This is a genomic window from Halalkalibacter krulwichiae (assembly GCF_002109385.1).
In the GTDB taxonomy this organism is placed as follows: domain Bacteria; phylum Bacillota; class Bacilli; order Bacillales; family Bacillaceae_D; genus Halalkalibacter; species Halalkalibacter krulwichiae.
Window position 1 is genome coordinate 4434857 of record NZ_CP020814.1, and the last position, 115343, is coordinate 4550199.

Sequence of the window (115343 nt, forward strand, 5' to 3'; positions counted from 1 at the left end):
ATGCTATGAGACCATGACCAATTGAAATAACTCCACTTACTAAGAAGACGGTAACATTGCCGAATAACATCGAGTGTAATTGACCTAACGTTTCCACGTTGATTGCGCCGTACATGAGAAAAGCGGACAAGTTCCAAACGATAAGGCCACTGATCATCCCACATAATGCACCATAAAATGCTCCAGTATTCGTCGCTTTTTTCCACATCAATCCTAAAGTGACTGGAATAACTGCTCCACTTACGAAAATCCCCATCGCCATATATACAAAGCCTAACCCAATCCCTATATGGAAAAGCAAGACGGATAAAAGACCCATTCCTAAACCAAAACACAATGTAACTTTGCGAGACATACTTAGTAACGTTTTGCCATCTGCTTTCGGATTGATTGATTTACGATAAATGTCGGTAACAATAATGTTTGTAATAGCTGTTAATTCGGCTGCCCCCGTTGACATAACGGCCATGAATAACATCGCTAAAAACAAGATCGAACCAACATCGCCTAGGATATAAGCAGCCATCGCTGGAGCAATTGCATCCGGTGATGAAACAGAAACACCTAACCCTGCAGCACTTACGCCTAAAATCATTGCGACTGCAAATGGAATCGAAAACCAAGCAATCCCACCGTAAATATAAGCTTTAGAAGCAGCACTGTTCGTACTAGCAATTGCACGCTGCCAGTATGCTTGATCGACAAACACCGTACCGAAATTTCCGATTATATTAATCATTCCAAACAACAAACCTGGAATTGAAGCCATTGTAAGCATTTGAGCTGTATCGGGCATTGCGCTCAACCCTTCATAAATCGGGGTAATGCCAAACTTCACATGTACGGCAATAGCGAAAATAAGCAGAACTGCAAAGATCATCACCGTATTAAAATAATCCGCTATAAACGAAGCCTTCAATCCACCGATCATGGTGTAAATCGTAAACGTTAATGGAATAAGAAACGCTGCGATGAAAATGTTCATTCCCGTTAATTGATTTAAAGCAATCGCTCCACCGAGAATAACCATCGAAGTTACGATAATATTCGTCATTAAAGCAAATACGAGCATAAGCTTATGGTTTTTTCTATCAAAACGTTGACCAATAAATTCTAAAAACGTGTGTGCATGTGGTGCTTTTCGCTTTAAATGGATAGCGACAATTGCGAACAACAGAATTTGAATCGTTGCACCTGCTGCATACCAGAAAGGACCACTAATTCCATATTGATAACCAGTTGATGAAGACATCATTAACGTTGCTGCCCATGTCCAAGCCGCAATTATGGAAGCACTCGCAAGGCCAACACCAACATTTCTTCCAGCTGTACTAAACTGTTCCGCTGTCATTTTTACTTTTTGTCTACGTTGAATCAAAACAGTAACAGCGGTAAAAAACACTCCAAAAATCAATAGAATCATATACCCTACACTTGACGATAGCATAAACTTCCCCTCATCTCTTTAGATTATTTCTACTAAAACACACATTTAACAAATACAGAATATTCAGTTTATTAATCTCGTTCTTGTTGTACGATTTTCAAACATTCTCCTTATTACCGGACGATTTTCACATCTTTTCTTTTTTTGTTCGCCTCTTATGTTTTTAAGAGTAACACCCGAAAAAGTCTAATTCTACTGAATTGTCAGAATATCTAACAACCTATTTTGGTTAATAGTTCCAAAATAATTCTGAGTTTATAGTTATATTCGCTAAACAGTTCCGGAATTTAGTTACTTTGCCTGTGGAGAAATATCACATAGGAATACATAAAAGGGGAGTTCCAAAAGAGCAAAATTAGACCTTTTGAAACACCCCTTTGCTTCATATAATTTTTACGAATTTACGTTTTCCAACTTGCACAATTATTCCCTCGGTAATGGAAACAGTCATTGTGACCTTCTCTACTTTAACTCCATTGATTTTCACCCCTTGGTTTTCAACCATTCGACGGGCTTCACCTTTTGAAGATAATAGTTGCAACTCTAACAGAAGATCAATGACTCCTATTTCAACTTCACCTTCCCACTTCACAACCGGCATTTCATCAGGTATTGCCCGATGCTGGAAAACGGCGATAAATTGTTGTTCGGCTTTTTCTGCTGCCTCTACCCCGTGGTACATTTTTACGATCGTCTTCGCCAAATGCATTTTCGCATCTCTTGGATGTAATTCGCCAGTTGCTAACTGTCCTTCGATCGCTTTCACTTCTTGCTCCGAAAGATCAGTAACTAACTCAAAATACTTACTCATCAACCGGTCTGGGATAGACATCGCTTTTCCGTACATCTCCTCTGGTCTTTCATCAATCCCGATGTAGTTTTTCTTAGATTTCGACATCTTTTCTACCCCATCGAGCCCTTCCAATAACGGCATTAGCATCGCTACTTGTTTTTCTTTTCCAAACTTCTCTTGAAAATGTCTACCCATCAACACATTGAAATGCTGATCTGTACCACCAAGCTCAATGTCGCAATCTAGGACAACTGAATCATAACCTTGCATCAATGGGTAGAAAAACTCGTGAAGAGAGATTGGCTTACCAAATGCAATCCGTTCTTCAAAATCATCCCTTTCCATTAACCTTGCTACCGTAATCTTCCCTGCTAACTGGATCACATCCTCAAATGTTAGTTCAGACAACCACTTTGAGTTATAATGCAGTTCCACTTTTTCCATATCAACAATCTTTCCAAACTGTTCGAAGTACGTTTTGGCATTGTATTTAACTTCCTCATCTGTTAAAGGCTTTCTCGCAATAGATTTCCCTGTAGGGTCGCCAATTTTCCCTGTGAAATCGCCGATTAACAATTGAATAATATGGCCATTTTCTTGAAACTGCCTCAACTTTTTTAAAACAACGGTATGGCCAAGGTGGACATCAGGTGCTGACGGATCTAGTCCTAGTTTAATTTTAAGTGGACGGTTTTCTATTACTGACTTTATGATCTTTTGCTCGAGTTCTTCGATTGGAATGATGTCTTGTACACCTTGAGTGTAAAGCTCCATTTGCCTTTTAACTTCTTGTAATTGTTCATCTGTTACTTCTACGTTTTGTTGAGTCATCTTTTTTCCCCTCCATGAAAATATACAAAAAAACCACATCCCTAAAAAAGGGACGTGGTTTTGCACGCGGTACCACCCTTATTGAAGAATCTAATTCTTCCACTCAAACGAATAACGGCTCGCCCGCCTTTGCTTGTCGCAAAGAAAGCTCAAGGATTGTAATTCGCATTACCTATGTGTCGATTCACACCACCCATCGACTCTCTGAAACAGGGAAGTAATTACTACTCAGTTTCCTATCTACGCTTTTTATTATGTGATTTTTAAAACTGATTGTCTCGAATAACTTGCCTTAATAAGTTCGATATTTTCTTTTGTTCAACAATCGTTAAACTAGAAACAATCTCTGTTTCCCCTTTATGAAAACGTGGATATAACTCTTGCATGGCTTGCTTGCCTTTATCTGTAATCGTAACGTACGTAATTCGTCGATCTCTAGGATCGACTTTACGATAGCATAATTCCTTTCGCTCCAACGTGTTCGTAATATTACTAACGGTTGCTTTTGAAACCCCAGCAGAAAGGGCTAACTTTTTTGTCTCTACTTGTTTCGCGATCCATAAATCATATAGGATCGAAAAAGATGTCCAGGATAGACCGTACTCTGATAACACTTCACGTTCCATTTTATTTCGCAACCCTTGCGCAATGCGGTATATGTTTGTGACTACAGCAATTGCCTCTAAGTTCAATGACTCAAGTGGAAGTTTCATTAAGAGATTCATCGTATCTTTCTCTTCAGGAAGCAATTCTCCGTCCTCGTTAAATGAATGAATAATAACTCCCCCTCTAATTTTCAAAATCGTTAGCTATGAAACGATATTAGCAAAAAAGAGAGATAGATGCAATAAAAATAATAAAAGAGATGTTAATTTCACAACATCTGAGGCTCCTTTTGTAAATACTAGTATATTACTACAAAGGTTATTTCATTGCCTGTTCAATTAACGGGCGCTTTCGTTTACATAGGAGAGAAAACATGAAGAGACTGCGACATAACAGTTTTTTTGAGAATAGGAACGATGACAACCTTAGCGGAGGAATATACGCAGACTGCTGCAGAATCAAAGGGCAAAGGTGAGACCCAAACGAGGAGGCTCACCAGCTGCCCGCACAAAGCGAAGTATATTTCCGGAGCGAATACGATGCATTGACCGTAATGCCGTTTGGATTTTTTATCAATAAAAAGATAGCCTTTTCCCAACCTTACACGCTTAAATAATGACTGACCTCTTCTTCTACAAGCGTTTCTCCCTCATACACAATCCGACCTTTATCAATAATGTAGAAATAATCAGCTACACTTTTGGCAAAGTCAAAACTTTGCTCTACCAATAGAATCGAGATGTTCTTATTTTGCTTCTTAATGTCGCGTATCACATTCTGAATGTCTTGAACAATATTGGGCTGAATCCCTTCTGTTGGTTCATCTAAAAGGAGACAATCGGGTTCAGAAACGAGAGCACGAGCAATCGCTAATTGTTGTTGCTGCCCTCCACTTAAATCTCCTCCTCGACGATCTTTCATTTCTTTCAAAACGGGAAAATATTCGTAAATGACTTCACTTACTTCTTTTCTTGATTTCGATCTCGCTTCTAACCCAAGCATGATGTTTTCAAAAACAGTGAGCTGCGGAAAGATCTCTCTCCCTTGTGGAACATAGCTAATCCCTTTTCGCGCTCGCACAGTTGGGGTCTTATTGGTCATATTTTCTTTTAAGTAAGTTATCGTTCCACTTTTCGCTTTTAACAATCCCATAATGGATTTTATCAGTGTTGTCTTACCAACTCCGTTACGTCCCATCAAACAAACAATCTGCCCAGGCCTTATCTCCATTGTAATATCTCGGATTACTGTACTTTCGTCATAAGCGACTTCAAGCTGTTGAAGTTGCAGCATTCATTTCTCCTCCTTTTCTTCCTAAGTACACTTCCATTACGCGTTCATTTGCTTGGACCTCTGCCATCGAACCATTACAAAGCAACCTTCCTTCATGCATGACCGTAACTCTCTCTGCAAATTTCCGAACAAAATCCATATCATGTTCTACGACAATAATCGTGCATTTTTGCTTTAATTTTAATAAAAGCTCTCCTGTTTTCTCTTCCTCTTCTTCCGTCATCCCCGCAATTGGTTCATCTAGTAACAGCAGATCTGGTTTCTGCATCATAACCATCCCAATCTCAAGCCACTGCTTTTGCCCATGAGACAAAATTCGAGCTTGCACATCTTTAAGATTGGAAAGCCCAATTAACTCGAGTTGCGCTTCTATGTCCTGCTTCTGCTCAACTGTCGTTTTTGCAAGGAGAATCGACCAAATACGTTTATCTTGTTTCATAGCAATCTCAAGATTTTCATAAACCGTTAAGTTAGGAAAAATAGAAGGTGCCTGAAACTTCCGTCCAATTCCCTTTCGGACAATTTCAAACTCTTTTAACGTTGTTAAATCATGCTCTTCCTGAAAGATCACTTCACCTTCTGACGCTTTCGTTTTTCCACATAACACATCAAGAAAAGTTGTTTTACCAGCGCCATTTGGTCCAATTAAGAAGTGAAGTTCTCCCCTAGGAATGGAAAAGGAAAAGTGATTAATCGCTCGAAAACCACCAAAACTCACGACAACATCTTTACACTGCAGGACGTTTTGCTTCCTCAATTGATTTCGTTTCATCGATTATTCCTCCTTTTTTCTTGAAGCGCCATTTCTTAAACAAGCTCATGAATCCACCTGGTAAAAATAAAACAACAATCACAAAAATGGAACCTAAGAAAAACAGCCAAATGTCAGGGTAATTCTCACTAAAGAACGTTTTCGCTAAGTTTGTAGTAATGGCGCCGAATACAGGTCCAATTAATGTTCCTCTTCCCCCAATGGCAACCCAAAGAATCATCTCAATCGATGGGACAATTCCAATCGTGGTTGGTGAGATCATCCCAACCTGAAGCACAAACAACATACCAGCTAACCCTGCAATCCCAGCTGAGAGCGCGAAAACAAAAACTTTAAACAAAGAGGTATCATAGCCTGAGAAGCGAAGCCGGTTTTCCCCATCACGAATGGCAATTAACGTTTTACCAAAACGACTATGAACCAGGCGATAGCACAAGAAGAAAATGAGTCCTAAACATAGAACCGTAATCAGGTAAATCGATTTTTGTGTCGATGGAGCCATTAAGGACTGACCAAAGACAGTTGAAAAACCTGTAATTCCATTCGTTCCGCCTGTATACTCTTGTTTACTAATAATCAATGTAACCGTAACAATGACCAAGGCCTGTGTCAGAATCGTAAAATAAACATCCTTAATTCGATTACGGAAAATAAAAAAGCCTAATGTACCAGCTAACAGCATCGGGAGGAGGATCGCAAAGGATATGGCCATCACAGGATTCTCAAACATGGCCCAAAACCAAGGAAGTTCTGTTATGCCGTTCCACATCATAAAATCAGGAACCGCCCCGGAAGTTGCTTCAAGCTTTAAATAAATCGCCATAATATAAGCGCCTACACCAAAGAAGATTCCGTGCCCGAGGCTTAACACTCCCGTATAGCCCCATAAGAGATCCAGTCCGATAACAAGAATCGCAAACGCTAAAAACCGTCCTAACAAGTTCAATCTGAAATCAGACAAGAACAGCGGACACGCTACTAAGATGATGAGCAAGGCGACAAAAAGCCACCTTCTGTCAAACAGATATTTCGATAACGAAAATGCCATGTTTCATTCTCCTTTTTCTTAATCTAGTGAACGAGTTCGAAGCGAGAACAACCCTTCTGGTCTCCATTGCAAAAATAAAATAATAAGGGCAAATACTAACACTTTTCCCATAGAAGCATTCGTCCAAAATTCAAAGACTGTATTAAACAAACCAATTCCCATTGCGCCAATAACCGTGCCAGTAAGCATTCCTACTCCTCCAACAACTACAACCATGAAGGCATCAATAATGTAGTTCTGCCCAATCGTCGGGCCAATCGGACCAATTAACGTTAATGCTGAACCAGCAATGCCAGCAAAACCTGCTCCTATTGCAAAGGTTAGTGAATCGACCTTCCTTGAGGAAATGCCAAGGCATGTCGCCATATCTCGATTTTGCATAACCGCACGAATTCTTCTGCCTCCATTTGTTCGATACAAGTAAACGAACAAACTTAAGAAACAAACAATAACGAGCGCAATAATAAATAGTCTTGTGTAAGGAAGCATAACGGACATCACTTCAACTCCTCCTCTTAAAAAAGGAGGTGCCTCTACTCCGACATTAGGAGCGCCAAAGATTGACCTAGCTGTTTGCTGCAAAATTAACCCTACACCAAAGGTTGCTAGCAAACTATCAAGCGGTCTTCCATATAAATGACGAATAACGGTGTATTCCAATAACATTCCGATTAATGCAGCCACAATAAAAGCAAAAGGTATAGCAAGGAGGAAGTACCAGTTGAAATATTCAGGTGGCAAATGATTTTTAAATAATAACTGAATCACATATGTTGCATATGCTCCAATCATAATCAACTCACCATGAGCCATATTGATTACTTTCATTAATCCAAATGTTATTGCCAAACCTAATGCAATGAGTAATAAGATTGACCCTAAGCTAATGCCATTAAAGCCTTGGACGATCATTCCTTCCATCATTAACCCCATCCTTTAGTGTTCTCTTTACACCTTCTTTTTTAGAGAGGGCGACACGTTCATTTATGTCACCCTCCAAAACCCTCTCCTTATTGCACTGTTGAGCTAATTTCGCTCGCCCATTCATACCCTTCCAAGAATGGATCAGGCTTAATCGGCTCCCCTGAATTCCACACTTCTTTAAACTGTCCATCTGCCTGTACCTCACCGATTCGAACCGTTTTCCAGACATGCTGATTGTCACCATCAAAGATAATCTTTCCACCTGGGGCATTTAGTTCAAGACCAGGCGCTGCTTCCTTAACTGCATCGACATCAAATGACCCTGCTTCTTCTACAGCTTGAGCCCAAAGATGAACCATGAAATAGGCCGCTTCAATTGGATCACCTGTTACGCGATCATCACCAAACTGTGCTTGATAGCTTTCTACAAAGCTAGCATTCTCTTCTGTATCTGTTGTTTGATAGTAATTCCAGCTAGCATAATGCCCTTCTAACACGTCTGCACCGATTCCGCGAATTTCTTCCTCTGCAACAGAAACAGATAATACGGTAACGTCATCTGATGTAATACCGGCATCTGCTAGTTGCTTAAAGAAGGCCACATTGCTATCGCCATTTAACGTATTAAAAATGACTTCAGGCTTGCTTTCGCGAATACGAGAAATAATCGTACTGTAGTCTGTGTGACCAAGAGGCGTATACTGCTCATCTACTGTTGTGCCGCCGCTTGCTTCTAGCTGTGCTTTAATAATTTGGTTCGCCAATCTCGGAAACACATAATCAGATCCTAATAAGAAAAATTCTGTTCCCTCATTTTCTAACAACCACTCTACAGCCGGAACAATTTGTTGGTTCGGTGCCGCACCTGCATAAAAGATATTTGGCGAAGCTTCCATTCCTTCATATTGAATCGGATAATATAAAAGTCCATTATTCTCTTCAAACACAGGAAGCATTGCTTTTCGGCTTGCAGATGTCCAACCACCAAATACAACGGCTACCTCATCTTGCTGTAATAATTTCGTTGCCCGTTCAGAGAAGATTGATGGTTCAGATGCCCCATCTTCAATAACTGGAACAAGCTGCTTTCCTAACACTCCTCCGGCTGCATTGATTTCTTCGATTGCCAATAACTCTGCGTCTTTTACCGAAGTTTCACTCATTGCCATTGTTCCACTTAAAGAATGAAGAATCCCAACTTTCACTTCTTCATCGGTTGTCTCAGCAGATGGTTCTTGCCCTTCTTCTGTCTCACCTGAAGTCTCACTTCCTCCACAAGCACTTAAGAGCAACACCGCTGACAAGGCTGCACCGAGCAGCATCGATTTCCTCCGTAAAATCTTTTTCATCAATAGATCCTCCCTTTTTTATGTACCATTTTTGTCTACGGGCTTTACGATATCAGAATTTTCCAACATCAACACCAGTTAGGTGAGAAGATCTGACATTAATTTTTAGACTCATCTATTTTTCCTCTTTAACTTTCTAGGCCCTTTCATTCCAATACTTATAGAAGAAAGCAAAAAAGATATACCTTTAAATACTTTCTATCATTTTCCATTTAGGATTTATTTTTAAACTCTACTTCTTGTAAAAAAACTTCCTAACCACAACTAAAGTTATTGCCTGAGAAATCACGGCAACAAAGATTCCATATTGTGTCCTTTTGACAAAAATGAACAATTTCCTGAACTTTAGACACAAAAATCAGAAAAGTTTGTTAGATTATCTGACATGTCCGTTGTTTCAATATTTAGGAAACTTTACAATAAAAGCTACATTTCAGTTTACATATATCTACCAAATAGCTCACATGGACATGTAAGGTGGTGAAACAAATGAAGTTGACTCCTGTAGAACAAGAAAAGCTTCTTATCTTTTTAGCTGGCGAATTAGCGCTTAAACGTAAGGCAAAAGGCTTAAAGCTAAACTATCCTGAGTCTTGTGCAATCATTACGTGCTTTGTGATGGAAGGAGCTCGTGAAGGTAAGTCTGTCTCTCAACTAATGAGTGAAGGAAAGCATGTATTGTCTGTAGAGGATGTGATGGAGGGAATTCCTGAAATGCTGACAGAAATTCAAGTTGAGGCAACCTTCCCAGATGGTGTAAAGCTTGTAACCATTCATGATCCGATTCAATAACAAAGGAGGAGTTTGATGATACCTGGAGAGATTCGCGTTGGCAAAGGGGTTATTTCTTGTAATCAGAATCGTAAGACATTAAGAATAAAAGTCTCGAATATTGGCGATAGGCCGATACAAGTCGGTTCACATTTTCACTTTATTGAAGTGAATCGGTTTTTATCGTTTGATCGCAACGCTGCCATTGGAATGCGCTTGAATATTGCAGCCGGAACCGCCGTTCGCTTTGAACCTGGAGAAGAAAAAGAAGTAGAACTTGTTGAACTCGGAGGAAGGCGTATTGTTCATGGGTTAAACGGGTTAACGAACGGTTCTCTTACTGAACGAACAACCATTGAAAAGGCCCTCAAAGAAAAAAGCTTCATAGGAGGCGAGCAATAATGGATCTAACAAGAAGACAATATGCGAACCTGTTCGGTCCTACTACCGGTGACCAAGTCAGACTTGCCGATACCGATCTTTGGATTGAGATTGAAAAGGATTATACAACCTACGGTGATGAATGTAAATTTGGCGGTGGCAAGGTGCTTCGTGATGGCATGGGGCAAGATGGGATAAGAACCCGTGATGAAGGCGTGCTTGATCTTATTATTACAAATGCCGTAATCATTGATTACACAGGAATTTACAAAGCAGATATCGGCGTCAAAGATGGACGCATCGTCGGAATTGGCAAAGGTGGAAATCCAGATATTATGGATGGTGTCGATGACAATATGATCGTTGGAGCAAGTACAGAAGCTATAGCAGCAGAAGGCATGATTGTCACTGCAGGTGGAATCGATGCCCATATTCACTTCATTTGTCCTCAGCAAATCGAAACAGCGATTTCTTCAGGAGTGACAACAATGATCGGCGGAGGGACAGGTCCTGCTACCGGGTCAAAGGCAACAACGTGCACACCTGGGGCTTGGAACATCGAACGGATGCTTGAAGCTGCTGAAGAGTTTCCAGTTAACGTTGGGTTTCTCGGAAAAGGAAATGCCTCAGCCATCGCCCCTCTCACAGAGCAAATCAAAGCCGGTGCGATCGGGTTAAAACTCCATGAAGATTGGGGTACAACTCCTCAATCAATCGACATGGCCTTACGTGCGGCCGATGAACTTGATGTGCAAGTGGCCATTCATACCGACACGTTAAATGAAGCTGGGTTCCTTGAGGATACCGTAGCAGCAATCAACGGCCGCGTCATTCACACGTATCATACAGAAGGAGCTGGTGGCGGACATGCACCGGATATTATGAAGATTGCAACTCATCCTAATGTGTTGCCTTCGTCAACAAATCCAACCCGTCCGTTTACAGTTAATACGATTGAAGAGCATTTAGATATGTTAATGGTCTGTCATCACTTAGATCCTAACGTACCTGAAGATGTCGCCTTCGCCGATTCGCGAATTCGTCCTGAAACCATTGCAGCCGAGGATATCCTCCATGACCTTGGTATCATTAGCATTATTTCATCAGACTCTCAAGCAATGGGACGTGTCGGTGAAGTTATCATTCGTACATGGCAATCAGCAGATAAAATGAAAAAACAACGCGGCTTCTTAGCAGAAGATGCAGCTAATGAAAATGACAACACTAGAGTAAAACGCTATTTAGCAAAATACACGATTAACCCTGCTATTACGCACGGTGTCAGTGACGAAATTGGTTCGATTGAAGTTGGAAAGCTTGCTGACCTAGTAATCTGGGATCCAATGTTTTTTGGCGTAAAGCCTGAAGTAATTGTAAAAGGCGGTCTCATTGCTTACGCTCAAATGGGTGATCCTAATGCTTCCATTCCAACACCGCAACCTGTATTTCAACGTCCAATGTTCGGAACACTCGGCCGAGCTAAATACTCTACTTCGATTACTTTCGTTTCTCAGACCGCCCTTGACAATGGCATCAAAGAAAAGCTGAAGCTAAACAAGATAATCGCTCCTGTGAAAGGTTGCCGAACGATTGGGAAGAAGGATATGAAGTGGAATGATGCAACACCAAAGATCGATATTAACCCAGAAACCTATGAAGTTAAGGTCGATGGTCAATTAGTTGAATGCGAGCCACTTGAAACGGTCTCGCTCGCGCAACGCTACTTTTTATTTTAATAATTAACTTTTTAGGAGGAACTATTATGATCGTTCAAAGCATCATCGGCAACATTAACAAGCAAGAAGTTGACTTCGACAAGCTCGAATGGATTGAGCTTGATTGGGAGGAATTAAACAAGCGTATTATCCGAAAACATACGGATAAAGGCAGAGAGATTGCCATTACTCTTGATCACAATACACACTTACATGTTGGCGATATCGTTTTCCAAGATGACAATTCGATCATTGCCATTCGGACAAAACTAGAGCCTGCTTATGTCATTAAGCCAACAACATTTACAGAAATCGGGAAAGTAAGTTGGGAACTTGGCAACCGTCATACCCCTTGCATCGTTACTGATTCAGAAATTGTTGTTCGTTACGATGAAACTCTTGAAACGATTTTCAAAAAAGTAAATGTTGCTTATGAAAAGACCGAGCGCCGCTTTGAAACGCCATTTAAATACAAAGGACATCATCACCATTAAACCGTCATTGCTTCACTTCTTGCAAATTCATGACTCGGCCTTTCCTATCGGCTCCTACACCCATTCATTTGGTATGGAGACGTATATTCAAGCACAAAAAATAACCGATAAGCAGAGTCTATTAAACTTTTGCAAAACATATCTTTTCTCAAATTTAGTTTTCGGTGATGGTCTTTTCGTAAAAGAAGCATACGCGCTTGCTTTAAAGCAAGAATTTCAACAATTAAAACAGCTCGATCAACTCAGTCATGCGATGAAAATAGCAAAGGAATCTCGGCAAGGAAGCATTAAAATGGGCAAGCAATTTATCGAAACAATCCTTCCTCTTACAGATTCCGAACTCGTCGCTACTTGGCGTGAGCTCATTAAGAAGAAAGAAATTCACGGACATTATGCAATTACTTATGGGATATACGCAGCCCATTGTCAGTTTGACTTAGAGGATGTGCTAGCAGCCTTTCTCTACTCGTCAACGACAGCACTTATTCATAATGCTGTTCGTGCTATTCCACTTGGACAAAGTGCGGGTGTGCAAGCAATTCACCTCTTGTTTGATCCAATCAATGAAGCCGTTGAATTGGTGAAAGAGAAGACACTTGATGACCTAAGTAATTCATCTGTCGGAATTGAACTTGCCTCAATGGAACACGAACGGCTTCATAGTAGACTTTTCATTTCATAGATAACTATTGAAGGAGCGATTAGAATGAAAAAACCTGTACGTATTGGAATTGGAGGGCCAGTCGGCTCTGGTAAAACAGCCTTAACAGAGCGCTTAACAAGAGCCATGCACGAAGAATATAACTTAGCTGTTATTACAAACGATATTTACACAAAGGAGGATGCCCAATTCCTCACAAAACATGGCGTTTTGCCTCCCGAGCGTATTATCGGAGTAGAAACAGGAGGATGTCCCCATACAGCCATCCGTGAAGATGCCTCAATGAATTTCGAAGCAATCGATGAACTAAATAACCGTTTTGACGATCTCGACATTATCTTCATCGAAAGTGGCGGAGATAATTTATCAGCTACTTTTAGTCCTGAATTAGTCGATGGCTTTATTTACGTTATTGACGTAGCAGAAGGCCAGGACATCCCACGTAAAGGCGGTCCTGGTGTGACCCGCTCTGATCTGCTTGTCATTAACAAGATTGATTTAGCACCTTATGTTGACGTTGATCTCGATGTAATGAAAGAAGATGCAACAAAGGCACGAGAAGGACGCCCATTCATTTTTGCCAACCAGAAAAAAGACATCGGCGTAGAAGAAGTAATTGGTTGGATTAAATATCAACTATTGTTAGAGGATTTATATGCAGAACCTGCAGCTAAAGAAAACTAATTCAAAATTGAACTCCATGCACGGCAAGTTGAATTTACACTTTAAAAAAAGAGGTTCTCTAACTCGACTCACAAGCAGTCACCATTCCTCACCGTTAAAAGCAAGCAAAGCTCTTTATCTTGATGGCGAAGGCACTGCCACCGTCTATTTAATGGAAACATCAGGTGGTATGGTTGCAGGAGATTGGAATGCGTATACATTTTTAGTTGAGGACGATTGCGACGTCACACTTATTCCACAATCATCGACAAAAGTATATCCATCAAAGTTTGATTTTGCTTGTAGGCAGACGATTGAGATGACTGTAGGAGCAAATGCAAGGGTGAAGTGGCTTCCTGAAACGACGATTCCGTTTGAGAATTCCATCTTTCTAGCGGACACGAAAATTCATTTACAGGAGAACTCTTCTCTCGTTTTTGGTGAAATCTTTTCATCTGGCCGTCAAAAAAGTGCAGAAAGCTTTGAATTTAGGCGCTTCTCATCGAAAACAAACATTTATGTAAATGATCAAATCATTGTCTTTGATCATCTCGATATCAATAAAGAAGCCTCTCCACTCTTTGAACTCGGCATGTTTGAAGAACATACGTATATGGGGAGCATTTGGTTAATTGATCAATCTCTTGCAAGTCGAGAGTGGGAGTTCCCCTTTTTCAAGTCAGCAAGCCATCGCTTTGGAATGACCCAATTAGATGACTACGGCGTTCACTTCCGCTGGCTTACAAATGACCTGTGTTTATTGAAGGAGCAAATGGAGCAAGTTATTTCGGAAGTGTAAAAGATACCTACATTGAGCATCGCTCAATGTAGGTTTTTCGTTTTGCAGGTCTTTGAAAGTTGCATACTTCGATGCAACTTTCATCAATCTCTGCCTTCTTGCTCCTACACAAAAAGCCAGCAGCTCTTAGCTATAGCTACTGACTTCTCGTTTATCAAATTTGCTCTGCCTTAATCGGTACGACAAGCCTTGGACGACCTGGTACTTCATGACAATGACGACAGCGTGGTTCATATGATTCAGATGCACCAACAAGAATAACTGGATCGGTGTAAGCTGCTGGTTTCCCATCAATCAATCGTTGTGTTCTGCTAGCTGGTTGTCCACAACTAGGGCAAACAGCTTGAAGCTTCGTTACAGATTCCGCTAAAGCCATTAATGGCTGAATTGGACCGAACGGCTCCCCACGGAAGTCTTGATCAAGCCCAGCACAGATAACTCGTATCCCTCGATCGGCTAACTCATCAACGACGGCAACGATTTCTTCATCAAAAAATTGGACTTCATCAATCGCAACGACTTGCGTCTCATTTTTTATAAGATTGAGGATATCAACAGACTTTTTTACAGGTGCTGCCATTACCTTCGTTCCATTATGTGAAACGACTTCTTCTTCACTATAACGGTTGTCTAGTGCAGGCTTAAACACTTGTACATTAAGTTTGCCAAAGCTTACACGGCGAACTCTTCGGATTAGCTCTTCTGATTTCCCAGAGAACATACTTCCACAAATGACTTCAATCCAGCCTTCCTGTTTCATGACATGCATCTAAATTCCCCCACAACTACAAAATTCATTTTATCGAAAACGTTCGTACATAGTATACGCAATTTATTGACTGCGACTTTCAACAAATAGTCGCTTCCGGCAAAAAAAACAGGCAAGAGCTTTGCGCTTGCCTGTTCGACTATCCAGTTTTACTTCATGTTGTATTTCTTCTTGAACTTATCTACACGTCCACCAACATCAGTAAGTTTTTGCTTACCAGTGTAGAATGGGTGAGAGTCTGCACTAATTTCAACTTTTAAAAGTGGGTATGTGTTGCCATCTTCCCACTCGATTGTTTCAGCAGAACCTTTAGTAGATCCGCTTAGAAACTTGAAACCTGTGCTTGTATCCTGAAATACCACTTTTTGGTAATTTGGGTGAATACCTTGTCTCATACTTTTCATCTCCTTTGCCCTGAATCTCTCGAAACAGAATTTCTAAATCACACATGTCGAAATTATAACAAGCCCGCCGCTAAAAAGCAACTCCATTTTCATCCAGTAGGAAGGTTCCTCCTTGATAATGACTCCTTATGAAGAAATTATCGCTTTCGATTACGGCTCATTTCTTCTTCCATCGCCTCAAAGAAATCAACATTTGTCTTTGTTTCCTTCACTCGTTTAATGAAGTGATCAACAAACTCTGGTGAATCACTCATCGTTTTACGAATAGCCCATAGCTTGTCTAGCTGGCTCTTTGGCATAAGTAACTCTTCTTTCCTTGTACCAGAACGACGAATATCAATCGATGGGAAGATTCGGCGCTCAGCAAGCTTACGATCAAGGTGAAGCTCCATGTTCCCCGTACCTTTAAATTCCTCATAGATAACATCATCCATACGCGATCCTGTTTCCACTAACGCTGTTGCTAGAATTGTCAAACTTCCACCCTCTTCAATATTACGAGCAGCACCGAAGAAGCGCTTCGGACGGTGGAATGCAGCTGGGTCAATCCCTCCTGATAATGTACGGCCACTTGGAGGAATAACCAAGTTGTAAGCACGTGCTAAACGAGTGATGCTATCCATCAAAATGACAACATCTTTTTTATGTTCAACAAGGCGCATGGCACGTTCAAGAACGAGTTCAGCTACTTTAATATGATTTTCTGGTACTTCGTCGAATGTCGAGCTTACGACTTCAGCTTTAACTGAACGTTCAATATCTGTTACTTCCTCTGGACGCTCATCAATCAGAAGAACGATTAATTCAACATCAGGATGGTTTTCGGCAATGCTGTTGGCCACTTCTTTCATTAATGATGTTTTTCCAGCCTTAGGAGGTGCCACAATCAATCCACGTTGTCCAAAACCAACAGGTGAGATCATGTCGATAATTCGAGATGACACACGTCCAGGAGCTGTTTCAAGATTAATCTTCTGCTCTGGATAAAGAGGCGTTAATGCTGGGAAATGAGGTCTTTCTCTAGATGTCTCCGGTGCATCACCGTTAACAGCCTCTACATGAAGAAGTCCATGATAACGCTCATTTTCCTTTGGCGGCCTTACTTTTCCAGAAACTTTATCGCCATTGCGCAAGTCAAACCGGCGGATTTGTGAAGCGGAGATATAAATATCTTCCGAACTAGGCATATAGTTTATCGGTCTTAAGAAACCAAATCCCTCTGACTGGATAATTTCTAAGACACCTTCCATAAACATCAAGCCATCTTGTTCTGCCTGTCCTTTTAAAATCGCAAAAATAAGTTCTTTTTTCGTTAATTTGCTGTAATAGGAAATTTTGTATTCCCTAGCAAGTTCATAAAGCTCTTTCAGCTTCATATTTTCTAAATCAGAGATATGCACTCCCATTATTACACCACGCTTTTTTATTAATAAGTCGATAAGAGCACACAAAAGTGGCCTTATAGACCGGTTGATTTGGTTTATGTTTTAAAAATCTTCATTCTTGTTCACAGAATAAACTCAGGAAATGTGTTCATAAAAATAGAATGGAGAGTTCTGGAGATTAATCGATGATCACTTTATAATGAGTGGAGCTACGGCATATTAAACCTAATGTTCGAGGTAATAGCAACATGTTTAAAGCCATTGCTCAGAGTTCTGAACGAAATTTTTCACTTTAAAACGAACATATATACTATTTTAACCACAAATATAAAAAATATTCAAGGTCTCTCAGTAATAGAGGGTGTGCCAAAAGGTTTCTTATTGACCTTTTGGCACACCCTTAGAAGCAATGAGCAAAGTCGTAACAGTTTGAATAGAGCATGGTTTCTCCTCTCATCGTGCGTAGCGAACAATGACTTGCACCTCTCTAATCCGACTTGCTAACCTCTTACATTCTTATTAACGAATAACAAGGTCTGGTTTCTTTTTCATACTATGTTTTCCATCAACGAATCGAACCGTTCCAGATTTTGCACGCATGACTAGGGATTGTGTTGTTGCTGAGCTTCCATGATAACGAACCCCTTTAAGAAGTTCACCATCTGTTACACCTGTTGCAGCGAAAATACAATCATCCCCTGCGACAAGATCATCCATTGTAAGAACTTTGTTCACGTCAGCAATTCCCATACGCTTACAACGTTCCAATTCTTCTTCATTAGCAGGTAATAACTTACCTTGAAGTTCACCGCCTAGACACTTCAAGCCTACAGCTGCGATAACGCCCTCAGGAGCTCCTCCTGATCCAAGCATAATATCTACACCCGTATCACCAAAAGCTGTATTTATTGCCGCTGCTACGTCTCCATCAGATAGCAACTTAATACGCGCACCAGCTTGTCTAACTTCATGAATGATTTCCTCATGACGCTCGCGATTTAAGATCGATACAACCAAATCTTCTACGTCTTTGTTTTTTGCTTTCGCAACAGCTTTTAAGTTTTCGATGACAGGAGCATTAATATCTACTTTTCCAACCGACTCTGGTCCTACTGCTATTTTATCCATGTACATATCAGGAGCGTGAAGCAAGTTGCCATGGTCTGCAATCGCAAGAACTGCTAACGCATTCCATTGACCTGAAGCAACAATGTTCGTTCCTTCTAATGGGTCAACTGCTACGTCCACACGAGATCCGTAGCCATTTCCAAGCTTTTCACCAATGTAGAGCATTGGTGCTTCGTCCATTTCTCCTTCACCAATCACGACTGTCCCTTTCATTGGGATTGTATCAAAAACATCACGCATCGCTTCCGTTGCAGCACGATCCGCCTCATCCTTATTGCCTCGTCCCATCCAACGTCCAGATGCTAATGCTGCCGCTTCTGTTACACGCACTAGCTCCATTGATAAACTTCTTTCCATGCTTGTCTCCCCCTTGTTAGCTGTTACAAATTTTACTAGTTTCATATATTTTCACTAATAGATTGTTCTTAATTAAGTGCTTACATTCACTTGATTGCTATTTTTGGAGTCTGAGTATAGTTGTAGTTCTTGGTAATAGCGGGTTTTGGTGTGTGCGAACATAGTGGCAATGGCTTTACTCAGCATGAGCGCCTTTTAGGAGAAGAGCACTCCTAAAAGGCTTAAGTGATTGGCAGCGGCTCCGCTCATTGCATCGCTAACAGAAAAAAGGTGAAGTTTGACCTTTTTTCTGTTAGCTTTTCACCTGTTCTAGTTCTTCTTCGGACATTTTTTCGCGCCAGATTTTGGCTCCGAGTCCTTTTAGTTTTTCTTCGAGATTGGCATAGCCGCGGTCGATGTGCTCGAGACCGGAGATTTCGGTTACTCCTTCGGCAAGGAGACCAGCAACCACGAGGGCTGCTCCGGCACGAAGATCACTTGCGCGTACTCTTGCGCCCTGAAGCTTTGTTTTTCCATTTATAATGGCTGAGCGTCCTTCTACTTTTACATTGGCACCCATTCTTCTTAGTTCATCAATATGTTTAAACCGCGCATTGTAAATCGTATCTGTAACAATGCTTGTGCCTTCTGCTTGAGTTAGTAAGCTTGTGAATGGCTGTTGAAGATCTGTCGGAAAACCTGGGTAGACAAGCGTTTTAATATCAACACCTTTTTTCTCCCTGCTGTTATGTATTAACAACTGGTCATCACTCACTTCAATTGTTACACCCATTTCTCTTAGTTTGGCAATCAATGATTCAACATGGTATGGAATGATGTTATCAATCAATACCTTCTGCCCCATTGCTGCAGCTAAGATCATATAGGTTCCTGCTTCAATTCGATCTGGTATAATCGAATGTCTGCAGCCTGATAGCGATTCAACCCCATCGATTCGGATCACATTTGTACCTGCGCCCTTGATTTTCGCTCCCATACTTGTCAGTAATGTAGCAACATCAATAATCTCTGGTTCTTTCGCTGCGTTTTCTATAATCGTTTGTCCTTTTGCTTTAACAGCCGCTAGCATAATGTTGATCGTTGCACCAACACTAACAACGTCCAAATAAATGCGAGCACCACGAAGTTCGTCTGCACGCAAATAGATTGCACCTTGTTCGTTTGTGACTCGAGCGCCTAACGCTTCAAAGCCTTTTATATGCTGATCAATCGGTCTCGGCCCTAAATTACAACCTCCAGGAAGTCCAATAACTGCTTTTTTAAATTTTCCTAACATAGCACCCATTAAATAATAGGATGCTCGTAGTTTTTTTACACGGCCATTTGGAAGTGGCATTGCAATCATGTTCTCAGGATTAACTGTAATTTCATGCTTCCCTAGCGTCACATCTCCACCAATTTCTTGCAGTAGTTCAGCAAGTAAATGAACATCCGAAATTTCTGGTAGATTGTCAATTGTTACAAGTGAATCCGCCAAAATAGCCGCAGGAATTAACGCTACTGCGCTGTTTTTGGCTCCACTTATTTGTACTGTCCCCTCAAGAGGGTATCCGCCTTCAATCATTAATTTATCCATAACCGCTTCCCTTCCATTGGTGCTCTTAAGACACAATAATGTTTTCTCATACTTCCATTATAACCATATCAGTGGAAATGTAACGAGGTTTTCTGTGTCTGATTGTAACGGAAATGGTCAAATTTTTCCACTAAGTGTGGTTAGCTGTTGATTAACGGTTATTCCAGTCAGCTAAAAACTTTTCAATACCTTGATCCGTTAACGGATGTTTAGACAATTGCTGAATCACGTTAAATGGGATTGTTGCAATATGAGCACCGAGACGAGCCGATTCAGTAACATGGATTGGGTGACGAACAGATGCTGCAATAATTTGTGTTGGGATTTCATGAGCATTAAAAATTTCGACAATTTCCGAAATAAGCTCTAGTCCATTTTGACCAATATCATCAAGTCTTCCTAAGAAAGGAGACACGTATGTTGCACCAGCACGAGCTGCTAGCAATGCTTGTACACCAGAGAAAACAAGCGTAACATTTGTTGTAATTCCAAGATCGGTTAGAGCACGAACAGCTTTTAGACCTTCTGTTGTCATTGGTACTTTTACAGTAACATTTGGTGCAATTGCCGCAAGCTCTTTCCCTTCAGCAATCATTCCTTCTGCATCTAACGCGATTACTTCTGCACTTACAGATTCTTCTGTAACGATGCTTGTAATTTCACGCAGACGATCGTGAAAATCAACGCCTTCTTTTGCAACTAATGATGGATTGGTAGTTACACCAGCTAAAATTCCTAATGCCTTTGCCTCTTTAATTTGTTCAATGTTTGCAGTATCAATAAAAAATTTCATAATTCTTCTCCCCTACCCATTTAAAATTTTTGTCGATTTTTATCAAAGCGTTTACATTTCTGTGTTCTAAGAACATTTAGTTAATTGAAATGCCATTAAAAGCAGCTCTCATTGAACTGCTTTTAATGGTAATTCTATTTATGCTTTGTTTGAAGATCCAAATTCGCGCATTTTGCCTTTTACTGTTTCTTTAATCGCATCACGAGCTGGTCCTAAGTATTTACGAGGATCATATTCGTTTGGCTTAGCAGCAAGCGTTTCACGAACTGCAGCAGCAGATGAAATTTGGTTTTCTGTGTTTACATTAATCTTAGCATGTCCAAATTCGATTGCTTTTTTAATGTCAGCAGTTGGGATACCTGTTCCACCGTGTAGTACAAGTGGAATACCAACAAGCTCATCGATTTCCTTCATACGGTCAAATCCAAGATTTGGCTCACCTTTGTAAGGTCCGTGAACTGAACCTAGTGCTGGAGCAAAGCAGTCAACACCAGTTGATTCAACTAACTCTTTACACTCAGCTGGAATTGCATAAGCAGCTTCAGCTTCGTCAACAACTAAATCATCTTCTTGTCCACCAATGCGGCCAAGCTCGGCTTCAACTGAAACTCCAAGAGCGTGAGCAACAGCTACCACTTGCTTTGTGATCGCAATGTTTTCTTCAAGCGGGTGGTGAGAACCATCGATCATAACAGAAGTAAATCCTGCATGGATCGCTTCCACACATTTTTCGAAGCTTGAACCATGGTCTAAGTGAATCGCAACAGGAACTGTGATGTTATAATCGTCCATTAGTGCTTTAACCATTGCTACAACAGTTTTAAATCCGCCCATGTAACGAGCTGCACCTTCAGATACACCACAAATTACTGGAGATTTCTCTTCCTCAGCTGCTTGTAAAATTGCTTGAGTGAACTCAAGGTTATTTAAGTTGAATTGACCAACTGCATAACCCTCTGCCTTTGCTTTGTTAAGCATGTCTTTCATTGATACTAAAGGCATCCTACTTCCTCCTTCGTGTTAAGAGCAAATCTAGATAACGAACCTAACTGATTAGATCAGTCAGCGCATCTATTTAACAAGGTACCCGATTGGGACTTCAAATATCCAACAACTATGTATAGATCCTCATTAAACAAAACGCTCATCTTAAGAAAAGCTCAATTATTGAACGTGTCCATTATAGCATATTGAATTAAAAAAACACCTATTTCTCGCGGGTTTTCGCAAGTTTTTAAAAGTAAGCGTTTTAATTTTCCTTTTGTCTGCTTATGAAACCGTTAAACTATTTTTTATTACTTCACGAATGTCATCAATGTCAAAAGGCTTCGCAAAATGAGTAATCGCTCCTAAGCTCATTGCCTCATTAATTAAATTTAATTCGCCGTACGCCGTCATCATAATGACATCAACTTGAGGATTATCTTCTTTGATGCGTTTTAAAATTTCTAACCCATCCATTCCTGGAATTTTCATATCAAGTAATACAAGGTCTGGTTGTTCTTGGTCGACAATCTTCAACGCTTGCACCCCATTTGCAGCATCAAACATTTTATAACCATCTTTTTGCAAGATTTCACAAAGCAATACACGGATACCGTACTGATCATCTACTACTAATATTTTTTTCAATATTCGTCACTCCTCTCGAGATTTGTGTGTATGTTTCCTATCATTAATATCCTTATCATTGCCTACACACTCCAACAAATTCTAAGTATTCGTTACAACTTTTTTAAATCCTGCAATAATTTCACACACTCACAAAGAAACCGTCCGACAATCAATGTCTAACAATGTCGATTGACTCATGCCTTTTTATCCATTACTTAGTACGGTATAATGCTTTTACTAGCATGTCAAAGGAGGTTCACATCTTGCAAAAAATTTTCAATACACAACTTACAGGATTATTACAAAATATTGATGAAGATCGACTCGAGGATGCGGCTCGCTTATTAAGCCAAGCCTTAATTGGTGAGGGCCACGTATACATACATGGAAAAGATGAAATGGCAGCTGTTACATCAGAGGCTTTATATGGAAAAGAAAAAATAGATAAAATTTCTCCATTATTAACAGAAGGGAAAGTAACAGAGCTCGATTTCGCCGACCGCGCCCTTCTCATTTCTAGATCTACAAACGATGAAGAAATGATGGATCTCGCTCGGCATTTATCCAGCCAAGGCATCTTAATCGTTGGAATTACAGCATATACAGAAGACAGCACCGCTAGGAAATGGACCGATTCGGTTGATGTTCATATTGATTTCAATCTTACAAATAGCCTCGTCCCCACCGATACGGGTGAACGTGTCGGCTATCCCGCATCCCTTCTAGCTCTTCACACTTACTTTTACTTGCACTTGCTTATTGTTGAATTTCTAAGTGAGTATGAGTAATTTTCGAAAAAGCCCGTTGAGTAAGAGACTCAACGGGTTTTTTTAACGTTATTTTTTCAATGAAGCACCAACAAATTCTCTAAATAATGGTTGTGGGCGCGTTGGTCTTGAGCGGAATTCTGGGTGGAATTGAGAAGCAATGAAATAAGGGTGATCCTTAATTTCAACAATTTCCACTAATCTTCCATCTGGACTTGTCCCAGAGAAAACAAAGCCTGCTTGTTCCATTTGCTCACGATACTCATTGTTAAACTCGTAACGATGACGGTGACGCTCGTATACAACTTGCTCGCTATATGTTGCATGAGCAACAGTTCCTTCAACTAGCTTAGCAGGGAATAAACCTAAGCGTAGTGTACCTCCCATATCTTCAACATCTTTTTGTTCAGGAAGTAAGTCGATGATTGGATATGGAGTTTCAGGATTTAATTCTGCTGAGTGTGCACCTTCTAAACCTAAAACATTTCGTGCATACTCAATCGATGCTAACTGCATTCCTAAACAAATACCTAAGAATGGAACTTTGTTTTCACGCGCATAGCGAATCGCAGAAATCTTTCCTTCGACGCCACGATCACCAAAGCCTCCTGGTACTAAAATCCCATCAGCTGAACCAACTAACTCAGCTACATTCTCATCTGTTACTTTCTCTGCATCAACCCACTCAATTTCAATGTCAGAATCGTATGCATATCCAGCATGACGCAATGCTTCTGCAACGGAAAGATAAGCATCTTGAAGAGCAACATATTTACCAACTAATGCAATTTTTACTTTTTCAGATAAGTTTTGAACTTTATTAACAAGAGCCGTCCATTCTGTCATATCTGCTTCTTTACACTCAAGCTTTAAGTGATTGCAAACAATTTGATCGAATTTTTGTGCTTGAAGATCAAGCGGTACTTGATAAAGAGTATCCGCATCACGAGCTTCAATAACAGCATTTTTGTCAATGTCACAGAACAAGGCAATCTTTTCTTTCATATCTTGAGGTACAGGCATTTCTGTACGAACTACGATCACGTTAGGCTGAATACCAAGGCTACGTAATTCTTTTACACTGTGCTGAGTTGGTTTTGACTTCATTTCACCAGCAGCCTTTAAGTAAGGAATTAACGTACAGTGAACGTACATAACATTATCAAAGCCTACATCACTCTTAATTTGACGAATCGCCTCAAGGAACGGCAAACTTTCAATGTCTCCTACTGTTCCACCAATTTCCGTAATGACAACATCTGCTCCTGTTTCACGACCAGCTCTGAATACACGCTCTTTAATTTCATTTGTTACGTGAGGAATGACTTGAACCGTTCCACCTAAATAATCACCGCGACGTTCTTTCTTTAAGACTGTTGAATACACTCTTCCTGTTGTCACGTTACTATTTTGGCTTAAATTAATATCGATAAAACGCTCATAGTGACCTAAGTCTAAGTCTGTTTCTGCGCCATCATCTGTTACAAACACTTCACCATGTTGGTAAGGGCTCATCGTTCCTGGGTCCACGTTAATATACGGATCAAACTTCTGGATCGTTACTTTCAATCCACGGTTTTTTAATAATCTTCCTAATGATGCTGCCGTAATTCCTTTTCCAAGTGATGACACAACGCCACCGGTTACAAAAATATACTTAGTTGTCGCCATTTTTTCGTCTCCCTTGCTCTGTATAAAGTATTCTCCTAGTTAGGGTATGCTATATAAATAAAAAAAAACAAAAGTGACAGCTCTCCCCAGGAAGGGGGCGCACTTTTGTTTGTATTATTACGATCATGTATTGATTTCTAAAGCCCAAAAATGATTCTACCTAGATTAGTTACAGAAGTCAAGAGGCAGAGTCGAGATTTGTCGTTCTTTAACGTAAATCGTCCTCATCATCAAGATCACTGTCGTCGTCATCAGAGTCATCATCAGAATCAATATCATCTATTTCGTCCGTATCGTCAAATTCATCGACATCTACATCGCTGTCATCAGCATCAGCAATTTCATCAAGCTCATCTTCTAAGTCTTCATACTCATCTTCGAAATCTTCGAAGTCATCATCCAACGTATCAATATCATCAAGGTCTGCCTTTGCCTTCGCTTTTTTACGTGGCTTAACAGGAGTCGTAATTTCCTCTTCAGCTTGCTCAAGTGGATACCAGCTCTTTAACCCCCAACGGTTATCTCCAAGAGAATGAAATCTGCCGTCAATATTCATATCGGTATAAAGGTTAGCGATACGCTCGTCTAATTCCTGTTGTGACATTTCTTTCATTGCTGCAACTTGTTTAGCAAGTTCGTAGTAATCAAACGGTTGTTTTGACTCTTTCATAATTTCAAACGCAATTTCAACCATTGACATTTCTAGCAATTCTTCTCGATCCATTGCTTGTAAACTCACGGGCTGCACGTCCTTTCAATCAATCTTCTATGTATTGGTCCTAGCATATAATAAGCATACTTTTCATTATAAACACATTTTCACTGATTATGCTAGTTCATGTGAGATAAAACGAATATTAGATTGAAAAATCTTTTCGGTCATTTGATGCACGAAGAGAAAAAAGTTTTTAGAAAGCCGCATCGGGTAGGGATGCGGCTTCGAGATTTTAAAAAAAGGTGAAGTTCGACCTTTTTTCTTTCACTCTGATGCAGTGCGGCGTGGCTGCACTCGCTGCGCGTCTTTTTGAGAAAACCGCTCAAAAAGACTTAAAAGATGGCAGCGGCTTCGCTCACGCTTCGAGATTTTAAAAAAAGGTGAAGTTCGACCTTTTTTTAAAATCTCTTACATATTCCTTCTATACTTCCCTCCTACTTCGTATAGTGCGGTGGTGATTTGGCCTAGGCTAGCGGTTTTGACGGTTTCCATGAGTTCTGAAAAGATGTTGCCGCCTGTGATGGCTGTTTGTTGGAGTTTGGTTAGGGCTTCGGCGGTTTTGGGTTCGTGTTGTTTTTGGAAGGCACGAAGGTTGGTGATTTGTTGTTCTTTTTCTTCTTTTGATGCACGCGCTAATTCAAGGTTGAATTCTTCTTCTTGTTCAGCCGGGTTGATGTAGGTGTTTACTCCAATAATCGGAAGTTCACCAGTATGTTTTTTCATTTCATAATACATTGATTCTTCTTGGATTTTGCTGCGTTGGTACTGAGTTTCCATAGCTCCGAGGACGCCGCCGCGGTCATTGATTCGCTCTAATTCTTGTAAGACTGCTTCTTCTACAAGATTTGTTAATTCCTCAATGATAAAGGAACCTTGAAGTGAATTTTCATTTTTGGCTAAGCCTAGTTCTTTTGAAATAATCATTTGAATGGCCATCGCGCGTCTAACCGAATGCTCAGTTGGAGTCGTAATCGCCTCGTCATACGCATTTGTGTGCAAGGAATTGCAATTATCATAAATAGCCATTAATGCTTGAAGTGTTGTGCGAATGTCGTTGAAGTCAATTTCTTGAGCATGAAGCGAGCGGCCTGACGTTTGAATATGGTATTTCAATTTTTGACTGCGCTCATTCGCTTTGTATTTATTTTTCATCACCGTCGCCCAGATTCTTCGTGCAACACGCCCAATCACAGTATACTCCGGGTCAAGTCCATTGCTGAAGAAGAACGATAAGTTTGGTGCAAATTTGTTAATATCCATTCCGCGACTCAAGTAGTACTCTACATACGTAAAGCCATTCGCAAGCGTAAACGCCAATTGAGAAATTGGGTTGGCTCCTGCTTCTGCTATATGATAGCCAGAAATAGAAACGGAGTAATAATTTCTAACATTATGGTCGATAAAGTATTGCTGAATGTCGCCCATCATGCGCAGAGCAAACTCAGTGGAGAATATGCATGTGTTTTGGCCTTGGTCTTCTTTTAAAATATCAGCTTGCACTGTTCCACGGACGGTGGATAGCGTCTGGGCTTTAATCGTTTCAAATTCTTTTTGTGTTGGGTTTCGATCTTGGTCTTTTGCAAATTTTTCAACTTGTTGCTCAATCGCTGTATTCATAAACATCGCTAATAAAATAGGAGCAGGACCATTGATCGTCATCGAAACAGATGTCTGTGGAGCACATAAGTCAAACCCTGCATAAAGCTTTTTCATATCCTCTAATGTACAAATGCTAACTCCGCTCTCTCCGACCTTCCCGTAAATATCAGGACGGTAATCGGGGTCTTCTCCGTATAGAGTGACCGAATCAAAAGCAGTACTTAAACGCTTCGCTTCATCGTCCTTTGATAAATAGTGAAACCGGCGATTCGTCCGCTCAGGCGTTCCTTCTCCAGCAAATTGTCGCTTCGGATCTTCTCCTTTTCGTTTAAACGGAAACACCCCCGCTGTATAAGGAAAAGAACCCGGGACATTTTCTTCAAGTGACCATCTCAGAATTTCGCCCCAATCCTCAAATCTCGGCAAAGCAACCTTTGGTATTTTGAGTCCCGATAAACTTTCCGTTATCAGCTCTGTCACAATTTCTCTATCACGAACTTTTGTTAGTAACTGATCTTTGCTGTATGTTTCTTTAAGGTCGGACCAGTTTTCTAAAATGGCTTTACAACTTGGGTGCAGCTGCTGTTCATAAAGCTTTCTCGTTTGCTCAAGTTGTTCGAGTACAACGCCTGCACAAGAGTCATGCTCTTTAAGCGTTTCGATCGTCCCTGTAATTTGAAAAAGTTTTCTTGCGACTGCCACTTGGTCATCGGTCATTTTTTTATATTGCCGTACGGTTTGAACGATGTCTCTTAAATATTGTGTTTGTTCAGGCGGAATAATGACATTCTGTTTGATCACTTCTGCGCTCGTTTCAATATTTGTCCTCCACTGTTTATGGCATTTTTCGTTAATGACGTTAATTAGTGCGGCAAATAACGTATTTGTACCAAGATCATTAAACTGACTAGCAATCGTTCCGTATACCGGCATTTTCTCTAAAGGTTCAACAAAAAGATTGCGACTACGCTGATATTGCTTTTTAACATGTCTAAGAGCATCTTCTGAACCTTTGCGATCAAATTTATTAATGGCAATCAGATCAGCAAAATCAATCATATCAATTTTTTCAAGTTGAGACGGAGCACCGTACTCACTGGTCATAACGTACATCGACACATCGGCAATCTCGGCAATTTCCGCGTCCCCTTGCCCGATGCCGCTCGTTTCAACGATCACTAAGTCATAACCGGCTGCTTTCACCACCGAAATCGCTTCACGAATGCTCGCAGAAATTTCGGTACGTGAACCACGCGTAGCTAAGCTTCTCATGAAAACTCGTGGATGATGAATTGCGTTCATGCGAATTCGGTCACCAAGTAAAGCACCGCCCGTCTTTTGTTTAGTCGGATCAATTGATAAAATCGCAACCGTTTTTTCTTTACATTCAAATAGGAATCGTCTTACGAGTTCATCTGTTAACGAGCTTTTCCCAGCACCCCCAGTTCCTGTAATTCCGAGAACAGGAACATCTGCAGCAAGTTGCTTAATCTTCTTCAAAGCGTCTTCAAGGGCAACCGCCGTCTCCTGTTTTGCCTCTGTTACTTGCTCAGCAAGCGTAATACACCTTGCTATGGCACGAATGTTTTTCTCTTTAAGCTGGGACAGTTCATCTTGGAGATGTTCCACCGTCGGAAAGTCACATTCTGCTAGCATTTGATCAATCATGCCTTGAAGACCATGTTTTCTTCCATCGTCTGGCGAGAAAATGCGAGCAATGCCATACGCATGAAGCTCCTCAATTTCTGGTGGGGTAATGACGCCACCTCCTCCCCCATAAAGCCGAATATGTCCAGCTCCTTTTTCATGCAGAAGGTCATAACAATATTTAAAAAATTCAACATGTCCGCCCTGATAAGAAGATATCGCAATGCCTTGAACATCCTCTTGTATGGCAGCGCTTACAATCTCGTCGACAGAGCGATTGTGCCCAAGGTGTATCACCTCTGCGCCGCTCGCTTGTAAAATCCTTCTCATGATATTAATCGATGCATCATGTCCATCAAACAAACTCGATGCCGTGACAAACCGAATTGGATGTTTCGAACGATACGTTGCTGATTCCATTTAACTCTCTCCTTTTTTAAGTAGGACGATAGACTCCATGAAGCAGCTGTTCTATTTGTAACTCTGTATATTCTTTTAAGCCGTACATTTTTTGGATCGACCATCTTCTAAATGTCCACATATGTGCCTGCACCAAAATGTTATGTGCCATTAGCTTCAATTCGTTTTCCTCTAACGAAATAGCCTCTTCATGTAATGAGTCACGAAGAATGACTTCGATCATTTCCGTCATTTCCATTTCTTTCTTCAATACATAAGAAAGCGCCTCTTTTGGGAGTGACTTTGCTTCTTGGTACATGACTAGTACTTCATCCTGCATATCATGAATAACTTGAAAATAAGCTGCAACAGCCCTTTTCAAGCGAGTAATTCCTTTACTACTCGTATCAAGCTGATTGACTAGGCGATCTTTTACCTCTTCATAAATAGCATCACATACTAGGTAAAGAACATCTTCCTTTGAGCCGATGTATTCATAGAGCGTACCAATGCTAAAGCCAGATTCTTTGGCAATCTCTCTCGTCGTTGTTTTATGGAAACCTTTTTCTTTAAATAAACGTACAGCGCCTTTTATCATTTGTTCTCGACGCATTTTAATTAATTTCGGATCTTTCACCATTGTCGGGACCGATTTCTTCAATTTTGCCAACCTACTTCCTCATTTATTTGCTACTAGCATACTAGAACTTGAGTGAATGTTCTATACTTTCTTACTATTTAACAACTAAACGTATGAGGTGTAGACAAAATTTGCACATCATAGGACGTGCCCTCTTGTTGATTCTAGTAATCTGAAAGAAGCATTTTTGAAATAACTAAACGCTGAATCTCATTCGTCCCTTCATAAATTTGTGTAATTTTCGCATCACGCATAAACCGTTCAACTGGATATTCCTTCGTATATCCGTAGCCTCCAAAAACTTGGACTGCTTCAACCGTAACTTCCATTGCTGTATCACCGGCAAACAGTTTCGACATCGCTGATTCAAGTCCATAAGGGTAGCCTTCGCTTTCTTTCCAAGCTGCTTGATACGTAAGCAATCGGCTCGCTTCAATCTTAGTTGCCATATCTGCTAATTTAAAAGCCACGCCTTGCTGTGCTCCAATTGATTTGCCAAACTGCTTACGTTCTCTTGCATATGCGTTTGCAGCATCAAGCGCCCCTTGAGCGATTCCAACCGCTTGTGCAGCTATGCCATTGCGACCGCCATCAAGAGTCATCATCGCAATTTTAAAGCCTTCCCCTTCTGCCCCTAGACGATTTTCTGCCGGTACACGGCAATCTTCGAACACAATCGTCGTTGTTGGCGATGAGCGAATTCCTAGCTTTTGCTCTTTTTTGCCAACAGAAAACCCCGCTGTATCAGAATCAACAATAAAAGCTGACACTCCTTTATGTCGTGCGGAAGAGTCCGTTACAGCAAAGACTACATAAATTTCTGCAACTCCACCATTTGTAATAAAAATCTTTGAACCGTTCAGTACATAATGATCACCATCCCGAACAGCAGTAGTTTTCATTGCCGCTGCATCGGAGCCTGAACCTGGTTCCGTTAACCCGTAAGCACCGATTTTTGTTCCTTCTGCTAAAGCACGCAAATATGTTTGCTTCTGCTCTTCTGTACCAAATTTATAAATAGGCCAACCAGCTAATGATGTATGTGCCGATAGAGTTACACCGGTAGAAGCGCATACGCGTGAAAGCTCTTCAACAGCAATGCAATAACTCATATAGTCGGCACCAATCCCTCCATACTTTTCAGGCCAAGGGATTCCTGTCAAACCGAGCTCTGCCATTTTATCAAAAATGTGCCGATCAAAGCGCTCCTCTTCATCACGTTGTGCTGCCGATGGCGCTACTTCTTTCATCGCAAATTCACGGACCATTTTGCAAATCATTTCCTGTTCATCCGTTAATAAAAAATTCATCTATTCTCCTCCTTCATCAAAACAATAGCTGCTTGCTAATGACCATTCTTTGAATTTCGCTTGTTCCTTCATAGATTTCACAAACTTTAGCATCACGGAAATAGCGTTCAACAGGATACTCTTTTGTATAGCCGTACCCACCAAATACTTGAATCGCACTAATGGCAACATCCATTGCTGTTTTTGCTGCAAATAACTTTGCCATTGAAGCTTCTTTTTTACAAGGGAGCCCTTGATCTTTTAAATGTGCTGCACGATACACTAGTAGTTTCGCTGCTTCGACTTTCGTTGCCATGTCAGCAAGCTTAAAGGCAATCGCTTGCTGCTTACCGATTTCTTTGCCAAATTGTTTGCGCTCTTTTGCATAGTCTCTCGCTGCTTCAAAGGCTGCCTCGGCGATACCTAACGCTTGAGCAGCAATACCTATCCGGCCAATTTCCAAATTAGCCATTGCAACCTTAAATCCATCGCCCAACTCTCCAAGTAAATTCGCTGCCGGTACTTGAGCGTTTTCAAATATAAGCTCTGTTGTATTCGACCCGTGTAGGCCCATCTTTTTTTCACTTTTGCCTATTTTCAACCCTGATGTGTCCTTGTCAACGATAAAAGCAGATATGCCCTTTGAGCTAGCATTAGGTGTTGTTTTAGCAAAGACAATGTACGTATCTGCTTCTCCGCCATTTGTAATGAACACTTTCGATCCGTTGAGTTTATAGACATCCCCCTCTTTCACAGCGGTTGTTTTTAAGCTCGCTGCATCAGAGCCAGAGCTAGGCTCCGTTAAGGCAAACGCACCTAAATAGGATCCAGTCGCAAGCTTCGGCACATACTTTTGCTTTTGTTCTTCAGTCCCAAAGTAAACGATTGGGTTCGTACCAACTGATGTATGAACGGATAAAATGACACCAACAGTCGCGCTCACCTTTGATAATTCATGGATGGCGATGATGTAGGAAGTGAAATCCATGCCTGAGCCAGCATATGCTTCTGGAATCGGGATGCCCATTAAGCCAAGCTCGCTCATCTTTTCAATAAGAGGACGTGGAAACATCTCCTTCTCTTCCATCTTAGGAATCCACGGTCTTACTTCCTTTTCAGCAAAGTCTCGGACCATTTTTCGCATCATTTCTTGTTCTACTGTAAATTGCAAGTTCATCGCTTGCACCTCCCTGCTGTAAGAAGCCCTTACTTAGCGATACTGATAAAAACCCCGTCCTGTTTTCTTGCCGAGCCACCCTGCTTTTACATATTTACGTAAAAGCGGACACGGACGATATTTGTCATCTCCAAATCCTTCATGAAGTGTTTCCATAATGTAAAGACATGTATCAAGTCCAATAAAATCAGCTAGTGTGAGAGGTCCCATTGGGTGGTTCATGCCAAGCTTCATCACCTCATCTACCGCTTCCGGTGTAGCCACCCCTTCATAAACTGTGAAGATGGCTTCATTGATCATTGGCATTAGGATTCGATTGGAAACAAAACCAGGAAAGTCATTGACTTCAACAGGTGTTTTTCCTAGCGTTTTCGATAATGTGTCAACGACCTCATAGACTTCATCAGCTGTTGCCAAACCGCGAATCACTTCAACTAATTTCATAACGGGAACAGGATTCATAAAATGCATGCCGATCACTTTTTCTGGACGCTTTGTTGCTGTAGCAATTTCCGTAATCGGCAACGAAGATGTATTCGTTGCTAAAATGGTGTGTCCAGGTGCAAGTTCATCTAATTTAGCAAAAAGCTCCTGCTTGATTTTCATGTTTTCAACTGCAGCTTCGATAATGAAGTCCGCCTTGCTCGCATCGTTTAGATGAACCGATCGTTCAATCCGTTTAACTATTTCCTCTTTGTCAGTTGCCGTTATTTTTTCTTTTTCAACTTGTCTTGTAAGGTTTGTGTTTATTTGAGTAAGACCTCGTTCAACGAAATCGTCATTTAAGTCATGAAGGATCACCTGAAATCCGGCCATTGCATGAACTTGAGCAATTCCTGAACCCATTTGTCCTGCACCAATCACCATCACTGTTTTAATATCCACATAATCGCCCCCTAGACTTCAATTAGTACTGCGTCACCTTGACCACCGCCGCTACAAATTGCTGCTATTCCAAGTCCTCCGCCCCTACGCTGTAACTCATAGGCAAGTGTCAAAATGATTCGTGTCCCACTCGCTCCAATTGGATGACCAAGTGCCACTGCCCCACCGTTGACATTGATCTTCTTTGAATCAAGAGAAGCGAGTTTCTGACTCGCTAACGCTACGGCTGCAAATGCTTCGTTAATTTCAAAAAGGGAAATATCTTCTGCCTGTAAACCTGTTTCGTTTAACAACTGGTTGATCACTAGTCCTGGCGTTTTCGGAAAATCCTCAGGTTTCGTCGCTAAAGCCGTGTGAGCTACAATCGTTGCTAGCGGCTTGATCCCAGCTTGTTTCGCTTTTTGTTCCGACATTAACAACAGTGCCGCCGCTCCGTCATTAACTCCTGGTGCATTCCCTGCTGTAATTGTCCCATCCTTTGAAAATACAGGTTTCAGCTTTGCAAGTGTGTCAAGCGATGTATCCTTTCGCGGAGCTTCATCACGATCGACCATTAGCGGTTCTCCTTTTCGCTGTGGCACAGGTACAGCAACAATTTCATTTGCTAGTCTCTGAGATTCAATCGCTGCCATCGCTCTTTTATGGCTTTCGTAAGCCCATTGATCTTGCTCTTCTCTCTTAATTTCCAACTCACGGGCAACCTTACTTCCGTATGTGCCCATATGCACGCCTGTAAAGGAACAAGTTAAGCCATCATAAATGAGCCCGTCAATCATCTCACTATGGCCCATCCTCGATCCCCATCTTGCGTTTGGAAGATAATAGGGAGCATTACTCATTGATTCCATACCGCCAGCAATCACCACATCCGCCTCTCCTAATCGAATCGCTCGATCACTAAGAGTGACACTCCTCATTCCTGAAGCACATACTTTGTTAATCGTTTCGGTCTTAACTGTCCAAGGCAGACCAGCTATATGAGCAGCTTGCCGCGAAGGAATTTGTCCTTGCCCAGCTTGCAAAACATTGCCCATAATTACTTCATCAACTTGCTCACTAGACCAATTGGCTCGTTTTAATGTTTCCCTAATCGCATAGCCGCCAAGCTCTGACGCCGTCATATCTTTTAACGCACCACCAAATTTTGCAAAAGGGGTCCTTGCTCCACTTACAATTACGGTTCTCATACTTTCACTGCCTTTCTCTATTTAATGACTGAACGCTCGCTCAGTTATCGTCCGCATATCAAGCCCTGCTTCTTCAACTGAAGTGGGCTTGATACATCTTATGAAAGCCTTTTCTTTTTTATTCTAGTGGCCGAGTTCCTTTTCCTGCCCGACTAAAGATTTTTCTATAATTTCGACTAAATCAAGCGTTTGAACATCTTCTTCTACTTCTTTTGCTTTTGTTCCATCACTTAACATCGTCAAACAGTACGGACAGCCACTGCCAATAACAGAAGGCTTCACTTCCAATGCTTGTTCCGTCCTGGCAACATTAATGCGCTGACCTTTATCTTCTTCCATCCACATCAAACCACCACCAGCTCCACAACACATCCCTTTATCACGGTTGCGCTCCATCTCCACCATATTCACACCTGGAATCGCACGCAAAATGTCACGCGGCGGCTCGTAAACTTCATTGTAGCGGCCTAGATAACAAGAATCATGGTAGACGATGGTTTCATTTACTTCATACTTAGGTTTAATTCGTCCTTCTTCAAGAAGTTTGGCAAGAAACTCTGTGTGGTGATACACCTCAACTCCTTCAAGTCCAAACTCAGGGTACTCATTTTTAAATGTATTATAAGCGTGTGGGTCAATCGTGATGATCTTCTTAACATTATGCTTTTGGAACAACTCAATGTTTGCTGTTGCAAGCTCTTGAAATAAAAATTCATTCCCAAGTCGTCTTGGCGTGTCACCCGAGTTCTTCTCTTTGTTCCCGATAATCGCAAACTTCACTCCAGCTTCATTCATCACTTTTGCAAATGACTGAGCAATTTTTTGACTGCGTTTATCATAAGAACCCATCGATCCTGCAAAAAATAAGAATTCAAACTCCTCTCCTGCTTTCTCCATTTCTTTCACCGTTGGAACGTGAATATCGTCCCGGCCTTCACGCCAGTTTTCCCGTTCTTTTCGGCTAATCCCCCAAGGGTTGCCTTGGCGCTCAATGTTTGTCATCGCACGCTGCGCGTCTGCATCCATTTTTCCTTCTGTTAACACTAAATAACGACGTAAATCAATAATTTTATCGACGTGTTCATTCATCACCGGGCATTGGTCTTCACAATTACGACAGGTCGTACACGCCCAGATTTCTTCTTCTGTAATGACATCCCCAATTAAACTAACGTCATAACCAGCTGCTACTTCCTGACCGCCTGCACCTTGCATTGCCAGTTGGTTCGCTTTTGTATTGGAAAATGCAAATTCCGGTAGCCAAGCAGACTTCGATGTAACTGCCGCCCCCTTTTCCGTTAAGTGATCCCTCATCTTAACGATTAAATCCATCGGCGAGAGCAATTTTCCTGTACCGGTTGCTGGACACATATTCGTACATCGACCACACTCAACACAAGCATATAAATCCAATAGCTGTTTTTGATTAAAGTCTTCAACTTTATTAATACCGAATTTTTCCTGACTCTCATCTTCAAAGTTAATCGACGATAATTGACCAACTTTATGTGTACGCCCGAGGAAGACATTAACTGGGCCCGCGATTAAGTGTGCGTGCTTTGATTGCGGGACATAAACAAGAAAGCTAAGCAAGAATAATAAATGCATCCACCAAAATACAAAGAACAATCCACCTGCAACTGCTGGCGAAAGAAAACCAAAGACAGTAGCAATACTAGAAGCAATCGGTTCAAATCCACTTATTGACTTGTCTAACCAAATGATTTCCATCCCTTTTGCAAGCAACTTCGACGTCATTAATCCGCCGATAAAGACCAAAACAAGTCCTGCTTTCCACCCACGTTTTAGACGAACAAGTTTCTCAATATATCGACGGTAAAAAGCCCACACAACAGCAATTAAAATCATGACAACAACAAGTTCTTGGAATAACGTAAAGTATGGATAGACAGGGCCAAATGGTAAATGAGAACCTATTGCAAGCCCCTTCCAAATCAAATCAATCGCTCCAAGCTGAACCATTAAGAAACCATAAAAGAACATAAGATGAATGATGCCACTTTTCTTATCTTTCATTAGTTTCTTTTGAGCAAATACATTAATCCAAATAGCATTGATTCGCTCCTTCATCGTGTGGTCAAACTCCGCCTTCTTTCCAAGCTTAATGTACTCATAACGCGTTTTTACAAGCGTTAAAAACAAATATACGGCATATCCAGTTACTAATAAGAACATTAACCAATTAACCCATGTTAACGCTTCCATTATTCTACCCCTTTCAAGTCCATTGTTTATTTACCATCATTATAGCACAAAGTGAATGACCATTCATTCACTTTCTTTAAACTTTTTTTCATGTTCTCGTCTTTATTGGTAAAAGCTAAAGACAGGACTCTTGTAGAAAGAAGGTTATGCTATGAATGGATGGATTATGACTCTTCTCATCTTAATAGCCATTATTGTTTGGCTGCGGATTGATTTTAAGTTAGGACTCAGGCAACAAAGAAGAGAAGCAACAAGACATGTTCAGAAGACGAGATATAGCAAAGTGGATCTCCTGCCAACTGGCGATGATTTCTATAAACGCTTGTTTGCTGATATTCAACAAGCTACCGACCATGTTCACCTTCTTTTCTATATTTTTCGGGATGACCATATTGGCAATAAAATGTTAAAGGCATTAGAAGACAAAGCAAAAGAAGGAGTCGTCGTTCGACTTCTTGTTGATAAAATGGGTTGTAAAATCACTAAGAAAAAGAAAAAGGATTTGAAGAAAGCCGGTGTACTATTTGCTCATTCCCACCCTCTTTCTTTCCCTTATATCTTCTTTACCTTCAACAGAAGAAATCATCGGAAGTTAGCCATTATTGATGGAAGAGTTGGATACATTGGAGGGTACAATGTCGGGGATGAGTATTTAGGACGAGACCCCAAGTTTGGTCCATGGCGTGATTTCCACCTTCGACTTGACGGAGATGGTGTTCAAGATTTACAAGAACAGTTTCTGGAGGACTGGCAAACGGCGAAACAAAAATATTCAAAAGAAGCATCGCATTATCCTCCATTAAATAAAGGAGATATTCCACTGCGAATCTTGCCAACAGATGGGACATATTTAGAGGAGACTTTCATTGATCTCGTCAGGCAAGCAAAGGAAACACTCATCATTGGGACACCGTATTACATCCCTGGAAAGGCTCTACAAAAAGAAATGATTGAAGCAGCGAAAAGAGGCGTTGATGTCAAACTAATTGTTCCGAAAAAAGGCGACCACCCTCTTGTGAAAGAAGCAGCCTTTCCATACTTTGAACCATTGTTACAAGCGGGAGTGAGTGTTTATCAATATTATAGAGGCTTCTTCCATGCCAAAGTCGTAGTAGTCGATGATCAAGTCTGTGATGTCGGGACAGCAAATTTTGACCAACGCAGTTTTCATATTAACCATGAAATCAACTGTTTAATTTATGATCCAACTTTTATTCACGGGTTGCTTACAGAAATAAAACATGATATTGGTATTTCTGAACGCCTTACTATCGAGGCATATAAGAAAAGACCTTTATTTCAACGTGGCAAAGAAAAAGTGGCTACACTTGTTTCAGGATTGTTATAAGAAGAAAGACCAAACCATCTTGTTACGGTTTGGTCTTTCTTTAATGATCCAATTGCTTTCTAGTCATCCAACCTTTAATAATTTCATTGCATTGAGCCGGTCTCTTTGTCGGTACTTGGTGGGCCACCCCACTTACTAGCACAACTTGTAAATCTTGCACTTGTTGATAAAACATTTTTATATATGGGCGCGCAACAATGTCATTTTCTCCATAAATCAATAAAACAGGAACAGATAATTGGTTCAATCGATCGGTAGACACATATTGCTTTCCTTCCGTATAGATGGTTTGCAACGTTTTTGCATCAGCTTGCTTAATAAAATGAGCCATTTCTTTCTGATGCTGCTTTGAACGAAAGTGCGCGGCTGGCAATACGTACGAAAATAAAGGAAGCCATTCGTTTTTCGCAGCCCATATTCCTAAATCGAATTCTCTACCTAGTAAAAAGGTCGACACTTCAGGGAATCCACCAATTAAAATGACCCCTCTTGTTTTCTCTGGAAAGCGAAGCGCAAATTCCTGGGCTATTGAACCCCCGTTTGAGTAGCCACAAACTACAACAGGTGGCAACTTAAGCTTCTGAATTAGAGCATGAACCATTTCCGCTTGCCTAGAGACACTAGTCTCTTCCACCCTCTTTGTACTTCTTCCGCTATCGACTAAATCAACATAAATTAATTGATAATATTGACTTAATTCCTTTTGATAACGAAATGTTTCAGATCCCATCACTGGTGGATGTATGAATACAAGAGGCGTTCCCTTGCCGTAGATTTCATAGTGCAAATGAAGACCTGACTTCTTTAAGAATGGCAACGCAGCGCCCTCCTTCTATAATTCAATTACGACTGAATAATGGGAAGCAACCAATGGTAAAGTTTATAACCTAAATAGACACCTACAATCCCCATAACCCCAGCTAAAGCAGGAGGAGCAGGAATTGGCAACTTAATTAACGCAAAGACAAATCCAACAATCAATCCAGCTATCAGCGCGAGTATCACTTCTTGCATGTTATCCCTTCTTTCTCTTCTTACTATGTGTGAAAAAAATTTTTTTATCCGAGCTCACTCTTACCAAATGACTTCAATAAAAAACCAAATAACCATTACAAGCTGAAGAATTGCTTTGGCAAATGTACCACTTAAAAAAGCAAATAACGAAGCTGTTGCTACTTTGGCAGCGTGACTCGGGTCTTTACTTGTAAGCATTTCTGCTATAAATACAAGAATGAACGGAACAATGATTAATCCAAACGGCGGATACACAAACGAACCAACGATCACACCGACCGCTGCCATACGTTCTCCCCATTTAGATCCTTTATACTTCTTTACGAAAAATTGGCTCGCAATCAAATCTGACACTAAAATTAATAACGTTAATAGCCCTGTTCCGGCCCAAAACCAAACCGAAAGCTGTCCTGCTTCGACCAGAAAGGCATAAAGTAAAAAACCACCCCACAACGCCGCGACAGAAGGGATAATCGGAAAAATCAATCCAACAAAACTTACAATGAACAAAGCAATGATGAGAATCCAATAAAAAATCTCCATAAGTACCCCCAATAAAGAAGTCTCTTATCTAGCTTGTGCTACGACCTTAAAAATTAACTATTTTCTCTCCAAATGAAGATAATGACAATTCAAATCTTCACTCATTCAGTATTGGCCAATTTTCAAATATATGAATGAAAGACTTATTTTACCAGTGAACAGGCTGTCTTGGCGAAAAAAGAGCCTGTAATCGAAAGATGATTACAGGCATGATGACATTCAACCTCTTACATTTTCTCTGGTGCTTTTACTCCGACTAGTGCAAGGGCATTTTTAATTGTTGTTTGCGTTGCTTTCATTAGCGCAAGTCGAGCGCATGAAGCTGTTTTATTTTCAGGATCAATGACGCGCTCTGCATTATAGAAACTGTGTAGTGTTGATGCTAGGTCATGAACGTAGTTTGTAATGCGGTGCGGCATTTGCTTTTCTGCTGCTTCTGCAACAATTTCAGGGAAGGCCCCGATTGCTTTTAATAAGTCATAAGCCTTTTCTGATGAGAGTACCGATAGATCGGTTGTTTCATCAAATGTAAGCCCTTGTTCTTCCCCTTGACGAAGCATGCTGCATACGCGAGCATGAGCGTACTGAACGTAATAAACAGGGTTTTCGTTTGATTTTGAAACAGCTAAGTCCATATCGAAGTCAAGTTGTGAATCCGTGCTACGCATCGCAAAGAAGTAACGAGTTGCATCAGTTCCTACTTCCTCCATTAGATCACGTAGTGTGACTGCTTTTCCTGTCCGTTTACTCATCTTTACTTTTTCGCCGCCTTGGAACAAGCTCACCATTTGGATAATTTGAACATCAAGTTGTTCAGGTGCATATCCTAAAGCTTGGATCGCTGCTTTCATCCGCGGAATATAACCGTGGTGATCGGCTCCCCAAATGTTAATTAACTTTTCAAATCCACGGTTCATTTTATCTTGGTGATAAGCGATATCTGGCGTTAAATACGTATAGCTTCCATCATTTTTTATAAGGACACGGTCTTTATCGTCGCCATAAGCCGTTGAACGGAACCATGTAGCGCCTTCCTCTTCGAACGTTTCACCTTTTTCTTTTAGTACTTGTAATGTTTCAATAACTTTCCCTGACTCATATAAAGATGTTTCAGAAAACCAGTTGTCAAATTCAACACGATATTCTTGCAGATCAACCTTAATTTTCTCAAGCTCTTTCTCAAGGCCATATTGACGTAAAAAGGCGTGGCGTTCACTCTCTGAAACATGAACAAATTGATCACCATACTCATCTGCTAATGCTTGTCCAAATCCAATGATATCTGAACCATGGTACCCATCTTCTGGCATGGCTTTCTCTAAACCTAATGCTTGATAGTAACGAGCTTCTAATGAATACGTTAAATTATTAATTTGGTTACCAGCATCATTAATGTAGTATTCACGTTCTACATCATAGCCCGCTTTTGCAAGTATATTACAAAGCGCATCCCCTACTGCTGCTCCACGCGCATGTCCTAAATGCAGTGTTCCAGTCGGATTCGCAGAGACAAACTCTACTTGAATTCGTTTTCCACCGCCAACATTCGTTTCGCCATATGTATCTTTAGCTTGTAGTACAGTCGGAATGACGTCACGTAAATAACTATTATCCATGAAGAAGTTAATGAAGCCAGGGCCAGCGATTTCTACTTTTTCAACTGAAGCACGTTCATTGTTTAGATTCGCCAGTAATTCTTCTGCAATAATACGAGGAGCCTTTTTCGCTACACGCGCTAACTGCATAGCCATGTTGGTTGCATAATCACCATGTGCTTTATCCTTTGGCGTTTCAAGAACAACTTCTGGGATCTCTGACCGCTCAGCCAAACCAGCTGCTTCAATTGCCAAGATAATCTCATCTTTCAGTTGCTGCTTAATTTGTTCTACACTATTCATTTAGTCGTATCCTCCTCTAATGTCAACCGGACTTCATGCGTCCCTGTTTCCTGGCCTTGCAATAAAAATTTATACGTTAACTTAATTTTCCCACGTGTTTTACCTGATGGCCATTGCACGAGTAATTTATCCGTAATCGCTGTTGTTTCCCATGAAGCATCAGGCGTAACATATCGTCCGAATGTTTCTTCGCCAACAACGAAACCTTGACGCATTAAAATCGTTCCTTGTCGAATCAACATCAGCTCTCGTCCATCCCACTTCATCGTAGTTTGGACTTTTTCTGAATCAGATAACGCCTCTTCAAACCGCAAGTAATCTTGCCTTCCTTTGTGAAAAAGCTCACCGCGTGTTGTAAATTCGTAGGCATCACTATGATCGCCATAATTAATTTTGTTTTGAAATCTCATTTTGACAGATCGTTTTATCGCTTTATTCATGCCGCCAGCACACCTCTCTATTTCTCAAGTTTAGCGAGTTTACAAGCGAGTTGCAAGACAACGATGTAGGGAAATAAGCGTTAGAACTAAAAATAAAGAGAAAAGCAGGCGTTTAAGGGCATTGAAAAAGGAAAACCGCCTTTTTCCATTTGAATTACAATGGCTCCTCGCATTGCGCGTCTTTTTCGGAAAACCACCGAAAAAGTCTTAACTGATTGCAATGGCTCCGCTCATTGTTTAAGGGCATTGAAAAAGGAAAACCGCCTTTTTCAATGCCCTTTTTTTATTTTATTAGGTCTGCTACGAATTTTGGTAGTGCGAAGCATGCTGTGTGTAGTTCTTTTGTGTAGTATTTCGTTTCAATGTCGTGGAAACGGCTTTTTTCTACTGTTAATGGGTCGTGCTTTTTTGATCCGATTGTGAACGTCCAAAGTCCGCTTGGGTATGTTGGAATGTTGGCTGTGTATAGTCGAGTGATCGGGAATATTTCTTTTACATCACTGTGTACTTTGCTTACTAATTCTTTCTGAAACCATGGGTTGTCTGTTTGAGCAACGAAGATTCCATCTTCTTTTAGTGCTCTTGAGATGCCTTCGTAGAATCCCTTTTCAAATAATTTAACCGCTGGGCCTACTGGTTCTGTTGAGTCAACCATGATGACGTCGTACTGATTCTCTGCTTTTGCAATATGCATAAAGCCGTCGTCAACTTGTACATCAACACGCGAGTCTTCTAAAGCACCTGCAATGGTTGGTAAGTACTTTTTTGAATACTCAATGACTTTCCCGTCAATCTCAACTAATGTTGCTTTTTCTACAGATGGATGTTTAAGAACTTCACGAATAACGCCCCCGTCTCCTCCACCAACTACAAGAACGTGTTTCGGATTCGGGTGAGTGAATAGTGGAACATGTGCCACCATTTCATGATAGACAAATTCATCTTTCTCCGTTGTCATGACCATTCCATCTAATACAAGCATATTTCCGAACTCTTCTGTTTCAATCATATCCAGTTTTTGAAATTCTGTTTGTTCCGTATGAAGTGTCTGTTTTATTTTTGCAGTGATTCCAAAACGCTCTGTTTGTTTTTCTGTATACCATAATTCCATTATCATTCACCTCAATAATTTCTAACGTCTTCATCTATAGGGTTTTCTATTTTTTGCTTTCTAATCTAACAAAGAAAGTATAAAGCAACGGAAAAAAAAAGCAAGTTAAATTTATCCAAACACTTGACTATTCTGACGTTTAAAAAATTCAAAAATTACCGAAGATGAAAAGATAAGAGAGTTACGATTGGGGTGACATTGTATGGAAGTCGTCGTGAACCGAGGAGTCCGGCGTAGAAGACGTTTGTTTCGTTTATTCATTCGATTAATGCTGATCTTTTTAGTAATAGGAGCTGCCATGTGTGTTGGCCTTCTATCCTATACAAAGATGCAAGGTCCACCGCCTCTCAATGTGCCACAAACAACTGTCTATTACGGGGCAGACAATTCTCCAATTGGAGAGCATCATAAAGGCGAAAACCGTCATTGGGTTCCTTTATCAGAAATTGATCCTAATGTCATTGATGCAACGATTTCAATTGAAGATCGCCGTTTTTACAGTCATTGGGGCTTTGACCTTACGCGTATTGGTGGGGCCGTTATTGCCAATTTGCGCTCAGGCTCTAGAGCCCAAGGTGCAAGCACACTCACACAACAATACGCACGAAATCTCTATTTGAGTCACGATAAAACATGGATACGGAAATGGAACGAACTCTTATATTCCTTACGACTTGAGATGAATTACGACAAGGATAAAATTCTCGAAGGGTATTTAAATACCGTTTACTATGGACATGGTGCTTACGGCATCGAAGCAGCATCACAGCATTACTTTGGTAAGCCTGCAAAACAATTATCATTAGCTGAAGCAAGTATGCTTTCAGGCATTCCTAAAGGGCCGAGCTATTATTCTCCTTTATTTGATCTAGATCGAGCTAAGAATCGTCAAGCCGTTGTCTTACAATCCATGGTGCAAAACGGAGTCATCAATCAGGTGGAAGCTGATGAAGCACATTTAGAGCCATTAAACTTCATCCAAAATGAGCTTGAGCGACCTGCTGATGTTGGACCTTATTTTCAAGATGTAGTCGAACAGAAATTAATTGAGGAAGTAGGAATTGATCCAGCTCTCATTGAAGCGGGCGGATTGAAGGTTTATACGACGCTAGATCCAAAGATCCAAAAAGAAGCTGAATACTGGGTCGAACGAGAAATGCCTGACAATGAGCTGCAAACAGCCCTTGTTTCGATTGATCCCCGTACTGGTGATGTCAAAGCACTCATAGGCGGAACAAATTACGTTGAAAGTCCTTATAACCGGGCCGTTACAGCTACGCGAAGCCCAGGTTCATCGTTTAAACCGTTTATCTATTACGCAGCGCTTGAGAACGGCTATACACCTGCCTCTACGCTCCTTAGTGAAGCGACGAGCTTCAGTATTGATGATGGCCGAGATGTGTGGTCTCCAACGAATTTCAACGAAAATTACGCAGAAGATTTTATTACCTTGCTTCAAGCAATGGCGTTTTCCGATAATATCTATGCCGTGAAAACTCATCTATTATTAGGGACAGATAAGGGAATTGAGCTTGCCAGACGTGTCGGAATTGAAAGCCCATTAGGGGATCATCCTTCACTGGCACTTGGAACTTCTAATGTCAGTGTTCTTGAAATGACAAGAGCTTATAGCGCTTTTGCCAATGGCGGCCATAAGGTCGAGCCACGATTTATCCGGAAAATTGTTGATGCTGACGGCGAAGTCATCTATGAATCAGAACCAGAGTTGGTACAAGTACTAGATCCTAAACTAGCCTTTATTATGACTGACTTAATGACCGGAATGTTTGATCCTTATTTAAATGCACACACATCGGTTACTGGTCGCTCAATCTCCCACTTACTAAACCGTCCTGTTGCTGGTAAATCAGGATCGACATCAACCGATAGTTGGATGGTCGGCTATACACCGCAACTTGTGACAAGTGTCTGGGTCGGTTTTAACGAGGGAATCAAACTGGACCACGCATCCTACGGCCAAATCGCTAAAAATATTTGGGCGAACTTTACCGAAAAAGCGTTAGAGGATCAGCCGGTTATGGAATTTCAAAAGCCTGATGGCGTCATTGGAGTGAAAATGAACCCAGAAAATGGATTGCTTGCAACGGAACACTGTCCAACCCATCGAACAACTTACTTTGTGGAAGGGACCGAACCAACTAAAGAGTGTCCTGCGCCTGAAAACAGCGAAGAAGCAGATGCGATTGATGAAGAAGCTCATGAAAAGGAAAAATTCTTGCAGCGTTTCTTTAAATGGTTTGGACATTGATCAGGTGAATGCTTTTCGGACGTTGTTCGTATTGTCCACCTATTCAACGAATCGTAGCCTTTACCGAGCACTGCCTATCGTCTTTGGCGGAAAAAATTGTTTAGAAAAAGTGAAAAAGCGCAAGGGAATATTCCCTTGCGCTTTTTCGTGTCCTAGTATAAATGTGCGTTTATACTTCCTTCAGTTTACTCGAGCTTAGCTAAAAGCTCAAGAGTCGCATTCAGTGTTCAAAAACCTTTCAATGTTATTTAAATTTTGGTATTTACAAACGACTAATTATTTGTTCAATTTATTATGAGCTTGCTAATGCATCACGCAATTCTTTATCAGAATTTTCCCACATTTGTTCGTTGTGCTCTTTCAAGAATTTTGCAAGAATGGCTTTTGATTTTTGATCCATTTCATCAACCAAGATTTTCCCTTTTAACGATTTATCCATTTTGTTGACATGCTCAGGCAAACTCTTATAACCGCGGCGAATTTCCGTATCGACGGTCATTTCACAACCAGCTACACCAGCGTAATACGGCTTGCTATCTTTATGTTGAATGGTCACCCAAACAAGCCAATAAAGCTTGCCATTTGGCACCTTCTCTTTATCCGGAAGGAACTTGATGCGTTTTTCAATGGCTGAGCGTGCATGTAAAGCTCCCATATCAACAAAGGCTTCACCTTCTTCCGGATCGACAAATACAGGAGATACATTATCTAAATTTAACGTTCCAGCTCCGTATCCACCATGCCCATCTGTAGAATCATTGCTAAGAATATTGAACCCACTCGTTTTCTTCTTCAAGTTATCATTGTTTAACAAGTCCATCTTTAACACCCTTCCTATCCTCTTTGTTAGAATTCTACACAAAACAGCCGACTTTATGCTAGTCTCAAGCAGCGGAAATGTCACAACTCTTTTATTCATCATAATATAGAAACATAAATTCGCGTACTGCTTTTTCTTGACGCTCTTTTCTTTAAGCAGTTGGATCGTTATCTAAGTTCAGAAAAACAAGCCCCTTTCCCAACCTGGAAAAGTGAGCTTCATCATTAATGGGCAAGCTTGCGCAATATTTCAATAAACGTATAAGCTTGTTCAATATCTTCTTCTGTATAATTCGATTTCTTTTTTAACGTAAATACCTTTTCCTTAACCTCATCTCGCGTTAACTCTTCAAAATAAAGCAAAGTCGAAACAAGCTCAAGAAAACGTGAGCTCTGATTATTTAAACGGTCAATTAACTCCTTGCTCTCAGGGAAATCACATTGGTATAAATCAAGAAATTTTTGCCCTTCTTCTGACAATCCATATCGATATTGATAGTAATTTCCTTTGTCTTCTTTTTGTTCAGCAACGAATCCAAGGTTGCATAACTCTTCAATTCGTAAACTAAGCTCCTCCGAATACGGTCCAAACATGTGAAATTTAAACCGCTCTGAAAATGGCACATTCATTTTTTTAGCGATATAAATAATTTTCTGCAGCTTCTTCCGTCCAACAATCTCACCAGCTTGCAAAAACAATGCCATCACATTTGCATGATCCTTCAGCAAAGCATGCTCCCCCTTATACGTTTAATAATTCTCGGATCTTTTCCTTAATGTCTTTATGTTCACGTTCATCTTCTAAATAATCGAGTGGAAAGTAGAGTTTATGGTCTGTGCGTTTCTTTCCTGAGATCGCCTCAACGACCTCAGATTCACGGGATAACTCTCGTAACTTCCCATTTGGCATTATTAGATGGATCGGCAATCGTTCTTCTTCCTCACCTGGGCGATAAAAATCATAAGGCAGGTCAGACGATGAATCAACGACTAAATAATAATCTGGATTCAAATTGGCTTTTTTGAATAAGTCTTGGAGCACGAGCCAATCATTCATCTGAAGATTCGGGTTAAACTCGACATACTTAAACAATTTTCTATTAAGAAATCTTACACAAAGATCTCTTAAAATGCGATCCTCTTCATCTTGCCAAATTTGAAAATAATACATGGTTATCGCCTCATCTAGGCGTAAATAATCGTCCAAGCTCCCTTTTCCATTAAAAAAGGAATAAAAATGGTTAGGCTTATGCTTAAAGTCGTAGCCCTCTTCATATAGCTGCTTCACCCGCATAAAAATTTTGCTTAAAATCACTTCTGCACTTCTCGTTACTGGGTGGAAATAGACTTGCCAATACATTTGATAACGACTCATAATATAGTCCTCAACTGCATGCATGCCACTTTGTTTAATCGCGACTTGATCCTCCATCGGACGCATCACTCGTAAGATCCGTTCCATATCAAAATGCCCATAGCTCACCCCTGTGTAGTAAGCATCACGTTGTAGGTAATCCATCCGGTCGGCATCTATTTGACTAGAAATAATGCTTGTCACAAGTTTATTGGAGTACGTCTTCTCGATCACATCTGCAACCGCTTGGGGAAACGTTGGACTAACGTTTGAAAGTACTTCGTTAATTTCTGTATCTCCAAGAATGATCTCTCTTGTCCATTCTTCATGATCGGTATCAAATACTTTCTCAAACGAATGAGAAAATGGACCATGTCCTACGTCATGTAATAACGCAGCAGAAAGCGCCAGTAACCGTTCATTCTCATCCCAATGCGGACGACCTTGAAACACTTCAAGAATTCTCCTTGTGATCTCATATACACCTAGAGAATGGTTGAAGCGGGTATGTTCGGCTCCATGGAAAGTCACATAAGTTGTCCCTAGCTGTCTTACCCGACGCAATCGCTGAAATTCCTTTGTTCCAATTAATTCCCAAATCAATTCATCTCGAACATGAATATAACGGTGCACCGGATCCTTAAATACCTTTTCTTCACTTAACTGACCATAATAAGGTTTTGTCATAACCGTCCCTCTCCATCTATAAGGTAGTTCTAGTATACCTAGAAACCATTCTTGCCTGCTAGGGTAATTTAGTATCCACATCTCATGAACTCCATGCTGATTTGAACTGAACCGATAAGCCGGCCGTCTCGAAAAAAATCCCTAGCTGCCTCGCAACTAGGAATTATAACTTTACCTTTTTCATTACTTTTTCAATTAATTGATCTTCATCCGGTGCTGCAATTGGACGATTATTTACAAAGCAAAACGATTTTTTTCTACCTGGACCGCAATAGGATTGGCAACGGATATCAATCGTTGCAGCAGAATCCACTTTTTGCAATCGCGGAACGAGTGTTTTTATATTGGTTGCTTGGCATTCATCACAAATGCGGAATTCGTTAGCCATATAGTCTGTTCCTTTCAACAATTAAAATTCATCTATACTTGCAAAGCTTATCTTCATTTTAGCCAACAAATAGTATAACACAGAGCCTCTCTTATGAACAAATGAAGACCATGTTCATTCCTTAGTTTCCCTCCATTTGCATGGATGATACTTTGCGCTATCTTCAGATCCAGCCTTCAAACTGCTATAATAAGGATCAAACTGACTATTAGGAGTACGCTTTTATGGAAAACAACGACCTTTTAACCATTTCGCCAACATGGCGTTTTCTTGACCATACAACATTTGGACCGCAATTTGATGCTCTGCAATCATTTGCTTATGATGACACACTCTGTACTTTTATTGGTCAGCATGATGCGACACCGACCATTCGTGCCTGGGTTCATCATCAAACTGTCGTCCTCGGTATCCAAGATAGCAGGCTTCCTCACATTGAAAAAGGCAGAGCCCTCCTTCTGGAACAAGGCTTTCGCTCCATTGTACGTAATTCTGGCGGGCTTGCCGTTGTCTTAGATGAAGGAGTCTTAAATGTCTCGCTTATTCTAAAGGAAGAGAAAGGCTTGTCAATTGACCATGGCTACAACTTAATGTACTCCTTAATTAAGAGCATGTTTGCTTCTTATCCAGTAACGATTGATGCGTATGAAATTGTTGGATCGTATTGTCCAGGAAGCTTTGACTTAAGTATTGCCGGTCAAAAGTTTGCTGGGATTTCACAACGGCGAATTCGCGGTGGTGTCGCTGTTCAAATTTATCTTTGTGTGACTGGCAGTGGAAGCGAACGAGCTCAATTGATTCGCAACTTTTACGATCAGGCCGTTCAAGGAAGTCCAACTAAATTCACTTACCCAATTATACAACCCGAAACGATGGCCTCTTTAAGTGAATTACTCGGGGTTGAGCTATCAGTAGCTGATGTAATGATGCAATTGTTAAAAACGGCTCAAAGTCAAAACATCCAACTAACGGTACAGCCATTCTCAGAAGAAGAGCAGCTATTGTTCTCAGACCATTATGATCGTGTCAGATTGCGCAATGAGAAGGCGCTTAGCAACATCTAAAAAAGCGAGCTTAGTTACCAAGCTCGCTTTTTTTATTCTTTCATGAAGTTACTTTTTGGTTAATAGCTTGCATCGCTGTAATTAGAGAAAGCTTATAAACATCTGCTGCGTTACAACCACGCGACAAGTCATTTACTGGTCGGTTAAGTCCTTGAAGAATTGGGCCGATCGCATCATAACCCCCTAAACGCTGTGCAATTTTATATCCAAGGTTTCCAGACTCAAGGCTAGGGAAAATGAAGACATTTGCTTGACCTTGAAGGGGTGAATCTGGTGCTTTCTTTTGAGCAACAGCAGGAACAAAAGCTGCATCAAATTGGAACTCTCCATCAATAACTAGATCTGGTCTAGCTTCTTGAGCAAGCTTTGTTGCTTCTGAAACCTTTTGTGTTTCAATTGATGACGCTGAACCTTTTGTCGAGAAGCTTAGCATCGCGACTTTCGGATCAAGTCCAAACACTTTCGCAGTTTCAGCTGTTGCAATCGCAATTTCAGCAAGTTCCTCACTATTAGGAGCGATATTGATTGCGCAATCACCAAATACAAATTTATGCTCATCTTTAACCATCACGAACACACCAGACGTTCTTTTAATTCCTGGTTGTGTTTTGATAATTTGTAATGCCGGACGAACCGTATCACCTGTTGAATGAGCGGCTCCACTTACAAGTCCATCAGCTTTCCCCATGTATACTAACATCGTCCCGAAATAGTTTACATCAACTAATTTCTCACGAGCCGTTTCCTCTGTTTCTTTGCCTTTACGGCGTTCGACAAATGCAGCAACCATTTCTGCCATTTCAGTATAGTTATGTGGATCAATAATCGTAACGTTCCCTAGTTCAACATTGTTTTGTTTCGCCTTCACTTGAACGTCTTCAACATTCCCAATTAAGATAGGTGTGACAACTTTGTCCTTTGCTAAGTTAGCAGCCGCTTCTAAGATACGTTCATCCGTACCTTCTGGAAGCACAATTGTTGGGTTATGTTTCTCTACTTGTGCTTTGATTTCCTCAAAGAGATTACTCAAAATAATTCCTCCTCATTCAACCTCGATCAAATATTATATGACAAGAATACTCCTCTTGATTGCAAAAGGGAACCTCCTCAGCCATGTTCATTCAAGTGTTAATTTTTCAAACAATCTATCTGTTTGCGCTTCCATAAAATGCGTATTTTTTTAAAATAATATTTCTTATAGTAGGATTGCCAAAGGAATTCAAGCTTATGTGTCGAATATCTTACAGTGATCAAAAATGAATAACCATTCATTTAATAAGGAGGATAAGCTTATGACAAGTTCGACAATTTTGTATGAAATTCGCAATCACGTTGCGACGATTACACTTAACCGCCCTCACGTAAAAAACGCATTAAATACCGAACTGCACATCGCTCTTTATGAAGCATTAGATGAAGCAAAACACGACAAACATGTAAACGTTATCGTATTACAAGGAGCTAACAACGCTTTTTGTGCTGGAGCTGACCTAAAAAGTATTCCAGAAGAAGAATTACTTTCTTTTGATTATGGCAATTATTTGGACGGAACGTATAACAAACTAATACGGCTAATGGTGTCTATCGATAAACCACTTGTTGCTTATATAAATGGCATTGCCGTCGGTGCAGGTTTGAGTATCGCACTAGCTTGTGATTATCGTGTTGCGACAAAAAAGGCTTTGATGGGTCTTGGCTTTTTGAAAATCGGCCTTGTACCAGATGCTGGAGCGTCCTTCTTCCTTCCAAGAATTGTTGGCTTAGGCAAAGCAAATGAATTAGCACTCGGCGAAATCATCGATGCAGAGGAAGCTTACCGGATTCATCTCATTAATCGCATTGACAATCTCGATGAGCTTATTACACAACTAGTAAAAATGCCAAAACAAGCTTTTGGAATGATGAAAAGAACGTTTCGTACAAGCTTTGAACAAGATTTAGAGAGTGTCCTTCAACAAGAAGTTACAAACCAACGAAAAGCTGGTCAGACAGCAGAACATAAAATCGCTGTACAGCAATTTCTGTCACGTTAATGTCAACCTCTTTGTTTTTAGTCTGCGTTCAATTATGGTATAGTTTGAACGATGATAGAAAAAACAAAGGAGTTGTTTATACATGAGTGAAGCTGCAATTACACTAGATGGTTGGTATTGTTTGCATGATTTCCGTACGATCAATTGGCCTGCATGGAAGATGGTTTCTACTGAGGAGCGCGAGCAAATCTTAGCAGAATTCCATTCGATGATTGATAAGTGGAATGAAACAGAAGCGAACGAAAAAGGCAGCCATGCCATTTATTCAATTGTTGGTCAAAAAGCAGATATCATGTTAATGATCTTGCGTCCAACGATGGAAGAATTAAATGAAATTGAGAATGCTTTTAATAAATCTCGTCTTGCTGAATACACAATTCCTACATATTCATATGTATCCGTAGTTGAACTCAGTAACTACATGGCAGGCGAAAGCGACGAGGATCCATATCAGAATCCACATGTCCGCTCACGTCTTTATCCAACATTACCAAAAGCTAGTCACGTTTGCTTCTATCCGATGGACAAGCGTAGACAAGGCGATGATAACTGGTACATGCTTCCAATGGAAGACCGTCGCTCCCTTATGCGCAGTCATGGCATGATTGGCCGTGGATACGCTGGGAAAGTAAAACAAATCATTACCGGTTCTGTTGGTTTTGATGATTGGGAATGGGGCGTGACATTATTTTCCGATGATGTGCTTCAATTTAAAAAGTTAGTTTATGAGATGCGTTTTGACGAAGTTTCAGCGCGTTATGGTGAGTTCGGTTCATTCTATGTTGGTAACATTTTGAATCCAGATCACCTTGCACGTTTCTTCCATCTGTAACATATGCTTAGGGCAACTCCATTATTGGGGTTGCCCCTTTGATTTTTTTCTGAAGAAAAAGGATGCATACCCTCGTTTTTGCGGTCATATAGTGAACTAACTGCACCGCCTACGTGAAATCATCCATTTCTTCATGCATTTGATGGATGCAGGATTGCTTACATTTCTACATCATAAGATTAACAACATGAATAGGAGGTGAGCGGATGGCTGTTATTAAAGCTAATTCAAGCGATATTGATGTGCTTGCCCGCCTGATGCGTGCTGAGGCTGAAGGTGAAGGTGAGCTTGGGATGTTGATGGCTGGAAACACGATGGTTAACCGCACAAGGGTTCGTTGTTTAGACTTTGGAGAAGTGAATACCATTCCACAAATGGCATTCCAATCGCCAGGCGGTTTTGAAGCTGTTCAGAAAAGTTACTTTTATCAGCATGCTCGGGAAAGAGATAGACGTCTTGCCCAGCGCGTAATTAACGGAGAGAGGTTTCACCCTGCTGAGTTTTCCTTATGGTTCTTCAGGCCTGAAGGATCATGTCCAGCACAATGGTGGGGTCAATGGAACTCGGGAAGATATAAGTTACACTGCTTCTATTCTCCAACGCAATCCGATTGTTCTGAAGTATTCAGCACATATTAAATTTACATCAAAGGGGCGATCAATGTGTATCAACAACCTTGGTATCCGCAACAACAAGCTGGAACAGGCTACGGCCAGCAACAGCCACAAATGCACCAACAGCAAGCCGGTGGACAGATGCCGTACCAATCTGCTCAAGCGTATCAATTTTCTCAAATACCAGGCATCGGACAGCAGCAGCAACAAATGACACCGCAACAATTGTTTGCTCAGCAACAAGGCATGCTGCCACTTGAGCAGTCGTTCATTGAAAACATTCTTCGCTTGAATAGAGGGAAAGCAGCTACCTTCTATATGACGTATGAAAACAATAACCAGTGGAATGCGAAAATCTTTAGAGGAATTGTTGAAGAAGCAGGGCGTGATCACATTGTCGTCGGCGACTTTGAAGACCAAAAGCATTACTTACTATTAATGGTAAATCTAGATTACGTTGAATTTGACGAACCTATCGAGTATGACTATCCGTTTGGGCAAGCAGCCCCATTAGCCACATATTCACCTCGACCAAATGGTTGAACACCATACTTAGTTTAATTAGAAAACGTGATTCCGTCTTTAAGTAGAAACAGAGAGGGAAACGCTTTAGGGGGCGTCACAGGTCAAAACAGACCTTTGTGACGCCCCTAAATTATTTGTTTAACCTATAAACCTCTTACCACAGCTATCCCTACAAGTACCCAACCAACAATAAAGGCCAATCCCCCGATTGGAGTAATCGCACCCAATTTGGTAATTCCTGTTAACGCCATCGCATATAGACTACCAGAGAATAACAGCACACCAACCAAAAACGCCCATCCAGCTCCATTTAACAATCCCGATACTGGTATTTTTAAAGCAAGGAGACCGACAACTAAAATGCCAATCCCGTGGATCATATGATACTGTACCCCTGTTTGATAGTTTTTCATCATTTTCTCTGTTAAACGCGGCTCAAGGCCATGCGCCCCAAACGCACCGATCATAACAGACAATGCCATAATAAAACTTCCAATGAATATAAATAACTTTGCCACTTCATTCAACCTCTTTCACTCATAAGTTTGTTAAAATTCGAGGAGATTCCTTCCCTTTACCTCTTGTTCCACGTTGGTTACTGGTTGTTGTGGTTCTGAATAAGGTAGTTGTTGTGGTTGTGAATAGGTTTGTTGCCGTGAAGCCTGCTGTTGCTGCGTGATAGCAGTGGATTGAGAGCCCTTTAGTAGCTGACAATACGCTTCAATAACCGCCACACTTTCTGATATAGTTTGTTTATCTTGATTCGAGACAGCATCTTTGAGCTTAGCAAGCTGGACATCTAATTGTTCGCAAATCTTCTGAGCTGGTATATCCATTATGTATCCCTCACTTTCATCACTTCCTCCTAGTATACAACGAATAAAGCAACAGACCAATCCTAGACCACTTTGCTTTTATAAGAGCATTGAAAAAGACTACTGAGGCAAGGTGCGGTTTCACCTTTCCTCAGTAGTCTTTATGATTCATTTCCTCTTCTTGTCTTGCTGCAAATATCGCCTTCACACCTGCAATGTTCACCCCTTGCTTAATAAGAGATTTAATTTCAATAAATTTCTCGATATCATCAAGGGAAAACATCCGTTGGTTTCCTTCATTTCGAGATGGCTTAATTAGGCCTTGTTCTTCATAATAACGAATTTGACGGGCAGACAAGCTCGTCATATCCATGACTACACGGATTGGAAAACAGGCCTGCTTTCTTGGAATATCTGACTTCACTCGCTCCCTCCTCCCCCGCTACTATATTCACACTCTAGTTGTTAGACCTTTTTGCTAAATAGGCATAAACATCTCTTAATGTATCAAACCCTTTGTCCTTCACTAACTGCAAATTCCTTTGCCATAATTGCGCTGTTAGTAAAGCATCTTCTAATGCATGATGCCTCGTTTGGACTGGAATGTTGTAAAACGCGCAACATTCATCGAGGGTAATCATATTTTCATTTGGAGTCACAATTTTCATAAGAAAAGAGGTATCTAAAATACGATGCTGAAACGTGGTTCGTAACGTCTGCCATGTCGCATGTGACATAAACTTTTTTTCGTGATGAGCATGGTGAGCTACCAAAGTAGAGTGTCCGATAAATCGATAAAAGTCAGATAACACATCTATTAACTGTGGCGCATCCGTTAGTTCTTCTATCGATAAATTCGTTAATTCTAAAATCGTTGCTGACGGCATTTTGTTACACTTGACTGTGGAATAAAAGATATTTTCTTTAAGGATTTCACACCCCTTCATTTTCACGGCACCAATTGAAAGAATGCAATCTCCTTTGTCAGGGTAAAAGCCACTTGTTTCTAAGTCAAAAATAATAAACGGAAGCTCTGAAAGTGGGCAATCAAGGACATTCTCCTGCTTTAACTCTCTCTGAATCTGACGTAATTGAGAGTACCTGGCAGTGTCAGATTGCTGTTGAAAAGACGTATAGACATTTGGGCTTAATTTATTTGACAGCTGTTTTACAAGCTGCATCATGTTATTTATCATTTCGCTTTCACCCTTTAATAAAATCCTTCGCGATCTCCTGATACAATCGATGTCCTTGTTTCACCCATTTTTTCACAAGCTTTCGTTCCTCTTTATTCAGTTGATCGATTTTTAAATAATGTATATCCTCGTAATCCTTCGTGTTCTTATGCCAAATCAATTGTTGTTCAAGTATGTCAGTGAACGTTTTCTTCATTTCCTTCACATGTACATACTTATCCGGAAGTTGTTGGAATCTCTCTAATGTTGAAGATGATAAAATCTGCTGTTCAAGAGCGAGCAACCGCAGAGAATTTACATAAGGAAATAATACGATTTGCTTAAAATCAAATTCCCCTTGATGTTTGCCTTTCGGCTCAACAAGGAGCTGATTAAACAAACCAATTCCTTTCTTTAACCTTCCTGTGTTCTCAGTAAATCTTTGAAGCAAAAAAGGCTCTGCTTTAATCATTTGAAATAACGTTCGTTTTAACTTAGTAAAGATTTCATTCTGACCATAAAACGGCGTTGAATCAACAAACGTGAGTGTGTAACGTAGCGTTTCCCAAGTCCCGGTACGCAACCAAATCCTCACCTGTTCTTCCCATTGTTTAGACGAACGACACCAACGACTGCTTGATGCCATGACATTGCCATCACAACGCTTATACCCTACCTTTTCAAGGGCGTACACGATCTCGGCTCCAAAATGAAGGAAGTATTCAACATCTTCTTCGTTGTCACTATCAAAGACAAGCCCATGGTCTTGATCACTCCAAAAAGATTGTTCCCTTCTGCCTCCACTCCCCATTAAAAAGAAAGCAAAGTGAGTAGGAGGTTTCCCCCACTCACTTTCTGTCTTTTTTAGAGCGAGACATACCGCTTTTGTTATAATCGATTCATGACTGACTTGAAGAGAGGCTGACGTATGATCTTGATGATGAATCGTTTTAAGGCGTTCCTCAAACAGATGCCTGTACTGTTCATCCCACCCTTTGTCGCCATAGACAGAATAAACATTTGCCTCTGGCATTTTTATGCTCCAGTTCTTTCATTACCAGGCATGCTTTCTGGATAACCGTAGCTACCGTGCTCACTTAGGTCAAGACCAACAATTTCTTCTTCTTCAGATACACGCAATCCACCAACTAATGCTTTGGTTACTAGAAGCAATACATACGAAGCGATGAATGCAAATGCACCACACGCTACAACACTTAATACTTGAACACCTAACTGAGAAAATCCTCCGCCGTAAAATAGACCAGCGCTACCACCATTCATTGCAGCAAGTTCAGGTGTTGCAAAGAATCCAGTTGAAATGGTTCCCCAAATCCCAGCTACACCATGAACAGATAATGCGAAGATTGGATCATCGATGCGAGCCTTATCGAAAAATTTCATACTAAAGAATACGATTAGACCACCAACGATTCCGATTACAACAGCTGCCCAAGGAGCTACGAATGCACAAGATGCTGTTATCGCTACAAGTCCAGCTAATGCACCATTCAACATTGTTGGCACATCAGACTTTCCAGTCATTGCCCAGGCAATGAATAAAGCGGCTACTGCACCTGCTGCTGCTGCTAATTGCGTATTTAACGCTACATATCCAAAGAAAGCATCTGCAACTTCTAACGTACTACCTGCATTAAATCCAAACCAACCTACCCAAAGAATGAGAACCCCTAAAGCAGTATAGACTTGGTTGTGACCTGCTAACTCATTTGCTGAACCGTCTTTGTTGTATTTACCAAGACGCGGCTTCAATAAAATGGTTGCTGCAAGTGCTGCCATCGCACCTGTTAAGTGGACTACTGTAGAACCTGCAAAATCTTGTTTCCCTAAGTTCGCTAACCAACCGTCACCCCAAATCCAATGAGCCACAATCGGATATACAAACGCTGAGAATAAAACGGCGAATACAATGTAAGTTGATAATTTCGCACGTTCTGCAAATCCACCAAAAGCAATTGTCAGAGCAATCGCGGCAAACATAACTTGGAAGAAGAAGTCTACAGAACCAACTAACCCTTCTTCAGCGGTTGAAAAGTCTCCAAAGAAGAAATCTGACATCCCAATAAAGGCGTTCCCTTCCCCATACGCAAAACCCCAACCAACTGCCCAATAGACTAATGAAGCAATTCCGACTGTGAAAATAGTCTTACCGGCAATATGCCCAGCATTTTTCATTCTCGTTGATCCGGCTTCTAATAGAATAAAGCCTCCTTGCATGAATAAAACTAAGACTGCGCAAATCATGACCCACAAATTATCCATAAGTGCTAATTCAGTCATCTCAACCTCTCCTCTCAGATTGTGAACATGTTAGCGTCAGAGAAGCTAACATCTCTTGTTAGTTCTCATTATACGTACAAAATATTCTGAATCTACTCTATTGTCAGATATCCTAACAAGCTTTTTAAGACGTCTCAAATCCATGAAAGGGCTTACCCCATTGGTAATAAAAGGCTATTCCAGTATCAAATCAACTAGTAAAAAAGGGTCAGCTTTCAACCAGTAACGATCTCTCTGGCTTCAGCTAACCCTAGATTTTTTATAATCTGACATTCAAAATTAAATTTACCAATCAATATAACCTAAGTTTTCATCTTGCAAAATTTGATTAATTTTTGAAAATGGTTTACTCCCGAAAAAGCCACGACGTGCAGAAAGGGGACTAGGATGAACGGATTCAATTACATAATGGTGAGGATTTGTAATCATCGCTTTCTTTTCCTGTGCATGTTTGCCCCATAGCACAAAGATAACAGGTTGCACTTTGTCATTTAAAGCCTTAATCACTTCATCGGTAAAGGTTTCCCACCCTTTTCGTCTATGAGAGGCAGCCTCTTTTTCCCTTACAGTTAGTACCGTATTTAACAATAGGATTCCCTGCTTTGCCCATGGAACTAAATAACCATCTACTGGAATCTCACAACCTAGATCATCACGTAATTCCTTATAGATATTTCGTAATGATGGTGGAATCTTCTCTCCAACCTTTACTGAGAAACTCAAACCGTGTGCTTGGTTCGGCCCATGGTATGGATCTTGTCCTAGCATCACTACTTTTGTCTCATTGTAAGGGGTTAACTCCAACGCTTGAAATCTATCTTTTTTGGGAGGATAAATAAGATGAGAACTCGATTCTTCCTCCAAAAATGTTTCTAACGCTTTAAAATAGTCCTTTTTTCTTTCTCGTTCTATTAATGTTTCCCAATCGTTTGTTTCCACCAATGCCACTCCTTTGCCTATCATTTTAACATGTTGAAACGAGGAACGATTGAAACAGCAATCAAAAAAGCCCGCTTGAAACGGACTTTTTTCATTATTTATTTTTTTGTAGTATCTTCTTTTAAACCTAATATCCAAGTAGCGATAAACGCACCAACTGCCGCGATCAGCATTCCAATTAAATAATTGATAATATTTGAAGATCCAAATGGAGCAGCGATGGCAATCATCGGAATTCCTGTTAATCCGTACGCATTCGTGACAACATTCATAGCCACCACATATGCTCCCCCTAACGCTCCACCAATCGCCGCTCCAATAAACGGACGCATGAATCGTAAGTTAACTCCGAATATAACAGGTTCCGTTATTCCAAGGAAAGCTGAAAACGAAGCCGGAATCGCAATTTCTTTTACTTTTTGATTTTTCGTTAAGAAAAAGACAGCAAAACCTGCTCCTCCTTGTGCCACATTTGCCATTGCCCAAATTGGTAATAGGAAGTTAACACCTAGATCAGCAATCAAGGCTGCTTCAATCGCATGAAAACTATGATGAACACCTGTAATCACAATGGTTGAGTACAGTCCACCAAAAATCAAACCAGCGAAGAGGCCAGCTGTATTATAAATGAAGTCAAGGCTCCACGTTAAGCCGTTTCCGACCCAAGTTCCAAGTGGACCGATAAACAACATAGCGATAAATCCGGTTAGAATTACTGTCACAAAAGGAACCACTAACAAATCGATTGCATTAGGGACGATTTTTCGCAATCCTTTTTCAATCTTACTCATAATATAGACGACAAGAAGAATAGGAATGACCGTTCCTTGATAGCCTAACAGCTCGACATTCATTCCAAAGAAAACAATGGACTCAGGTACCGCATCTGTTAACGTCCATGGATTTAATAAGGCTGGATGGGTCATAATTCCACCGAGTACAGCTCCTAAATATGGATTCGCTCCAAATTCCTTCGCTGCGCTAAATCCAATTAAGATCGGTAAAATAATAAAGGCAGCACTTGAGAACATATCGAGAAACAAGATCCAAGGACTATCTGGCGCTACCCACTCAAACGCAGTCATCATCCCAAGTAAGCCCATTAGCAAACCACTTGCAACGATGGCTGGAATGATGGGAACGAAGATATTTGATAACGTGCGGGCGATTCGAGCAAAAGGATTCATTTTCTTTTTCGCAGCTTCAGCATGATCAACTTGCTTTTCCCCGCCATCGGTATCTTTTGTCCCTAAACCAGTTTCATTCGCAAATTCAGCGTATACTTTGTTAACAAGACCCGTTCCGAAAATCACTTGAAATTGGCCAGATGCACTAAATACACCTTTTACACCCTCTAATTCTTCAATTTCCTGTTTATTAGGCTTGTTATCATCTTTTAACACAAGGCGCAAGCGAGTCGCACAATGTGTCGCACTAATAACATTTTCATTTCCTCCTAGATGCTCAATGAGCTCTTTTGCCGTTTTCTTAGCATCCATTTTTCTTCCTCCTCAGTTAGTCAGTAATATAGCATGAACAGAAGCAGGAACGTTATAAGCACGCAAAAAAGACCTAAAATGACACCGCTTCTTTGACATGCGAATCCACGTCTAATCGGTTCCATTTTAGGTCTTGCCTGCAAATCAGTAACAATCCCACATTTGTTGTTGTCGCTTTCATTCTACAGCTTCAGACATCAACCGTCAACTGTTGAAAATTCCCAACTTAATCACTCACTCTAAGGCTTACTAATTCGCTCGAATGATTAGCAAGCCTTGGTAACTCCTTTTTTATTAGCTTAATTTTGCATCAGAATATATTACGAAAGAACGAAATGATTAAGCGAGGCATATAGAGGAATAGCTCAATAAACATCCCCAATAAATCCGAGAGCCACATTCCCCTATCCCTATCCCTTTTCTTCTTTTGCTTCATTGTTGATAGCTCCTTCAAAGTCAAGTTCAAAGTGTAAGTTAGTCGGCTCATCAGGTAAGACCAATAATGGGTCACCAGATGTTACTGAAACACTGTCGTCTACTTCTTCAAATTCAACGGAATCCAACCACACCGTTCCACTTCCAGCTAGCAGGATGCCTATATTAATAACGGATGCTTCTTCTGGAATATCTAATACTACTTCATAGGGACTCCAACTAGTCGTTCCTTTGATCGGTCTACCTTCCATATTATCAAAAGCAAGAATCTCATCAGCTTCACCGTCAACACGCATCCATAACCCAGCCCAATTTGCCACCTGGTCAGATTTGACAAACGCGGAAAAGCGAACTCTTTTTTCACGATACTTCCTTGCCTTAAACATTTGCATCATTGTTGCAAATCCATGCACACTCTCATGCTTTGAACGGATGATTGCTGAGGCTTTTCCACCATGGGCTTTTCGAGTATCGACCCCAATTTCATATTCATTTGGGTTAGAGCCACTCGGCATCCAACCTTTTGGTATTAATTTGTTCAATGGCAAATCCTCCTTTGTTAAAAATAAATTCCTTGTAAATTTACGATATTTTGCTGGACTAATATGGAACACTTGTTTAAAAGCTCTCGAAAAAGCTTCCTGTGATGAAAAATGATACTTCAAAGCAATCTCAAGTACACGTTCATCACTTAACACAAGCTCAGAAGCAGCATGGGTTAGTCGTCTCCGTCTGATATACTCCGTTAAAGACATCCCCACAATCGATTGAAAAATTCGATGAAAATGAAAAGGAGAATATGAAACTTGTTCAGCTATTTCTGCTAACGATAGTTGTGTTAACAAATGCTCTTCTACATACGTAATCGAATCACGAACAGCCGTCATGTAATGTTTTCTCAACACCTCTCCCCCTCCCAACTTATTGTAACAAACCCACAAAATGGATTTTTGATTTTTTTTGCGATATATACGAATACACTAAAAATACTTTTCCTTTCCCTCTTACAACGTCAACCGTTTTTTAAATCGATCTCAAAAAAGCATGATATTATCTTTTTATTGTATTGATCAGATCATTCGCAAGGTTATAAAATAGAATTAAATAACAAACAATAAAAATTTCTATCCACTACCATGTGACATAAATTTGAAATGCAAGTCGTTTTTGACGCTATCCGTATACATTATTAATTCAGAATATTCAAAAATATTATAAAAGGGTGAGCTAAATGAAAGATACAAACTGGTCAGATTGGCAAAAAAAAATTATTCAACAGGAATATGTAGAGCCAGATATTACAATCGAAAAAATTAAAAGCTCGATTGAAAAAATTAATCAAAAATACAGCCACCGTTATGTAGCTGCAGCAAGAAAATAATCGCTTTAATAACCTCTAAACTTTGAAACTCACAGTTTAGAGGTTTTTTTCTATATATTTTTCTCATAAGAAAAACCTTCACCTGATTACGGCAAAGGCATTAAACATGCAGTAGCTACAACTTCCAAGCTGTAAGATTTACTTTTGCTTTTCCTTCTGATGAAAAAGAGATCCCCGTCTCTGTTATTTTAGGGTAAATACGTACCGAGAATACCTCTTCACCATCATTAACAAACAGCTCCAATGATGATGTATCAAGATAGATTCGGAGGTTATCCAACGTTTCTATATGACAAAAGCGTTCTTCAACTGTTTGTCCATCAACAAAGCTAATACGGTCGACTTTCAGTAATTGCTCTTTTGGAGAATAAACAATATTGGCATGATTGCGAATGTTTATTGAGATCGGTTCATTCTTTTCCAAGTTCTCCATGAACAACTCAAGCGTTTCTCCTTCTATCTTGTCAAAGCTTTGTTTGTTTGACTTTAGTTCAACACCAGGATATGAAACTTCTTCTTTCCGCAGCTCTTTTAACTCTACAATTGGCTGTTGATAGAGCTTGCCGTCTACTAGCTTTAATTCTCTAGGCAGTGTCATTGCATGAACCCATTTGTGTTCAATCGTCGGATGAGCATCCTCACGCTCTTCTGGCATTCCAAACCAACCAATTAAAATACGACGACCTTGTTCATCAACCGTTGTTTGAGGAGCATAAAATTCAAAGCCCCGATCAATTTCTACAAAGGCTCCATGATTGTACTTAGCGTGTTCGTAATCTAATTCGCCAATAACATAACCCGCCTGATAGAGATTTTGATAGTGGATCCCGTCTGACTCGATTCCTTGAGGCGAGAAGACAAGGACTTCTTGACCATCAAGTGTAAATAAGTCAGGGCATTCCCACATATAACCAAAGTCACCAAATTGTCCGATATGTGCACCAGCTATTGCCCCAAATTCTCCCAATGATGTAAATCATTCGAGCGAAATAAAACGGCTTTTCCTGTTTCATCCTTACTTTGCGCACCAATAATTAGGTAGAATTGACCGTCATGCTCCCACACTTTCGGATCGCGAAAATGAGGCGTGTAACCTTCTGGAAGATTCAATACAACGCCCTTTTTTTCAAAATCCAGTCCATTTTCCGAAACAGCCATAACTTGGTATGTTTCGCGATTATTATGCTCATCTTTGACATTTCCAGTGTAGAATAAATAAATCTTGCCTTCATGCTCAATGGCACTACCTGAGTAGCAGCCATTTTTATCAAACCAATCACTTGGAGTAAGAGCGATATCCTCATGTTGCCAATCCACTAAATTTGTAGACGTGTAGTGTCCCCAGAACTTCGCTCCATGCTCTGTTGCAAACGGATTCCATTGATAGAACAAATGATAAATTCCATTAAACTGAATAAAACCATTAGGGTCATTTAACAAACCAACAGGCGGCATGACATGGTACGCTAATCGATACCGATCGGCGTTTACTACCTTTTTTTGCTTTTCAACTTCTTCATATGCTTTCTTTCGCAATTGCTGATCAAGTTGTGACATGTAAAATCTCCTTTTTCGTGCTCTTTCTCATAAAGCAAATCTTATCTTACATAACGATCTTTTTCAAACTATTTTAAAACCAATTGTCGCTCATTCAACGCTCGCTCCAACGCCTCAACCGTTAATTTTAAAGTAGAATCTAAATATAAGTCAGCTTGCTTTAGAAATGGTTCATGGCCAACACCTACTGAAAACATTTCCGTTTGTAAGATCGCTGATAATCCTGGTTCCCCATCCTCAATTGCAACACATTCACTAGGGTCCGCACCTGCTAATTCAGCTGCTTTTAAGAAAATCTCAGGATCTGGCTTTCCCTTTTTAAGCTTTGTGACATCAACAACGTCTTGAAAATAATCAATTAGCTGCAACTGCGTTAATACGAGCTCAGCATTTTGACTAGCTGAAGCAATGACCATTGGGATGTTGCGATTAGCCAACTGCTGAATAAATGCTCGTATGCCCGGCTGAGCATCCTCTGCCGTTAGTTTGGAAATTAATTGTTGGTAATGTTTATTTTTTTCTTCACAAATATCAGCTATTTCCTGTTCCTTATATGTACGTCCACAACGCTTAATCATTGCGTCAACTGTCTTTCGACGACTAAGCCCTTGCAACGATTGGTTCCACTCCTCTGTAAAATCCACACCTAGCTGCTTAGCTAACCGAGAGTTCGTTTCAAAATGTAACGGAACGGTATTAGAAATAACACCATCCATATCAAAAATAACGACTTTTATTTGTTTCATGCTTGTTCCTCCTATTTTTATTTAGCTACCCGAAAATTTCCGATAGGCAACGATTGTTCCTTTGTGTAAAATAGATCTAACTCATCTAGAGAAGGAGAAAAGTATATGCAACAATCAGATCAACGATTAGGGGTTCTTACTGCAATCGCCGCCTATCTGCTTTGGGGAGTCCTCCCCTATATTGGAAACTCCTCGACTCCGTTTCCCCTGGAGAAGTGTTAGCACACCGTGTCATTTGGTCATTGCTTTTTATGGTCGGTATCTTAGCAGTGAGTAAGCAGCTCGCTCCAGCATGGAAGGAATTTATTAGTATTTTTACACAATTTCGGTCAGCGATTGGCATTCTGTTAGCCTCTAGCTTCATATCAATAAACTGGTTTATTTTCATTTGGGCTGTTAACAGTGATCATGTCATTGAAGCAAGCCTTGGCTATTATATTAATCCATTGCTTAATGTTTTATTAGGTGTACTCTTTTTAAAAGAATCTCTCACACGCTGGCAAATCGTTTCTTTTAGCCTGGCTTTTGTAGGCGTCGGCATTCTAACGATGAATTACGGCGCCGTGCCGTGGGCTGCTTTGTCTCTTGGGCTTTCATTTGCTTTATATGGGCTGTTTAAAAAACTCGTCAATGCTGGCGCTCTCGTTGGCTTAACAATTGAAACGTTATTGGTAACACCGATTGCACTCCTGTATTTGTATTGGATTCACCATCAACCAGGCTTTTCAAGCGCATTTAGTTTTACACAGTTAGATACAACCGTTTTGCTCGTTGTATCAGGTGTTGCAACGGCTGTTCCTTTATTGCTTTTTGCCATTGGCGCTAGACGGATATCGTTATCTCTCATTGGCTTTTTACAATATATTGCTCCAACGATCATGCTACTTCTTGGCATATTCCTCTTTAACGAGCCTTTTTCACGTGTACAATTCCTCTCCTTTTTACTAATTTGGATTGGATTGATTCTTTTTACCACTTCAAAGACACCTGCATTTCAAAGAATTGTTTCAATGCGATCACGCTCAAAAGATGGACAAAATGAAAAGGCATGCTGACACATATCAGCATGCCTTCTATCATATATTATTAGAACTTACCTTGGTAAGCATCAACTTCCCAGTTCGTTACAGCAATACGGAAGTCATCGTATTCAGCACGCTTAAGAGCTAAGTACTCACCAAAAGCATGGTCCCCAAGTGTTTTGCGTCCGATCTCACCAGTTTCAAAGCGGTCAAGAGCTGCTTCAAGACTTGTTGGCAAGTTTTCAATTCCACGAGCATCTAATTCTTCTTTAGACATGTGGAAGATGTCAGCATCTACAGATGGTAGAACAGACAAGTCACGGTCTACCCCGTCTAAACCAGCAGAAGCAATTACAGCAAATGCAAAGTAAGGGTTAGCTGATGGATCCGGGCAACGAATTTCTACACGAGTTCCCGCTCCACGTGTTGCAGGGATACGGATTAATGCAGAACGGTTAGATGCAGACCAAGCGATGTAGCATGGTGCTTCGTAACCAGGAACTAAACGCTTGTAAGAGTTAACAAGTGGATTTGTTACCGCTACGAAATCCTTTACGTTATCCATTAAACCAGCGATAAATTGATAAGCTTTTTCAGATAGTCCAAGTTCGTTAGACGCATCATAGAATGCATTCTCTTGCTTTTCGTCATTGAATAAAGAGATGTTTACGTGCATTCCACTTCCATTTTCACCAGCAAGTGGTTTTGGCATAAAAGTAGCATGATAGCCAAATTGTTGAGCAACTGTTTTTACAACCCATTTGTAAGTTGTTGCTGCATCAGCTGAACCTAATGCATCAGCATATTTGAAGTTAATTTCATGTTGACCAATCGCTACTTCATGGTGAGATGCTTCAATGGTGAAGCCCATCATTTTCAAAGCTTTATAGATTTCAAGACGGACTTTTTCACCTAAGTCTTTAGGAGACGGTTCAAAGTATCCACCTTTATCTTGTGTATCTAGTGTCGGTTGTCCGTTCTCATCTGTCTTAAATAAGAAGAATTCAAGCTCAGGACCAACACTAATTGAATAACCTTGATCTTTCGCACGCTTAACTGTTTTTTTCAAAACGTTACGAGGATCTCCGTCAAAGTCAGATCCGTCTGGCTTTTTTACGCTACATAAGAAGCGAGCTTCAGAGTAACCCTCTTGTTCTGTCCAAGGTAGAACTGCAAATGTTGTTAAGTCAGGATCTAAATATAAGTCTGATTCGTTAATAGGTGTATACCCCGTGATAGAAGAACCATCAAACATTACTCTTCCTTCAACTACTTGATCTATTTGGTCTGCCGTTACCGTAACATGTTTAAGTGTTCCCTCAATGTCAACGAATTGTACGTGAAGAAGTTCAACGCTCTTTTTTTCAATCGTTTCCTTTATCGTTGCGACTAAGCTTTCTCTCGTAGGAGTCGAAATGGCCATTTTTACAACACTTCCTTTTCATGTAATGTTTTGTGACATCAACTTGTTATGTTTACTTTATGATGTTGTGCGAATTTTCGCAATGACTATGTCAGATTATCTAACATAGAATATATAGCCCGTGTTTTCGCGGTTTTCACGTCAATCCGCACCATTAAAACAATGAAAAGGCTTACAGTATTTCAATTTTCTTAAAATTGAATTTTTAACTAAGTTCTTGCATTTTTTCATTTATTTCCACCAAACGAAAAGGTCTCATGATGCCCGACATCGGGACCATAAGACCTTTATCATTTGATTATGCATTTTTAAACTTACGTTTTTGGCCGCCACGTCCACCTTGGCTACCACCTTGGCCACCGCCGCTGTAACGACGATTTCCACTACGCTCATCTTTACCGCGATAAGACGACCTACGACGATCATCGCGATCACGACGCCCACCACGATACGGCTTACCACTTCCACCACCATCACGGCGTTTCTTCACTCGTAAAGGTGCTTCTCCCGTTAGACGTACCGGTGTTGTATCAGGCTCTTTTGTTAGAAGCTTTAATGCTGCTGCTAAAGCTGTTGTTGCATCTGTTTCTTGTAACAGATCCTTTGCAGCTTTGCGGTAGCTATCCGCTTCATTAGAACCTACTAATGAACGTAATTGCTCAATTGCTTGTTCTTGTTGACCTCTTAGAGCTTCATCATAACTAGGTTTTGCAACCTTCGTCATCTTTTTCTTAGAAACTTGCTCGATCGTACGAACATGATCGATTTCACGAGGAGTCGAGAACGTTACAGCTAATCCAGACTTCCCAGCTCTTCCAGTACGTCCAATACGATGAACATAACTTTCTGGATCTTGTGGTAAATCGAAGTTGTATACATGTGTAACACCACTAATATCAAGTCCACGCGCTGCTACGTCTGTTGCAACTAGAACATCAATAAGTCCACCTTTAAATTTGCGAAGAACACTGTCACGTTTAGCTTGGTTTAAGTCTCCATGAATACCCTCTGCACGATATCCACGCTTAATGAGAGCTTCAGACAACTCATCAACACGACGCTTTGTACGACCAAATACGATCGCAAGCTCCGGAGAATGAATGTCCATAAAACGACTTAATACATCAAACTTTTCTTTCTCATGAACTTCTACGTATTGCTGTTCGATGTTTTCCATCGTTACTTCTTTCGCCTTCACTGCAATTAATTGTGGATTAGACATAAATTGCTGCGCTAGTTTCTCGATTCTCTTTGGCATCGTTGCAGAGAATAAAAGCGTTTGGCGTTCAGTTGGAACTTCTTTCAAGATTGTCTCAATGTCCTCGATGAATCCCATATTAAGCATTTCATCTGCTTCATCTAAGACAACCATATTTACTTCATTTAGACGAATTGTTTTTCGTCTCATATGATCCATTAAACGTCCAGGTGTAGCGACAACAACATGCGGCTTACGCTTTAAGTCATTGATCTGCTTACGCATGTCCTGGCCACCATACACGACAACCGTACGAACGCCTTTATGCTTACCAAAAGAAACGAGTGACTCTGCGACTTGATTCGCAAGCTCTCGTGTAGGGGCAAGGATAAGTGCTTGAACATGTGCTTCTTCAACATTAATTCGGTTAATTAGCGGAATTCCGAATGCACCTGTTTTTCCTGTGCCCGTTTGCGCTTGCCCAATAATGTCTTTTCCTTCTAATGCAGTAGGAATCGTTTCTGTTTGAATCGGTGTTGCTTCTTCAAATCCCATTTCTGTTAATGCTCGAACGACTTGATGATTCAAGTCAAAGTCATAAAAAGTTGCCAAATATATAATCTCCTTTATTGGTGATTTCACCATGTGTCAAAATTTAAAACATCTTTAATAATAACATGTCCTGCTTCACATCACAATATGTTTTCATTTTAACCCTTTTCTTTCTACTCTATAATAAAAATCTTGTCTATGATACATGCGATTCCCTTATTTGGTTACATTATGGAAAAAGAGTTCTCATTATTAGGAGGTACATAATGTCAGACGAATATAATTTAATGGATTCCTCAATGCCCAAGCAACCTGAGCCATACTGGCGTGATTCAGCTAACGTAGAACGTTATCCAGCTTTAGAAAACGACCTTGAAGTAGATGTCGCGATCATTGGTGGAGGGATATCAGGAATTACCACAGCCTATCGCCTTGCCTTAGAAGGTGTTAAAGTTGCACTTCTTGAAGCTGATGTTTTACTGAATGGAACAACGGGCCATACAACCGCAAAAGTTACCGCACAACACGGGGCTATTTATCATGAATTGATCACTCACTTCGGAGAAGAAAAAGCACAGCATTATTACGATGCACAAACAGAAGCACTAACCTTTATCGAACAGCTCGTTCAAGAAGAAAACATTGACTGTGACTTTTCAAAAGAAGATGCTTACTTATATACGACAACGAACCGCGGTCAGAGCAAACTTCAAGACGAATACGCCGCTTACCAAAAGCTCGGCATTCGAGGTGAACTTCTCGACTCGGTCCCTTTAAACAACGTTCCAGTAAAATCAGCTCTCGTTATGCGCAACCAAGCACAATTTCATCCACTGAAGTATTTAGCACACTTAGTTAAAAAGTTTGTAGAACATGGCGGACAAATCTTTGAGCATACAGTTGCTACTGATATTAAAGATGGTGACAAACCAATAGTACTGACTCAAAATGGCCCGAAAATCAAAGCAGGATCTGTTGTCGTTGCTTCTCATTTTCCTTTTTATGATGGAGGAGGTCTATATTTTTCAAGGATGTACGTCGAACGTTCTTATGTTTTAGCCGCAAAAGTACCTGAGCGAGAATGTCCTGATGGCATGTACTTGAGCATTGATTCCCCTTCCCGCTCTCTTCGTTATACGATGAGAGATGGACAAAAGCTTGCCATTATCGGCGGAGAAGAACATAAAACAGGGCAAGGAATCAATACGAGCTATCATTATGAAGCGTTAGAACAATATGGAATGGAACTTTTTAGCGACGTATCAATTGAATATCGCTGGTCTGCTCAAGATACAGTGACATTAGACAAAGTCCCTTACATCGGTAGAATTTCGCGAATGCATCATAATATTTTTGTTGCAACCGGCTATCGTAAGTGGGGGATGACAAATGGAACGATGGCAGGTCTCTTGTTGACCGACTTAATTCTAAAGCGAAATAACCGCTACGAATCGTTATATCGTCCGTCGCGTTTTATCGCTGACCCTAGTGTTAAAAAATTCCTTTCGCATAATACAGATGTGGCGAAACAACTCCTTAAAGGGAAATTTGATCAAAACGAGCGTCACCCTGAAGACGTTGGAAAAGATGAAGCTGCTATTGTTAGTGTAAATGGCAAACGTGCCGGAGCCTATCGAACTACAGAAGGTGAATTGCATGTAGTCGATACAACTTGTACTCATATGGGATGCGAAGTCCACTGGAATGAAGGTGACCGTTCATGGGACTGTCCTTGCCACGGGTCACGCTTTGCTCCTTGCGGCGACGTTTTAGAAGGACCAGCGAAAAAACCATTACGCAAAGTGTAACGAAATAGAGAAAGCCCGCTATGATCATATCGGGCTCTTCCCTATTAATATGATTAAACCCAACCTCTAAATCGAGCAGCTTCTGCTGTTTTTCTTACACCGACCATGTAGGCGGCTAGGCGCGGATCAACTTGATGCTTCTCGGCCGTATCAAGTACAGTATGAAATGCTTTGACAACTTTATCTCGAAGCTTTTCAGCTACTTCTTCCTCCGGCCAATAATACCCAAGATTATTTTGTACCCATTCAAAGTACGAGACCGTTACCCCACCAGAACTTGCTAGCACATCAGGAACAATCAGTATGCCACGCTCATGCAAGATTTGTGTTGCTTCTATTGTTGTTGGGCCATTGGCTGCTTCCACAACAACTTTTGCCTTTATCTCATGGGCATTCTCATCCGTAATTTGTCTAGAAACAGCAGCCGGAACTAAAATATCGCACTCGCGCTCTAGTAGCTCTTTATTTGTAATGGTATGTGCAAATAAGTTCGTTACTGTTCCAAATGAATCTCTCTTATCGAGCAAATAATCAATATCTAACCCATTTTCATCATATAACGCTGCATACGCATCTGAAATTCCAATAATCTTTGCTCCTTTATCAGATAAGATCTTGGCAAGATATCCACCAGCATTACCAAATCCTTGAATAATAATTTTTGCTTGCTCTAAATTTATTTCTTTTTTCTTAGCTGCTTCTTCAATACAAATCGCTACGCCATTTGCTGTTGCTGTTTCTCGACCGTGTGATCCTCCTAGTACAACTGGCTTACCAGTAATAAATCCTGGTGAATCAAACTCTCGAATTTGACTATATTCATCCATCATCCAAGCCATAACTTGGGAGTTCGCAAAAACATCTGGTGCCGGAATGTCTTTAGTCGGCCCTACTACTTGACTAATCGCTCGAACATACCCTCTACTTAAACGCTCAAGTTCAGCAAAGGACATTGTTCTAGGGTCACAAACAATCCCCCCTTTTCCTCCGCCATAGGGAACATCAACAATTCCACACTTTAAAGTCATCCACATTGATAATGCTTTTACTTCTTCTTCATTGATTTCAGGATGAAACCGAATGCCTCCTTTTGTTGGACCAACTGCATCATTATGCTGGGCACGATATCCTGTAAATACGTTTATTTCTCCATTATCCATTCGAACAGGGATACGAACCGTAAGCATACGTACGGGCTCTTTCATTAGTTCAAACATTGCATCGTTATATCCTAGTTTGCCCAAGGCATCTTGAACAACATCTTGCGTTTGTGCCAACATTCCTTTTTTTGTTTCCATTCCTTTTTCCTTCACAGCTACCATCAGTACTCACCTCAAATTATGATAATCACAATCTACTTTTTACTATGCAAAAACTAAGCCAACTTTAAGAGTGTGTTATTAATGAAGGAATTCCCTAGTTTTACGACTGAGATTTTTACAATTCATTGGTTTATATTTTTATTTTAGAAAAATATTTTTCTATTAGACAAAAAGACTATCCAATTGTCTTCTCCATTCCCTGACTAAAAGACTAGATCGAAAAAAAATCGCCTCAAAAGGTAACTCTGACCTTTTGAGGCGAACTTTCTATAAAGTTTGTATCATTCCATCCAGCTTACTCTTTCTTCAGCTTTGCTAGTGCGTCTGCTAATGCAGTGTTAGTGAATTCTTCTTCCTTCTTTTGCTTTTTCATATAATTAGAAACTTCACGCTTCGAAACTTTTTTATTCTGATTTTCTTTACGACGTTTTTGGAAGGTTGACATCTTTTCTCGATGACCACAAACACATGCAAATGTTTGCCCTTCTCCCTCACCCCATAACTCGAGTTTCTTCTTGCACTGCGGGCAGCGCGCATTCGTTACTTTAGAAACATTCTTTTTATATCCACATGTCGGATCTTGGCAAACACGCCTTTTCCCATGTTTTGAATTGACTTCTAGTAATAACTTCCCACATTCAGGGCAAGGGCTTCCCGTCACATTATCATGCTTGAACGTCTTCTCACTCTGTTTAATCGATTGAACAATATCCCCTGCATACTGCTTCATTTCTTTTACGAAAAGCTCCTTACTCAATTTACCCGAAGCAATCTGTTCTAGTTTCAGTTCCCACTCAGCCGTTAATGCTGGGGATTGCAAATCAGCAGGTACAAGTTCAAGAAGTTGTTTTCCCTTTTTCGTCAAATGCAAAAACTTGTCTCGCTTCTCAATTAAGTGAGTGTTTTCTAGTTTTTCAATAATATCAGCCCTCGTTGCAACGGTACCGATTCCTCCCGTCTTGCCTAGCGTATCTGCTAATTGCTTATTTTCACTATCCAAGTAGGCCATCGGACGCTCCATTGCCGCGAGCAGTGTGCCCTCTGTTAAACGCGCAGGTGGTTGCGTTTGACTCGAAATCACTTTCACATCAGAAAGCTTCAATTCCTCGCCAATCTTAACTTCTGATAAATGACTTTCCGAATCATCCATTTTATTTCCTGTTGCATCATCATGATAAGCAACCTTCCAACCAAGTTCAGCCATTCTTTCCCCTTTTGCTACTAGCTTCTCACCTGCTGCTGTGGCAGTAATCGTTGTTTGGTCATACTCATACGCATCAAAAAACACAGCTAAAAACCTTCTCACAACCAATCGATAGATTTTTGTTTCCTTTTCACTTAATGCAGACGGGCTTGGAGCTTGCTCTGTCGGAATGATCGCATGATGATCTGTTACCTTCTGATCATTAACACAAGATAATTGTTTCGTCGGCTTGATCCCTTTTAGTTGTGAGACGATTTTTCTAAATGGCTGTATATCACAAGCTTTTATGCGTTCTGTCAGTGTCTCAACCATATCACTTGATAAATACTTTGAATCCGTCCTTGGATACGTCAGCACTTTATGTTGTTCATATAACCGTTGAAGAACCGACAATGTCTCTTTTGCAGAAAATCCAAAGAGTTTATTTGCCTCTCTTTGCAGCTCTGTTAAGTCATATAAAGAGGGCGCAGGGGTTTTCTTTCGAGTTGTTTTCAAGTCGGTTATCGTCACTATCTCTTTAAGAATTTGCTCTTTCAGTTTTGGCGCCTTTTCTAAATTGAATATTCTTTTCTCGCTTGTTTTCTGATCGATCCAGTTAAAAGCTATTCCCTTTTTTGTATGAACTGTTATCTCATGAAATGGTACTGGTTTGAACGTTTGAATATCTTTTTCACGCTTAGCAATCATTGCAAGTGTAGGTGTTTGAACACGTCCACACGAAAGCTGAGCATGATACTTTGTCGTTAACGCACGTGTTCCGTTTATTCCTACATACCAATCAGCTTCTGCACGCGCAACAGCAGAATGATAAAGCCCCTCATATGCGCTTGAGTCTTTCAGCTTCTGAAACCCTTCTTTAATCGCACGGTCAGTTACAGAAGAAATCCATAATCGTTTTAACGGTTTGTTCACATGTGCTTTTGCTAAAATCCATCTAGCTACTAATTCTCCTTCTCGTCCTGCATCTGTGGCAATAATGACTTCTTTTACATCTTTTCGTTGCAGTTGAGCTTTAACCGCATGAAATTGCTTACTCGTTTGTTTCATAACAACAAGCTTTAAGTTTCCCGGAAGCATAGGTAATTCATCAAGATTCCACGTTTTATATTGCTCACCATAACTTTCAGGTTCTGCTAACGTCACTAAATGCCCTAAAGCCCACGTGACAATATACTTATCTCCTTCTATAAATCCATTGCCCTTTTTACCGCACTTTAACACGCGAGCAATATCCCGAGCAACAGAAGGCTTCTCCGCTAATACAACTGACTTTTGCATGTAAACATCCTTTCCAAACTTCTGATTCTTCCATGATAGCACCCACGGTAAAAAAAGCAACGAGTGAGAAATTGATTGGGAGAAGGGGGTTTTAATTTAAATGATTTAAGAGATTAAGGGCGGTTTTAGTAGCTCAGAGATGCAACGGTTACGCTCATTGCTTAGAGCTTTTGGAAAAGGCAAAGAACGCCCTTTTCAAAAGCTCTGTTCCACGTGAAACATTTCTGATTATTATGAAATGCTTTTTAGGCCGATGGCGGAGGTGACGATGAGGGTGAGGAAGAGGATTCGTTTCCAGTGCTTTGATTCGCCGAAGAATAGCATGCCTATGAGGACTCCTCCGCATGCTCCTATTCCCGTCCAAACTGCATAGGCAATCGCCATTGGCAGGACAGCCATGGCAAGGGATAAGAAGTAGAAACTTGAAGCAAAGGCTCCTATGAGCAAGATCATTGAACTTATTTTTTTCGTTAGGTGATATTGGTTGATCATTGCCACCCCGGCTACTTCAAATAAACCTGCAAAAATAAGATACATCCATTCCATTAGTTTTCAACCTCCTTTGATCCCTTTTTTTCTTCTGTTGTCATCTTTAATCCAACCACACCAATTAAAAGAGTGACAATGAATAGGAGAGCAATCGGTTCCAATGGGGCTGCAAAGATAAATGTATCTACTAATACAGTGCCAGCAGTCCCTAGGCCGACAAAAACGGCATACGCTGTCCCTACAGATAACCTACTACCAGTCCAAATAAGTAAATAAAAGCTTACAGCAATAGCAATAATCGTTCCACTCCACTCCGGTACCGTTGTCGCATACTTTAGTCCAACAACCCAACCTACTTCAAAACAAGCGGCGATGACGAGTAATAGCCATGCAATATTTTTTTGATTGTTCATGTATTTTCTCCTTTCTTTCATAAGAAAAAGCCCGAAACGTCCTATCATGAAATATGACAGTACCTCCCGGGCTTTTCTCCCTCCGTGTCCATAGCTGTTGCTATGTGCTTTCTCTCGGACCAGACTACTGAATGTACGGAACCCTAGAAAGCCAAAGAATTGATATTATTTTTTCAACTTAATGAAAACCACTTTCAAATAATCACCTGGACCAAAAGACTGCGTCGTTTTAAAGTCTTTTGGCAATGAGTATTGCTCGACAATCTCATATTGTTTGCCTTGTCTTTTGCAAGCTTCTTTAATAAACATATGAAACTTACTCATTGAAAATGTGCTACAGTTGGTTGAAGCTACAATTACACCTTCTTTTTCGGTGATCGCAATCGCCTCTTCTAATAAGCCTGTATAATCTTTTGCCGCGCTGAACGTATGCTTTTTTGATCTAGCAAAACTAGGTGGATCTAGAATCACCAAATCAAACCGTTTCCCTTTTTTCTTTGCAAACTTAAAATACTGAAACACATCCATAACAACAATATCTTGTGCTTCATAATCAACACCATTTATACTAAACTGTTCAATCGTCTTAGGCAAGCTTCTTTTGGCTAAGTCGACACTTGTTGTTTTCCTTGCTCCCCCAAGTGCTGCAGCTACCGAAAAAGCTCCCGTATACGAAAACGTATTAAGAACTGATTTTCCTTTTGAATAATGTTCTTTGATTCGTTTTCGGACATCCTTCTGATCTAAGAACACACCCGTCATAGGCCCATCGTTTAAATAAACAGCAAATTTAACATCATTTTCTTTTACTAGTAACGGAAACTCTCCTCGCTCTCCTTGAACAAAGTCATCATCTTCAACATATTGACCAGCTTTTGCAAATCGTTTCTTTTCATAAATCCCTTTAAAATTTATAATCTGTTGAAAAGCCTCGTAGATATCATCACGAAAGCTATAGATTCCTTCACTGTACCAAGTGAACACATAATAGTCTTCATAACAGTCAATTGTCAGCCCACCAATTCCATCTCCTTCACCATTAAAAAGACGAAAAGCAGTTGTATGTTCACTAGTTAAGAATTCAGATCTGTGCTCGATTGCTTTTTTTAAATGACTATTAAAAAAGGTCGTTTCAAGCTTCATATGTTGATCTTTCGTCAAAACCCAGCCAATCCCTTTGTTTTGTTTCCCATAGTATCCTTTACCAAGATAACGCTCTGATTCATCAAAAAGGTGTAAAATTGCCCCTTCATCAACTTTGGGCAGAGCTCTAACTAACGCCGTTTGTTCAATTAGTGGAAAACCTTTTCTTATTTTATCCGCTGCTTGCTTTTTGATTAAAACGTTTAATTCCGTGCGCATGTGATCCCTACTCAATTTTTATTTTCTTAAGCTTGTTCTCCCATTCTAACAATTGTATTAGTGCAATTTCTACTTTTACCTCTTATTTGTTACTTAGAAAAGAGCTTCCACTCAACAAGTCAGTTCACCCGACACTATATTTTATTAGTTTACCCAATTTCCTTATGATTCCACTTGAATTAAAAAAAACTGAGTCTAACTTATAACCCAGTTTTCTCAATCTGATTTTACTGACATTACCTCTCAAACTTACGAACCAATGATGTGACCTCCATTAACATGTATCGTCTGCCCAGTTACATATCTAGAATCATCAGAAGCTAAATACACAAAAGCAGGCGCAAGTTCAAATGGCTGCCCTGCCCGTTCCATAGGAGTATCTGTTCCAAAACATTTCACATCTTCTACCGTCATCGTCGCTGGAATGAGCGGCGTCCAAATCGGTCCAGGCGCTACAGCATTCACACGAATTTCCTGCTTTGCTAAAGATAAGGCGAGCGAGCGAGTGAACGTGATGATTGCGCCTTGTGTAGCGGAATAGTCAATTAATCTCTCATGGCCAGCAAAAGCAGTCACGGAAGAATTATTAATAATGGCATCTCCTGCGTTTAAATAGGGTAGTACAGCTTTACTCATATAAAAAAATGAAAAGATATTCGTTTTAAATGTTTGTTCTAACTGTTCACTAGATATATCTAAAATCGATTCACGAACAAATTGGATCGCCTGATTGTTTACTAAAATGTCAATTCTTCCAAAGGTGTCAATCGTTTGCTTGACTACTTCTGTTGAGGCTGATTCTTGACGAAGGTCAATTGCCATCGTTCTACATCTTTTTCCAATTTCCTCAATTCTCTTTTTAGTCGCCTCAGCATCTTTATGTTCATTCAGATAAACAATAGCGACATCGGCTCCTTCTTTTGCAAAAGCAATGGCTACTGCTCTGCCAATCCCACTATCACCACCTGTTACAATCGCTACTTTTCCTTTTAATTTTCCAGCTGGCTGATAGTTAGGATTTTCAGCAATTGGCTTAGGTGTCATCTTATACTCTAAACCAGGCTGTTGCTCCTGTTGCTGAGGGGGAAAAGCAACAGGCTTTTCCTTGCATTTTACCTCTTTATCATAATAGGGATAACTCGGGTACAACGATCTCTCTCCTTTCCTTCAGCAAAAAGCTCTTATAGCCTATTCCCTCTTTTTGTAAATGTGTGCCTAATCGTTCATTAATTGTTAATACATGTTTCCTTCTGTACTTGCTATAATAATGAAATAGATTTTCACTAAATAAACCATTGGAGTTGATTATCCTGAGTACATCATTGAAAGCTTTTCGAGTCATTGGTTTATTAGAAGGCATTTCATTTCTACTTCTTCTTGGAATTGCTATGCCGCTTAAATACATGTTAGACATGCCTTTAATGGTCACCTATGTCGGTGCTGCACATGGAGCATTGTTTGTCCTTTATATTGGAGCAGTTGTTCATATGAAAATAAGCGAGAACTGGTCTTACAAGAAAAGTTTCCTTGCGTGCGTCGCTTCCATTATGCCATTTGGACCATTCATTTTTGATAAGAAATTGCTACATGTAGAAGAACCGGTAACAAAAGGGTTTTAAAAAACTTCCAGTAAGAAGTGTTTTTCCAACGATACCCCTCTTGTAGTAAAAAATGGGCTGCTGAGTGAGGAACGTCTCACCAGCAGCCCATTTTATTTAATCCTCATTGATCGTCAATACTCCACCTGACAGTTCAAATTGATCGGTACCTTTTTTTGCATACGCATTAATTTGGTAACGGCCAGCTGTTAGCGGCTCGCCATCGATCATCATGTTCCAGCTAAAGCTGTGGACTCCACTTGGAAGATTCGTAGCTTGTGCTGGCTCAGATAATAACTCACCTGTATCAGCATTTCGAATGCGAAGGTTAAATTGATCCGCCCCGCCCGGTACATTTACCGTTCCAACTAAATTTCCGCCTGCAATTCCTAACGATAATCCAGAAAGCAACGGATAATCAGGCTCTTGAACAAATAAAATAGTCGGTACTTCGATCGTTTGCGCTCCATCGCTTAATAAGAAAGTACCTTCATAGTAACCAGGAGATAGCTTACTAGCATCTACTTGAACACCAAAGTTTACGTTTTGTGTTTGTCCTGGTTGGACTTGTAAATTATTGCTTGTTTGAACTTTAATGCCTTCATGACCTGTGAATTCAATCGAATATCTTTTGCGCTCATTAGATAAATTATGAATCGTGAAGCTTTGGCGTTTCACCTCTTTTTCTTCTTCATCTGAGAAGATACCAAATGAATGGCTTCCTGGAGTGACAAGTACCTCTGTATTTATCGCCTCTAACACACGAATGCTTCCAGCGCCTTGGCTATTATGGGGTAAAGCTCTCCTTCAATGTCGTATAAATTTTCGGCTGTGTTCATAAGAGCAGCTTTAACAAATTCAACACTCCACTCAGGATTTGCTTCTAAAATAAGAGCTGCTGCCCCTGCTACGTGTGGTGCTGACATGCTTGTCCCTTGTAAAGAAGCATAACCGTGTGGATCTTCTGGGTTATGTGTTGGTACTGTACTAACAATCGCCACCCCAGGAGCGGACACATCTGGTTTAATCATCCATGTGTTCATAACTGGACCACGCGATGAGAAGTTGGCCATTGTCTCACCGACCGGTTTCTGGAATTCAATTTCAAAAGAAACGGTTTGATTACCTGCTTCTAATTCGTCCAATAACTTCTGACCATCTTCTAATGTCGTCATAATCGTCGGAACAGCCAAACCAGGTATATTCGGTTGAACACCTGCTACATTGTTGTAAATAATGGCACCAACTGCACCTGCATTCTTCGCATTTATCGCCTTATCAACAAATGCAAATTCGCCACGACTGATTAATGCGATCTTCCCATCTACATCTTTTCCTTCAAAATCTTTTTCCCCACCAAGACCTACATCGACAAATTCAAACTCACCCTCGTTTAAGTTAAGTAGCGCTTCCTCTGAAGGATGACCCATTACCTCTGCACTTGGATACGATACTCCTTCTGTTGTTGAGATTTCAGCTGTATAGACGTTATATGGGAGTTGAGTAGCCCCGACCGAAATCGCTTCACGAGAAGTTCCTGGAGATCCGACTGTCCAGTTATTTGGACCACTATTTCCATTTGATGTGACAGCTACAACCCCTTCAGCCATCGCCCAATCTAATGCAATGCTTGTCGCAAAGTCAGGATCATTGGTTGAGTTTCCTAATGAAAGGTTCATGACATCAGCACCGTCTTGAACAGCTCGTTCAATTCCAGCAATAACATTTTCCGTTGTTCCACTTCCACCTGGGCCTAATACACGATAAGCAAGCAGTGTAGCTAGAGGAGCTACCCCTTTAATTTCACCATTTGCTGCAACTGTTCCCGCCACATGGGTACCGTGGTTTGTCGCTCCGCCACGTGGATCGCCAGGAGGTGTTTCTTGCGGGTCGTCATTGTTATCTACGAAATCCCAGCCCTTATAATTGCCAAAGTTCGCAGCTAAATCAGGATGAGTATAGTCAACACCTGTATCAATAACCGCTACTGTTACTCCTTCGCCTTTAAAGCCAGCTTCCCATGCCTCATCTGAACCGATGAATGGCGCACTATCAGCCATTGCAGGACTAAATCCTTCACGGTCTACTAGCTTCGCTTCATCTATTGATGTCACTTGATAGGTTTGATTTTCATAGACTGCTTTTACACCTTGTACAGCAGCAAGTTGATAAAGATCTTTTTCGGCAATATCGACTGAAAACCCAGAGAAGACATAATCATACTCTTGATTAACTTCAGCAGAAGACGCCACCTTTTTAAAATCTTGAATAATCGCACTACGTTCTGCTTTTAAACGTTGCTTTGTTTGCTTTTTCCCTTTATGCTTTGCTTCAACAATTGATTCCTCTTCAAGCTCTACAATAACCGTTACCATTTCTGAAGATGCTTCATCGACCTCTAAATGAAGATTTGCCACATTTGCCTTTGCCTCATTAGCTTGAGCGGTCGAACCAAAACTAACAAAACTTGAAATAGCTAATAGAAAAATTAGTGAATAAATAACAAATAAGTTAATCTTCTTCCCCACTGTCGAACACTCCCTTACTTTTTTAGTGGAAGAGTATTTCGAAATAGCAAAGCTCCCTCCTAACAACTCCATTTTCCACACCAACGGTGATAGAAATTCTCGTTTTATAACTAATAAACCTTTAAAATATTCAGAAATATGAAAATGATACTATTTACGAAATTCTCAGTGAGATTATTATATGTAGATAGGATTTTCGTCTCTATTGGGTAGTAGATCAGAAACAGGGATGTCCTAAAGTAAAAGAAGGGTTGTCCTTTTTTTACTCAAACGAAAAAGAAACATTTCATTCAAAACTCACCGTCAAAACTCATAGGAAAAAAGGGTTAAATTCAACATTAGTTTGAAATTCCCTAAAAAATATTACGAAATTACTAGTGACTAGTTGCTTTTCATTACGAATTTCACATATCACCATCATCGATCTATATAAAGAACAAAAAAGTCAAAAAAATTAAAAAAATGTCTTTATTCCGCCTTTTTTTCATATTATACTCAAAATAAATTCTTTAAAAAGAACGATCGTGTTGAGTTTTCACAAATAAGGGAGGATCTCTCAATGAGTAACAATGAAAATGACCTTGATAGTGGTTGGGTCGAACTGATAGTGGCTGCAAAGAAATTAGGATTATCGTATGATGAAGTGAAGGACTTTTTTCGGACAAAATCAATCGATCCTGCTTTTATTAAGAGTCAAATGACCGAGGAGAAATAAAGATAAAAGACTGTCATTTTGATGATATGCAACTCATTTTTACTACACTTTTAACCAGAGGTTTCTCCGTCCCTCCTCTTTTTAGTTCGGTTTACAGAACAACCTGATCACTGCTATAATCTTAATTATAAATTGGCAGAGAGGAACATTGACGTATGATTGGTGAGAGAGTTAAAAAGTTTCGACTAGAGAAAGGCTTCTCATTATCCGAATTGGCCGAAAAAGCTGGTGTAGCTAAATCTTACTTAAGCTCGATTGAGAGAAATATCCAGTCCAATCCCTCTATTCAATTTTTAGAGAAGATTTCCTCTGTACTCGGAGTTTCGGTAGAGGTTCTTTTAAATGAAGAGGAACATTATAAGAATGAACTCGATTCAGCATGGGTTGAGCTTGTTCGCGAAGCAATGGAATCTGGAATAAGTAAAGAACAATTTAAAGAGTATTTAGAGTTTAACAAATGGAAAAACAAACAATCGTAATAGATAGAGAGGGTGCCAATTATGGCACCCTCTCTACTTTCGTTTATCCATAGACGTTTAATTCCTTAAACAATGCATACTTAATTGTTTTCATTCTTTATCTTGATGTAAACTTACTGCCTTTTTCCCAAAAACGCCATGGATAATCTCTTGCCTCGCCACTGTTTTCAATTCCAATTCTTGGACCTGATTCAATCTCTTCTACTACTCTTCCTGGCGCTATGTAAAGGGGGCGTTGATAGCTTGGCAAACCGTAGTCTTCCTTTACAATTCCTAATGCTTTCGTTAACTTACCTGGTCCACTTGCTAAATCGATCATTTTTTTGTCAATGCCTCTTCTTTCTCGCATCAGTTCCACTCCGATAACCGGTTCAACGGCTCGAATTAAGACAGCTTCTGGCTTATCCACTTCCCCACTTACAATATTAACTAAGCAATGAGTATGCATCACATATGTGTAAATAGTACCTGCTGGACCAAACATTACTTCAGTCCTCTTCGTCCTTCTATTATTATAGCTATGTGCGGCTCTGTCTTCAGGACCTATATAAGCTTCTGTCTCAACAATCCAACCTCCGGCGATCCCTTCTTCTGTCTCTTTTATTAATTGTTTCCCAATTAATTCTTTTGCCAGTGTCAGCGTCGGTTTTTCAAAAAAGTATTGGTCTATTGGCTCTATGTCCATGACAACGTTCCCTCCTTGCACCTCATTATAAAAAACACACGACATCTTTCTACTACATGTCGTGTGTCCTAAAAGAGCAGGTTAAATAGTTAACTCACCATCATAAGAGGTAATAATTTTATACAAATCTGGTCTACGGTCTCTGAAAATGCCCCACTCAATTCGCTGAGCGTCTAATGCATCCAAATCAAATTCAGCCACTAATACAGCTTCTTCTTTGCGTCCTGCTTCCTCTATTTTATTTCCTTGAGGTCCAGCAATAAATGACGAACCGTAAAACGTAATTTTAGAATCTTCATCTTCTTCTACACCAATTCGGTTAGATGCCACTACAGGAACTAAATTGGATGCTGCATGCCCAAGCATACATGTTTGCCAGTGATCTTTAGAGTCAATTGTAGAATCGTGAGGCTCAGACCCAATGGCTGTTGGATAGAATAAAATTTCCGCTCCCATTAACACCATGCATCTTGCCGCTTCAGGGTACCATTGATCCCAGCAAATACCGACTCCAATTTTTCCATATCGTGTATCCCACACTTTAAAACCTGTATCACCTGGGTTGAAGTAGAATTTCTCTTCATAACCAGGTCCATCTGGAATATGACTTTTGCGATAAACCCTAACACTTCACCATTTGCATCAATGACTGCTAATGAATTATATCTCGCATTATTTTTCTTCTCATAGAAACTAATTGGCAGTACAACTTCTAATTCTTTTGCGACCTTTTTAAAATGATTGACTGCTTTATTCTTTTCTACTTCTGTAGCAAACGCATAGTATTCAGCCTTTTCTTTTTGACAGAAATAAGGCGTTTCAAACAACTCTTGAATTTGAATAATCTGTGCACCTTTGCTCGCTGCTTCACGCACAAGCTTCTCTGCCTGTTTTATATTATCTTCAGCACATCCGTAATTCCCCATTTGCGTTGCTGCAACTTTTACTTTTCTCACTATGTTCACCTCTTTTTCATTCTGCAATCATTTGCTGAGTCGTACAATGTACATTTCCGCCCTCTTTAATAACGGCCATGCCATCAATCGTTTTAATGATTCGGTCCGGAAATGTTGCTTGCAAAACCTCAATTGCTTTTTGATCCGTTTCCTTTGCAGCACCACCAAAAATAGGTAGAATAATCCCACCATTTACAAAATAAAAATTTAAATAGCTTAGTGTCAACCGACTTTCCTCGAAATGCACAGCTGGCGGCTGCTCAATCTCAATGATTTCTAACTTTCTACCTTTGGCATCCGTTGCATTTCTTAAAATTTCTAGGTTCTCTTGTGTAATTTGATAATTATCATCGTTCACGTCATGACAAACTTGGATAATGACTTTTCCAGGGTCTGCAAAACAAGCAACATTGTCGACATGACCGTCTGTTTCATCACCACTTAAACCATTCTTCAACCAAATGATTGTCTCCACATTTAAATAGTCTTTTAAATATTGCTCAATTAATTCTTTTGTTAAATCAGGGTTTCGATTGGGGTTAAGTAGACACTCTTCTGTCGTAATAAGCGTTCCCTCACCATCAACATGAAAAGAGCCTCCCTCCATTACAATTTGAGCATCAAATCGTCTAATATCATAATGCTCTAACACTTTTGGCGCAACTTCATCATCTAATTTCCATGGACTATACTTCTCACCCCAAGCATTAAAGACCCAATTAACCCCTGCAATTTCACCATCTTTATTTCGAACAAATGTCGGACCATTATCACGAAACCATGCATCGTTGTGTTCAATTGAAAGGACATCAACACGCTGATTGACAAATTTCTGCTTTAATAATTCGACATCTTTTGGATTGCTAATGATCGTAACAGGTTCAAATCCGGCAATTGCTTCAACTAGCTCGGTATACCCATCACATACATTTTTATAATCATCTGGATACACCATCGACTCTTGCACAGGCCATGAAATGAATGTGCGCTGATGTGGTGTCCATTCTGCTGGCATATAAAACCCTAACTCTCTTGGATACATCGTACATCTCTCACTTTTTCTTTATTAGAGCATGTTTGAAAAGAAGGATAAATTCCTCTTGTCGTGCTCTTGTCTACTCATTAAGAAACATCATATACCAAAGTGACTTCATACTCAAATGGAACTTTCTGACCAGAAAAAATGGGCTTATCCTTCATCAAAAAAAGGGAAAAAGGTGAAACGGAATCAAATGACTTTCCGTTTAACAAATGATTCCAAAAAAGGAAGACTAAAGTCGAAACATTTGCAACATTCGACTTCAGTATTCAACAAAATCCTATCACTTCTAGTCTTATAATTTTGTCAGATACTAATTGATACGGGGGTTCAAGATGAAAAAGCTGACGATCTTTCTTGTTTTTCTTTGTTCATTCTTTTTATTTAGCGAAACATCATTCGCTAATTCTAGTAATCAATTAATTATTATTAACAAAGCAACAAACCAACTAGCTTACTACAATAACGGAAAAATGATTAAAACGTTTAAAGTCGCCACAGGTAGACAAAGTAGTTATACACCTGAAGGGACATTTAAAATTGTTAATAAAATAAAAAATCGACCTTATTACAAAGCAAATATTCCTGGTGGCCATCCAAATAACCCATTAGGCGATCGCTGGCTCGGCATTAACGCCAGGGGAACAAATGGAACAACATATGCCATCCACGGGAACAACAATGCCGGTTCTATCGGTACGTACGCTAGCGCTGGCTGTGTTCGGATGTATAACGATGATGTCCGCTGGCTATTTGATCAAGTAAAAGTAAACACTCCTGTTGTAATTACGAGTACAAGTCAATCTTTCGAAGCAATTGCTGCTTCACATGGTTATAATGTTGGAACGAAACTAAAAGATGTAACCGTTTCAGTCAAGAGTCCACAACCGACAAATACATCAGTTCAAATTCAAGCTTCGACATCAAGTGGAAAAGACTCGCTATTTAAGTATTCTGTCTATGACGGAAAGAAATGGACGACAATAAAAGACTACACATCTAGTAAATCAGTAAAATGGAAGCCGACAAAAGCTGGGTCCTATAAGCTCAGAGTTCAGGCAAAGAGCAAAAACTCAAAGAAAAATTTCGATGATGAAAAAGTGATTAGCTACAACATCTTTACACCTGCATCAGTGAAATCCATCAAAGCCGACAAAACTAGCCCGCAACCGACAAAAACAAATGTTGCCTTGACCGCTTCAAGCAACAACAATAACAATAACTTGTTCAAGTTTTTAGTGTATGACGGCTCAAAATGGAAAACAATTCAAGACTTTTCTTCCAAAACGAAGGTCAATTGGAAACCACAAAAGGCTGGGTCCTATAAGATCAAAGTTCAAGCAAAGCATAAACAGTCAAAAAAGAAATATGACTCTGAAAAAACAATTAGCTATAAAGTTTTTGAACCTGCAAAGCTAACATCTTTTAAAACGGAAAAAGCTAGTCCTACTCCAGCTCAATCATCCGTTGAACTGACAGCGACTTCTTCTAACAACAAGGAACATCTATTTAAATTCCTTGTGAAAGACGGAGACAAGTGGAAAACAATTCAGGACTTTTCTTCCAAAACAAAAGCAAGCTGGAAACCAACAAAAGAAGGTTCTTATCAGCTTAAAGTCCAAGTAAAACATAAATCATCCAAAAAGAAATTTGATGCCGAGAAAGTAATGGACCACGTAGTCTTTAAGAAAGCAACGATTAATACAATTAAAACCGATAAAGTAAGTCCACAGTTTTCGAAAACTAATGTTGTGATATCAGCTTCTCCAGCAAGCAATAAAGATCATTTGTATAAATTCTCAATTCATGATGGAAATTCGTGGAAAACAGTTCAGAACTATTCAAACTCTTCTTCTTTTAACTGGAAGCCGTCACATGAAGGCCGCTTTAAAATTAAAGTCGAAGTGAAACATAAGCTCTCTAAAGAAAAATACGATGCTGTAAAAGAGATTGATTATTACATTAATAAGCCAGTCACGATTCAAGAACTAACTCCAACCGTACGCGAGCATAAGCCAGGTGTACCAGTAACAATTAGCGCAAAAGCCTCTGGCGGAAGCGACCTTATGTACCGGTTCGAACGACTTGATAACTCGAACTGGCAGCTGTTACAAGACTATTCAACGAATAATAGCTTTAAGTGGACCACCCCAACAGCAGGTGGCGACTATAAGATTCGTGTATTAGTAAAAAGCAAAGGAGCAACAAAGCATGATGCCTTACTAGAGAAAACCTATACCGTAATCGTCCCTAATGAAATCAAAGCTGAAACGATTAGTGAGGAACAGGCTAGCTTGGAAGATGTGGAGGAGGCAGAAGAACTAGATACCATTGAAGTAGATGTAGATGTAGATGTAGATGTGGATGAAGAAGAAAACGAATAAACACTTTAGGGGTGCTCAAAAGGTCAAACCTTTTTGAGACACCCCCTCTCTGTTTCACGTGAAACACTATATTGAACGTTCCATTAACGTTGAAACTTCGTAAAAGCCTAGCTTCTCATATAATTGCTTTGCATGATTTCCAGCAAATACATTCAGTTGTACTTTCTTGAAATTTTTCATTTTGAAATAGTTTAAAGCATACGTCATTAGATGTTTACCATATCCAAATTGTCTAAATTTGGGTAAAACAAACAACTCCAAAATAATGCCGGAAAGTTCCTGCTCGTGAGGTAGAACGTTTTCTCCGACCAATACCCATCCAAATATTGTTTGTTTGTCTCCAATCACATGATATTCACCATTATAAAAAGTCAGCATTTCGGCATTCATGTTCATATTACTTCCATCCATATACCCAACTGTAGCTTCGTTTTGAACGAAAGGTGCCCAGCTATGGATGAATGATAACTCTACTTGAGAAGCTTTTCTAATAAACATTCCGTCCCCTCCCCTCTTCTTTTGCACTATATTCACGCCGACACTAAGGCGTCATTGAAAAACGACAATTGATAAATTACTTGAGCGTGTTATGCTAGATAGAAGAAAGAAAAGTTAGGGTGATACATATGAACAATTGGATTTCCACTTCGGAAAAAAGCAGTTTTCTAAAATGGTTTTTGTCGGCCCACCAACTGAAACATAAAGATGCCAAAATGCTAATTGAATATTTGCTTAAGCAACATCCTATTCTAGAGAACTTAACCTTCACCAATTCCCTTAAACTTAATGAAAAAACGATCGTCATTTCAAGTATGCAATCTGATCAACCTGGCTTCATTTATTATAATGGCAAAAGAAAAACAGAAGATATCTCTAAAGCTCTTGGTGACTTAATGACCAACCCTGCAGATAAGGTATATATTCTTTTACACTTTTATGGAAAGCAAGCCAATCCGCGATACCAACAACTATTAGAGCCTTCCACTAACTACTTCGTTCGACACAAACAATTTCAAGAATATTCCAAAGAAACCAACCTTCTCATCGAAAAGGCTTTGATCGAACAAGAAATCAAAAATGTCCGAGAACAAATTGATGCAGCACTCGATCAAAACGATAAGCAGCTTTTTATTAAACTAGTAGAACGATTACAAGAATTAAAAGAACTCGAGAAAAAGCAGCATACGTAAAAACAGAAAAAAGAGCTTTAATGATCTGCTTTTGACCATTTAAAGCTCTTTTTTGATTAATTTAATACGATATTTTCAAAAAACTGTTCAAACTCTTCATTCTCAGCTGCTCCTACAATACGACCAGCTTCGTCTCCATTTTCATAATGGACAACAGTCGGCGTTGCTGTAATATCATACTGCTCCCAGCCATCTTCAAATTCTAATAAATTATATTGAACAAGGTTTACTTCTTTCTCGTCTGCTATCGGAACCAGCCTTGGAGTTGTTTCCTTACAGAATTGGCAAGTTGAACTATAAAAATAAACAGTTACTTCTTCTTCATCAGCAATAGACGTTTCTAATTCTTCTGGCAAAATGATGTTTTGATAATTTGGATCATCCATAATTTCGATCGTAGCCGGATGAAGCTGACTTTTTCCAAATGGGTTGCCTTCGGATTTCTGAGTTTGTTGCGCATTAGATACTACTACTAAAGCAACAAACAATAAAATAACAGCCCCACCAAAGATTAATATTTTCTTCATTCATTATTCCCCCTTTGCTTTACGTAAAATAACGAAACTACAAATGAATATAATCAAGAAAGCCGTTAATGCTAAAAATGGAATCGTTACAAAGCCAAACCAATTAATGTATTGGCCTGTACAAGGTACTCGACCACAGCTAGGTGCTGTCTCCGCGAAAAACGAAATTTTCTGAATCGCATAATGATAGCCTGCTAGACAAAAACCAATAAATGATAAAACGGCTGAATACATTGCCGCACTTGAATCTTTACGAATAACACCTATTCCTAATATAATTACTAGTGGGTACATAAGAATTCGTTGATACCAGCACAAAGTACAAGGTTCAAAGAGTTTCACCTCTGAGAAGTATAAAGAACCCAGTGTCGCAATCAAAGATGTAACCCAAGCAACCATCGCAATGTTTTCAATATTTTTCTTCATGAGCTCATCCTCTTATTTAGATCTATTCCATGCTTCATTATACATAAAATAAAAAAAGTAAGCTACTTATTAACTTTTACCAAGTTCCAATATTAACAATGTTCATATCCCTCTCACAATTCGGTTAAATAACGTTCAAAAATATCATTTATTTTAGATAAAAAAGTGACAAACGTACATATTAACAACGAAGGGAGATGATAGTATGAAAAACAACATATCTAGCTTACAAGCACAAAATGAAATCTTTCAAGCTCAACAATCCGTAGAACACGTTCAAAACGCAGTTAGTCAAGCAATGAGCCACCCTAATGAGCAGTTAATCCAACAAGCCAAACAATCAATTGAAAAGGCGGAACATGCTCTGCAACAAGCAGCAAGTTTTGACAACCAAGATGCCGTAGAGCTCGTTCGCAATGATTTGGAACAACAAAAGCAAGCTCTAAATAACATTTCCAACCAACAACAGTAACATCTAACAAACAAAGGGTGTGTCTCAAAAAAGATCCTTACCTGAGACACACCTCTCATTGAATTGTCCTATTCATCATGTGTAACGTGTAAATAATCACGTCCATATACCCAGTTTGGTCAGAACTATCTTTCAGGCTGAAATGATCGGATTGAAGCAGCCTACGCACATGACCACCATTCGTTCATTATAACGAAAGGATCTCAGACTTTTCTATCGCATCGATAAATAAATATACAATCCCTTGCATCTCCCTCGAAAAAGTAAAAAAGCAATGAAGAGGCGCAAACCCCTCCATTACTTTTTATTATCTTAATGATTTTAAAGCTCCACTCCAAGCATGAACTTGATCTAACATCGCCTCAACATTATCTAGATGAAGATCCGCCGGCTTGAACACACTCCCGTTCTCAAAATCAGTAAATAAAGATAACGTAGGGTGCACTCGTACATCAGCGATCATTAACTCACCCATAATCCCACGCAGATGTTCAGCCGCCCTCGCACCACCAGTAGATCCATAACTTACGATACCAGCCGCTTTATTATTCCAAGCTTCCCTAGCAGAATCAAGTGCATTTTTCAGAGCTCCTGTAATGCTATGGTTGTATTCCTGAACAATGAAAACGAACCCATCAAGACTAGACAACTTTTCATTCCAAGCTGCGATCCCAGGTTCTTCTCCTGTACCTTCTCCCAATAGCGGCAACTCAAAGTCTGCAATATCTACAATCTCGTAATCAGCATCTTCACGCTTATCAGCAATCCCCTTTACCCATTCGCCTACTTGAGGACTTACACGCCCTTGACGTGTACTTCCTAAAATAATTCCAATCTTCAACTTTGACATTCCTTCGTCTCCTCCTTTAAACCAACTTCAAAGTAAGCATATATCCGGATTTCATTTCGTGGAAGTAGGCACTTTAAAGTTGCATAGTATACAAAACGATACCTTCTCAAACCAGTTTTTAAACCTCATTTTTCTCCATAGTAGTATCCCTTTTAAATATAGAAAAGGCTCAAGCGAAGGTTACACTTCTCCTGAGCCTATTACCTATTTATTTAATTGCGCCAAGAAATCCCCTAATAAATCTTCTCCACTTTCTTCTTCCTCTTCCTTAGGCTCTTCTCTTGAAGCTGCAATTTCTTCACTGGCTGTACCCCAGTCAAAGTTCATAAGGTCATCTTCAAAATCATCACTTTTCTCGCCCTCTGATGGTGTTACCTCTTCAAGCAACGAATGATCCTCTTCGTTACTTTCCTCATTCTCCATTATCGGTTGATGCTCTTGTAAATAAAGAGCTTCTTCGATATCTAGAGATTGGCTGTTTAGCGACGCTAAGACTGACGTGGCCCGAACAGGATCACAAAGAAGCTGATAGATAATATTTCCAAGCAAAGCTTCGGAGTGGGAATGCTTAAGCCAACTACGTTGCTCTTTGCTAAGCTGCCGCGGTATAGGAATGGTTACCGTTTCTCGCTCTTTTGCCAGGGAGTTACTCACACCCTCTAGAGCAAACTGTGCAATCTTACTAGAAAAATTTCTCCGCTCTGTTTCTTTAAGCTTTTGTAATTGTTTAAGAATGTGATCAGGTGTATCAGAAGGAAGACGGAATGTTATCGCCTGCCCTCTCTGTATCTCATTCGTCCCCTTTTTTACCATAAAATCACCCTACTAGTTTTATAGCTACTGAAAAAGCCTACCACCTTTTTCAGTGCCTCGTTTATAAAGCAATGTCTTCCTCACCGCCTAGAGGTTACCGAAAAAGGTTGAAGCTAGCTTTTTGTAACCTACTAGTTTTTTACAGCTTTTTTATCTGCTTCTTTATTGTTTTCTTTGTTGTTTTTACGATCAAATGCAGCAATTAACTTATAGTAAGCATTCGCCATCATCCAGATGCTTTCTTTCTCATCTTCAAAGAAACCAATGTTATATCCATCCAAATTGTTATTTAACGTTGTTAAGTAATCCTTTAACACCATCGCACCACCACCAACGAAATAAGCAATTTCCGTTTGCGAATTCTTTTGCCATACATTACGCAAATGACGATATTGCTTCTTGGCAAGTTCTAGCAAGATGCGATCCGTAATATCATGGACGCTTGTCCGACTACCTTTGACCATGATGTGGTTACGATCATGTTTTTTCGTTAAAATTTCTACTACATCTCTACGACTATCTAACTCTACACCATGTTTTGTACGAATTTCTTCACGAATCGCCTCTAATGATTCAGACACACCAAGGTTAAACCCTTGCGCTTTATCATCATCAACATTGCGATTTTTAACAACAGCAATATCCGTTGAAAGACCACCGATATCCTGAATAATGATTTGCTTGTCCACTAAATCTCTATTAATAATAGTAAGGTTATTATCCATCACTAGATTAATATACGCAGCAAATCCCTCAGGATACACTTTCAATTGATCAAACCTAATATTAACTTTTAGACCTTGATACTTAGGTGTTACTAAAAATTCAACTTGGTGAACAGAGCTCAATAAACGAGAACGGTACCCTACATCTTTTCCTTCCTTCACTTCACGAAGAGGAAGACCTGTCCCTAGCGTGTAATTTGCATCAATTACATTATTCGTTTTTTTGAAAAGCGATCCATTCTCTTCTCTAACTGCATCTAAAGCTAATGTCGCAAATAACATTACAAGCGTTTGGTCCTCTTCTGACTTACTGCTTCCAGGATCCAACTCAGAAGGATTGTCACTTTTTGTAGCTAAGTTTCCAACTCGATAGATAACATTGTTCTCCTTTAACGCTGGCGAGTGAACACGAATATGTATTCCATCCAATGGATCTTTGTCATTTAAATCTTCAATCCCTATCACAGGACGATCTTCTGTATCTCTAGCAATCACATTAGGGATATTTAATTCGAAATCTGTTTTTCCAAATAAAGCTTTAACTGAATCATTTCCAACATCAATTGCAGCAATTCTACTTTTACTCATAATTAATTACCACACCTTCCGGACGAATTTTCAGGGGATAAAACTAGTTTTTCCCACATACTAACAGATTATTACAGACCGCTAGATTCGTCAATCACCCTTTAGTTGTAAACATGCACGTATACATGTATACATTTTCGTGTACATGTGTACAATTAGGTAAACATACTGACACAACAACATGTATACAACTTTGCACACATGTACACTTTTATGTATACGGTCCGTGTACATTATGTAAACATGTATACATTATTGTATACATGACCTTTTTTCCTATTATTTCTTTGCAACTATTCTCCTCTTCTCCTCCTTCATAAAAAAGAGCGATTCAACGAATCCACCGTTTTAATCGCTCTTTTATATAGGAACTCCCCTATTCACTTAGAGACAGAAGGAAAACATATCGTTGCCTTCGTTCCTTTTCCTTTCTCGCTCGAGAATTGTAATGTACCATTGTAACTTTGAACAATGTTTTGACAAATCATTAGACCTAACCCTGTACCTTTGCTTTTTAAGGAGTAAAATAAAGAGCCAATTGAATGGAGTTCCTCCTTACTCATTCCTTTGCCCTGATCAATGACATCAATGATCACTTGCTTTTTCTGTTCTCTTGCCGTTATTTGAATGATCTCTCCACTAGGAGACGCTTCAATTGCATTTTTAATTACATTAATCATTAGTTGTTTAAATTCCATTGGTGTGCAACTCACATAACACTTCTGTGCACGGACATCTATCATAATATTATTAAGCAAAGCAAAAGAGTCAATAATGTCAACGACATCATGCAACGCCTCTTTTATGTTTATTCGAACCGTATTTCTCCCCTCTTTTGGATTAGCAACAGATAAGAAATCAGTGATAACTGTTTCTGCTACCTTTAATTCTTCTAACATTAATAAGAAATGCTTTTTTTTCTCTTCTCCTAAAGAGTGATCATGGGAATACAATTGAATAAATCCTTTAACAACCGTAATTGGGTTTCTTATTTCATGAGCAACAGCTGCAGCTAATTGTCCTGTCGTCTTCATCCGTTCTGTTTGTTGAATTTGTTCAAAGTACATTTGCTGTTTCTTAATCCGTGTATAAGAAAGATAAAAAATTAAAAAAAACACAGCCTGACTAGCAAAGAAATTAAAAATATTTCCTTCTAGGTCAGAATAGAGATATTGATACACTTGTCCTTGGTCAATTAAAGCAACATAACTAAATATCATACTCAGAAAAAAAACATTCAGAGCTAGAGATAAATAAACCAATCTAGGTAGAAAGAATAGAATCGCTATACCAGGAAGAAAACAGACTAACACTAAATTTGATGACGTTTCTGGATAGACAAGTAACAAAGTATAAAAGTAAACAAAGGCTACTAAGACCATCGTTGTCTTCATGGAGTTCGTTTCACGCTTAGGATAAACCCACAGAAGCACAATTCCTACAAGAACAATGAATGAATGCCAAATCAACCCCCACCCTACTCCATCTTCGCGCCAATATAAAGGCAATGCGCCAAGAATCATTAGGGTTGAAAGAATGGCAATTGACATATGATAAAACTTCAAATTAGAGCTATGTAAATCCTTCAATATGTAACATCCCTTTATTAGTAAATAATATAGCTCTAGAGTACCATTATCTAAATCGTAGTTAAAGGTATGACCTATCAATAATAAATTTAGAATTTGTGTCTCTCTCTTTTATCCTTCTATTTCATAAATACATAAGAAATTCTGAATGACGATTCCAGTGCATATCATAATTTATGTTCCTTTAAACGTTAGGAGGTTATTATGGCAGATCGACTTAACCGAAATGCGAAACCAACTTTAACGACTCGAAGCTTACATCCTGAAAACAAGGAAGCCCCCTTTCCTTTCATCGGAAATGATTCAGTCCCTACCTCATTGTTCTACAAGAGAAATCATTTTGATTACCCTTCACTCACCTATTTAAATTATTGGCTGCCTATTGGTGGATTTGTTACGACACCAAAAGTATTCTCGATGCAAGATCTAAAAAACCTCCCATCTAAAACCTTAAAAGTAGTGCTAGAATGTGCAGGCAATAAAAGAAGTTATTTCAGACCAAAAGTATTCGGCGAACAGTGGGAAAAAGGAGCAATCAATCAAGGCTTTTGGACGGGTGTTCCTTTAAAAACCTTGCTACACTCTGTAGGCATTCAAAAAGAAGTAACAGAAGTGATTATTGAAGGTTATGACAAAGGAAAAAAAACAGGTTCAAACACACTTCATTCATTCAAAAGAAGCTTACCACTCGAAAAAGCGCTTGATCCAGATACGCTCATAGCCTATGAATACAATGAACAACCCATCCCCTTTGAACATGGTTTTCCCCTCCGCTTGATTGTGCCAAATTGGTATGCAATGGCTTCCGTAAAGTGGATCAAACAAATCACTTTACACATCGGGACATTTAAAGGTCCTTTTCAGACAGAGGATTACGTTTATTATCCACATGTGGATAACGACCAAGATTCTTTTCCGGTAACTATCCACAATGTGAATTCATCGATCCAACAACCTTTAGATAAACAAATCCTTACGAAAGGTTCGCATACGATAACAGGAATAGCATGGACCGGTTTAGGTTCGATTTCTAAAGTTGAAATTAGTATCGATCACGGAACAACTTGGTCCCAGACTGCTATCCAACGGTCGGTAACTGACCGTTACGCTTGGACTTCATGGACATATGAGTGGGTAGTTGAAGAAAAAGGCGAATATACAATTATGGCAAAGGCGACTGATACAAACGGGCGTACGCAACCCCTCACCCCTTTTGGAACCGAAAAGGGTACGGATATAATGCTATTGATCAAGTGAAAGTAAAGGTTGAGTAGAAGGCTTGCCTCCTTTAAAATAACCTAACCGGAACGTCTGCACCCATTAAAAAAGACGGAAATCGCATTGATTTCCGTCTTTTTTCTTTCGTACGCGTGTCTCTTAGTTTTGTGTTTGCTTTATTTGTTTGCTCCGTAATTGCCCACATGCAGCATCAATATCGGTGCCGTGTTCAATTCGAATTCCACAATGAATTCCATTTTTCTTTAATACATCATAAAAGGAAAGGATCGATTTCTCATCACTTCTTTGATATTGACTATGCTCATCGACTGGATTATATGGGATTAAATTAACATAAGCACGGCGATTTCCGATTAAATCAGCAAGCTCTTTAGCATGCTCTTTTTGATCATTAACATCTTTTAGCAAGATATATTCCAACGTAATTCTTCGATTAGACTTTTCGATATAATAATCAATAGCTGGCATTAACTTATCCAACGGAATAGCGCGGTTGATTTTCATGATTCTTGTACGCAATTCATCATTAGGTGCATGGAGTGAAATCGCTAAGTTTACTTGTAACTTCAAATCAGTAAACTCATAAATTTTATTCGCTAGCCCACTTGTTGAAACAGTAATATGTCTCGGTCCAATCTCAAGCCCTTTTTGATCTTTAACAATCTGCAAAAAGTCTACCATGTTCTCAAAGTTATCGAATGGCTCCCCAATACCCATAATAACAATATGGCTTACCTTCTCGCCTTTGCCTACTTGATCAAAATGTAATTGGACCTTCATAATTTGTTCAACTATCTCACCGCTTGATAAATCACGATCCTTTTTTAACAACCCACTTGCACAGAAACTACAGCCGATATTACAGCCTACCTGAGTCGTTACACAAACGGATAATCCATATTTATGTCTCATTAAAACGGTCTCAATGAGGTTACCATCTTGAAGCTTAAATAAAAATTTAATCGTCCCGTCTGCTGATTCTTGTTTTACATGTTCAGTTAACGTTTCAATTAAAAAGTGGTCTTCTAAAAGCTTCAAACAGTCTTCATTCACGCCCGTCATTTTTGAAAAATCAGTTACCCGCTTACGATACAACCACTCCCATACTTGTTCTGCTCGTCCCTTTTTATGTCCACGTTCTAATAACCACGCTGATAATTGTTCAAAAGTTAATCCATAGATGGATTGTTTATTCATTGTGTTACCCTCTTTTCAATGCATTTACATTACAGCCTATTCTACTAAAATCCGCTTTAGCTAGCAATTCATCTCTATTTTCGCAAAGATCGAAAATGGAAACAAGCCGTATCATCTTTATTCCTCATTTTAACATTTATAAGAGTTTCTTATTCAAAGCATCCCCTCACCAATTAAGATCGAATCTTTAGCTGCTTCTATAATTTCCTTGCGATAATTGATATGATAAGAAGAGCTAGTTTTGCTAAAAGAAAATGATTATGATTACACTAACTAAAACACACTGGAGTGAACACTACGTTGGAATCAAAGAAAGCATTGCCTATATTATTTGCTACGATGTTTTTGGTCATGGTTGGGTTTGGAATTATTATCCCGGTTATGCCTTTTTACGCTGAAGAGATCGGCGCTTCTCCTACACAATTAGGCTTATTAATGGCTGTTTATTCTGTTATGCAACTCATCTTTGCACCAATGTGGGGAAGAATTTCTGATCGAATTGGTCGAAAGCCTATCATTATGATTGGAATCTTTGGACTTGCTCTTTCTTTTTTCCTCACTGCTATAGCTACAAGCCTTTCGATGCTATTTATTGCTAGAGTCGTCGGCGGTTTTTTCTCCTCTGCTAATATGCCGACTGTAATGGCTTATGTTGCTGATATTACAACAGATGAAGACCGTGGAAAGGGAATGGGCTTAATTGGTGCCTCCGTTGGCTTAGGCTTCATCTTCGGCCCAGCGATTGGCGGGATTTTCTCACAATCCAGTTTGAGTACGCCATTTTACTTAGCAGGATTCTCATCATTGATTACCTTTTTCCTCGTTTTATTTGTCTTACAGGAATCAATGACACCAGAACAACGAAACAATCAATCAAGAAAAAGACTTCCTTTACGTGATGCAATGAAAGGACCTGTGTCCATTCTCTTTTTCTTGCAGTTATTTGTTTCTTTATCATTATCTGGGCTTGAAGCTACCTTTGCTTATTTTGCCTATGCAAAAGCAGGTCTAGGTTCGGTTGAACTTGGCTATATCTTTATGATTATGGGATTCGCTGGTGCCCTTGTACAAGGTGGCTTAGTCGGCAGATTAACGAAGAAGTATGGCGAAGGTCCTGTCATTCAAATAGGGATTGCGATTTCAGCACTCGGTTTTTTTCTTATTTTGTTTATCAATAGTTTCACAACAGCTGCTATTTTCTTAACGATTTTTGGAATTGGAAATGGCTTTATTCGCCCAAGTGTTTCTTCCTTATTAACGAAAAAAGCGAAAACAGGTTATGGAAGTACGACAGGCTTATTATCATCGTTTGATTCTCTTGGTCGAATTATCGGTCCGCCACTCGGAGGGATTTTCTTCTCTATTGCCGTCGGACTACCATATATTTTCGGAATTATTCTTTCAGCATTTGCTTTCCTCTTATACGTTGTCTATAAATCAAAAGCGAAAGAAGCTGAACCAGGCCTTTCATAATAAGTAAAACAAACAATAAAATAAAGCTGGGACAAAGAGTTTTTATTAATAACGAATGTAATAGATGCATAGCATTTGCAGAAATTTACTTCGCTACGGTATTCATCGTTTATTTTTTAATAAAACAACTTTATTTTTGTCCCAGCCTTGTTCTCCTTTTTACGTATTTCAAAAAAGCTTTGTATATAATCTTACAATTAAAAAGACCCCCCTATGCCCTCTTCTACCTCTAAAAATTTTCCATTGCACAATCCACGCTAGTTAAATTGTACAAAATCGAAATATGTATTAAGTTATTATGAACATCCAACTTCCGCTACCGAAGTGATAGCATAACGAATAATTGCTTTAGGTGGAAAGGATGAGTGTTATGAGCTTAGAAGCGCTAAATGAACGTGTTAAGATCGATCTTTCCTATCTCAACTTTGGAGGGCCGGACTGGGTACCCCCTCTTGCCAATTCAGAAGAGCATGTCTATGATGTTGTCATTATCGGCGGCGGTCAAAGTGGTCTTGGGCTTGCTTTTGGCCTTTTGAAAGAGCGAGTTTCCAATATTCTCGTCATCGATGAAAATAAAGAAGGACTAGAAGGACCATGGGAAACTTATGCGCGAATGGGAACACTAAGAACTCCAAAGCAGTTAACATCGATTGACCAAGGCATCCCTTCTCTTACTTTTCGTTCTTTTTGGGAAGCCCAATTTGGAAAACAAGGATGGGAAAACATCGACAAAATCTCCCGAAGTGCTTGGATGAGCTATTTACGCTGGTACAGAAAGGTGTTAAATATACCTGTTCTAAATGAAGTGAAATTGAAATTAATTGAACCGTTAGAAAAAGGCCTCCACCGACTACACCTTAATGGAAAAAATGCTCCCTCTGAAACAATCCGATCACGGAAGGTAATCTTAGCTACAGGTATTCAAGGAGGAGGCGAATGGCATGTCCCTCCATTCATATCTGCAAAATTATCTCCTTCTCATTATGCACATACTTCTTGGAACATTGATTTTCAGGCACTTAAAGGAAAAAAAGTAGCGATTTTAGGTGGCGGCGCATCAGCATTTGATAATGCAAATTTTGGTCTAACAGAAGGTGTCGCTGAAGCTCATGTATTCGTCCGTCGAAAAGAACTACCTCGTATTAATCCAATTCGACAAATGGAACATTCGGGAATCATCGAACGTTTTCACACTCTAGACGATGCCGACAAATATCAAGCAATCGCTCATTTCTTTCAGCATAATCAACCTCCAACGAATGACACATTTAATCGCGCTGCTTCCTGGCCAGGTTTCAACCTACACCTGAACTCTCCTTGGATTGCTGTTGATAAATTAGACGATCAATGTATTGTTGCAACCCCTCATGGCACATTCACTTTTGATTTTTTACTCATCAGTACTGGGCTTATAACCGACCCCTCATTACGACCGGAGTTAAGACTTGTTGAAAGTCATATTGCTCGCTGGGGAGATCGTTACAACGCACCCACTGACATTGCTAATCCGGTGCTTGATGCTCATCCGTACTTAAGTTCTGGATTTTCCTTTACGAGCCGTGACGAGGTTGGAAAGAAGCTGTTACATGGCTTATTTGCTTTCAACTATTCAGCCTTAATTAGCTGCGGGATTTCAGCCTCTGCACTATCCGGTATGAGATTTAGCATTCCAAAACTCGTAACAGCGGTTTGTGATCAACTTTTTCTAGATCAACGAGAAGATATTTTACAAAGTTTTTATACGTATAATGAACAAGAGTTTGTAGGGGAATGGACGCCAAAAATAAAAGCATAAATAGAAAAAGAGCTAAGACGCGGAAAGTCCAAATCGTCTTGCTCTTTTATTTGCTTTTTAACGTTTTCCTAATAGTCCTCCGAGCAAGCCTCCTACCAAACTTGGCACTAACCAGCCAACTCCAACATTATATAAAGGTAAATAGGAAAAGAGATTCGTTAAAATGTCAATATCAAAGCCTGCAGTTGTTAGCCCATCATAGGTACTGACAATTGCAGCACCAATAATCGCACCCATATACACAGAACTCGTAACCTTTTTAAACGATTCAGTAATGGACAAGAGAATTAATACAATCGTTATTGGATAAATCACAATTAACAAAGGCAAGGAGACAGCAATTAACTGGCTGAGCCCAAGGTTGGCCATCGTTAAACTAAATAAGCATAGTACAGCAATTACAACTGGGTAAGAGAACGAACTAAAACGCTTGCTTAAATACTCACCACAAGCCGATACCAATCCTACCGATGTCGTTAAACATGCACCTGTAATGACAATTGCTAAAAGCATTGATCCAAATGAACCGAATAATGACGACGTTACGCCGGCTAAAATCGCCCCACCATTCTCCTGGATTCCTATCGTCTCAACACTCGTTGCTCCCATAAAAGCTAACGAAAGGTAAACAAATGAAAGCCCCACACCAGCAATGATCCCTGCTAGAATCGTATTCGAACGAATATCACTTACGGAGGTAAACCCTCGCTCACGAATTCGATTTATGATCACCACTCCAAAAATAAGTGCTGCGATGGCATCCATTGTTAAGAACCCTTCCAAAAACCCTCCAAAGAAAGCATTCTCTCTATAGGCATCTGTTATCTCACTAACCGAACCAAGCGGTGACACAAAAGCTCTAATGGCAATCACTAATATGACAAGTAATAAAATAGGTGTTAACACTTTACCTACGCGGTCAACAAGTTTAGTTGGATTTAAAGAAATCCAAAACGTTACAGCGAAGAAAATCAGTGTTGCCAAAAATAAGCTAAATCGGCTCGCTTCGCCAAGAAAAGGCACGACTCCTACCTCATAAGCAACCGTTCCTGTACGTGGAATCCCAAAGAAAGGACCGATCGTTAAATAAATGAGCACTGGAAACACAAGAGCGAACGATTTATGAACTCTCTTTGATAGTACATCTAAGTCCCCTTTTACATTGGAAATCGCTATGATTGCGAGTAGTGGTAAACCAACTCCCGTCACTAGAAAGCCCAATACCGCTGACCAAAGTGCCTCTCCAGCTTGTTGACCTAAAAGCGGTGGAAAGATTAAATTTCCTGCTCCTAAAAATAAAGCAAACATAAATAAACCTAAAGCTATTGTTTCTTTTATTGGTAAACTACGTTTCATTTCTCAAATCCCCCGAATGTGTGTTCAAAGTTGCAAAAATTTTCATCCTTCCTATTATGGCACACAATCAATCTATCTAGAATGAAAAATTGATGAAATATTACGTCATATTTTATTATTCTGTATGTATCTAGTAAACATTGACAAAGATAATAGATAAAGGGATTACATTCTCAATCTAACCAAAGGAGAATTACAATGTATGAAACCACCTTCGATATACTTTTAGTCCTTGGAAGAATTATAACGATTTTGCCATTATTGCTTTTCATTACACTATTTATGGGAAAACGCGCAATCGGGGAGCTTCCTATCTTCGACTTTTTAATTGTTGTAATTTTAGGAGCAGTCGTTGGTGCCGACATTGCAGATCCTAATATTCACCATCTCCCGACAGCGATCGCAATCGTAGCTGTTGGAATTCTTCAACGCATCATTGCTAACTTAAAAATATCCAACCGCAAACTAGGTAAATGGCTCACGTTTGAACCGACAATCGTTGTACACAATGGGCAAATTCTAAACAGTAATCTTAAAAAGGTACGATATTCAATTGATAACCTCTTACAAATGCTAAGAGAAAAAGACGTCTTCAATTTAAGTGATGTCGAAATAGCTCTTATTGAACCAAATGGAGCAATTAGTGTTTTGAAGAAGTCAAAAAAGCTAGCAGTAACAATAGAAGATCTAAACTTATCAAGAAACCAGGCAATTGCCTTTCCTGTTGTCGTCGAAGGAGAAATTTATTCCGATGTATTAAGATACTTTAAGCAAAATGATTCTTGGCTGCTGCAACAATTAGCCAAACAAGGAGTTACCAATTTAAAAGATATTTTCATTGCGACTATTGATCATCAACAGCAACTACATATTTCACTAAAAGATCAAAGAAACATAATAATTCCACCTATAAGACATTAACCTTGCATGATCAAAGCATAAAAACTAGGAAAATAGAACCTTTTTATAGTATTCACTAAAAAAATCATTCTTTTTTTAAAAAAATCGATCCTACTACCCCCTTAAAAAAGCATAGAAAAACGTAAGGATATACTAGAGGCAAAAATTTTAAAGAATAAAAGGTGGATATGTATGGTTGGTGAAACAATTAAAAAGTATCGGATGAAAAGAAACTTATCTGTAGCTAAGCTAGCTGAACTTGCAATGGTTGAAAAAAGCTACATAAGTTTAGTTGAACGAGGCACTACTGTGAATCCTTCTGTGCCATTTCTAGAAAAGATTGCTCAAGCACTCGATATTTCAGTGGAAGTATTTTTAACAGATAACTCTGATACAACTGATTCTATTTGGGAAGATGTTGTAACTGAAGCCTTAGAAAGCGGCTTAACTACAGAGGAGTATCTAAATTTCCTTACATTCACGAAAAGACAAAGAACTCTAAAGAAACAACACATACCAATAAAACAACACTTAAAAACTTTTATAGAAAATCAAAAGCTTGGTACAAGAGTCGCAAGCTTTCATTGATTTCCCCTAGAGGTTCGGACATAACCGTTTTATTGAAATTGTGAACGGTGACAACCTTAGCGAAGTATAACTCAGAGCGGATGCTATGCATCATAATACGTACGGAACTTTCGTTAATTAAAACTTTTTTGTCCTGGCTTTATTCTCGTTTTATTATACAGTTAAAAAAGGTCAAGCCCCTTTCCTTAAGGGCTTGACCTTTTTTCATTAATTATTAACTTACTTTCTTTTGAGCAGATCCTGCTGCTACTTTCGCATTTTCATAGAAATTAGTAAAGTAGTCGTTTGTCTCTGCAACAATTACTTTCCATAAAAGAAGTAAAGCAACCAAGTTTGGAATCATCATTAGTGCATTGGCCATATCTGCAAATGCCCAAACCGTCGCTAGATTCGCAATCGTTCCAACACCGCAAGCTGCAATGTAGACAAGACGGTAGCCAGCAATACCTTTTGAACCTGCTAAATACTCAAAACATTTCTCTCCATATACATACCAGCCAACGATCGTTGAGAAACCGAAGAAAATAACTGAGAATGATACAATATATTCACCGACAACACCTAGAACAGATGCAAAAGCTGCACTTGTTAAAGCACCACCTTCAAGTGACCCATCATGGGCTACCCCAGATAATAAGCCCCAGATGGATCCCAGAAACCTGTAATAAGTAGTGTTAAACCAGTCATTGTACAAACGATAATTGTCACAATAAAAGTACCAGTCATCGCTACTAATGCTTGCTTTACAGGGTGATCAGCACGTGCATTACCAGCAATTAAAGCTGCTGTACCGAGACCAGCTTCATTCGAGAAAATTCCCCGAGCAACCCCGTTACGAATTGCCTCTGACACAACCACTCCAAGGAAACCACCGGCTGCTGCTACTGGATTAAAAGCATAATAGAAAATTAATTCAAAAGCTGGAATGATCATATCATAATTCAAAATAAGAATTAAAATCGCCCCACCCATATATAGAAAAGCCATAATTGGAACAAAGAAACTTGCAACGGTACTTATTCGTTGAATTCCACCAAAGATAATGACACTTACAAGAACGACTAAGATTAAACCAGTTACCCAGTTAGCCATTCCAAAGCTATTACTCGTTACATCAGCAATCGTATTTGATTGTACACTGTTACCTATTCCTAATGCTGCAAAGGCACCAAATAGCGCGAAAGCAATCGCAAGCCACTTGAATTTCTTACCAAGTCCTCGCTCAATGTAATACATCGGACCACTTGAATACTCACCTTTATCATTTTTCACACGATACTTAACAGCAAGCAATGCCTCACCATACTTCGTTGCCATTCCTAGTAAACCAACAATCCACATCCAAAAGATTGCACCAGGACCACCAAGTGTGATCGCAGTTGCTACACCAGCGATGTTACCATTTCCAATTGTCGCTGCGAGCGCGGTCATAAGTGCTTTAAAATGACTTACATCCCCTTCTGCAGCTGCATCTTTACTATCTTCTTTTGTAAACCCAAGTTTAAACGCATAAATCAAACGACGAAATTGCAACCCTTTTAACACGAAGGTTAAAAATAAGCCTGTCCCAAATAATAAGATTAAACTCGGTGGGCCCCACAGTACGTTATTAATTCTTCCTAAGATCTCTAAAATATCCATACATTCACCTCTCGTTGATAACGCTTACATTAGTTTTCGTTTTTCTGTATTGTTATTCTAACATAACTAGATCCAAATAAGTTTGTAAAATTTCACAAAATGAAAGCGTTTTATTTGTTTAGTTAAAACAATGACAAATTCGGATGGAAAGACTATTTTAGCGTTTCGTTAAAATCCACAAAAAAACGCTTTCATTTTTTTGTGTTACACACAATGCGCTCACATGACTGCCGATTTATACTAGCGATATAACAAATTCACATTTCCCTTTTAGGAGGACGACATAATGATTATTGGTATTCCAAAAGAAATAAAAAACAATGAAAACCGTGTAGCAATCACTCCAGCTGGTGTAGTCGCTTTAACAAAGAGCGGTCATGAAATTATCATCGAGCAAGGAGCTGGAGTAGGAAGCGGCTTCCAAGATACAGATTACATTGAAGCAGGTGCAACGATTTTAGCAGAAGCTAAAGATGTTTGGGCAAAAGCTGAAATGATTATGAAAGTAAAAGAACCATTAAGCTCTGAATATGAATATTTCCGTAGAGGGTTGATTTTATTCACATACTTACATTTAGCGGCTGAACCTGAGCTTGCTAAAGCACTTGTTGATAGTGGAGTCATTGCGATTGCTTATGAAACAGTTGAAGTAAATCGTACTCTTCCATTACTTACACCAATGAGTGAGGTTGCTGGTCGTATGGCAGCACAAATCGGTGCGCAATTCTTAGAGAAGTCTAAAGGTGGAAAAGGAATCCTTCTATCTGGTGTACCAGGTGTAAAACGCGGTAAAGTAACGATCATTGGTGGTGGAGTAGTTGGTACAAATGCTGCTAAAATTGCCGTTGGCCTTGGTGCTGAAGTAACATTAATCGATTTAAGTGCAGATCGTCTACGCCAGCTTGATGACCAATTTGGTAACGACATTCAAACACTTATGTCTAACCCATTAAACATCGCTGAAGCAGTTAAGGATTCTGATTTAGTGATCGGTGCTGTTTTAATCCCAGGAGCAAAAGCACCTAAGCTTGTTACAGAAGAAATGATCAAATCAATGTCACCGGGCTCAGTAGTAGTTGACGTTGCGATTGACCAAGGTGGTATTATTGAAACAGTTGATCAAATTACTACTCATGACAACCCAACATACACGAAGCATGGTGTTGTTCATTACGCAGTAGCGAATATGCCAGGGGCTGTTCCGCGTACATCAACACTTGGTTTAACAAATGTAACGATTCCTTACGCATTACAAATTGCAAACAAGGGTGTAGAAAAAGCAGTAGCAGATAACCCAGCATTAGCACTTGGCGTAAACGTAGCAAACGGTGCTGTTACTTACAACGCAGTAGCTCGTGACCTTGGATATGAACTTGTTTCTGTTGAAAAAGCACTTTCACCTGTTTTAGCTTAATACTTTTATTACGTACCCTCTCCATCTCGTGGAGGGGTCTATTACTAATTGGAGCAAAGAAGGAGCTTATGAAATGAAAAGGAGAAGTTTTAGAAATACATTTGCACAAATCTCCCTACAAGCAATTGAGGAAAATGCCGCTGCTTTCAAAGGCTCGTTACAACCCGGTTGTAAATTAATGGCCGTTGTTAAAGGAGATGGTTATGGTCATGGTGCAGTAGCGGCCGCTAGATCAGCCATTCGCGGCGGGGCTAATTACTTAGGAGTTGCCATTTTAGATGAAGCCATACAATTACGTGAAGCAGGTATTACAGCCCCTATTCTCGTTCTAGGCTATACTGCCCCTTTCGCACTCAAAACAGCCATTGATAAGGACATTACGATTACCGTGTTCTCCAAAGAAGTGTGCCACGCTTTACTCGAACTGGTTAAAACAACAAAAAAACGAGTGAAAGTCCATATGAAAATTGAAACAGGCATGGGACGAGTCGGCATTCAAACACCGAAGGACTTACTAGAACTCACCAAACCTCTTTATCAACATCCTGCTATTGAAGTCGAAGGGGTCTTTACTCACTTTGCCTGTGCAGACAACCTAAACTCATCTTATACAGATGAACAATTTTCAACATTTCTAACATTAGTTGAAAAACTAGAAGAAGAAGGCATTGCGATACCCATTAAACATTGCTGTAATAGTGCTGGAACACTCTTTCATAAAGACAAACACCTTAGTATGGTTCGTGTCGGGATTAGCCTTTATGGACTCAAACCTGATCAGGCACTCGATTTGCCTATTACATTAACTCAGGCGATGAAACTATACTCTAGTATTGTTTCCATTCGAACATTAGCAGCTGGTTCAACGATTAGCTACGGCCGTACCTTTACATTGCCAACCGATTCGATGGTCGCTACGTTGCCAATTGGCTATGCTGATGGGCTTTCACGCTCACTTTCCAATAAAGGTGTCGTCATGATCAATGAAACACAGGTACCAATTATTGGACGAGTCTGTATGGATCAAACAATGATTGATATTAGCAAACTCTCTAATGTTCAAGTAGATGATTTAGTTGAATTTCCTATTGATGACATGGCTGAAAAAGCCGACACAATTAATTATGAGATTGTCTGTGCAATTAGCAAGCGCGTACCAAGATATTATGAAAGCTCTGAAACTCCTACTCCACTTTCCCTGAAAGAAGAGATCTTCGTATAAACGAACAAGCAGCATAATGAACATAAGTCCACTGTGCTGCTTGTTTGATTTCTTACACGTGGTCTCGCTTAATAGCTTTTTCCCACGTTTTTGTGAAGATTTGTTCTGTTCCTTCATAGGCTGTCACCGTATTAACGAGATAGAAGTTAGTTTCATCACTTGTCATTAAGCTAAACGTTTCTATTTTCGTATCCCAACGATCATCTCTTTTCAATGTCAGCTCCCACTCACATTGAGCACAAGCTGATAGTGGGTCGTTCTCTTTAATCGTCCATGTATTTTTATTTTTACTGCCATATTGAACTCCATTGTTTAACAATCGGCGTTCTCCTTCATCCGAGAAGTCTTTAAGCTTCCATACTCCATTAATTGGGTCATGGATCACTTCTCGAGTTCTTTTCTCTCTCCGAATGACCTCACGCTCCATAACAGCAGCTGTTTCAGGAGCCTTAAAATGACCCCATTTCTCATCAGTTGTTTGAGGCGTACGAACTGGTAGCTCAAGACGTGTACCACTTCCAGGATAAAGCGTTAGAGTAACAGGCTTTGGTGATGGCCAAGCTGATGGCCAATACGTTGGCGAAACCGCTATTTCAAGCTGATGACCTTTTGGAATTTGCTGCCCTAGCGAATCAAGCTGGATTTGAACGTTATATGTTTCACCCGGAACCAGCTTCTTGGGGTTTTCATGTGATTCTCGGTGCGTTAAATTGAGCATTCCCCAGCTAATTAATGTCGACTCACCAGTTGGCGCTTTATCCATTAAGCGCACAACAAGTAATGCATCTTCTTGATCGGCAGATAGCTCTGCATGAAACACAGGGTGACCAAGTAATTCAATGGTTTCCTCTAAAGGCTCAGATGTGAACACAACAGCTTTTCCGTTTTCTAGACGCTGATCAGCTGGTAAATCACCTGGCTGTCCAAATGGGCAAAAGACACCCGAATAGAATCCATGCTCCTGGACACTAGGTATGACGACAGCAGCATTTTGTGCAGGCGTACTAAAATGACTCTTTAGCTTGCTACCTGAAAGCCACCATGACTGATGTTCGACGGATGGAGACGGCCATGCTGGATCAGCAACCCATTTCCCTGGCCTCTTTTCGTAGGTTACTGCTGGACGTTCACTATCCTGTATCCACGAAATCAACCGTGGTTCCTCCATAATCCCTGTTTCCATTCCTTTTAACCATTTGTCCCAAAAACGTAAACACTCCTGTAAGAAGCCAATAGCAGGCTCTGGTGTTGCTACCTCTGGGTATTCATGTGCCCAAGGTCCAATTAACCCTTTGCTATTTGGAATATTTTCAAGGATACGGAATACTGAGTCGGTATAGCCATCCTGCCAACCGCTCACGGCAAATACCGGAACTTTAATATTAGAGAAATCCTCACAAACAGAGCCATGCTTCCAGTAATCATCACGGCGTTGATGACTAAGCCATTCTTCAACAAATGGCGGCGTCTTTTCCAACCTTTCAAGCCAGTTTTCTTTCCAGCTCTCTCCTACTACATTCGGGTCTTGTGGTCGTGCATTATAAGCTAGCATCGTTGAAGCCCACCAAAGCATATCTGACGCTAAAACATTCCCACCACGGTAATGAACATCATCACTATAGCGATCATCGGTTGAGCAAAGCGTAATAATAGCTTTTAAAGCTCGATGGTTGCGTGCGGCAACTTGCAAGCTATTAAAACCTCCCCATGACTTCCCGATCATGCCAACTGCCCCTGTTGACCATGATTGCTTTTCAATCCAGCTCAACACATCAAGAGCATCATCTTGCTCTTGCTTTAAATATTCGTCTTGTAAGAAACCATCTGATTCACCAGAACCACGAATATCAACACGGATGCTAGCATAACCATGGCCGGCAAAGTATGGGTGACGTACAGAATCTCGAATAGCTGTAAAATCATTTTTTCGATAAGGAATATATTCTAAGATGGCTGGTACTGGATTTTCATCTGCATCTTTTGGCAACCAAATAGTAGCAGATAACTTACTACCATCCGACATTGGAATAAAGACACTCTCAACCTTCTCTATCTCATGTGGAAATACTGTTAGAACTGTTCTCTCCTTAGAGTCTCTGATGTTAAATACCAAACTACGATCATCCTTTCTAGCTATGAAAATTAACTTCTGTTCTCCGAGTTTCGATGACTACATTCATGACGCATTCCTTTACGAGCTCGACTGTACGTTCAGCCGCCTCTTCTTGCGTATAATTACGCCTATTGTTCATATACGTAATCATCATTCCTTTCCAAATCATTAACGTTAACTCGGCAATCATTTCAATATCTTTTTGCTTAATAAACCCTTCTTCTACTGCTTTTTCTATATAAAGTGCACTACGCTTCGAAAAATTTTGCTCCATTACAATCGTTTGAATTTCGTCAGGTAAATGAGTGAGATCCTTTCTGTATATTTCATAGTAATCTTTTAATAATTCTTGGGGCAATGTCCCTAAGTTGTCTATAAAAATAACTGAATAGATTTCAGGTTGACGAAAAGAATGCTTGCAAAAACACTCCCACGAATGCAGCCAATTCTCCACCGTATTGCTTCCTTTTGAAAGATACTCTGGCAATTCATTTAAGTAGTCCGCTGTAAACCGCATGGCTGCAAAAAACTTCAAGTGAGAAAGATCCTTAAAGTAATTGTATGCTGTTGAAGCAGTAAACCCGGCACGGTCAGCAATTTTTCTGATCGTAACATTGTTTACTCCTTCTTCGTCGATCACATCTGTCGCTGCATCGAGAAAATAGCGCCACATCCGCGCCCGTTGAATCTCTTTTCTTTCCTTACTCATTTCATTTACGCCTCCGTATTACTGATTAGCTAGCTTTCACATACACATGATTCTTATCATTCGCCTTCAACCATTTTACTAACGAAATAATCATAAGAACATACATGATTAGCACCGGAACCGCAACAAGTACGGACGTTGTTTGTACAACATTTAATCCACCCGTCATCGTCAAACTAATTGCAAGGGCTGATAACAATACTCCCCACATAAGGCGGTGCCAACGTGCAGGCTGTCCATCAACACCAAGCTCCTTCGTTGCAACACTCGCAATTACATAACTTGCTGAATCAAGTGATGTTGATAAGAAGATAAAGCCAAGAATTAAGAAGAACACGGAAGCCAGTACTGGTAATGGCAATGAATTTAACACCGCTACAATGACAGAAGGATCCCCATGTTCTGCTTGAAATCCAATTAAATCGACTTTTCCTGTTAGCTGTAGGTCCATTGCATAACCACCAAAAACACCAAAGTATATCCAACTTCCGACAGAACCCCAAAGAACAACATTCAATACAAGTTCTCTAATCGTACGCCCTTTGGAAATTCTCGCTACGAAAATGCCAATAAACGGTGCAGTCGCAGCAAACCATGCCCAATAAAAGACAGTCCATGCTTGTGGGAATCCACTCTGTTCAATTGGATCTGTGTAAAAGCTCATTTTCCAAAAATGGTCTAACATAAGACCAAAACTATTTGTGAAATAAGAGAGTAAGAACAACGTCGGACCAACTATGATGACAAATACAGCTAGACCTAGAGCCATATAAATATTCCAATCACTTAACTTACGAATCCCTTTATAAAGTCCAAAGTATGCACTTGAACTAAAGATCACTGTCCAAATCGCAATAATAACCAGATTAAGACCTAATGATGGTTCTATTCCAAATAAATCACCAACAACTGCAGAAATCATTGGAACTCCGAGACCTAATGAGGTTCCAAGACCGCCAATCATGCTCCAGATGACTAGCACATCAATAGCTTTTCCAAGAAAGCCATCCGCGTATTTTCCAAGCACACCTCGACAGGCAGAACTGATTTTCAACGAAGGGTTTTTTAATACGTAAAAGCTATACGCCATTACAACAGCTGGAACCGCATATAAGGCCCAAGCTGAAATTCCCCAGTGAAATAGTCCATAACTTACTGCATATTCTGCCGCTTGATTTGACTCTGCTTCAAGTCCAAACGGCGGCCATGTGTAGTAATAAAGTGGTTCAACAATCGACCAGAACATAATACTTGTTCCCATCCCTGCAGTGAACAACATGCCTCCCCAACTGAACCTAGAAAACTCAGGTTGATCATTTAAACTTCCTAACTTTACTCTACCAAACCGACCAAATACTAGCCATAGAAGAAAGATCATTAATCCGATCGTTAAAAATTCAAATGCCCAATCCAACTGAAACGTAATAGCTGAAAGCATCCCTTCTAAAACAGGACCCGCTGTCTCACGAAAAATAACAAGCAACAACGTCGCCACCACAATTAAAATAAGTGACGGCCAAAAAACCGACTTTTCTACTTTTGCATTATTCATGTAGTTCACATTCCTCCAGTAGTATTTTTAATTCTTTAAACCTTTGAAATGAACAAGATCGTTATATGAACATGTTCATTTTATGAATATATTCATGGTAACATAGGTAGAATAGTTGTCAAATTAGTCTGAACATACTAATCTTTCATATAACGCTATTAATCCTTCTTACTATCTACTAACGTCCATTGGGATGAATTAGCTCGAATATAGTCTTTCAAACTCTAAATACCTTTCTAGTTCGTGTAAATCCCAATTTCAGGGTGCGTTTTAAAGAAAAAAGTAGGTATGTTTTTGATCATTAGAGCAACAGTTCTTTGGGCAAAATAAAAAGTGATACAAAAGGGGTACTCCCTTCTGTATCACTTCAACTCATTTTATCATCTGTTTCACTAATTCTTTATTTCTATCTTTAAATACTTCATTGTGTGAGGATACCATTGCTTTATGTTTCGCCTCAGGGTCAATGAATTGCTTTGCTTTATTAACGGCATTGGCAGCATCTTGGAATGCACCTGCAATTAAGTTCAGCTTGCCTTCATGCTTCAAAATATCGCCAGCAGCAAAAAGCCCTGGAATAGAAGACTCTCCACTTGCCGTTCCTTTTATATAAAAATCCTCAATTCTTTCAACTACTAATGGACTATTTCCGAGCAAGGTCGAGTCTCGTTCATAGCCATGATTAATAATTACTTCATCTATTTCAAGCAAAGAAACATTCCCAGTTTGCTTATTTTTCAATTCAACTTGTTTAATCTCGTCTTGATCTGGCCCAGCAATTAACTTCGTGATTTCTGTTTGCAGCAAGCAGGAAGCAGAACTATTATGAAGCTGTGTAACTTGTGCTTCATGTCCCTTTAGTTGCTCATTACGATATGTTAAGTAGACCTTCTTAGCAACAGGTTCTAATTCATTGGCCCAATCAATTGCTGAGTTTCCTCCTCCTGAGATCATGACGGTTTTATTTTTAAAACGCTTTAGCGATTTGACCGTATAATGTAAGTTTGACACTTCAAATCGTTCCGCTCCTTCTATCGGCAGCTTTTGTGGATTTAAAATACCACCTCCAACAGCAACAATCACCGTTTTTGATAAATGCTCTTGACCACTAGCTCCCTTCAGCAAAAAGCTTCCCTCTTTATTCTGACCTATGAACTCTACTTTTTCATTTAACACCACTGTTGGATTAAACGTTAACCCTTGTTCTACTAGTTGGTCAATTAATTTTGCTCCGGGAACCGGTGTTAAGCCACCAACATCCCAAATCATCTTCTCTGGATACACATGAATCTTTCCACCTAATTGCGGTTGAAACTCAATAATCTTTGTTTTCATTCCACGTAGCCCACTATAAAAAGCCGAATATAGACCGGCTGGGCCTCCTCCAATAATTGTTACATCAAATTGTTCTAGGTGTTTCAGCTTGATCCACTCCTTCGTAAAACCAACTGGGATTAATTATCATTCTCAATTAAATATACGATATTTCCTTCGTTGACACAACAATTATCTATTGTTCTGTCAAAAGAATTGACCTGTCCCTCTGTGACTCCGGTGTATTTATGGAGAAGCATAGATAGAAAAAGCTGCCCTAACTTATGAGTTAGAGCAGCTTACTTACTTTATTAAATAATACGAGTTAAAACCATACCTTCAATTTGATTAATCTTCTCTGCTAATCCAGGAATCACATCGCCATTTACTTCATTTTCAATGTCAATCATCGTATAAGCATAGTCTCCACGGCTTCTGTTCACCATGTCAGCAATATTTAAATGATACTCAGAGATTTCTGATGTAATTTGTCCAACCATATTTGGAACATTCTTATGAAATGCCGCGACACGTGTTTTACCTGTATACGGAAGGTAAGCGTTCGGGAAGTTCACTGAGTTCTTAATGTTTCCTGTTTCAAGAAATTCCTTCACTTGACGAGAAGCCATAATGGCACAATTCTCCTCTGATTCTTTCGTAGAAGCGCCAAGATGTGGAACTGGAACAGCGTTTTTCATTTTTAAAATATTTTCATTCGGGAAGTCAGTAATATACTTACCAACTCTTCCGCTTTCAAGCGCTTCAGCCATATCCTTTTCATTCACAAGCTCACCACGTGAGAAATTCAAAATGTGAACACCAGGCTTCATAATGCTAAACGTTCCTTCATTGAACATCGCTCTTGTATCATCTGTTAGTGGTACGTGAACTGTAATAAAGTCAGAGTTAGCAAACACTTCTTCAATTGACATTGCACGCTGTACATTACGAGATAAGTTCCAAGCAGTATTGACAGAAATAAATGGGTCAAAGCCAATAACATCCATATCTAAGCCTAGAGCATCGTTTGCTACAAGAGCACCAATCGCTCCTAGACCGATAATCCCTAACGTCTTCCCTTTTACTTCCTTACCAACAAATTGCTTCTTCCCTGCTTCAACTAGCTTTGGGATTTGATCTCCTTGGCCATCTAACGTCTTAGTCCAAGCTATACCAGCAAACAAGTTACGAGACGAAGCCATGATTGATGTGAGAACAAGCTCTTTAACAGCATTTGCATTCGCACCTGGCGTATTAAAAACAACAATTCCTTTTTCCGTACATTTTTCAACAGGAATATTATTTACACCTGCTCCAGCACGAGCAATTGCTCTTAAGTTGCTACCAAACTCCATTGAATGCATGTTGAAACTACGAAGAACGATGGCATCAGGATTGTCATTGTCGTTATCAATGATATATTGATCATTAAAAACGTCTAACCCACATTCAGCTATATTATTTAAGGTTTGAATCGTCTTCTTTTTGTCTACAGTTACTGTACCCATTTACTTTCTCTCCCCTTATCTTTTATGTTTGATATTGTACTTGTTAAATTAATTAATAGTAACCAAATTTCCTACTCGTCGTCAATCATAGAAACTCTCAAATAATATAGTCGACTATCCCCTCCTGTAAGCAGAAAGAGGCAAGGGAAGTTAAGAAACTCCCTTACCTCTGCCCAGGCGAACGGCTACGACACTATGTGCTCCCTCACGGTTATCCGCGTTCGCCAGTCACACATAGCCTTTAGATTAATTTAAATTATAGTAAATATTCTAAAAATAATCAAGTATAAATATGTTTAATTTGAACATGGCTCATTTACAAACTCTTTATTCAGCGCTGTCCCATTAAAAAAGAGTGCGCAACACACTCTCTCCTTGAACCTATTCCTCCGTCTCGGCCTCAATCCTGCTCATAAACTCCTCTGCCGCACTATATCCTTGCTGTCTCAAATACCAGTTATTTGCAGCTGCTTCAATTAAACCCGGTACATCTCGTCCTGGTTGGAGCTGAATCTCAATTGATGGAACTTTCACACCCATATATTCGGAATAATGAGCTTCCTGCTCGAGTTCATTATTTAAGGCATCTTTCTGCCATTTCGTTAATTTAATATCAAGAGCAATTCTCGTTTCTTCTTGGTACGCTTTTTGTCCATACATCCGTACGACGTTTAATAACCCAATACTTCGAAGTGCCAAAAATTGTGCGGTATTATCATCATGTGTGCCTAACAATGTTTGAGGGCTTAGCTTTTTTAAAACGACTATATCGTCCGCCACTAGCCGGTGCCCACGGCCAATTAATGTATGTGCCATTTCACTCTTGCCAACCCCAGAGTGTCCTCGAAGTAAAATCCCAACTCCAAATACATTCATACACACACCATGTATGGCAATTTCCGGCGCTAACTTTTTGACAAGAAATGCATCAAGCTTCGTAATAAATTCTGATGTCGTTTCCACTTTTTTTGTAACTAGTAGAGGGATTTTTTCTTCAATACAATGTTGAGTTAAATATGTTAACCCTTGATCGCCAGCTGTAACAATGAAGCAAGGCGGATGATAATGAACAATGTTTCCAATCCGAACTTTACGTTCCTCTTTGGTTAACTTATGTAAATAATT

Annotated in this window: 102 protein-coding genes, 4 pseudogenes, 2 riboswitches and 1 other annotated feature (2 of these 109 running past the window's edge); of the genes and pseudogenes, 31 read left to right on the forward strand and 75 right to left on the reverse strand. The window is 39.8% G+C overall.

The genetic code is table 11. The features are described from left to right. The 8 genes from BkAM31D_RS22535 to urtA form a co-directional block, all read right to left on the reverse strand. Window positions 1–1447, reverse strand: partial view of a sodium:solute symporter family protein gene (locus BkAM31D_RS22535; RefSeq protein WP_066154935.1) — the 5' portion only. 104 nt of this gene lie to the left of the window's left edge; the window shows 1447 of its 1551 coding nt (coding positions 1–1447); its start codon is at window positions 1445–1447; its stop codon lies off the left edge, out of view. 382 nt (window positions 1448–1829) lie between these two features. After that, the gene (gene tyrS / locus BkAM31D_RS22540; protein ID WP_066154937.1) at window positions 1830–3071 is read right to left on the reverse strand and encodes a tyrosine--tRNA ligase; all 1242 of its coding nucleotides are present in this window, start codon (window positions 3069–3071) and stop codon (window positions 1830–1832) included. A 45-nt stretch (window positions 3072–3116) separates the two neighbouring features. Continuing rightward, window positions 3117–3323 (reverse strand) — a binding site (T-box leader). 11 nt (window positions 3324–3334) lie between these two features. Continuing rightward, window positions 3335–3796, reverse strand: a complete 462-nt coding sequence (locus tag BkAM31D_RS22545; RefSeq protein ID WP_066155339.1) for a MarR family transcriptional regulator — start codon at window positions 3794–3796, stop codon at window positions 3335–3337. A 481-nt stretch (window positions 3797–4277) separates the two neighbouring features. Further along, window positions 4278–4970 (reverse strand): urea ABC transporter ATP-binding subunit UrtE, encoded by a 693-nt coding sequence (urtE, locus tag BkAM31D_RS22550; protein ID WP_066154940.1) that lies wholly within the window; start codon window positions 4968–4970, stop codon window positions 4278–4280. Then, complete coding sequence (gene urtD, locus BkAM31D_RS22555) at window positions 4948–5742, reverse strand: urea ABC transporter ATP-binding protein UrtD (protein WP_066154943.1); 795 nt, start codon at window positions 5740–5742, stop codon at window positions 4948–4950. Before urtD ends, urtE begins: the two co-directional genes overlap by 23 nt. Beyond that, a complete protein-coding gene (gene urtC, locus BkAM31D_RS22560) occupies window positions 5699–6790 on the reverse strand; it encodes an urea ABC transporter permease subunit UrtC (RefSeq protein ID WP_066154944.1) in 1092 nt (363 codons plus the stop codon). The genes urtD and urtC overlap by 44 nt, the downstream gene beginning before the upstream one ends. A gap of 18 nt (window positions 6791–6808) precedes the next feature. Continuing rightward, window positions 6809–7711, reverse strand: a complete 903-nt coding sequence (urtB, locus tag BkAM31D_RS22565) for an urea ABC transporter permease subunit UrtB (protein ID WP_066155342.1) — start codon at window positions 7709–7711, stop codon at window positions 6809–6811. A gap of 89 nt (window positions 7712–7800) precedes the next feature. Beyond that, window positions 7801–9063 (reverse strand): urea ABC transporter substrate-binding protein, encoded by a 1263-nt coding sequence (gene urtA, locus BkAM31D_RS22570; RefSeq protein WP_066154947.1) that lies wholly within the window; start codon window positions 9061–9063, stop codon window positions 7801–7803. Between the two features lie 489 nt (window positions 9064–9552). Here urtA and ureA point away from each other — a divergent pair, with 489 nt between their 5' ends. From ureA to BkAM31D_RS22605, 7 genes are read left to right on the forward strand one after another with little or no spacing between them, the layout of a single operon-like run. Next, a complete protein-coding gene (gene ureA / locus BkAM31D_RS22575) occupies window positions 9553–9855 on the forward strand; it encodes an urease subunit gamma (protein ID WP_066154950.1) in 303 nt (100 codons plus the stop codon). A gap of 15 nt (window positions 9856–9870) precedes the next feature. Further along, the gene (locus BkAM31D_RS22580; protein ID WP_066154953.1) at window positions 9871–10236 is read left to right on the forward strand and encodes an urease subunit beta; all 366 of its coding nucleotides are present in this window, start codon (window positions 9871–9873) and stop codon (window positions 10234–10236) included. Continuing rightward, window positions 10236–11951 carry an urease subunit alpha gene (gene ureC / locus BkAM31D_RS22585; RefSeq protein WP_066154956.1) on the forward strand — a complete coding sequence of 572 codons (1716 nt, stop codon included), beginning with the start codon at window positions 10236–10238 and terminating at the stop codon, window positions 11949–11951. The genes BkAM31D_RS22580 and ureC overlap by 1 nt, the downstream gene beginning before the upstream one ends. Window positions 11952–11977: 26 nt before the next feature. Beyond that, the gene (locus BkAM31D_RS22590) at window positions 11978–12424 is read left to right on the forward strand and encodes an urease accessory protein UreE (protein WP_066154959.1); all 447 of its coding nucleotides are present in this window, start codon (window positions 11978–11980) and stop codon (window positions 12422–12424) included. Then, window positions 12363–13106 carry an urease accessory protein UreF gene (locus tag BkAM31D_RS22595; RefSeq protein WP_257391616.1) on the forward strand — a complete coding sequence of 248 codons (744 nt, stop codon included), beginning with the start codon at window positions 12363–12365 and terminating at the stop codon, window positions 13104–13106. The genes BkAM31D_RS22590 and BkAM31D_RS22595 overlap by 62 nt, the downstream gene beginning before the upstream one ends. Window positions 13107–13130: 24 nt before the next feature. Next, window positions 13131–13769 carry an urease accessory protein UreG gene (ureG, locus tag BkAM31D_RS22600; RefSeq protein ID WP_066154964.1) on the forward strand — a complete coding sequence of 213 codons (639 nt, stop codon included), beginning with the start codon at window positions 13131–13133 and terminating at the stop codon, window positions 13767–13769. Continuing rightward, complete coding sequence (locus BkAM31D_RS22605) at window positions 13741–14547, forward strand: urease accessory protein UreD (RefSeq protein ID WP_066154969.1); 807 nt, start codon at window positions 13741–13743, stop codon at window positions 14545–14547. The genes ureG and BkAM31D_RS22605 overlap by 29 nt, the downstream gene beginning before the upstream one ends. Window positions 14548–14701: 154 nt before the next feature. Here the strand turns inward: BkAM31D_RS22605 and BkAM31D_RS22610 are convergent, their stop codons facing one another. The 8 genes from BkAM31D_RS22610 to BkAM31D_RS22645 all read right to left on the reverse strand — a co-directional run bounded on the left by BkAM31D_RS22610 (window position 14702) and on the right by BkAM31D_RS22645 (window position 22591). Then, window positions 14702–15316, reverse strand: coding sequence for a thymidine kinase (locus BkAM31D_RS22610; RefSeq protein ID WP_066154972.1), 615 nt, complete (start codon window positions 15314–15316; stop codon window positions 14702–14704). A 149-nt stretch (window positions 15317–15465) separates the two neighbouring features. Continuing rightward, window positions 15466–15711: a type B 50S ribosomal protein L31 gene (locus BkAM31D_RS22615; RefSeq protein ID WP_066154975.1), complete on the reverse strand. Its 246-nt coding sequence runs from the start codon at window positions 15709–15711 to the stop codon at window positions 15466–15468. A 146-nt stretch (window positions 15712–15857) separates the two neighbouring features. Further along, window positions 15858–17126 (reverse strand): transcription termination factor Rho, encoded by a 1269-nt coding sequence (rho, locus tag BkAM31D_RS22620; RefSeq protein ID WP_066154978.1) that lies wholly within the window; start codon window positions 17124–17126, stop codon window positions 15858–15860. A gap of 498 nt (window positions 17127–17624) precedes the next feature. Beyond that, window positions 17625–18590 carry a class II fructose-bisphosphatase gene (gene glpX, locus BkAM31D_RS22625; protein ID WP_066154981.1) on the reverse strand — a complete coding sequence of 322 codons (966 nt, stop codon included), beginning with the start codon at window positions 18588–18590 and terminating at the stop codon, window positions 17625–17627. 292 nt (window positions 18591–18882) lie between these two features. Further along, window positions 18883–20166, reverse strand: coding sequence for a UDP-N-acetylglucosamine 1-carboxyvinyltransferase (murA, locus tag BkAM31D_RS22630; RefSeq protein WP_066154984.1), 1284 nt, complete (start codon window positions 20164–20166; stop codon window positions 18883–18885). 151 nt (window positions 20167–20317) lie between these two features. Next, window positions 20318–20959, reverse strand: a complete 642-nt coding sequence (gene fsa / locus BkAM31D_RS22635) for a fructose-6-phosphate aldolase (RefSeq protein WP_066154987.1) — start codon at window positions 20957–20959, stop codon at window positions 20318–20320. A gap of 138 nt (window positions 20960–21097) precedes the next feature. After that, complete coding sequence (locus BkAM31D_RS22640) at window positions 21098–21961, reverse strand: class II fructose-bisphosphate aldolase (RefSeq protein ID WP_066154990.1); 864 nt, start codon at window positions 21959–21961, stop codon at window positions 21098–21100. 267 nt (window positions 21962–22228) lie between these two features. Then, window positions 22229–22591 (reverse strand): response regulator, encoded by a 363-nt coding sequence (locus BkAM31D_RS22645; protein WP_084372216.1) that lies wholly within the window; start codon window positions 22589–22591, stop codon window positions 22229–22231. A gap of 245 nt (window positions 22592–22836) precedes the next feature. Here BkAM31D_RS22645 and BkAM31D_RS22650 point away from each other — a divergent pair, with 245 nt between their 5' ends. Then, entirely contained in the window at window positions 22837–23361 is a 525-nt protein-coding gene (locus BkAM31D_RS22650) for a DUF2529 family protein (protein ID WP_066154995.1), read from the forward strand. A gap of 48 nt (window positions 23362–23409) precedes the next feature. Here BkAM31D_RS22650 and pyrG read toward each other — a convergent pair whose 3' ends face one another. From pyrG to BkAM31D_RS22695, 9 genes are all read right to left on the reverse strand, one after another. Continuing rightward, window positions 23410–25011: a CTP synthase gene (pyrG, locus tag BkAM31D_RS22655; RefSeq protein ID WP_066154997.1), complete on the reverse strand. Its 1602-nt coding sequence runs from the start codon at window positions 25009–25011 to the stop codon at window positions 23410–23412. A gap of 208 nt (window positions 25012–25219) precedes the next feature. Next, window positions 25220–25750 carry a DNA-directed RNA polymerase subunit delta gene (gene rpoE / locus BkAM31D_RS22660; RefSeq protein WP_066155000.1) on the reverse strand — a complete coding sequence of 177 codons (531 nt, stop codon included), beginning with the start codon at window positions 25748–25750 and terminating at the stop codon, window positions 25220–25222. Between the two features lie 384 nt (window positions 25751–26134). Beyond that, window positions 26135–29392 carry a fused isobutyryl-CoA mutase/GTPase IcmF gene (gene icmF / locus BkAM31D_RS22665; RefSeq protein ID WP_066155004.1) on the reverse strand — a complete coding sequence of 1086 codons (3258 nt, stop codon included), beginning with the start codon at window positions 29390–29392 and terminating at the stop codon, window positions 26135–26137. Between the two features lie 16 nt (window positions 29393–29408). After that, a complete protein-coding gene (locus BkAM31D_RS22670; RefSeq protein WP_066155344.1) occupies window positions 29409–30011 on the reverse strand; it encodes a TetR/AcrR family transcriptional regulator in 603 nt (200 codons plus the stop codon). 164 nt (window positions 30012–30175) lie between these two features. Continuing rightward, window positions 30176–31321, reverse strand: coding sequence for an acyl-CoA dehydrogenase (locus BkAM31D_RS22675; RefSeq protein WP_066155006.1), 1146 nt, complete (start codon window positions 31319–31321; stop codon window positions 30176–30178). 16 nt (window positions 31322–31337) lie between these two features. Continuing rightward, window positions 31338–32477 (reverse strand): acyl-CoA dehydrogenase, encoded by a 1140-nt coding sequence (locus BkAM31D_RS22680; RefSeq protein WP_066155011.1) that lies wholly within the window; start codon window positions 32475–32477, stop codon window positions 31338–31340. Window positions 32478–32510: 33 nt separating this feature from the next. Further along, entirely contained in the window at window positions 32511–33362 is an 852-nt protein-coding gene (locus BkAM31D_RS22685) for a 3-hydroxybutyryl-CoA dehydrogenase (protein ID WP_066155013.1), read from the reverse strand. Between the two features lie 11 nt (window positions 33363–33373). Then, window positions 33374–34549: an acetyl-CoA C-acetyltransferase gene (locus BkAM31D_RS22690; protein WP_066155014.1), complete on the reverse strand. Its 1176-nt coding sequence runs from the start codon at window positions 34547–34549 to the stop codon at window positions 33374–33376. Between the two features lie 123 nt (window positions 34550–34672). Then, window positions 34673–36775: a (Fe-S)-binding protein gene (locus BkAM31D_RS22695; RefSeq protein WP_066155017.1), complete on the reverse strand. Its 2103-nt coding sequence runs from the start codon at window positions 36773–36775 to the stop codon at window positions 34673–34675. Between the two features lie 151 nt (window positions 36776–36926). Here BkAM31D_RS22695 and cls point away from each other — a divergent pair, with 151 nt between their 5' ends. Then, the gene (gene cls / locus BkAM31D_RS22700) at window positions 36927–38123 is read left to right on the forward strand and encodes a cardiolipin synthase (RefSeq protein ID WP_066155020.1); all 1197 of its coding nucleotides are present in this window, start codon (window positions 36927–36929) and stop codon (window positions 38121–38123) included. Between the two features lie 40 nt (window positions 38124–38163). On the opposite strand, the gene BkAM31D_RS22705 is transcribed toward cls, so the two are convergent. The 6 genes from BkAM31D_RS22705 to speE form a co-directional block, all read right to left on the reverse strand. Continuing rightward, window positions 38164–38940 (reverse strand): alpha/beta fold hydrolase, encoded by a 777-nt coding sequence (locus BkAM31D_RS22705; protein WP_066155023.1) that lies wholly within the window; start codon window positions 38938–38940, stop codon window positions 38164–38166. Between the two features lie 26 nt (window positions 38941–38966). Further along, the gene (locus tag BkAM31D_RS22710) at window positions 38967–39137 is read right to left on the reverse strand and encodes a XapX domain-containing protein (RefSeq protein ID WP_066155027.1); all 171 of its coding nucleotides are present in this window, start codon (window positions 39135–39137) and stop codon (window positions 38967–38969) included. A 60-nt stretch (window positions 39138–39197) separates the two neighbouring features. Continuing rightward, window positions 39198–39680 carry a DUF456 domain-containing protein gene (locus BkAM31D_RS22715; protein ID WP_066155029.1) on the reverse strand — a complete coding sequence of 161 codons (483 nt, stop codon included), beginning with the start codon at window positions 39678–39680 and terminating at the stop codon, window positions 39198–39200. Window positions 39681–39907: 227 nt separating this feature from the next. Further along, window positions 39908–41578, reverse strand: a complete 1671-nt coding sequence (gene argS / locus BkAM31D_RS22720; RefSeq protein ID WP_066155032.1) for an arginine--tRNA ligase — start codon at window positions 41576–41578, stop codon at window positions 39908–39910. Further along, a complete protein-coding gene (locus tag BkAM31D_RS22725; protein ID WP_066155035.1) occupies window positions 41575–42018 on the reverse strand; it encodes a YwiB family protein in 444 nt (147 codons plus the stop codon). Before BkAM31D_RS22725 ends, argS begins: the two co-directional genes overlap by 4 nt. Window positions 42019–42301: 283 nt before the next feature. Next, window positions 42302–43129 carry a spermidine synthase gene (gene speE / locus BkAM31D_RS22730; RefSeq protein WP_066155039.1) on the reverse strand — a complete coding sequence of 276 codons (828 nt, stop codon included), beginning with the start codon at window positions 43127–43129 and terminating at the stop codon, window positions 42302–42304. A gap of 202 nt (window positions 43130–43331) precedes the next feature. Between speE and BkAM31D_RS22735 the strand changes: the two genes are divergently transcribed. Further along, window positions 43332–45398, forward strand: a complete 2067-nt coding sequence (locus BkAM31D_RS22735) for a transglycosylase domain-containing protein (RefSeq protein WP_066155042.1) — start codon at window positions 43332–43334, stop codon at window positions 45396–45398. 292 nt (window positions 45399–45690) lie between these two features. Here BkAM31D_RS22735 and BkAM31D_RS22740 read toward each other — a convergent pair whose 3' ends face one another. The 4 genes from BkAM31D_RS22740 to BkAM31D_RS22755 form a co-directional block, all read right to left on the reverse strand. Beyond that, the gene (locus BkAM31D_RS22740) at window positions 45691–46218 is read right to left on the reverse strand and encodes a YwhD family protein (RefSeq protein WP_066155346.1); all 528 of its coding nucleotides are present in this window, start codon (window positions 46216–46218) and stop codon (window positions 45691–45693) included. A gap of 224 nt (window positions 46219–46442) precedes the next feature. Continuing rightward, complete coding sequence (locus BkAM31D_RS22745) at window positions 46443–46946, reverse strand: YwgA family protein (RefSeq protein ID WP_066155046.1); 504 nt, start codon at window positions 46944–46946, stop codon at window positions 46443–46445. A gap of 13 nt (window positions 46947–46959) precedes the next feature. Continuing rightward, window positions 46960–48258 (reverse strand): HD domain-containing protein, encoded by a 1299-nt coding sequence (locus tag BkAM31D_RS22750; RefSeq protein WP_066155051.1) that lies wholly within the window; start codon window positions 48256–48258, stop codon window positions 46960–46962. A gap of 163 nt (window positions 48259–48421) precedes the next feature. After that, window positions 48422–48646, reverse strand: a complete 225-nt coding sequence (locus BkAM31D_RS22755; protein ID WP_066155054.1) for a YuzB family protein — start codon at window positions 48644–48646, stop codon at window positions 48422–48424. A 224-nt stretch (window positions 48647–48870) separates the two neighbouring features. Here BkAM31D_RS22755 and lipL point away from each other — a divergent pair, with 224 nt between their 5' ends. Next, window positions 48871–49710 (forward strand): octanoyl-[GcvH]:protein N-octanoyltransferase, encoded by an 840-nt coding sequence (gene lipL / locus BkAM31D_RS22760; RefSeq protein ID WP_066155057.1) that lies wholly within the window; start codon window positions 48871–48873, stop codon window positions 49708–49710. 40 nt (window positions 49711–49750) lie between these two features. Here lipL and pta read toward each other — a convergent pair whose 3' ends face one another. Next, window positions 49751–50740, reverse strand: a complete 990-nt coding sequence (gene pta, locus BkAM31D_RS22765; protein ID WP_066155060.1) for a phosphate acetyltransferase — start codon at window positions 50738–50740, stop codon at window positions 49751–49753. A gap of 262 nt (window positions 50741–51002) precedes the next feature. Between pta and BkAM31D_RS22770 the strand changes: the two genes are divergently transcribed. The 4 genes from BkAM31D_RS22770 (at window position 51003) to gerQ (ending at window position 53732) form a co-directional block, all read left to right on the forward strand. Further along, window positions 51003–51743: an enoyl-CoA hydratase/isomerase family protein gene (locus tag BkAM31D_RS22770; RefSeq protein WP_066155063.1), complete on the forward strand. Its 741-nt coding sequence runs from the start codon at window positions 51003–51005 to the stop codon at window positions 51741–51743. An 82-nt stretch (window positions 51744–51825) separates the two neighbouring features. Then, window positions 51826–52575 (forward strand): hydrogen peroxide-dependent heme synthase, encoded by a 750-nt coding sequence (gene hemQ / locus BkAM31D_RS22775; RefSeq protein ID WP_066155068.1) that lies wholly within the window; start codon window positions 51826–51828, stop codon window positions 52573–52575. 206 nt (window positions 52576–52781) lie between these two features. Further along, window positions 52782–53213: a cell wall hydrolase gene (locus tag BkAM31D_RS22780; protein ID WP_066155072.1), complete on the forward strand. Its 432-nt coding sequence runs from the start codon at window positions 52782–52784 to the stop codon at window positions 53211–53213. A gap of 24 nt (window positions 53214–53237) precedes the next feature. Next, entirely contained in the window at window positions 53238–53732 is a 495-nt protein-coding gene (gene gerQ, locus BkAM31D_RS22785; RefSeq protein ID WP_235820442.1) for a spore coat protein GerQ, read from the forward strand. A 125-nt stretch (window positions 53733–53857) separates the two neighbouring features. Here gerQ and BkAM31D_RS22790 read toward each other — a convergent pair whose 3' ends face one another. From BkAM31D_RS22790 to BkAM31D_RS22830, 9 genes are all read right to left on the reverse strand, one after another. Further along, window positions 53858–54232 carry a DUF423 domain-containing protein gene (locus BkAM31D_RS22790; RefSeq protein ID WP_174521914.1) on the reverse strand — a complete coding sequence of 125 codons (375 nt, stop codon included), beginning with the start codon at window positions 54230–54232 and terminating at the stop codon, window positions 53858–53860. 30 nt (window positions 54233–54262) lie between these two features. Then, window positions 54263–54550 carry a DUF5327 family protein gene (locus BkAM31D_RS22795; protein ID WP_066155080.1) on the reverse strand — a complete coding sequence of 96 codons (288 nt, stop codon included), beginning with the start codon at window positions 54548–54550 and terminating at the stop codon, window positions 54263–54265. A 130-nt stretch (window positions 54551–54680) separates the two neighbouring features. Next, window positions 54681–54953, reverse strand: a complete 273-nt coding sequence (locus BkAM31D_RS22800; RefSeq protein WP_371807172.1) for a MerR family transcriptional regulator — start codon at window positions 54951–54953, stop codon at window positions 54681–54683. 34 nt (window positions 54954–54987) lie between these two features. Beyond that, window positions 54988–55725 carry an exonuclease domain-containing protein gene (locus tag BkAM31D_RS22805; protein WP_066155082.1) on the reverse strand — a complete coding sequence of 246 codons (738 nt, stop codon included), beginning with the start codon at window positions 55723–55725 and terminating at the stop codon, window positions 54988–54990. 7 nt (window positions 55726–55732) lie between these two features. Further along, window positions 55733–56737 (reverse strand): DUF294 nucleotidyltransferase-like domain-containing protein, encoded by a 1005-nt coding sequence (locus tag BkAM31D_RS22810; RefSeq protein WP_066155087.1) that lies wholly within the window; start codon window positions 56735–56737, stop codon window positions 55733–55735. 2 nt (window positions 56738–56739) lie between these two features. Further along, window positions 56740–58005, reverse strand: coding sequence for an ammonium transporter (locus BkAM31D_RS22815; protein WP_066155090.1), 1266 nt, complete (start codon window positions 58003–58005; stop codon window positions 56740–56742). A 285-nt stretch (window positions 58006–58290) separates the two neighbouring features. Then, window positions 58291–58953: a uracil-DNA glycosylase gene (locus tag BkAM31D_RS22820; RefSeq protein WP_371807173.1), complete on the reverse strand. Its 663-nt coding sequence runs from the start codon at window positions 58951–58953 to the stop codon at window positions 58291–58293. A gap of 89 nt (window positions 58954–59042) precedes the next feature. After that, the gene (locus BkAM31D_RS22825; protein ID WP_066155093.1) at window positions 59043–60443 is read right to left on the reverse strand and encodes a sucrose-specific PTS transporter subunit IIBC; all 1401 of its coding nucleotides are present in this window, start codon (window positions 60441–60443) and stop codon (window positions 59043–59045) included. 410 nt (window positions 60444–60853) lie between these two features. After that, the gene (locus tag BkAM31D_RS22830) at window positions 60854–61780 is read right to left on the reverse strand and encodes a helix-turn-helix transcriptional regulator (RefSeq protein WP_371807174.1); all 927 of its coding nucleotides are present in this window, start codon (window positions 61778–61780) and stop codon (window positions 60854–60856) included. A 329-nt stretch (window positions 61781–62109) separates the two neighbouring features. Here BkAM31D_RS22830 and BkAM31D_RS23845 point away from each other — a divergent pair, with 329 nt between their 5' ends. Next, window positions 62110–62259: a hypothetical protein gene (locus BkAM31D_RS23845; protein WP_157076823.1), complete on the forward strand. Its 150-nt coding sequence runs from the start codon at window positions 62110–62112 to the stop codon at window positions 62257–62259. Between the two features lie 115 nt (window positions 62260–62374). Here BkAM31D_RS23845 and BkAM31D_RS22835 read toward each other — a convergent pair. After that, window positions 62375–63816, reverse strand: a pseudogene (locus tag BkAM31D_RS22835) (glycoside hydrolase family 32 protein). 68 nt (window positions 63817–63884) lie between these two features. Continuing rightward, the gene (gene pgmB / locus BkAM31D_RS22840; protein ID WP_066155099.1) at window positions 63885–64562 is read right to left on the reverse strand and encodes a beta-phosphoglucomutase; all 678 of its coding nucleotides are present in this window, start codon (window positions 64560–64562) and stop codon (window positions 63885–63887) included. A 215-nt stretch (window positions 64563–64777) separates the two neighbouring features. On the opposite strand from pgmB, the gene rarD reads away from it, so the two are divergent. Beyond that, a complete protein-coding gene (rarD, locus tag BkAM31D_RS22845) occupies window positions 64778–65617 on the forward strand; it encodes an EamA family transporter RarD (protein WP_306807425.1) in 840 nt (279 codons plus the stop codon). 31 nt (window positions 65618–65648) lie between these two features. Here rarD and glnA read toward each other — a convergent pair whose 3' ends face one another. Beyond that, complete coding sequence (glnA, locus tag BkAM31D_RS22850; RefSeq protein WP_066155104.1) at window positions 65649–67007, reverse strand: type I glutamate--ammonia ligase; 1359 nt, start codon at window positions 67005–67007, stop codon at window positions 65649–65651. Between the two features lie 298 nt (window positions 67008–67305). Next, window positions 67306–68817 carry a degradosome RNA helicase CshA gene (cshA, locus tag BkAM31D_RS22855; protein WP_066155107.1) on the reverse strand — a complete coding sequence of 504 codons (1512 nt, stop codon included), beginning with the start codon at window positions 68815–68817 and terminating at the stop codon, window positions 67306–67308. Window positions 68818–69023: 206 nt separating this feature from the next. On the opposite strand from cshA, the gene BkAM31D_RS22860 reads away from it, so the two are divergent. After that, entirely contained in the window at window positions 69024–70565 is a 1542-nt protein-coding gene (locus BkAM31D_RS22860) for an FAD-dependent oxidoreductase (protein ID WP_066155108.1), read from the forward strand. A 53-nt stretch (window positions 70566–70618) separates the two neighbouring features. Here the strand turns inward: BkAM31D_RS22860 and BkAM31D_RS22865 are convergent, their stop codons facing one another. The 6 genes from BkAM31D_RS22865 to BkAM31D_RS22890 form a co-directional block, all read right to left on the reverse strand. Next, window positions 70619–71863: a Glu/Leu/Phe/Val family dehydrogenase gene (locus BkAM31D_RS22865; RefSeq protein WP_371807213.1), complete on the reverse strand. Its 1245-nt coding sequence runs from the start codon at window positions 71861–71863 to the stop codon at window positions 70619–70621. Between the two features lie 319 nt (window positions 71864–72182). Continuing rightward, a complete protein-coding gene (locus tag BkAM31D_RS22870) occupies window positions 72183–74369 on the reverse strand; it encodes a DNA topoisomerase III (protein ID WP_066155113.1) in 2187 nt (728 codons plus the stop codon). A 231-nt stretch (window positions 74370–74600) separates the two neighbouring features. Further along, on the reverse strand, window positions 74601–74915 hold the full coding sequence (locus tag BkAM31D_RS22875; protein WP_066155116.1) for a DMT family transporter: 315 nt from the start codon (window positions 74913–74915) through the stop codon (window positions 74601–74603). Further along, window positions 74915–75271 (reverse strand): DMT family transporter, encoded by a 357-nt coding sequence (locus tag BkAM31D_RS22880; RefSeq protein ID WP_066155119.1) that lies wholly within the window; start codon window positions 75269–75271, stop codon window positions 74915–74917. The genes BkAM31D_RS22875 and BkAM31D_RS22880 overlap by 1 nt, the downstream gene beginning before the upstream one ends. Before the next feature lie 61 nt (window positions 75272–75332). Beyond that, a riboswitch (guanidine-I (ykkC/yxkD leader) is annotated at window positions 75333–75429 on the reverse strand. 7 nt (window positions 75430–75436) lie between these two features. Further along, a complete protein-coding gene (locus BkAM31D_RS22885; RefSeq protein WP_066155121.1) occupies window positions 75437–76633 on the reverse strand; it encodes a class I SAM-dependent rRNA methyltransferase in 1197 nt (398 codons plus the stop codon). Window positions 76634–76882: 249 nt separating this feature from the next. Then, window positions 76883–77782 carry an SDR family oxidoreductase gene (locus BkAM31D_RS22890; protein ID WP_066155123.1) on the reverse strand — a complete coding sequence of 300 codons (900 nt, stop codon included), beginning with the start codon at window positions 77780–77782 and terminating at the stop codon, window positions 76883–76885. 173 nt (window positions 77783–77955) lie between these two features. On the opposite strand from BkAM31D_RS22890, the gene BkAM31D_RS22895 reads away from it, so the two are divergent. Further along, window positions 77956–78252 carry a DUF3817 domain-containing protein gene (locus BkAM31D_RS22895; RefSeq protein WP_235820446.1) on the forward strand — a complete coding sequence of 99 codons (297 nt, stop codon included), beginning with the start codon at window positions 77956–77958 and terminating at the stop codon, window positions 78250–78252. A 96-nt stretch (window positions 78253–78348) separates the two neighbouring features. Here the strand turns inward: BkAM31D_RS22895 and BkAM31D_RS22900 are convergent. Next, window positions 78349–80759: pseudogene (locus BkAM31D_RS22900) on the reverse strand (S8 family serine peptidase). A 559-nt stretch (window positions 80760–81318) separates the two neighbouring features. Here BkAM31D_RS22900 and BkAM31D_RS23850 point away from each other — a divergent pair. Together BkAM31D_RS23850 and BkAM31D_RS22905 are read left to right on the forward strand one after the other, a co-directional pair. Next, window positions 81319–81474, forward strand: a complete 156-nt coding sequence (locus BkAM31D_RS23850) for an anti-repressor SinI family protein (RefSeq protein WP_157076826.1) — start codon at window positions 81319–81321, stop codon at window positions 81472–81474. Between the two features lie 155 nt (window positions 81475–81629). Beyond that, window positions 81630–81953 (forward strand): helix-turn-helix domain-containing protein, encoded by a 324-nt coding sequence (locus BkAM31D_RS22905; protein WP_066155128.1) that lies wholly within the window; start codon window positions 81630–81632, stop codon window positions 81951–81953. Window positions 81954–82050: 97 nt separating this feature from the next. Here the strand turns inward: BkAM31D_RS22905 and BkAM31D_RS22910 are convergent, their stop codons facing one another. From BkAM31D_RS22910 to BkAM31D_RS22920, 3 genes and pseudogenes are all read right to left on the reverse strand, one after another. Beyond that, window positions 82051–82638 (reverse strand): DNA-3-methyladenine glycosylase, encoded by a 588-nt coding sequence (locus BkAM31D_RS22910; RefSeq protein ID WP_066155131.1) that lies wholly within the window; start codon window positions 82636–82638, stop codon window positions 82051–82053. Window positions 82639–82719: 81 nt separating this feature from the next. Further along, window positions 82720–83594 (reverse strand): annotated as a pseudogene (gene aguB, locus BkAM31D_RS22915) (N-carbamoylputrescine amidase). A gap of 16 nt (window positions 83595–83610) precedes the next feature. Beyond that, window positions 83611–84636: an agmatine deiminase family protein gene (locus tag BkAM31D_RS22920; protein ID WP_066155137.1), complete on the reverse strand. Its 1026-nt coding sequence runs from the start codon at window positions 84634–84636 to the stop codon at window positions 83611–83613. Between the two features lie 332 nt (window positions 84637–84968). Here BkAM31D_RS22920 and BkAM31D_RS22925 point away from each other — a divergent pair, with 332 nt between their 5' ends. Continuing rightward, window positions 84969–87017, forward strand: a complete 2049-nt coding sequence (locus tag BkAM31D_RS22925) for a triple tyrosine motif-containing protein (protein ID WP_066155140.1) — start codon at window positions 84969–84971, stop codon at window positions 87015–87017. A 66-nt stretch (window positions 87018–87083) separates the two neighbouring features. Here BkAM31D_RS22925 and BkAM31D_RS22930 read toward each other — a convergent pair whose 3' ends face one another. Continuing rightward, a complete protein-coding gene (locus BkAM31D_RS22930) occupies window positions 87084–87515 on the reverse strand; it encodes a GNAT family N-acetyltransferase (RefSeq protein ID WP_066155143.1) in 432 nt (143 codons plus the stop codon). A gap of 128 nt (window positions 87516–87643) precedes the next feature. Between BkAM31D_RS22930 and BkAM31D_RS22935 the strand changes: the two genes are divergently transcribed. Then, entirely contained in the window at window positions 87644–88207 is a 564-nt protein-coding gene (locus BkAM31D_RS22935) for a YpiB family protein (RefSeq protein WP_066155148.1), read from the forward strand. 56 nt (window positions 88208–88263) lie between these two features. On the opposite strand, the gene BkAM31D_RS22940 is transcribed toward BkAM31D_RS22935, so the two are convergent. After that, the gene (locus tag BkAM31D_RS22940) at window positions 88264–88734 is read right to left on the reverse strand and encodes a thioredoxin family protein (RefSeq protein ID WP_066155151.1); all 471 of its coding nucleotides are present in this window, start codon (window positions 88732–88734) and stop codon (window positions 88264–88266) included. Window positions 88735–88737: 3 nt separating this feature from the next. Beyond that, window positions 88738–89160: a disulfide formation protein C gene (locus tag BkAM31D_RS22945; RefSeq protein ID WP_066155154.1), complete on the reverse strand. Its 423-nt coding sequence runs from the start codon at window positions 89158–89160 to the stop codon at window positions 88738–88740. Between the two features lie 205 nt (window positions 89161–89365). Between BkAM31D_RS22945 and BkAM31D_RS22950 the strand changes: the two genes are divergently transcribed. Beyond that, window positions 89366–89632, forward strand: coding sequence for a hypothetical protein (locus BkAM31D_RS22950; RefSeq protein ID WP_066155157.1), 267 nt, complete (start codon window positions 89366–89368; stop codon window positions 89630–89632). A 307-nt stretch (window positions 89633–89939) separates the two neighbouring features. Here BkAM31D_RS22950 and BkAM31D_RS22955 read toward each other — a convergent pair whose 3' ends face one another. The 4 genes from BkAM31D_RS22955 to BkAM31D_RS22970 all read right to left on the reverse strand — a co-directional run bounded on the left by BkAM31D_RS22955 (window position 89940) and on the right by BkAM31D_RS22970 (window position 94197). Beyond that, window positions 89940–90482 (reverse strand): NADPH-dependent FMN reductase, encoded by a 543-nt coding sequence (locus tag BkAM31D_RS22955; protein ID WP_066155159.1) that lies wholly within the window; start codon window positions 90480–90482, stop codon window positions 89940–89942. 204 nt (window positions 90483–90686) lie between these two features. Further along, window positions 90687–91295 carry a hypothetical protein gene (locus BkAM31D_RS22960; protein WP_066155161.1) on the reverse strand — a complete coding sequence of 203 codons (609 nt, stop codon included), beginning with the start codon at window positions 91293–91295 and terminating at the stop codon, window positions 90687–90689. Between the two features lie 131 nt (window positions 91296–91426). Continuing rightward, entirely contained in the window at window positions 91427–92608 is a 1182-nt protein-coding gene (locus tag BkAM31D_RS22965) for a ParM/StbA family protein (RefSeq protein ID WP_066155164.1), read from the reverse strand. Between the two features lie 380 nt (window positions 92609–92988). After that, window positions 92989–94197: an ATP-binding protein gene (locus BkAM31D_RS22970; protein WP_157076827.1), complete on the reverse strand. Its 1209-nt coding sequence runs from the start codon at window positions 94195–94197 to the stop codon at window positions 92989–92991. A gap of 204 nt (window positions 94198–94401) precedes the next feature. Between BkAM31D_RS22970 and BkAM31D_RS22975 the strand changes: the two genes are divergently transcribed. After that, complete coding sequence (locus tag BkAM31D_RS22975; protein ID WP_257391617.1) at window positions 94402–95454, forward strand: sulfite oxidase; 1053 nt, start codon at window positions 94402–94404, stop codon at window positions 95452–95454. Between the two features lie 120 nt (window positions 95455–95574). Here the strand turns inward: BkAM31D_RS22975 and rlmN are convergent, their stop codons facing one another. Beyond that, window positions 95575–96633, reverse strand: a complete 1059-nt coding sequence (gene rlmN, locus BkAM31D_RS22980) for a dual-specificity RNA methyltransferase RlmN (protein WP_066155172.1) — start codon at window positions 96631–96633, stop codon at window positions 95575–95577. Between the two features lie 300 nt (window positions 96634–96933). On the opposite strand from rlmN, the gene BkAM31D_RS22985 reads away from it, so the two are divergent. Further along, on the forward strand, window positions 96934–98106 hold the full coding sequence (locus BkAM31D_RS22985; protein WP_066155173.1) for an MFS transporter: 1173 nt from the start codon (window positions 96934–96936) through the stop codon (window positions 98104–98106). A gap of 370 nt (window positions 98107–98476) precedes the next feature. Further along, on the forward strand, window positions 98477–99901 hold the full coding sequence (locus tag BkAM31D_RS22990) for an NAD(P)-binding domain-containing protein (protein WP_066155363.1): 1425 nt from the start codon (window positions 98477–98479) through the stop codon (window positions 99899–99901). Window positions 99902–99958: 57 nt separating this feature from the next. Here BkAM31D_RS22990 and brnQ read toward each other — a convergent pair whose 3' ends face one another. Then, window positions 99959–101257 carry a branched-chain amino acid transport system II carrier protein gene (gene brnQ / locus BkAM31D_RS22995; protein ID WP_066155175.1) on the reverse strand — a complete coding sequence of 433 codons (1299 nt, stop codon included), beginning with the start codon at window positions 101255–101257 and terminating at the stop codon, window positions 99959–99961. Between the two features lie 198 nt (window positions 101258–101455). On the opposite strand from brnQ, the gene BkAM31D_RS23000 reads away from it, so the two are divergent. Both BkAM31D_RS23000 and BkAM31D_RS23005 read left to right on the forward strand, forming a co-directional pair. Then, the gene (locus BkAM31D_RS23000; protein WP_066155177.1) at window positions 101456–102178 is read left to right on the forward strand and encodes a DUF421 domain-containing protein; all 723 of its coding nucleotides are present in this window, start codon (window positions 101456–101458) and stop codon (window positions 102176–102178) included. Window positions 102179–102349: 171 nt separating this feature from the next. Next, window positions 102350–102745 (forward strand): helix-turn-helix domain-containing protein, encoded by a 396-nt coding sequence (locus BkAM31D_RS23005; protein WP_066155180.1) that lies wholly within the window; start codon window positions 102350–102352, stop codon window positions 102743–102745. Window positions 102746–102959: 214 nt separating this feature from the next. Here the strand turns inward: BkAM31D_RS23005 and BkAM31D_RS23010 are convergent. Further along, window positions 102960–104386, reverse strand: a pseudogene (locus BkAM31D_RS23010) (alanine/glycine:cation symporter family protein). A 286-nt stretch (window positions 104387–104672) separates the two neighbouring features. Here BkAM31D_RS23010 and ald point away from each other — a divergent pair. Next, entirely contained in the window at window positions 104673–105800 is a 1128-nt protein-coding gene (ald, locus tag BkAM31D_RS23015) for an alanine dehydrogenase (RefSeq protein WP_066155185.1), read from the forward strand. A gap of 73 nt (window positions 105801–105873) precedes the next feature. Next, on the forward strand, window positions 105874–107022 hold the full coding sequence (gene alr, locus BkAM31D_RS23020) for an alanine racemase (protein WP_066155188.1): 1149 nt from the start codon (window positions 105874–105876) through the stop codon (window positions 107020–107022). Window positions 107023–107074: 52 nt separating this feature from the next. On the opposite strand, the gene BkAM31D_RS23025 is transcribed toward alr, so the two are convergent. The 6 genes from BkAM31D_RS23025 to hprK all read right to left on the reverse strand — a co-directional run. Continuing rightward, window positions 107075–109135 (reverse strand): CocE/NonD family hydrolase, encoded by a 2061-nt coding sequence (locus BkAM31D_RS23025; RefSeq protein WP_066155190.1) that lies wholly within the window; start codon window positions 109133–109135, stop codon window positions 107075–107077. Window positions 109136–109151: 16 nt separating this feature from the next. Beyond that, entirely contained in the window at window positions 109152–109844 is a 693-nt protein-coding gene (locus BkAM31D_RS23030) for a TetR/AcrR family transcriptional regulator (protein WP_066155193.1), read from the reverse strand. A 25-nt stretch (window positions 109845–109869) separates the two neighbouring features. Then, window positions 109870–111396, reverse strand: coding sequence for a BCCT family transporter (locus BkAM31D_RS23035; protein WP_066155196.1), 1527 nt, complete (start codon window positions 111394–111396; stop codon window positions 109870–109872). 372 nt (window positions 111397–111768) lie between these two features. After that, window positions 111769–112818 carry an NAD(P)/FAD-dependent oxidoreductase gene (locus BkAM31D_RS23040; protein ID WP_066155198.1) on the reverse strand — a complete coding sequence of 350 codons (1050 nt, stop codon included), beginning with the start codon at window positions 112816–112818 and terminating at the stop codon, window positions 111769–111771. A gap of 203 nt (window positions 112819–113021) precedes the next feature. Further along, window positions 113022–114218: a phosphoglycerate dehydrogenase gene (locus BkAM31D_RS23045; protein ID WP_066155200.1), complete on the reverse strand. Its 1197-nt coding sequence runs from the start codon at window positions 114216–114218 to the stop codon at window positions 113022–113024. 164 nt (window positions 114219–114382) lie between these two features. Further along, window positions 114383–114460: riboswitch (ZMP/ZTP riboswitch) on the reverse strand. Window positions 114461–114599: 139 nt separating this feature from the next. Next, a protein-coding gene (gene hprK / locus BkAM31D_RS23050; protein ID WP_066155366.1) for an HPr(Ser) kinase/phosphatase crosses the window boundary here: on the reverse strand, window positions 114600–115343 show its 3' portion. It continues 180 nt past the right edge of the window; only the last 744 of its 924 coding nucleotides appear in the window; its start codon lies beyond the right edge, outside the window; the stop codon is at window positions 114600–114602.

Excerpts from the sequence above, each read along its gene's own strand:
- tyrS (WP_066154937.1), bottom strand. The coding sequence starts at position 3,071 with ATGACTCAACAAAACGTAGAAGTAACAGATGAACAATTACAAGAAGTT.
- BkAM31D_RS22545 (WP_066155339.1), bottom strand. The coding sequence starts at position 3,796 with ATGAATCTCTTAATGAAACTTCCACTTGAGTCATTGAACTTAGAGGCA.
- urtE (WP_066154940.1), bottom strand. The coding sequence starts at position 4,970 with ATGCTGCAACTTCAACAGCTTGAAGTCGCTTATGACGAAAGTACAGTA.
- urtD (WP_066154943.1), bottom strand. The coding sequence starts at position 5,742 with ATGAAACGAAATCAATTGAGGAAGCAAAACGTCCTGCAGTGTAAAGAT.
- urtC (WP_066154944.1), bottom strand. The coding sequence starts at position 6,790 with ATGGCATTTTCGTTATCGAAATATCTGTTTGACAGAAGGTGGCTTTTT.
- urtB (WP_066155342.1), bottom strand. The coding sequence starts at position 7,711 with ATGGAAGGAATGATCGTCCAAGGCTTTAATGGCATTAGCTTAGGGTCA.
- urtA (WP_066154947.1), bottom strand. The coding sequence starts at position 9,063 with ATGAAAAAGATTTTACGGAGGAAATCGATGCTGCTCGGTGCAGCCTTG.
- ureA (WP_066154950.1), top strand. The coding sequence starts at position 9,553 with ATGAAGTTGACTCCTGTAGAACAAGAAAAGCTTCTTATCTTTTTAGCT.
- BkAM31D_RS22580 (WP_066154953.1), top strand. The coding sequence starts at position 9,871 with ATGATACCTGGAGAGATTCGCGTTGGCAAAGGGGTTATTTCTTGTAAT.
- ureC (WP_066154956.1), top strand. The coding sequence starts at position 10,236 with ATGGATCTAACAAGAAGACAATATGCGAACCTGTTCGGTCCTACTACC.
- BkAM31D_RS22590 (WP_066154959.1), top strand. The coding sequence starts at position 11,978 with ATGATCGTTCAAAGCATCATCGGCAACATTAACAAGCAAGAAGTTGAC.
- BkAM31D_RS22595 (WP_257391616.1), top strand. The coding sequence starts at position 12,363 with ATGAAAAGACCGAGCGCCGCTTTGAAACGCCATTTAAATACAAAGGAC.
- ureG (WP_066154964.1), top strand. The coding sequence starts at position 13,131 with ATGAAAAAACCTGTACGTATTGGAATTGGAGGGCCAGTCGGCTCTGGT.
- BkAM31D_RS22605 (WP_066154969.1), top strand. The coding sequence starts at position 13,741 with ATGCAGAACCTGCAGCTAAAGAAAACTAATTCAAAATTGAACTCCATG.
- BkAM31D_RS22610 (WP_066154972.1), bottom strand. The coding sequence starts at position 15,316 with ATGCATGTCATGAAACAGGAAGGCTGGATTGAAGTCATTTGTGGAAGT.
- BkAM31D_RS22615 (WP_066154975.1), bottom strand. The coding sequence starts at position 15,711 with ATGAGACAAGGTATTCACCCAAATTACCAAAAAGTGGTATTTCAGGAT.
- rho (WP_066154978.1), bottom strand. The coding sequence starts at position 17,126 with ATGGGAGTGCATATCTCTGATTTAGAAAATATGAAGCTGAAAGAGCTT.
- glpX (WP_066154981.1), bottom strand. The coding sequence starts at position 18,590 with ATGGAAAGAAGTTTATCAATGGAGCTAGTGCGTGTAACAGAAGCGGCA.
- murA (WP_066154984.1), bottom strand. The coding sequence starts at position 20,166 with ATGGATAAATTAATGATTGAAGGCGGATACCCTCTTGAGGGGACAGTA.
- fsa (WP_066154987.1), bottom strand. The coding sequence starts at position 20,959 with ATGAAATTTTTTATTGATACTGCAAACATTGAACAAATTAAAGAGGCA.
- BkAM31D_RS22640 (WP_066154990.1), bottom strand. The coding sequence starts at position 21,961 with ATGCCTTTAGTATCAATGAAAGACATGCTTAACAAAGCAAAGGCAGAG.
- pyrG (WP_066154997.1), bottom strand. The coding sequence starts at position 25,011 with ATGGCGACAACTAAGTATATTTTTGTAACCGGTGGCGTTGTGTCATCA.
- icmF (WP_066155004.1), bottom strand. The coding sequence starts at position 29,392 with ATGGAATCAGCAACGTATCGTTCGAAACATCCAATTCGGTTTGTCACG.
- BkAM31D_RS22670 (WP_066155344.1), bottom strand. The coding sequence starts at position 30,011 with ATGGTGAAAGATCCGAAATTAATTAAAATGCGTCGAGAACAAATGATA.
- BkAM31D_RS22675 (WP_066155006.1), bottom strand. The coding sequence starts at position 31,321 with ATGAATTTTTTATTAACGGATGAACAGGAAATGATTTGCAAAATGGTC.
- BkAM31D_RS22680 (WP_066155011.1), bottom strand. The coding sequence starts at position 32,477 with ATGAACTTGCAATTTACAGTAGAACAAGAAATGATGCGAAAAATGGTC.
- BkAM31D_RS22690 (WP_066155014.1), bottom strand. The coding sequence starts at position 34,549 with ATGAGAACCGTAATTGTAAGTGGAGCAAGGACCCCTTTTGCAAAATTT.
- BkAM31D_RS22695 (WP_066155017.1), bottom strand. The coding sequence starts at position 36,775 with ATGGAAGCGTTAACATGGGTTAATTGGTTAATGTTCTTATTAGTAACT.
- cls (WP_066155020.1), top strand. The coding sequence starts at position 36,927 with ATGAATGGATGGATTATGACTCTTCTCATCTTAATAGCCATTATTGTT.
- BkAM31D_RS22710 (WP_066155027.1), bottom strand. The coding sequence starts at position 39,137 with ATGCAAGAAGTGATACTCGCGCTGATAGCTGGATTGATTGTTGGATTT.
- BkAM31D_RS22715 (WP_066155029.1), bottom strand. The coding sequence starts at position 39,680 with ATGGAGATTTTTTATTGGATTCTCATCATTGCTTTGTTCATTGTAAGT.
- argS (WP_066155032.1), bottom strand. The coding sequence starts at position 41,578 with ATGAATAGTGTAGAACAAATTAAGCAGCAACTGAAAGATGAGATTATC.
- BkAM31D_RS22725 (WP_066155035.1), bottom strand. The coding sequence starts at position 42,018 with ATGAATAAAGCGATAAAACGATCTGTCAAAATGAGATTTCAAAACAAA.
- speE (WP_066155039.1), bottom strand. The coding sequence starts at position 43,129 with ATGGAATTATGGTATACAGAAAAACAAACAGAGCGTTTTGGAATCACT.
- BkAM31D_RS22735 (WP_066155042.1), top strand. The coding sequence starts at position 43,332 with ATGGAAGTCGTCGTGAACCGAGGAGTCCGGCGTAGAAGACGTTTGTTT.
- BkAM31D_RS22740 (WP_066155346.1), bottom strand. The coding sequence starts at position 46,218 with ATGGACTTGTTAAACAATGATAACTTGAAGAAGAAAACGAGTGGGTTC.
- BkAM31D_RS22750 (WP_066155051.1), bottom strand. The coding sequence starts at position 48,258 with ATGACAAAACCTTATTATGGTCAGTTAAGTGAAGAAAAGGTATTTAAG.
- BkAM31D_RS22755 (WP_066155054.1), bottom strand. The coding sequence starts at position 48,646 with ATGGCTAACGAATTCCGCATTTGTGATGAATGCCAAGCAACCAATATA.
- lipL (WP_066155057.1), top strand. The coding sequence starts at position 48,871 with ATGGAAAACAACGACCTTTTAACCATTTCGCCAACATGGCGTTTTCTT.
- BkAM31D_RS22770 (WP_066155063.1), top strand. The coding sequence starts at position 51,003 with ATGACAAGTTCGACAATTTTGTATGAAATTCGCAATCACGTTGCGACG.
- hemQ (WP_066155068.1), top strand. The coding sequence starts at position 51,826 with ATGAGTGAAGCTGCAATTACACTAGATGGTTGGTATTGTTTGCATGAT.
- BkAM31D_RS22780 (WP_066155072.1), top strand. The coding sequence starts at position 52,782 with ATGGCTGTTATTAAAGCTAATTCAAGCGATATTGATGTGCTTGCCCGC.
- BkAM31D_RS22795 (WP_066155080.1), bottom strand. The coding sequence starts at position 54,550 with ATGGATATACCAGCTCAGAAGATTTGCGAACAATTAGATGTCCAGCTT.
- BkAM31D_RS22805 (WP_066155082.1), bottom strand. The coding sequence starts at position 55,725 with ATGATAAATAACATGATGCAGCTTGTAAAACAGCTGTCAAATAAATTA.
- BkAM31D_RS22810 (WP_066155087.1), bottom strand. The coding sequence starts at position 56,737 with ATGCCAGAGGCAAATGTTTATTCTGTCTATGGCGACAAAGGGTGGGAT.
- BkAM31D_RS22815 (WP_066155090.1), bottom strand. The coding sequence starts at position 58,005 with ATGACTGAATTAGCACTTATGGATAATTTGTGGGTCATGATTTGCGCA.
- BkAM31D_RS22825 (WP_066155093.1), bottom strand. The coding sequence starts at position 60,443 with ATGGATGCTAAGAAAACGGCAAAAGAGCTCATTGAGCATCTAGGAGGA.
- BkAM31D_RS23845 (WP_157076823.1), top strand. The coding sequence starts at position 62,110 with ATGAAAGATACAAACTGGTCAGATTGGCAAAAAAAAATTATTCAACAG.
- pgmB (WP_066155099.1), bottom strand. The coding sequence starts at position 64,562 with ATGAAACAAATAAAAGTCGTTATTTTTGATATGGATGGTGTTATTTCT.
- glnA (WP_066155104.1), bottom strand. The coding sequence starts at position 67,007 with ATGGCCATTTCGACTCCTACGAGAGAAAGCTTAGTCGCAACGATAAAG.
- BkAM31D_RS22860 (WP_066155108.1), top strand. The coding sequence starts at position 69,024 with ATGTCAGACGAATATAATTTAATGGATTCCTCAATGCCCAAGCAACCT.
- BkAM31D_RS22865 (WP_371807213.1), bottom strand. The coding sequence starts at position 71,863 with ATGGAAACAAAAAAAGGAATGTTGGCACAAACGCAAGATGTTGTTCAA.
- BkAM31D_RS22870 (WP_066155113.1), bottom strand. The coding sequence starts at position 74,369 with ATGCAAAAGTCAGTTGTATTAGCGGAGAAGCCTTCTGTTGCTCGGGAT.
- BkAM31D_RS22875 (WP_066155116.1), bottom strand. The coding sequence starts at position 74,915 with ATGGAATGGATGTATCTTATTTTTGCAGGTTTATTTGAAGTAGCCGGG.
- BkAM31D_RS22880 (WP_066155119.1), bottom strand. The coding sequence starts at position 75,271 with ATGAACAATCAAAAAAATATTGCATGGCTATTACTCGTCATCGCCGCT.
- BkAM31D_RS22885 (WP_066155121.1), bottom strand. The coding sequence starts at position 76,633 with ATGCGCACGGAATTAAACGTTTTAATCAAAAAGCAAGCAGCGGATAAA.
- BkAM31D_RS23850 (WP_157076826.1), top strand. The coding sequence starts at position 81,319 with ATGAGTAACAATGAAAATGACCTTGATAGTGGTTGGGTCGAACTGATA.
- BkAM31D_RS22905 (WP_066155128.1), top strand. The coding sequence starts at position 81,630 with ATGATTGGTGAGAGAGTTAAAAAGTTTCGACTAGAGAAAGGCTTCTCA.
- BkAM31D_RS22910 (WP_066155131.1), bottom strand. The coding sequence starts at position 82,638 with ATGGACATAGAGCCAATAGACCAATACTTTTTTGAAAAACCGACGCTG.
- BkAM31D_RS22920 (WP_066155137.1), bottom strand. The coding sequence starts at position 84,636 with ATGTATCCAAGAGAGTTAGGGTTTTATATGCCAGCAGAATGGACACCA.
- BkAM31D_RS22925 (WP_066155140.1), top strand. The coding sequence starts at position 84,969 with ATGAAAAAGCTGACGATCTTTCTTGTTTTTCTTTGTTCATTCTTTTTA.
- BkAM31D_RS22930 (WP_066155143.1), bottom strand. The coding sequence starts at position 87,515 with ATGTTTATTAGAAAAGCTTCTCAAGTAGAGTTATCATTCATCCATAGC.
- BkAM31D_RS22935 (WP_066155148.1), top strand. The coding sequence starts at position 87,644 with ATGAACAATTGGATTTCCACTTCGGAAAAAAGCAGTTTTCTAAAATGG.
- BkAM31D_RS22940 (WP_066155151.1), bottom strand. The coding sequence starts at position 88,734 with ATGAAGAAAATATTAATCTTTGGTGGGGCTGTTATTTTATTGTTTGTT.
- BkAM31D_RS22945 (WP_066155154.1), bottom strand. The coding sequence starts at position 89,160 with ATGAAGAAAAATATTGAAAACATTGCGATGGTTGCTTGGGTTACATCT.
- BkAM31D_RS22950 (WP_066155157.1), top strand. The coding sequence starts at position 89,366 with ATGAAAAACAACATATCTAGCTTACAAGCACAAAATGAAATCTTTCAA.
- BkAM31D_RS22955 (WP_066155159.1), bottom strand. The coding sequence starts at position 90,482 with ATGTCAAAGTTGAAGATTGGAATTATTTTAGGAAGTACACGTCAAGGG.
- BkAM31D_RS22960 (WP_066155161.1), bottom strand. The coding sequence starts at position 91,295 with ATGGTAAAAAAGGGGACGAATGAGATACAGAGAGGGCAGGCGATAACA.
- BkAM31D_RS22965 (WP_066155164.1), bottom strand. The coding sequence starts at position 92,608 with ATGAGTAAAAGTAGAATTGCTGCAATTGATGTTGGAAATGATTCAGTT.
- BkAM31D_RS22975 (WP_257391617.1), top strand. The coding sequence starts at position 94,402 with ATGGCAGATCGACTTAACCGAAATGCGAAACCAACTTTAACGACTCGA.
- rlmN (WP_066155172.1), bottom strand. The coding sequence starts at position 96,633 with ATGAATAAACAATCCATCTATGGATTAACTTTTGAACAATTATCAGCG.
- BkAM31D_RS22990 (WP_066155363.1), top strand. The coding sequence starts at position 98,477 with ATGAGCTTAGAAGCGCTAAATGAACGTGTTAAGATCGATCTTTCCTAT.
- brnQ (WP_066155175.1), bottom strand. The coding sequence starts at position 101,257 with ATGAAACGTAGTTTACCAATAAAAGAAACAATAGCTTTAGGTTTATTT.
- BkAM31D_RS23000 (WP_066155177.1), top strand. The coding sequence starts at position 101,456 with ATGTATGAAACCACCTTCGATATACTTTTAGTCCTTGGAAGAATTATA.
- BkAM31D_RS23005 (WP_066155180.1), top strand. The coding sequence starts at position 102,350 with ATGGTTGGTGAAACAATTAAAAAGTATCGGATGAAAAGAAACTTATCT.
- ald (WP_066155185.1), top strand. The coding sequence starts at position 104,673 with ATGATTATTGGTATTCCAAAAGAAATAAAAAACAATGAAAACCGTGTA.
- alr (WP_066155188.1), top strand. The coding sequence starts at position 105,874 with ATGAAAAGGAGAAGTTTTAGAAATACATTTGCACAAATCTCCCTACAA.
- BkAM31D_RS23030 (WP_066155193.1), bottom strand. The coding sequence starts at position 109,844 with ATGAGTAAGGAAAGAAAAGAGATTCAACGGGCGCGGATGTGGCGCTAT.
- BkAM31D_RS23035 (WP_066155196.1), bottom strand. The coding sequence starts at position 111,396 with ATGAATAATGCAAAAGTAGAAAAGTCGGTTTTTTGGCCGTCACTTATT.
- BkAM31D_RS23045 (WP_066155200.1), bottom strand. The coding sequence starts at position 114,218 with ATGGGTACAGTAACTGTAGACAAAAAGAAGACGATTCAAACCTTAAAT.